Origin of the sequence: Algibacter sp. 2305UL17-15 (assembly GCF_040720935.1) — a bacterium.
Taxonomy (GTDB): Bacteria; Bacteroidota; Bacteroidia; order Flavobacteriales; family Flavobacteriaceae; genus Jejuia.
In genome coordinates this window covers 1-105010 of record NZ_JBFDAE010000015.1, presented here as the reverse complement: position 1 = coordinate 105010, position 105010 = coordinate 1, and the positions used below count along the sequence as shown (strand labels likewise).

The following is a 105010-nucleotide window of genomic DNA, read 5'->3' as shown; positions in this document are numbered from 1 at the left end:
TCCGATTGGCTTACCGCGTAGCTGATCGTGTACGTAAAGGTCTCCCCTACGGACAGTATCCCATCGGCCGTGCCGCTCTCCGTTGCCGCACTCAACGTGCCATTGCTCCCGTCCGGAAGCACGTCGCTCGCCGTCACTCCCGTCAATGCAATGTTGCCATCGTTGGTAACGACTATCTCGTAGCCCAATGGGCCGGGCGAGGTGATCGGGTCCTGTCCCGATACCTGTGTCTTGGATATCGTAAGGCTCGGTGTCTTTGTGATCGGGGTCTCCGCCGTATCGCTCTCCGCAGTCGGCAGCTCGTTCGTTACAACGCTCGCCGTATTGGTAAGGCTAGTGTTGTTGTCGATATCCGATTGGCTTACCGCGTAGCTGATCGTGTACGTAAAGGTCTCCCCTACGGACAGTATCCCATCGGCCGTGCCGCTCTCCGTTGCCGCACTCAACGTGCCATTGCTCCCGTCCGGAAGCACGTCGCTCGCCGTCACTCCCGTCAATGCAATGTTGCCATCGTTGGTAACGACTATCTCGTAGCCCAATGGGCCGGGCGAGGTGATCGGGTCCTGTCCCGATACCTGTGTCTTGGATATCGTAAGGCTCGGGAGACAAGTATCTGCAAGACAATTTGTAGTGTCCGTATCTCCTGTTCTATCTGAAAGTTCATTAGCTGTTCCGTCAAAAGCTCCTCCATTATCTATCCATTGATAGTGTACTACTTCATCATCGGCTAATATTGCATTGGTTAAATCTCCATTTAAAAGATATGTTCCAACTACACCTGCATCGTTTTGAAGATAACCATCATCCTCAGCAATACCATTACCTTTTCCTAAATGGTTATTGTCTAATACAATTGGCGCACATAGCGGATATGTAGATCCAGCTTTTAGATCAAAACATATATCTAAAACATGAACCGCAGTACCTGATAGTGCTAACGGACTAGATGCTGCACCGTCAATAATATTAAACTGTGCAAAAATACCATCAGTAGATGAAAAGCCAAATACCCCACCAAAAACTGAAGCACTTTGGTTAAAACCACTCTCAGTATAACCAGTTGCTAAATTTTGGATAGATACATTTTCTAAAAGATTACTATCATAAAAAAAGCGCATCGTAGATGTGCCTAATATTGGTGATTGACTTCCGTCATCAATTGATACCATCAAAGGGTAACAAAGTTGAACTGTTGTTCCACATGTAATTTGGGGTTCTCCGACGCTCCATTCAAGCACCCTTGCTTGGGAAAACACTTGAAAGGACACTAGGATAGCTGCTATTAATAAAATAGTTCTTTTCATCATTTAAAAATATATTGGTTAATTAATCATTCTTACTATTAAAAATTAACTTTTGAAAAAGGTATTAAATGAATTTTCAATTAATACTTAACAAAATGACTCTTGGAGCGAGTTTGCATTAAAAATATAGATACAATATTCTTGTTGCTATTTTAAACAAATAGTAAGTAAGGTAGAATTGAGAGGGCAAAAGCAATTTTACAATTTAATTTTTCAGGAAACTTATAATTTAGATTTAGTAGAACACAAAACATTCCATATACGCTAGACCCTAAATATCTTCCAAAAATTTCATTAAAATTGGCTCAAACAAAATTTCATGTTCTGTTCTATCCAATTCACAAAACTTTAACAAATTATTCTTTTTGTAAAAATTCACATTTATTTTAACAATAACTCAAAAAAAACATAGGTTTAATTATTTTTTTGAGATAGTGAATATCTTTGAAAATTATCAATAACCCCTCTTTTAATCGACCTAGGTAATTTTTAATCGATTAACGATATTTTTCTTATAATATAGAATTATTTTAGTTCTAGATTTTTTATAAAAGAAATCTATGACTTATAATTAAAATAATCTTTATCTTACATTTTATAATCTATATTATTACTATTGCTGTTCAACGACTTTTTAGTTTGAACAGAAAAAAATCCAAGTATTAAATTTCACTTCTCTTCTGAATTCGAACAAATTACAAATGCACTTTATCGAAAATTATGCCTTATGCTTATTTTTTTAGCTTTTAAAACTAATTTTTAGCCGTTGGCAATCATCTCATTATACATTTAACAACACTACCCATCTAATCTTAGAATGGTATGATCAAACCCAAAATTGATAAGACCATGGAAATTGAATCAAAAGAATTTAGCAATAAAGATATTGCCGTAACTTACGATCCCTGTGCATGCACATTGTCTGGTACCTGCGCCAAAGAATTGTCTCATGTTTTTAGCAATAAGATTATACCTTGGATCAACTTAGATGATGGTAAAAAAGAAGAAATTATTAAACAAATAAAAAAATGTCCTTCAGGTGCTTTAGACTATTACCTAAGGACAAAAAAGAAAGCTATTTAATTGAATGACAGTAGTTCTGTTAAAGCAAAAATCTTTCACATTATTTGAAGGATTTTTTTGTTTTGGAACATTCAGAATGTAAGCCCATTTAGAAAATACAACTATAAAAACTCCGAGAAGTTTCACAAAAACTGGCTGAGTTTTATTTTTTCAAGCAGACATATGCTGAACACCAACCCAATAGAACATACTCAGGTTCTGTAAGCTCGCGAGGGTTGTATGTGATTAAAAACACATTACCAGCAATGGTTTACATTGAATTGGGAAATATTAAAAGCAAAAAAGACCAAAAACGAATTATTAATTATGAGAATAGGGATGCTTTGGCAAATTGGATTTTTGGTGGGTTGGTTGTGGATTTTGATGTGCGTGAAAACAATTAAAATATATTTTATTTTACTTATATTTTTCTGTCATAAGAAAAGGAAATTCATAACGAAGTTGTTGTTTCTCATTTAGAAATTCTTCCATATTAGTATATCTGATTTTTTCGTTATCAAATTTCAATTCAACTTTACTATTTTTTTCTCTTAACGAATCTATTGCAGCTAAATGATAGGATAAAACAGTTATATAATCTTGATATTTAGTATCGGAGTTAAATTCATATTGAAAAATAATATTTTTATTAATCTTGCTTTCAAAATTTTCAATCAATTTATTTTTTGAAATTCCAACACCATTAATCAACAAGTCTTTACCAATTTGCACTATTATAGTGTCGTTTGGTTTATTATTCTCATCTGTTTTGAAAAAACGTGCTTTTCTTAGATAGTAGCCACTTAAAACATCAAATTCTTGATAAGATTTATCTTTCAATTTAATTTTAATTCCATTATTCGAAAATCGGGTAGCGCTTAAATCTTTTTCAAATGTTGCCCAAATTAGATAGTTTATGTCAGCTTTCTTTACTTGGTCTTCAATCAATTTAATAGTTTGCATTTTAGTATCTTTAAATGCAGATACTCTAATAGCCATTTTTTCTTGATATGGCTCGTAAAGGTTACCTTTATATTCAATAAAATCCAAATAAGAATCGTTTAGATAGTTTTCATGATAACGAAATGAAAGTTTCAATCTATCTTCTTCTTTTAGATAGACGTCACTATAATAATCAAAAAAAGAAACATTGTTATACTCAGATTTTGGCAGTTCAATTAAAGGCTTAAACTTCAATTGATTCTTATCTAAATGCTCATAATCAATAAGCTCAAAATTTGATAAGCCATAAGAAAAAGTCATGAATAGTATAAAATGTACTATCATTATTTTAAATCGCTTTCTTCTTAACACTAAACTTAGTGTTTTCCATATTTCAAGATATAGTACTATTATAAGAATTATTATAAAACCGATAAATTCAGGTAGAAAATTAAAATCTGTAAAAGACATTGAAAAAATTCCAATGATGTAGCTTATTTTTAAAAACCAAAATGCAAAAGATGAATTCAAAAATAATTGGTCATTTATTATTCTTCTATTTTTAATTTGCTTTTTCCCAAAACAATGATTTGTTCCTCCTAGAATAATACTTATGGCTATTGAATTTCCAAAAATTAATGACAATGCAGCAAAAAACCAATTATAAATATTTCTCTCATTTTCATTTAAGATATTAGGTAAGTGTCCAAAACCACTAGACATCAATCGAATTGACTCTCTAACCAAATATGCAAATCCATAAATAGCAAATGCGTATGCAAGACCAATTAAAACACCTAAAACAAGACGCTCAGTTGAAATATTACTGAAATTTATTGAAGAATCATAAAAACGCCTTTTTAATTTCATTTCTTGATGTGTATAAACTATAAGTATTATTTCTATTTAAAACGTTACAATTTATACGAAATAGATTCCTGCCTTCGCAGGAATGACAAGATTACTCAATCAACCCCTTAACCTCCTCAAAATCCAAACCACCATAATTACCGGAACTCATCAACAACAACGCTTTATTATCAAAATTCTGAGAAAACAGAAAATCTTTAAAATCGTCTGGATTGGTGTAAATAATTAAATCTTTACGCTCAAAAGCTTCTGCAATTTGTTCGTGGGTTACTTTGTCCAGTTTTTTAATTTCCACGGCATGTGGCGAATAAAATACTACAGCAACATCGGCTGCATCTAGTGCGCCTTTATATTCTTTTAAAAATTCAGCGTTTAAACTACTGTAGGTGTGCAATTCTAAACACGCCACTAAAGTTCTGTTTTGGTATTGTTGTTTTACGGCTTTTGTTGTTGCTTCTACTTTACTTGGAGAATGTGCAAAATCTTTATAGGCAACACTCGTTGTGCTTTCTGCTATTTTTTCTAAGCGTCTGCTTGCGCCTTTAAAGGTTGCAATGGCTTCGTAGAAATCGTCTTCGTCTATGCCCATGTGCTGACAAATCCATTTTGCGCCTGCCAAATTATTAAGGTTATGCTTTCCGAAAACTTCAATTGGCAAATCGCCTTCTGGAGTTTCTAAAAGTGTTTGTCCGTTTTCAACCCTATATTCTGGAGTTTTATAGGCTATTTTTCTAATGGTGTTTTCGCTTGCTTCCACTACCCGCTTTACTTCCGGGTCTTCTTCGTTGTAATTTATATTGCCACCATTAACGATAGAATCTACAAAAATGCTAAACTGCTCCACGTAATTTTCATAGGTTGGAAATACATTGATATGATCCCAAGCAATCCCACTCAACAAGGCAATATTTGGTTTGTACAAATGAAATTTTGGACGCCTATCTATAGGCGAACTTAAATATTCATCGCCTTCTAGAACTATAAAATCGTTTGTTTCTGTGAGTTTTACCATCACATCAAAACCTTCTAATTGTGCGCCAACCATATAATCTACATCTCTGTCGTGGTAGTGCATGACGTGCAAAATCATTGAGGTAATGGTTGTTTTTCCGTGACTTCCACCGATAACTACTCTGGTTTTATGTTTTGATTGTTCGTACAAAAACTCTGGATAGCTGTAAATTTTAAGTCCTAATTCTTGGGCTTTTAATAGCTCTGGATTATCCTCTTTGGCATGCATGCCTAGAACTATAGCATCTAAATCTTTTGTGATTTTTTCTGGATACCAGCCGAAGGTTTCTGGTAATAAACCTTTGGCATCTAATCTAGATTTTGAGGGCTCAAAAATGGTATCGTCACTTCCGGTTACTTTGTATCCTTTATTGTGTAGGGCGAGTGCTAAATTGTGCATTGCGGCACCACCAATTGCTATAAAATGTACGTTCATGACACAAATATCAAACTACGAACATCAAATTCCAAATTATTTGTTAGTTGTTTCACAGAAGTTCACGAGAATTATTTTTGTCGCGCAAAGGCGCTAAGACGCAAAGTTAATAAACCATAATGATTGTAAATTGTTTCACAGAGATATGCAGAGAGTTCGCAAAGATTCACAGAGAATTTCAAACTGTAAACTTCAAATGCGACTGCGACTGCGACTGAGACTGCGACTGAGACTGCGACTGCGACTGCGACTGCGACTGCGACTGCGACTGCGACTGCGACTGCGACTGCGACTGAAAACTAAAAATTATCTCGCAAAGACGCAAAGGCGCAAAGTTAAAAAGACACGAATTTACACAAATAGCCTAATTTACTGTAAACCGCGAATGCGACTGCGACTGCGACTGAGACCGAGACTGAGACTGCGACTAAGACTGCGACTGAAAACTAAAAACTATCTCGCAAAGACGCAAAGGCGCAAAGGAGCAAAGTTAAAAAGACACGAATTTACACAAATAGCCTAATTTACTGTAAACCGCGAATGCGACTGCGACTGAGACCGAGACTGCGACTGAGACTGCGACTGAGACTGCGACTGAAAACTAAAAATTATCTCGCAAAGACGCAAAGGCGCAAAGTTAAAAAGACACGAATTTACACAAATAGCCTAATTTACTGTAAACCGCGAATGCGACTGAGACTGAAAACCACGACTGAAAACTGAGACTGAGGCTGTGACTGTGATCGAAAGCTGAGACTCTAAATTATAAGCAAAAAATATTTGACACGGATTTCACGGATTTTCACGGATTAGTATTTGCTCTAATTTGTTTCAAGGAAACTCACAGAAAAACTCTTAAAATTTCAAGCTTTCAAATGTGACTGAGATTAAATCTTCAAAATCCGCTCTTTCTGTTCCTTAAACGGTTTAATTTTCGGAAGTTCGGCAATGGCTTTGTTGATGTGTTTTAATGCAATTTCTTTATCACTTTTGTGAGTATAAATTTGCGCCAAACGGTAGTGTGCCCAAGCCTTTGGAACACCGTCTTCGGCTGAATAATTATCTAAATAAATTTGAAGGCACTTTTCGCCTTTTTCTAATTCTAAATTATACTCTGCGGCGACTTTACCTATTTGATAATGCAATGCATTTCGCTGATGTTTTTTGTGGGCTTCCTCTATAGTTGCAATTGCCTTTTGCGGTTGTTTTTTGGTTTCGTAGAATTTTGTCAATTTATCGAAACAGGTTAAAGAACCGCCTTCTTTAATCGCCATCTTATAATATTTTTCGGCTAACTCTGGCTCATCGTCATATTCATAAACATAACCTTTTGCGAGATAGCCATCTACTTTTGAAAGGTTTTCCAGTTCATCGGCATATTTCAACGATTTGCTTTTACTCCCGCCAATAATCCCTGGGAGCTGTATGTATAATTCTACCAATGCCCAACGTGCATTGATGTGGCTTTTATCCAATTCGGCAGCTTTTATAAATGCATTTTTTACATCGCCTATAAAGCCAATAGCTTTGAATTTATTCTCTAGGGCTTTCATACCCAAAACACCACCGTATTTGTAATGATAGTTGGCTGTTTCAGGTTTTGCTTCTACTAACTTTTCGTATTCGTCAATGGCGTCGTTCCATTTTTTTTGATGTCCGTAAGCATCCCCTAAAAGCTCAATGGCCTCTAAATTGTCAGGGGCTTTTTCTAAATATTTTTGAATTACAGTTTCAGCTTTTTTAAACTGTTTTTGCTTAAAAAGCGTTTCTACTTCATCCAAATTACTTTGAGAGAAGCTTAGAATAGGTAGTAAAATAAGGAGCACGATATGTTTCATAACATCACAAAAATAACTTTTTATGGACAATTATGTTGAACCAAATAACAATATTAATGCCACGAATCGCACAAATTTTTACTAATTTTTTAAAAATCTAAAGATTTTTATATTCGTGGCAATTCATAAAATTCGTGGCTCAAAATTTAGCATTTCATTAATACTCAAAACGACTATTTTACCCACAAAATGATTAACTTCCCTCACTCAACGCTACCTTTCACGCATTTATCATTTTTTGGAATGGCTTTTGAATGTAGTTTAGAGACAACATAAAACCAATACTGAAATGAATTCAGCACACATAAAGCATTCACTTTTCTTAGTTATGATATTATTATTTTCAACCTTTTCCAATGCGCAAAACTCTAATTATGAGGATTTATGGAGCGAGGTCGAAAAATTGGAGAATAAGGGCTTACCAAAATCTGCTTTGAAAATTGTAGAGCGTATTCAAACCAAAGCTAATACTGCTAAAAACCATCCGCAATTAATTAAAACCATGCTATTTAAGAGCAAATATGCTTTGATTATTGAGGAAGATGCGCAATTGAATATTATTAATGATTTCAAAACTGCGATTGCCGAAAATGAATTCCCAGTAAAAAATGTATTAGAAAGTATTTTGGCGAATTTGTATTGGCAATATTTTCAGCAAAACAGATGGAAATTTTATAACCGTACCAAAACTTCTGAAAAAGTAGATAAAGAGGACTTTAGAACATGGGATTTACAAACGCTTTTTGATGACATCCATAAGCATTACCAAAAGTCGCTAAACAATGGTTTATTACTGCAATTAGAACCTTTGGATAAATATGATGCGCTTTTAAACACACAAAAAGATTCTAAAATTTACAGACCAACCTTGTTTGATTTTTTAAGTCACACAGCATTAGAGTTTTATAAAACGAACGAAACACATATTACCAAACCTGCATATAAATTTGAAATTGATAATCCGGAGTTTTTAGCCGATGCTGAAACATTTTCTGTTTTGAAAATTGAATCTAAAGATGAAACATCACTTCAATTAAATGCTCTAAAAATTTATAAGAGTTTAATTCGGTTTCATTTAAAAGATGAAAAGCCTTTCGCTTTAGCCGCTATAAATATTGAGCGTTTAAAATTTGTAAACCAACATGCTACGTTTGATGACAAAGAAACACTTTTATTAGAATCTCTTAAAAGTGAAAGCAAGCGTTTAAATTCTCGTGAAGTTTCCGGTTTATATGATTTTGAAATTGCTTCTATTTATTATCAACAAAGTCAGCAATACCAAGCAAAAATTGGAGAAGAAAACCGCTGGAAAGCCAAAGAAGCTCTAGAAATTTGTAACAAGGTCATCTCTAAATTCCAAAAAAGTAAAGGTGCTGAAAAATGTGCTGTTCTAAAAACTCAAATTGAGCAACCATCACTCCAAATTGCTTCGGAAGCTTTTTTACCGATTGATAACCCTGCACGTATCTTAGTCAGCTATAAAAACTTAGATTTTATTCAATTTAAAGCTTATAACTTATCTGAAAAACAATTTGAAAAATTTAATAAAACTTACAGACAAAATGAGCAATGGGCTTTTATCCAAGAATTAGATGTTTCCGAATCATGGGCTAATTCACTTAAAAACGAACATGATTTCCAAAGACATTCAACTGAAATAGTGATGTCCAAGTTACATAATGGCAGATATTTAATAGTGGCAACAACGAAAGGTGCGAATGAGAACAATTTTGCGTTCGCCCATGTTCAAGTCACAAATTTGGCTTTAGTTGAAAGCGAAACTTCCCAGCATAAAATATTTCAAGTTATTGATAGAACTAATGGTGCGCCAATTGTGAATGCTGATGTGGTCATGTCCTATTTCCCGAGAGGTTCAAGAATTAAAAAAATAAAAGATTACCGCTCTAATGCTTTAGGAGAAATTAAAGTTGAAAAAAGCCATAGTTGGTATAGAGATGTAAACTTAAAAGTGAAAAACGGTAATGATGTTGCTTATTTTGGCGATTATTATTTGAATCAAAAATATAAAGACCGAAAGCAAAGCATAAGTTATACATCTTTTTTATTTACCGACAGAAGCATCTACAGACCAGCGCAAACGGTTTATTTTAAGGCTATTGCGATGAAAACTGAAGATGGAAAATCTGAGGTTTTAGAAAACGAAAACATAAACACCACACTTTATAACGTTAATGGCGAAAAATTAAAAACACTAAATTTTAAAACGAATGAATTCGGGTCGGTTTCAGGGGAATTTATTTTGCCTAATAATGGTCTAAATGGTCAATATCGCATTGAATTAAATGCTGATATAAATCATTTTTCAAGAAACAACACCTATTTTTCAGTCGAAGACTACAAACGACCAAAGTTTGAAACCAAATTCAAGCCCATTACCGAAACCTTTAAAATCAATGATTCCGTTACCATAAAAGGTAATGCTTTAGCGTATGTTGGAAGCAATATTAGCGATGCCAAAGTGGTATATCGTGTACATAGAAAAGTAGAATATCCACGTTGGTATTTTTGGTATAGACCTTATGCAAATAGTGAGCCTCAAGAAATCACACACGGCGAAAGCATTACAAACGACAAAGGCGAATTTGAAATTACTTTTAAAGCCATTCCAGACCAAAGTGTTGACAAAAGCAGTCTGCCTATTTTCAACTATGAAGTTACTGCCGATGTTACCGATTTAAATGGCGAAACCCGAAGTGCTACAACCCTTGTAAATGTTGGGTATCATGCATTAACAGCTAATTTAAGTATCGATGACCGCTTAGATAAAACTAAAAAAGACCATAGCGTTACCATTGATACCAAAAACTTAAATGGCGAATTTGTACCTGCAAAAGGCACTCTTAAAATGTATAAATTTGAAGCGCCAAATTCGGTATTACGACCTCGTCCGTGGGCTGCTCCAGATTATCAAGAGATTTCTAAAGAAAACTTTAAAAAGTTATTTCCGCATGATGCTTATTCCAATGAAGACAATTCTAATAATTGGAAAAAAGGCGTATTGGTTTTAGAAAAATCGTTTAATACTAAAGATTCAAAAACCATTGCACTTGGTAAGCTTAAAAAATGGGCTTCTGGTAAATACCTGATTACCCTCGAAAGCAAAGATAAGTTTGGGCAATTGGTAAAAGATGAAGTTAAAACAACCTTATTTAATGATGATGATAAAGCTCCGGCAGACAATCAACTCATCACAATGTCAACAGATAAATCGTCTTATAATATAGGAGACGTTGCCCATGTTACTTTTGGTTCGGCTGCCGAAAATATAGCAGTAACTGTTTCAGTAGAAAAGGATAAAAAGATTATTAAAACTGAAATTATCACTTTAAATAATACTAAAAAAACCATTTCGGTTCCGGTTAACGCAAATGATTTGGGTGGTTTTGCCATTCATTACAGTTTTGCTTTTGCAAATAGTTTTCAGTCGGGTTCTGAGTTGATAGCTGTACCCTATCCAAAAACTAATTTAGAGATTGAAACCCTCACGTTTAGAGATAAGTTACAACCTGGAACTGATGAAACGTGGCAATTTAAAATCAAAGGTCCTTATGGCGATAAAGTAAGTGCCGAATTATTGGCTAGTATGTATGACGCCTCTTTAGATCAATTTAAATCGCATGCTTTGAATTTTAATCCAATTAATAATCCAACATATTATACTCATAGAAATTCAAGAGCGAATCAAAGTTTTGGAAATGAGAATTTTAGAATTTATCAAGATAGATTTCGTGGGAATTATACGCATCAAGGGTATGACCAATTGAATTGGTTTGGGTTGTTTTTTGGGAATAATCGCAATTTTAGAATAAGAGGAATTTCGACTTTATCTAGAGCAAACTCAGTTACTCCTGCTGCTCCAGAAATGATTGAAGTCGTAGAAGATGAGATGGAAGTTGATGAAGTAGTATTTATGAGTAATAAATCTATTCAAAAAACATTAAATGATTCAGAAGCAAGTAAATATTATTTGGGAATTATAAATAATGATAAAGCGTTAAATTCTATATCCAAAGAAGAAGCAAAAAAATTACTAGATTCATTAAATGATTCTGAAAATATTGAACCAAACTTCGGCAACATCAAAATCCGTAAAAACCTTCAAGAAACTGCCTTTTTCTTTCCGCAGTTAAAAACAGATCCTGAAGGCAACATAAGTTTCAATTTTACAACTCCCGAAGCTTTAACCCAATGGAAACTGCAATTATTGGCGCACACCAAAACTTTAGAAAGTGCCACTAAAACATTAACTACGGTTACTCAAAAAGAGTTGATGGTTATTCCCAACGCACCACGTTTTTTACGTGAAGGCGATAAAATTACCATAAGTACAAAAATTGCAAACCTTACAGAAAAACAACTTTCAGGACAAGCAAAATTAATTTTAACAGATGCTATTTCAGGAAAAGATATTTCCGCAAACTTGCTCAATCCTCCCCCTTCGGGGGAGATGTCCGAAGGACAGAGGGGGAAGGGGGCATTTACTGTCGCTGCTTCTGGCAACACCCAAGTATCATGGAATTTAAGCATCCCTGATGACATTCAAGCAGTAAAATATAAAATAGTTGCTAAATCGGGCGATTTTAGCGATGGCGAGCAAAATGCATTACCTGTATTATCAAACAGAATGTTGGTTACTGAAACCTTACCGATGTGGATACGAAGTAACCAAACAAAAACATTCACTTTAGATAAACTAAAAACCAATACCTCAACGACACTTAAAAATCACAAACTAACTTTAGAGATGACGTCCAACCCTGCATGGTATGCGGTACAGGCATTACCCTATTTAATGGAATATCCCTACGAGTGCAATGAGCAAACGTTTTCGAGATATTACGCCAATGCATTGGCGAGCCATATTGCAAATTCTAATCCTAGAATTCAGGAAGTTTTCAACCAATGGCGCAATACGGATGCTTTATTGTCTAATTTGGAGAAGAATGAAGACTTAAAGTCCATATTAATTCAAGAAACGCCGTGGTTACGAGATGCACAAAGTGAAACAGAACAGAAAAAACGTATCGCTTTATTATTCGATTTAAATAAAATGAATAATGAATTGCAATCGGCTATTAATAAACTTAAAAGCAATCAAATGGCTTCTGGCGGCTGGTCATGGTTTAAAGGCGGTTATGAAAACAGATACATTACACAACATATTATTTCGGGCTTCGGACACTTAAATAAGCTGAATGTCATTCAGAGCGATAGCGAAGAATCTATGATTAGAAAAGCCATCAACTACCTCGACACCCAATTCATAAAAGAATATAATGACATTAGAAAATACGATGCAAAAGCCGACTTAAGCAAAGACCATTTAAGCCATACACAATTGCATTATTTATACATGCGAAGCTTCTTCCCTGAAATTTCAAAATCAAAAGAAGTGGAAAAAACAATCGATTACTATCAAACTCAAATTCAAAAATATTGGTTAAGTCGTTCCTTATATTCAAAAGGATTGATGGCCTTGGTATCACATCGAAATAATGATGCTAAAACAGCTTTAAAAATTTTAAAATCACTAAAAGAAACAAGCATCACTTCGGAAGAACTGGGCATGTACTGGAAGTCCAACACCAATTCATGGTATTGGTACCAAGCACCTATTGAAACACAGGCTTTATTAATTGAAGCTTTTTCAGAAGCAGGAAATGTCATTCAGAGCGAAGCGAAGAATCTTGAAACCATCGATAACCTAAAAATATGGTTGCTCAAAAACAAGCAAACCAATAGATGGAAAACCACAAAAGCTACAACCGAAGCTGTTTACGCGCTTTTACTACAAGGTAGCGATTGGCTAAGCGTAACAGATATGGTTGATGTGGTTATCGGCGGACAACACATTGCACCTTCAAAACTAGAAGGTGTTAAAGTTGAAGCCGGAACTGGTTATTATAAAACTTCATGGTCTTCATCTGAAATTGAACCAGAAATGGGAGAAGTTCAAATCACTAAAAAAGGAGAAGGAATTGCATGGGGCGCATTGTACTGGCAATATTTTGAAGATTTAGATAAGATCACTTCAGCCGAAACACCTCTTAATTTAAAGAAAAAGCTGTTCCTTAAAACGAATACCGATACAGGTGAAGAAATTTCAGAAATCACTCCTGAAACTAATTTAAAAGTTGGCGATTTGGTGAGAGTTCGTATAGAATTACGAAGCGACAGAAACATGGAATTTTTACACATGAAAGATATGAGAGCCTCAGGATTAGAACCTGTAAACGTCATTTCAAAATACAAGTGGCAAGATGGTTTAGGCTATTATGAAAGCACAAAAGATGCCAGTACAAACTTCTTTTTTGATTATTTACCTAAAGGCATTTATGTGTTTGAATACGATTTAAGGGTGAACAATGCGGGCAGTATGAGTAATGGTATTACAACAATTCAAAGCATGTATGCTCCAGAATTCAGTAGCCATAGTGAAGGCATTAGAATTTCAGTAGAATAATCTTTACAAGACCTGTCAGGTTTTAAAAACCTGACAGGTCTAAAACATTCTGTTAGTTAGTGCGCTTTGTCTAGACAAAGTGCAAGATAGTTTTATTTACAATTAGCTATCTTTCAAATTACTAACTAATACATATAGCATTATGAATTCAAAAATTTTTATGGTTCTAAGAATACTTCTTGGACTGTTCGTTTTAATGTTTGGAGCTAACAAATTAGTTCCTGGAGGGTTTTTACCAATGCCAGAATTATCTGGTGACGCAGGCGCTTATTTTGGAGCGTTATCAAATTCTAAAACCTTATTACTAGTTGCCATTGTTGAAGTTATTGCTGGTTTGGCTTTAATTTTCAACAAGTTTGGTGCTTTAATGGCATTAATTTTAATGAGTGTTTCTGTAAATGCATTTTTATTTCATGCAGTTCTTGATCCAGATGGTATTGGCGGATCTGTAGTTTTGATTATATTGAACGTTGCTGTTCTTTATGGATATAGAGAGAAATACAAAGCTTTACTCAATTAACCTGGCTTAAAGGTCTTTTATTTAAGCTAATTGTCATATTGAGCGCAGTCGAAATACATTAATATTCTATATTTAAAGGTTTTCGACTGTGCTGAAACTGACACTCTTAATTCCTTTTCATACGCTCTCTTTTTTATTTTCTTAACTTTGCATAGTTATAATTCAATGAAACATGTATTACTGTTGCCCCAAAATTGGTAATTACATTAAAATACAATGCCTACTAATACTCGTTTTTAGTATGCTTTCATGTGCTTCAAAAAAAGATGCCGTTCCTAAAGACATTGTTATAAATGAAAATCCCAAACTCCTGTTTTTAAATTACACGATTTCCAAAACTGCTTCTGGCGAAAAAAACATCAGTTTTCACAGTAAAATGATTGCAGATGGCAAACTTAAAAACAGTAACACTAAATATATAAAAACCCCATCGGTTGGGGATTTAAAATGTTCGCAATTAAGTAATAGCTTGTCCGAACTTCATTTTGTATATATTAAAAACCCTTTGAATAAATTTATTGAAGTCCTAAATGATTCACTAAATTTTGAAAAACGGCGGGTTGTTCAAAACAAAGCAAATCTTTCATTAAAATTACAATTGCATCCTGAAGCAAAATTTATAGAAATTAGCGAAATAGTAGATAGTTTAAATACTGCAAAACAACTCATAAAAACCAAACTAGACTAAATATGAAGCATTTTATACTTTATATACTTCTTATTGCCGGTACAGTTTTAAGCGCTCAAACTTTTCCCGTTGAAACCATTAGAAATTCTGGGGATAATGACAAGCGTATAAATCTGGTAATTCTTAGTGAGGGTTATCGTGCTTCGGAATTAAATCAATTTATGACCGATGCCGATAACTTTGTAAACCAAATGTTGTTGCTTTCTCCATTTAAGGAATATCAAGATTATTTTAATATTTACGCTATAAAAATCCCATCAAATGAAAGTGGTGCAGATCATCCTGCAACTGCTACCGATGTTGATGAATCTGGATTAACGCCTGATTTTAGAGACACCTATTTTAACGCTACTTATGATTCTTATGGAAATCATCGAAGATTATTTTATGAAATTGACGGCAATTATGCCAATAATACAGAACTCAAAATTAATGCATTATTAGCCGTAAACCTTCCCGAATATGACCAAGCTATAATCATTGTGAATTCTACTGAATACGGAGGAAGTGGTGGAGAATTCCCTATGGCTTACAACGGCCATTGGGGAGCAGCAGTTACCATACATGAGTTGGGCCACTCTATGTTTGACTTGTTTGATGAATACTATCCCGGGGATGACTTTGCAAACGAAGGCATTAACATGACACAAGAAACAAGTCCTTCTCAAGTGCGATGGAAAAATTGGGTAGCTGAAAATGGGATTGGCATTTATCAACATGCAGATTTTGATGGCAACTTAAAAGATTGGTACAGACCACACGAAAATTGTATTATGCGAACTTTGTTTACAAACGCTCCTTTTTGTGCGGTATGCCAAGAAGGGATTATTGAAAAAATTCATAGTTTAATTTCACCCATAGATGCAATTTTACCTGATGATAACACAGTTGATAATCCTACTTTCCCGTTAGATTTTCAGCTGACTTTACTACATCCAACCACGAATTCCTTAAATCGTGAATGGACATTAAACGGTTCTAATTTTACAAATGATGTAGATGCTATTTCTTTAGTTGAAACCGATTTAATTGAAGGCAATAATACGTTAACCGTTGTAGTTCATGATGATAGTCCGATGCTAAAAGTTGACAACCATAATACAACCCATGTAAATACCGTAACCTGGACTATAAATTATTCCACTTTGGGAATTGATGACATAACCAACACAAGAAATACTTATACTATTTCATTATTCCCCAACCCAACCAACGCCATCGTTAATTTTAAAATTGAAAGCGAAAATGCTTTTAATATCAAAGTTAGCATTGTAAGTCTTGACGGAAAAAATATTAAGACTCTCAATATTTCTGATTACGAAAACAATCAATTAAATATTAGCGATTTAAATCAGGGAATTTACGTTACTAATTTTTATGCCGATAATGTATTGATTGCCAGTAAAAAATTAGTGAAAAATTAAATTCAAATTCTTTAGTATATGACAAAAATAGTTTAATCATTGTTCATTGTTAAACGAAGGTTATATATTGCTAAAAATAAGACCCTTCAGGTTTTAAAAACCTGAAGGGTCAGAAATTAATTCAAGATTGCATACTAATTGACAAACAAAAATTTAAGATATATTTTTCATTTTTTTGTAATGTACTAAATTCAAATCCTTTTTATTTTGAAGGAGGTGTTGTCGGTCTGACTTCAATTTTACTTGGAAGCGTTCTAGGATGCATTTCCAATAAATCTGTCACCAATTTTCCAATATCTTCAATTTGAATTTTCCAAGCGTCTTTTTCATCTGGTTCATTGCCATTAAAATAAGTAGAAACAGACCCAGGCATTATAGTGCTTACCTTTACACCATGCTGTCTTAAATCTAACATTACGGCTTGGGTAAATCCTGTAACTCCAAATTTACTGGCATTATAAGCTGCGCCTCCAGCAAAAAAGTTAGTTCCTGCTAAACTGGAAATTGTGATAAAATAACCTTGGGATTTCTTTAATGATTTTACCCCAGCTTTTATAGTATAAAAAACACCTGTTAAGTTGGTGTCTATAACATCATTCCAGTCGCTTATGGATAAATCCTCAATAGTCCCAAATTTACCTACACCAGCATTGGCAATAACAATATCTAACTGGCCAAACTGTTCCAAAACAGTTGCCACAGCTTTTTCTTGACTTTCAAAATCTTTAACATCCGCTTCTATACCAATGGCTTTTGCGTCGTTTGATGAAAAATTGTTTAATGTATCCGCAGCCTTTTTTGCAGCACTTTCACTTCGGCTGGTGACCGCTACATGTATTCCTTTTTCAATGAATGCTTTTGCAATGCCGAATCCAATTCCTTTAGATCCGCCAGTTATTAGTGCTACTTTATATTTTAATAAACCCATCGTGTTTTGTTTTAAGTAAAACTACAAAATGAAAGCTAAAATAAAGCACTTAGAATGTTAGGACAATTATAAAGTTTATGATTGTGGAGGATACTTCTTGAATATTTTTTCAACAATGGCTGTTAAACGTTTTTCTCGTTTTTCAGGAGTTGAATTAGGATTAAAACTAGATTCGCTAACGGCCTGCCAAAACAGACCTTTGCCATTTTCATCAACAAAATCGATGATTATTTGTCGGTTTATTTCCGCTTGACCAATAGGCAAACCTATCGTAACCCCTCCACCGACATTTCTTCCGCCGCCGCCTACTCCAACACCAACTGTTTGTCTTTGTGCGCCTTGAAACTCTGCGCTTTTTATATCTATAAGAAAATCTGGATTTTCCGAAACCGTAAATCCATTTGATTTCATTTTAGCATCTATGGCGTCCAATAAACGTTTAGTATCTAATTGACTCAACCCTGTTTCCAAATCTCCAAAATACTGGTAGGTTTTATAGTTGGAAAAATCTACGGTTTTATCATAATCATAGTTGACATGAATTGAAGCGCAAGACACGATAAATAACAGTAAAGCAATACATAGAAGTCGTTTCATAGTTTTGATTTTTTTAATAAATTTAATCAAAAATTATTCCATAACTATTTACTGTGGAAAATTCAATTTATATTACTCACTTTTCTTATCCACAGATTTTGTAAGTGCTGAAGAAATAATTCCCGTAGGAATAGCCACAATTCCCAAACCAATCATCAAAATAATAAAAGTAAACACTTTTCCACCAACAGTAATTGGATATACATCTCCATATCCAACAGTTGTTAACGTAATTATAGCCCACCACAAACTATCGAATATGGAAGAAAAATGTTCTGGTTGGGCCTCATTTTCAAAATAATAAATACCGACAGCGGAGAAATAAATCAAAATCAACGTGATAAATATGAATAGGAAAATTTCTTCTTTTGCCGATTTTATAGCTGAAGTAAAATGATTCATGGCCTTGTTATATCTTACCAGTTTCAAAATTCTGAAGAGACGCAAAAAACGTAACGCTCTTAAAGAACGTAAATCCACACCAAAAGATAAGTAAAAAGGCAGGATGGCAAGAAAGTCAATAATTCCAAAAAAGCTAAAAATAAATTTAGGTTTACTATCTGCAACATAGATTCTCAACAAATATTCCAAAGAAAATATGATGACGCTAAACCATTCAATAGACTGAAGTATGACTTTTGTTTGGGGTTTTAAATCTGGAATTGTTTCTATTGAAAATGTAACAACAGATATTAAAATCAACCCTTGTATAAAAAAAGCGAAGTATCTACTCTTTTTATTATCGTTAATTTCTACAATATTTTTAATATACTGTTTCATGTGGAAACTTTAAGATATTGTAAAAAAACGAAAAAATAATTGAATACTTTTAATCATTCAATATTTTCCACAACATATCTTTTAATTCAGTAATACCCTGTTGTGCAACAGATGAAATAAACAAATATGGAATTGGAAGCTCGTTATCAAGCTCAGTTTTGAGTTCGCTCTTCAACTCTTCATCCAGCATATCACTTTTAGAAATGGCGATGATACGCTCCTTATCCAACATTTCGGGATTGTAGCGGCGTAATTCATCTAACAAAATATCGTATTGTTTTTTAATATCATCAGCATCAGCTGGAATTAAGAACAGTAATACAGAATTACGTTCTATGTGGCGTAAAAAATAATGTCCCAATCCTTTACCTTCGGCAGCACCTTCGATAATTCCCGGAATATCTGCCATCACAAAGGTTTTAAAATCGCGATATTCAACAATTCCCAAATTAGGTTTAAGCGTTGTAAACTCGTAATCGGCAATTTTAGGTTTTGCAGAAGTAATTACAGAAAGTAATGTCGATTTCCCCGCATTAGGGAAACCTACCAAACCAACATCGGCAAGCACTTTTAATTCCATGGTAATATACTTCTCTTCCACAGGCATACCAGGTTGCGCATAACGTGGGGTTTGATTTGTAGAAGATTTAAAATGCCAGTTCCCCAAACCACCTTTTCCACCTTCTGCAATTATTTTTTCTTCACCGTGTTCTGTGATTTCAAAAACAATTTCGTTGGTTTCAGTATCTCTAACTACTGTTCCTAAAGGCACATCTATATAAAAATCTTCGCCGTCTGCACCAGTACTTCTACTCTTACTACCATGACTACCATGACCAGCACGGGCGTGTTTTTTAAACTTCAAGTGAAATAAGGTCCAAAGATTATCGTTTCCACGAATAATAACATGACCACCACGACCACCGTCTCCTCCGTCCGGACCGCCTTTGGTAATATATTTTTCGCGGTGTAAATGTGAAGAGCCCTGTCCTCCTTTTCCAGAAGACACGAACATTTTTACGTAATCGACAAAATTTCCTTCAGTCATGACTTAAGTTATGCGTTTTGAGTTTTGAGTTATGAGTTTCTTACTCTTAACTTATTACCCATAAAGCCTTCGTTTTTGAAAAGGCATTATAAAATTAAAAAAAGAAACTAAATTTTTACAATTAAAAACTTAGTTTCTTTATATGGATTCCCTATTTCCAGGGAATTACAAATTATCTATAACAGCACTCAATCGTTCTGTAATATCATCAATACTACCAACGCCGTCAACACCAAAATATTTATCTTGCGCAGAGTAATAATCTTTTAAAATGGCTGTTTCGTTGTAATATACTTTTATTCTGTTTCTAATCACGGCTTCATCGGCATCATCTGCACGTCCACTTGTTTTTCCTCTTTTTAACAAACGTTTTACTAAAACTTCATCATCAACCTCTAAAGCAATCATTGCATTTATTTGAGAATCTTTGCTGTCCATAAGATTGTCTAATGCTTTAGCCTGGGCATCTGTTCTAGGAAAACCATCGAATATAAAACCATTGGCATCAGTATTTTTTTCAACTTCAGCATTCAACATATCAATAGTGACTTGGTCTGGAACTAGCGCACCTTTATCAATATAAGATTTTGCCAACATACCCAAGGCTGTTTTGTTTTTAATGTTGTATCTAAAAACATCACCTGTAGAGATATGCACCAAATTATATTTTTCCTTTAAGAATTCTGCCTGCGTTCCTTTCCCTGCACCTGGAGGGCCAAATAGCACTAAGTTTGTCATGTGTTGCGTTTCTTTTATTTGATATACTTCTGGTAAATCCCGTCCTAAATGATCATAGTCCAATCCGTAACCAACTATAAATTTATTCGGTATTTTTATACCTATATAATGTAATTTAAAATCTTTCTTGTAAGCTTCTGGCTTGTAAAAAAGCGTTGCTATTTTAAGTGATTTCACATTTTCATTTTTAAAAATGCGATGTACTTCCGCCAGTGTTTTTCCTGTATCAATAATATCTTCAAGAATAATGACTGTTCTGCCAGTTAAATCTTGTGTTAAACCAATTAAACGCTGAATATCTTCACTAGATTTCACACCCTCATACGACGCCAATTTTATAAAAGTAACTTCGCAAGGTTTTGGGTATTTCTTCACAAAATCGCTCGTCAACATAAACGATCCATTTAAAATCCCAACAAAAACAGGGATTTCATCACCAATATCATTTGCTATTTCGGCAACTAATTTATCTACTGCCGTTTCAATTTCAGCAGCAGAAATAAATGGTTTAAAATATTTATCGTGAAGTTTTATCACCTAAAGTTGAATTTGAAAGATGCAAAGATAATCAATAGATTAACGTTTACCGATTTTTTAAACGTTGATTTACTGGAAACATTAGCCTTAACCTCATTTATAAAACAAAAAAAGTCATAACAATTAAGCTATGACTTTTTCAACTTTTAAGTTTAACCTTATTTTTTTATGAACTTAACCGAATGTTTAGCATCTATATTTAAGAAATAAACACCATTTTTTAATGACTTAATATCAATTGTTCCACTTTGGTCAACTTTACCGGAGATAAGTTCTTTTCCAATGATATCATGAACTCTGTAAGTGGTATTTATAAAATTCTTAGAAACCTTAACAAAATCCGATGCTGGGTTTGGATACACTTTAAGTGCATCTTTCTCCAAATCATCAGATGAAAGTGTAACACAAACTTCTGCTTGAAAATTTGGACCTAAACCAGCAAATGGCATTCCTGGCATATTAAAATTTAGTGCCAATAATAAACCTATTGTAACATCAGAAGTAAATACTGGTGGCGATGAAATGAGTTGTTGAATCACCAATTGTACCAACGGATCTTTAAAAAGTGCAAATTCGCTAATATCAAAACCTCCTGAGTTTGCTAAATTACCTTTAACCGTATTGATATCTATACTCCCCATATGAGCGTATAATTCAGATAAATTAATCTGGGTTGATATTTCTTCTTCCCCATTAATGTATAACGTAATACGACCTCTATCGCACACTACAGCTAAATGATGACATCCCGATTCCAATGAAGCCTCCGAAACAATACTATAGCCTATTGCGGGAATTTCAAATTTTAATTTGTAATCATCTGTAATAGTGATTGAAGAGAACACTTGTCCTCTTTCGTTAGACCATGAAAACAATGTTGAACCACTAATATTAATTTTAATTTTAGCCATTACCGTAAAATCCGCAGTCAAAGGCAAATTATATGGCAAATTGGTAACAGCAGTAAGCATTTCTGCGTTTGTGGCATCTCCTTTCGGTTCATTTATGTTATTCCCAAAGCATAAACTTGAGGATAGCGCAATAAAGCATACATATTTTAAAAAAGTAGTTTTTATCATAATATTGATTTTTTTTGAAGCCTTGATTTAGGTACTGTACAAACTTAATACTAAATGCAAAAAATACATCTTGATTTTCGTTCACATCATCGAAAATTACATCCCTTTTTTCGCTCAACTTGTCGAAGAAGCTACTATTTAAAGGGGGTTTCATAGTTCGGCACTATTCTAAAACTAACAACCATTTGTAACAATTCATTTCATATTTAAGTGTATTTTTGCAATACTAAGTGATTTTTAATTTCAATTAAAACGGATTAATGAACTACTTTTCTTCAAACTTCAAATTAGGCATTTTAGGTGGCGGGCAATTGGGCAAAATGTTGTTATACAACACCCGAAAATTTGATATTTATACTAGTGTATTAGAATCCAGTAACGAAGCACCATGTAAAATTGCCTGTGATAAATTTCATTTAGGAAATTTAATGGATTATGATGCCGTTTATAACTTCGGAAAACAAGTTGATGTCTTGACTATTGAAATTGAAAATGTTAATGTTGATGCTTTAGAAACGCTTGAAAAAGAAGGCATAAAGGTATATCCTTCCTCCAAAACATTAAGAAGAATTCAAAATAAAGCAAAGCAAAAATTATTTTATCGCGATAACGGTATTCCTACCTCAGATTTTACACGATTTGCTTACCTATCGGAAATTGAAGATGCTATTGCTAATGGTGGATTAGAATTCCCGTTTGTGTGGAAAGCAGCCCAATTTGGATATGATGGTAATGGCGTAAAAGTGGTTAGAAAGTTATCTGATTTAGAGGGCTTGCCAAAGGGCGAATGCATTGCAGAAGATTTAATTCCGTTTAAAAACGAACTGGCAGTAATTGTGGCAAGAAGCGCATCGGGAGAAACAAAAACGTATCCTGTTGTTGAAATGGAATTTCATCCTGAAGCAAATCAAGTGGAGTATGTTATCTGCCCCGCTAGAATTTCAAATGAAGTCGCAAAAAAAGCTGAAGAGGTTGCCTTAAAAGTTTCAAAAGCATTCCATCATGTTGGTTTATTGGCCGTGGAAATGTTTCAGACTGAAAATGACGATATTTTAGTAAATGAAGTCGCTCCAAGACCTCACAATTCTGGACATCAAACTATTGAAGCAAGTTATACCTCACAATTTGAACAGCATATTCGCGCCATTCTAGATTTACCTCTGGGACGAACAGACAGTAAAGTTGGTGGCGTTATGGTAAACTTGGTTGGTGCTGAAGGTTTTACTGGAAATGTAGTTTATAAAAACATAGAAACTATTATGAAAATGGATGGTGTAACGCCTCATATTTATGGTAAAAAACAAACGCGTCCGTTTCGTAAAATGGGACATGTAACTATCGTGAATGAAGATTTAAATGAAGCTCGACGAGTTGCGGAGGAGGTTAAGAAATCGATTAAAGTGATAAGTGAGTAAATCAAATTTTAAATTTGAACTTGTGTAAAAATTGCACAAGCTCATTAACGTTATTTTTTAGAAAAAGAACTTCCAAAAAAAGCAATGTGCAAAAACTACACTTTAGTCATTCTGATAAACTGATAAATCATTATAGTCTTGATGTCATCATTTCTTATTTTTGTTAATAAACTCAATATTATTTTATGAGTGCCATTGTTATCTATAAAAAAGAGAATGAAATTCAAGTTGAAGTAACTTATGAAAATGATTCTTTATGGTTAAGTCTTAACCAAATTTCTGAACTTTTTGATAGAGACAAATCTGTTATTTCCAGACATATTCGAAATATTTACAAAGAAAAAGAATTACCTGAATACGCAACTGTTGCAAAAAACGCAACAGTTCAAAAAGAAGGAAAGAGAGAGGTAATGCGCCAAATAGATTATTATAATCTTGATGTGATATTAGCTGTGGGATATAGAGTTAGTTCCGCTAAAGGAACGCAATTCAGAATTTGGGCAAATAAAATTCTAAAAGAGCATTTAATAAAAGGTTACACTCAAAATGAGTTGCGATTAAATCAATTAAAAAAAACAATCCAGCTCGTACAAAGAACTTCAAAAGCAATAAAAAACCAAGACATTGGTGTAGATGGTTTTATAGATGTTTTAACAGATTACTCACAAGCACTTGACATACTTGATGATTACGACCATCAACGCATCACTAAAAATGTCTCTTCAGAAAAAGTAATATTTCATATTGATTATAATGAAGCTATTTCTGCCATTAAAAGATTAAGAGATAAATTTGGTGCATCTCTCTTATTTGGGAATGAAAAAGATGAATCTTTTAAAAGCTCCATTGCGGTAATTGACCAAACATTTAATGGTAATGATTTGTACCCAAGTATTGAAGAAAAAGCAGCAAATCTCCTCTATCTTGTTGTTAAGAATCATTCGTTTACAGATGGCAACAAACGTATAGCCGCTTGGTTATTTATTTGGTATCTGGATAAAAATCAATTTCTATACAAAAGCGATGCTTCTAAAAAAATAACAAATAGTACCTTAGTCGCATTAACTTTAATGATTGCAGAAAGTAATCCTAAGGAAAAAGATTTGATCATAAATATAATTATTAATTTAATTAATTCTGAAAATGAATAAAGTAGGTGTAATTATGGGAAGCAAAAGCGACCTCCCAGTAATGCAAGATGCCATAGACATCTTAAAAGGTTTTGATATTGAAGTAGAAGTAGATATCGTTTCGGCACACAGAACTCCAGAAAAGCTATTCGATTATGGCAAAAATGCCCACACAAGAGGTTTTGCTGTAATTGTAGCTGGAGCCGGTGGCGCTGCACATTTACCCGGAATGATCGCTGCTTTGTCGCCACTTCCCGTTATTGGTGTGCCTGTAAAAAGCAGTAACTCTATTGATGGTTGGGATTCCATACTATCTATTTTACAAATGCCCGGAGGTGTTCCTGTAGCCACTGTAGCTTTAAACGGCGCAAAAAACGCAGGTATTCTAGCGGCTCAAATTATTGGCTCTAGCGATAAGTGCGTTTTAGACAAAATAGTAGCCTACAAAGAGGGATTAAAGATAAAAGTAAACGCATCTGCGAAGGATTTAAAATAGAGAAACCCCGACCCAAAGGACGAGGTTTCATTAGCTATTAACAATAATCCTTAAGAGTTATAAGTTAACTCCTCTGAAAAATCTGTGCAAAAGTACATGTATTTTACTGTGCATGCATACTAAAAATTCAACTTTAACATTTATTTATTACAAATGACTCATAACATCCTGACGAACGGTTTTGAAACACCATTTAATACTGCCCCATTTTCCAAAATTAAAAACGACCATTTTCTTCCTGCTTTTGAAACAGCAATCGCTGATGCTAAATCTGAAATCGATAATATAGTTGATAATGAAGCAGCACCAACTTTTGAAAACACCATTGAAGCTTTAGATTTTTCAGGAGCACAATTAGATAGAATTACAAGTATTTTCTTCAATTTAAATTCAGCTGAAACCAATGAGACCATTCAAAATATAGCTCAGGAAGTTTCGCCTTTATTATCAGAATTCAGTAATGATATTACGCTGAATGAGGATTTATTCAAACGTGTAAAAGCTGTTTATGATTCTAAAAAAGACCTTGGTTTATCTATTGAACAGGAAACGTTACTGGATAAAAAATACAAAGGATTTTCTAGAAATGGTGCTAATTTATCCGAAGACAAGAAAAAACAGCTTAGGGAAATTGACAAAAAATTAAGCAAATTAAAACTCAAATTTGGAGAGAATGTTTTAGCAGAAACCAATAAGTTTGAACTATTACTCACAGATGAAAAAGATTTGTCTGGTCTTCCTGATGGCGCTATTGAAGCCGCAAAACAACTCGCAGAATCTAAAGACAAAACGGGTTGGTTATTCACTTTAGATTACCCAAGCTACATTCCGTTTGTGACCTATGCCGATAACCGCGAACTGCGAAAAAAAATGACTTTAGCGGCAGGAAGTAAATCTTTTAAGGGAGACGATTTAGACAATCAGGATAACGTACTTGAAATCGTAAAACTAAGACATGAGCGCGCAAACCTTTTAGGATACAAAACCCATGCCCATTTTGTTTTAGAAGAACGCATGGCAGAAACACCCGAGACTGTTTTGAAGTTTTCAAATGATTTGCTTGAAAAGGCAAAACCTGCAGCAGAACGGGAATTCAAGAATCTTGAAAATTTCGCAAAAGATTTAGATAACATCGACAGACTGGAAAAATGGGATGGGGCTTATTATTCCGAAAAGCTAAAACAAAAATTATTCAGTTTAGATGACGAAAAACTAAAACCCTATTTCAAATTAGAACATGTTATTGATGGTGCGTTTATCATAGCCAATAAATTATTCGATTTAAATTTTGAGGAAATTGATACCATTGATAAATACCACGAAGATGTGTTAACCTATAAGGTTACAGATAATAATGGGAACTTAGTGTCTATATTTTATGCCGATTTTTTTCCAAGAGCAGGAAAACGTAATGGTGCCTGGATGACTTCGTACAAACCACAATACATAAAAAATGGCGAAAATAGCAGACCGCACATTTCAATAGTTTGCAATTTCACAAAACCCACAAAAAGTAAACCATCACTTTTAACATTTAATGAAGTGACGACGTTATTTCATGAATTCGGACACGCATTACACGGTATGTTGGCAAACACCACCTACCCTAGCCTATCTGGAACTAGCGTGTTTTGGGATTTTGTAGAACTTCCAAGTCAGGTTATGGAAAACTGGTGCTACGAAAAAGAAGCATTGGAATTATTTGCAACGCATTACGAAACCGGCGAAGTCATCCCGATGGATTTGGTTGAAAAAATAAAAGAATCGGCTACGTTTCATGAAGGGATGCAAACCTTGCGTCAGTTAAGTTTTGGATTATTGGATATGGGTTGGCACGCTGGCGAGTCGCCAGAGACAATAAATGATGTAAAAGCCTTTGAAACTGAAATGTTTAAAAACACCACTTTATACCCTGAAACAAAGGAAACCTGTATGAGTACTGCTTTTTCTCATATTTTTCAAGGTGGCTATTCTTCTGGATATTACAGTTATAAATGGGCAGAGGTTCTGGATGCTGATGCTTTTGAATATTTTAAGGAAGAAGGAATCTTTAATAAAACGGTTGCAGATAAATTTAAAGACAACGTATTAAGCAAAGGCGGTACAGAAAACCCGATGACACTTTATAAACGTTTTAGAGGGCAGGAGCCTAAACCTGAGGCTTTGTTGAGGCGGGCGGGGTTGTTGAAATAATTCTATGTATTTATCCGTTTAATTGTTGATGAAGTTTCTAAAAGCAATTGGGCATTTATTTCTAATTATATTTTTAACGATCCTAACTCAAGTTGGTGGTGTTATTTGGATTTTAACTCTAATGCTTTCTAAGCCATTAAAAAGCAAAAAGCGTTATAGCTTTCCACTACTTTATTTGAGTTTCAACTTATTAATAATTCCACCTGTTGCAAAACAATTTGGAAGAGAAGCTCTCCCTGTTTTTAATCAGGAATTAAAACCTAGAAATTGGGTGTATCCGTTATTATTTAGAAATTATGTGAATTCTAATCTTAAAACTGAATTAGAGAATTCTGCGCATTCACTTTTCAAATCCGGGATTTCAATCACTTACTTAGATGCTAATTTTCCTTTTTTAGATGGATTTCCATTACTTCCCCATTTAAGTCATAATGATGGAAAAAAGATTGATATTTCTTTCATGTATTTAGACGAACATGGCACAACCACAACCAAGAAACCGTCCGTTTCAGGTTATGGTGCTTATGTAGATTCCAATAAAAATCGCACCACAACATCTTGCCTTAACAAGGGCTATTGGCAGTACGATTTCTCAAAATACCTAACCTTCGGAAAAAATAATCACCTCATTTTAGATCGTTCAAAAACAAAGCTATTAATCAAGTGTTTGACCTCAAACCCTTCAACTCAAAAGCTATTTATTGAGCCATACCTTAAAGAGTCCATGGGGTTGTCAAACGAAAGCAAAATACGGTTTCACGGATGTCAAGCTGTGCGCCATGACGACCATGCACATTTACAGATTAAGTAGGGCTTAGTGGTTTTACGCCTGTTGCATCGGCGTAAAAAAGAATTCCTCCCTTACTATTTTCCCATTTTCAACCTTATAAAGGCATACCTCTTCCATACTGGTTCTAGGTGCGCCTTTAAACGTAATATCCATTTTCATGGTACAGGCGAAGAATTTATCGGCTACTACCGGATCGGATACTTCCATACCATGTACCTCTTCTGTCATTTCTTGAAATTGTTGCCCTTTGGCGATTACCGCTTCCAAACCCTCACTAACCTTAACGGGCGCGCCCTCCGGTTCAATGCTTACAATATTTTGTGCATACAATGCTTTTACAGCTTCCTCAAATTGTCCTTGTCGGCAGTAATTTACCAACTTATCGGCTACATCTTTTGTTGTCATCTTTTTATATTTTAGTTTATAAATAATTTTACTTCTTATGTTTCTTAGCTACCTCAAATGCCTTTAAAGCCCATGTTTTCAATATATCCTTATCTTCTAAAACTTCAACAGGAACCTCATAATAGGGCATCCCTTTTTTCTTGGTTTTTGAGCTGTACGGTTTCATTCCCTTAGCTTCAAAATCTGGCTTATTGGTGTCGTCAACACGAAGCCTGAATACAGCCCCTCCCAACATCCCAAACATAATACCTTCCTTAAAAAAGCCAACGCCACCAAACATTTTTTTTGCCTGAAATTCCCCAATTTCAGATAATTGGTCTTTTACATAATTCAAAAAACTTTCATCTACTGCCATATTATTTTTTTTTAAAATGCCGAATTCAAAAATTCATTTAACGGTTTAATGGTTTTAAAGTGTGACCCAATCGTATCCTTCAAGTTTTCGGAATTGTAATACTCCGAGAGGGGTAAATTCGCCATTACGTAAATTTGCTTCTTATAAATCAAATCTGTCCTCTCAGCGGTAATTTCCAATGATTTATCAATGCGCTTGGAGGTTTCGCCTTTCACTTCTTCAAATGCATTCTTAAAATTTTTGTTGTTTACAATGTTTAAGAATTCATCCACATTTTCTGCAATGTGCCGTCTTACCAACTTTAACTCTGGCGGCTTTACATTAAACAATCCTCCACCAACATGGACTGTGTTGGCACTAATGCCCAAATAATACCCCGGTAACATCGATTTTTTTCCATTGGGCGAAAAACCAGCTTTCAATAAGGTATGGTAAGGCGTTTTATCTTTAGAAAAACGAACATCCCTATTTATCCTAAACATGGCCTTCTTTTCATCTTCAAAAATTCTTGAATCCCATTCACGGAGCATTGGAATCAATTCTGAAAGCAAGTTCAAAAAAGGAATCCTTACCTCGTTTTCATAACGCTTTTTATTGGCGTGAAACCATTCCTTATGGTTATTGAGTTCAAGTTCCTGAAAAAATTTTGTATAGGCTTTTGTTATCATTTTAATGCTTAATAAGTTGTAATGCTTTTTCTGTTAATATGCGCCAAGTTTCTTTATGGTGAAAATCCAGCTGATACCAACCAGACATAGGTTTTTTATTCTTAAAGGGACTGAAAACTTCCAACGGGACATCTATCGTTTCTGTATCAAACTCTTTACCCAGTTTGAACACCATTTTAGCTTTTGTTGATAAAAAAGCAAACACTTTTCCCTTGTAATGAATGGCTTCAGAACGCATCATTTTACCCTCTGAAATAGCTTTCTCCTTAGCACAAAAATCAGCTCTTATTCTTTCAAAATGAGACTTGGCGTCCATAAAACTTTCCTTATGACTTCAAATTTACCCAAAAACAAATAGTATGGCACAGGGCAAATATGACACTTTTAAGTGTTGATTACGACAAATTTTAATAGTACCTTTAATGCAACTAAAACATCTAAAATGAAACATATAAGTATTCTTGTCCCAAAAGCCAATGTTGTTTTAAGTAGTGTTGTGGGACCTTATAAAATTTTTAAAAGCGTCAATGATTTTTATTTACAATCGGGCAAAAGCGAACAGCCTTTTTTCGATATCAATTTGGTTGGTATTGATAAAGACACCGTGCTTTATGATGGTGCATTTTCCATTCATTGTACGGCAATACTGGATGATATCGACAAAACAGATTTAATTATAATTCCAGCCGTACTGCCGCATTGTGTGCTTCAGGAAGTAGAAGCCAGTTATGGTTTTATCCCATGGATTCAGCAACAAAGATTGGTGCATAATGCCGAAGTTGCCAGCCTGTGTTTTGGTGCTTTTTTCTTAGCCGAAACAGGATTGGTAGATCATAAACAATGTGCGACACATTGGGCAGGGATTGAATTATTTAAACAACGTTACCCACATATTGACGTGAAGCCCGAAAAAATCGTAACGGACCAAGATGGTATTTATTCAAGTGGAGGTGCCTATTCCTTTTTAAACCTCATCCTGCATTTGATTCAAAAATATTGTGGCAGGGAGGTGGCCATTTATGTCTCCAAAATGTTCGAAATTGAAATTGATAGGGACAATCAAAATCAGTTTGCTATTTTTAATGGACAAAAAGAGCATCCGGACACTCTAATTCAGAAGGCGCAATTGTTTATTGAAAGGAATGTTGCTGAGAAAATTTCGGTGGAAGAACTTTCGGGAACCTTAGCCATTAGCAGTCGGAATTTTATCCGTCGATTTAAAAAAGCAACTACCAATACGCCCTTGGAATACATTCAGCGCGTAAAAATTGAAGCTGCGAAAAATGCGCTGGAATCCTCGCCCAAAACCATCAATGAAGTGATGTTTTCCATTGGGTATTCTGACACCAAAGCTTTTCGAAATTTATTTAAACGCTATACGGGACTAACGCCTGTGGCCTATAAACAGAAATATAATAGGGAATTGGTAAGCTATTAGTATGTTATAATTACCCGATTTTTGAGTTTATGGATATATCATAAACATAAACTTTCAATAATTACTGAAAGTTTAGAAATTATTTATATCTTTGCCGTATGGAATACCAAGAAGCAAAAGAAAAATTTATCAGCACATGGGGAAGTTTAGGCACATTATGGGGCATAAACAAAGCTATGGCGCAAATACAATCGTTGCTTTTTATTTCTACAAAAGCATTGTCTATGGAAGAGATCATGGAAGAGCTTAAAATTTCTCGAGGTAATACAAGTATGAATTTACGCCAATTAATGGATTGGGGCATTGTAACCAAAGAATTAATTCCCGGCGAACGCAAAGAATATTTTACGACTGAAAAAGATGTTCAAGAACTCGCACGAATTGTAGCAAAGGAACGCAGTAGAAGAGAAATAAAACCCGTAATAAAAGTTTTAGAAGATGTCTCTTCAATAAAAGACGATGGAACAGCAAAAACCAAAGAATTGATAAAACAGACTAAGGCTCTAAAAGATTTAACAGACGATTTAGATACTTTAATGAATAAATTAGTAAACCAAAAGCAAAACTGGTTAACAAAGTCTGTTTTTAAACTGATGAAGTAGACAGATATTTTTTTAAATATAACTTTCAATATTTTCTGAAAGTTTAAAAATTATATAAAATGAAAAATGTAATGAATATTATTATTGCCCTTATTTGGTTTATTAATGGGCTACTGTGTAAAGTATTAAATCTTGTTCCAAGACATCAAGAGATAGTTTCAGAAATAACAAACTATGCATATTCTAAAGAAGTAACAATTATGATTGGAATTCTAGAAATACTTATGTGTTTTTGGGTGTTAAGTAAAATTAAACCAAAACTTAATGCCATAATTCAAATAATAATTATTGCTTCAATGAACATTGTAGAATACATTATAACTCCACATTTATTATTATGGGGAAGGTTTAATAGCCTCTTTGCATGCCTACTGATTCTATTTATTTACTTAATTAATTTTCATTCAAATAAAGTCTTAAAAACCAAAAATTATGCTTTCAACTCTTAAAAATCATCCGTTTGCGGTAGAAGCATTTTTTAAAAACTCTACAGTTTTAACTTTTGCAGTACCAAAAGAAGAACTTAAGTCTTTAATTCCTGAATGTTTAGAACTAGACACTTTTAAAGATAAATGGGCTTTTATTGCTATTGCCATGGTTCAAACGAAAAACCTTAGACCTAAAGGATTTTCTTCTTTTTTAGGTAATGATTTTTTCTTAATTGGTTATCGCATTTTTGTTCGGTATAAGACAAGTACTGGAAAACGCTTGAGAGGTTTATATATTTTAAAGTCGGAGACAGATAAAAAAAGAATGGCTTTTGCTGGAAACCTGTTTACGCATTACAACTATACATCAACAGATATAAATAGTAATGGAAAGGAGATAACTTCTATAAAATCAAATTTCAAAATTAAACTGAATCTAGAAAAAGACACCATTACATTACCAAGCCAATCTCCATTTTCTAATTGGAAAGAAGCTAGGAGATTTGCAGGACCATTGCCATTTACATTTACTTATAATGAACAAACAAAAGAAGTTCTAATTATTGAGGGTGTGAGACAAAACTGGAAACCCGATCCTGTTCATGTTGATTATTACGACATCGCATTCATTGATAAATTAAAGTTGAAAAATGTTGTTCTAGCAAACGCATTTAAAATTAATAACATTCCGTATTACTGGAAAAAAGGAAGAATAGACTTATGGAACTAAAAAGAAAACCATTTCAGGGCGTATTAAATATTTTGAGTTTTAACCGTCATTTTTATGTGATAGGATTAAGTATGATTGTATTGCTTTTTTTGAGCAGGCATTTATTTGATTGGAATAGTTTATTCTTTTGGGTAATAATTATTTTGTTTTTATACGGTTTAATTATGCCTTTGATTGTATCAGCTTATGTTTATGATTTTTCTGGATATTATAATTTTAAATGGCTAGAACATTTAAATATTACGAACCCAAATCACCTAATCGTTAATATTAATGCAGGATTTGATGAAACAAGTTTTATTTTAAAAAATAAATTCCCATCTGCTAACTTGCAGGTTTTTGATTTTTATAGCGCTGAAAAGCACACAGAAGCAGCTATTGTAAGAGCAAGAAAAGTTAGCTTAGTTTATCCTGAAACTAAGCAAATTACTACTAATAGTATTCCTTTAGAAGATCAATCTGTTGATATGGTTTTTCTTTTGTCTGCCGCTCATGAAATTAGGTCAAACAAAGAAAAAGTATCATTTTTAAAAGAGTGTAAACGCATCTGTAAACCCAATGCACAAGTAATTATAGTTGAACATTTAAGAGACTTTCCAAACTTCTTAGCTTTTTCAGTTGGTTTTACACACTTTTTCTCAAAACAAACATGGGTAAACGCATTTAAATGTGCGGGGTTTAACTCATTTACTGAAACTAAATTCACGCCTTTCATGTCTATTTTTCAGTTTAATTAAAACAAAAAAAATGAATATTCATTTACAAATAATCGGATATATTTTAATTCTTTTAGCACTAATTCACGTTGGTTTTCCTAAATATTTCAATTGGAAAACAGAACTTAAGACCCTAAACTTAATACACAAACAAATATATGTTGTACACACATTTTTTATAGGTTTTGTTGTGCTTTTAATAGGAGTATTTTGTATAACTTCTAGTGAAGAATTAATTAGTACAAATCTGGGTAAAACTTTATCGTTGGGATTGGGAATTTTCTGGGGAGTACGATTATTATTTCAACTTCTAATTTATTCTCCAAAATTATGGATAGGCAAAACATTTGAAACCATAATGCATTTATTATTCACGTTGCTTTGGATTTACCTTACATACATATTTTTAAATATATACTTAAAATAAACATCATGACCTTTCTTAAAGCAAACTGGAAAAACCTAATCCTTATTAATTACGAAATAAATCCAGAGATTTTAAAACCTTACATTCCAAAAGGCACTGAACTAGACTTATTCAACAATAAATGCTACATAAGTTTGGTGGGCTTCATGTTTTTAAACACCAAAGTTCTTGGTATAAAACTATTAAATCATATTAATTTTGAAGAGATAAATCTAAGGTTTTATGTGAAAAGGAAAGAAAAAAGAGGGGTTGTATTTATTAAAGAAATAGTTCCTAAACCACTTATCACATTTATTGCTAACTCTCTTTACAAAGAGCATTATCAAACTCTTAAAATGAAACACCTCTGGATGCATGACGAAAAATTCAAGCATTTTGAATACCAATGGCTTTTAAATGATAAATGGCAATCTGTTTCTGTAAAAACAGAAAAAAAACCTTCCGCAATAGTTGAGAATTCTGTTGAAGAGTTTATTACTGAACATTATTTTGGATACACAAAGCATCATGATACAACTTTTGAATATGAAGTTGAACACCCTATATGGCAGCATTTAAAAGTAAAAGATTTAAAAATTGATGTCGATTTTGAAGAGACCTACGGAATAGATTTCAAATTTCTAAATCACTCGAAACCAGAATCTGTAATTCTTGCTATTGGTTCAAAGATTAGTGTTAAAAACAAAAAAAAGCTTCAAAATTAAAACCTTAGATAAAATGGAATTTTTAGCTTATTTTTGAATTTGAAAAAATTTGCTACAAAAATGCCCGAACATAAGATAGATCCCAATAAATGGATTGACCTTTATTCTGATTATCTCTTTAACTACACCATTACCCGTGTGAGTGATAGAGAGATAGCTCAAGATTTGGTTCAAGACACCTTTTTTGCGGGTTTAAAGTCTATGAAAAACTTTAAAGGAGAAGCCAGCGAGCGCACTTGGTTGATCTCTATTTTAAAGCGGAAAATTATCGACCATTACCGTAAAATTAATTCTAATAAGGGAAAAGCCGAAGTAAGAATTAATTACAAGGATTCTGAAAGTGAAGGCGATTGGTTGGAGGAACGCGTTGCAGATCCTTTTGATAAAAACGCCGAAGACACACTTCAAAACAACGAACTTGGAGAGGCAATACACAACTGTCTAGAAAAATTACCCCAAAAACAAGCTGATGTTTTTAAGATGAAAACCATTCTTGGCCATGAAACCGAGGTAATTTGTAATGAACTAAATATTACGGCGTCTAACCTTTGGGTAATCATCCACAGAGCACGTACAGCTTTGGCAGATTGCCTTAAAGAAAATTGGTTTTAATTATGAGTAAGATAAAGGTCTTTATACCTTGCGATGAAGCAAACCACGTGTGTGATAAAACACAATACAAAGAGGCAACCTTATGGGAGAAAATAAAGCTTAACATCCATTTAATTTATTGTAGAGCCTGTAGAGAATACACTAAAAACAACACAAAACTTACCAAAACCGTTAAGAGTTCTAAAATTGAATGTTTAGATAAAACCTGCAAAGAAACCATGAAAAAAGATTTTGAAAAGGTTTTAGCTGAACATAAGCACTAATAACAGCCATAAAATAGGCAACCCTTCTACCCAAAAAGAGCTATAATATTTCCCCTGCTCAATTTTGGAGAAAACAACAAAACCAATTGTAATTACTGAAACTACCAGTAAAATTGTAATCTTTGAGACACTTGTTTCATCCTTAAAAAATTCCAAGACCAAAAAAAAAGTTATTAAAAGCACTCCCAAAATTTTAGTCCCCTTCACTCCTACTGTTTGAGGTATCGTTGCTAGTTCTTTAGTATCGAATTTCAAATCGCGTATTTCAAAAGGCAACATCAATACCAACACATACGCAAAACGCTGGATGCCCAATAACACAACATCTGTACTTATTGTATAACTCTCATTTAAAATGGGGATAAAAACAGAAACACCCGTCCAAACCAATGCGATTATATACACTTTTAAACCCCCAATATTTCTTAACGAATTTCTCTTTTTTGGCATAAGGGGAATGGCATACAGAAACGTTAAAACAGCAAACCCTAAAATCCAAATCAGCGTTCTGGTTTCCAAGTGACAGCCATAATAACACATCAATAAAAAACAAAAAAACGATAAAATTTGAATCAGTTTTAACCAGTTAGCTAACTGCCCGTGGTGAAACTTTGCAATCCCAAAATACTTTACAAAATTGTAACCTGTAATTGTTGCATAAAACACAAAATACAATACAGTTTCATTATATTCCAAGTCGAGTTCCAATAGGGTAATCCAAGTCAATGCATATACTGCTAAAGCTACATGAATACTGCTGTTGATATAAAAATTAAAAAGTTGTTTTAGTAGTGTCACATGGTAAAAATAAACAAACTGTTAATAAAGTTTCCTATTGGTTAAAAACTTTCCGTTTTCGGTCATAAAACCTTCCAATTATTGAGTAATTTTGCAAATTATTCAACAAATTTCAAGTATAATGAATACAAATGCTTTTGCGCTACGTCATATAGGCCCTCGTGAGGAAGACCAAAAATCAATGCTGAATGCCCTTGGTTTAAATGCTCTAGATGAATTAATTTTTGAAACCATTCCTGATGGCATTCGCTTAAAAAATGATTTAGATCTAGATGAACCCATGACCGAGCATGACTATTTATTGCATATTCATGAACTATCCAAAAAAAATAAAGCCTACAAAACATATATTGGTTTAGGCTATCATCCAACTATTATGCCTGCCGTTATTCAGCGAAATATTCTTGAAAACCCAGGTTGGTACACAGCCTACACGCCATATCAAGCTGAAATTGCTCAAGGAAGACTGGAAGCACTTCTGAATTTCCAAACCATGGTTACCGATTTAACAGGTATGGAAATTGCCAATGCATCACTTTTAGATGAAAGTACAGCAGCTGCTGAAGCCATGAGTTTACTATTTGCAGTTAGAGAAAGAGATCAGAAAAAAGCAAAAATCAATAAATTTTTTGTTTCTGAAAATATTTTACCGCAAACCCTCTCTTTATTGGAAACTAGGGCAAATCCTATTGGAATTGAATTAGTAGTTGGTAATGAAGAAGAATTTAATTTTTCAGAAGAATTTTTCGGTGCCATTTTGCAATATCCCGGAAAAGACGGACAAATTACCGACATTGAAACCTTCATAACCAAAGCAAACAAAGCAAAAATTAAAGTAGCTGTAGCTGCCGATATTTTGAGTTTGGTAAAGCTAGAAGCTCCGGGGAAATTTGGCGCAGATGTTGTTGTTGGCACCACCCAACGTTTTGGAATCCCTATGGGATATGGTGGACCCCATGCGGCGTATTTTGCAACCAAAGAAGCTTATAAAAGAGATTTACCGGGTCGTATTATTGGTGTTACCAAAGATGTAAACGGGAACCGTGCGCTTCGTATGGCATTACAAACGCGCGAACAACATATTAAAAGAGATAAAGCAACTTCCAATATTTGTACCGCTCAGGTTTTATTGGCTGTTATGGCAAGTATGTACGCCGTTTATCATGGCCCACAAGGGTTAAAATTTATTGCTGATAAAGTTCATAATAAAGCTTCTAAACTGGCAGAAATATTAAATTCTTTTGGGTATGAACAAGTTAATACGTCGTTTTTTGATACACTTCAGATAAAAACAAAAGCAAAAAAAATAAGAAAAGTAGCTACTGATAAAAAAGTAAACTTATGGTATCCTAATAAAAATACCGTTACAATTTCGATTAATGAGACTACTTCCATAAGAGATATTAATTATTTGATTTCAGTTTTCGCCGAAGCCGCAGGAAAAGAACCTGTTACAATTTCGGAAATAACTCCAGCTGATAATATTCATCCAAATATCAAAAGAACTTCAGATTTTTTAACGCTTGATGTATTCAATACATACCATTCGGAAACTGAATTAATGCGCTATATTAAGACTTTAGAACGAAAAGATTTAGCACTCAACCATTCGATGATTTCATTGGGATCTTGTACCATGAAATTGAATGCCGCTTCTGAAATGTTGCCATTAAGTTGGTTTAAATGGGGAAATATCCACCCGTTTGCGCCATTAAATCAAGCCAAAGGATATCGCGCTGTTTTAGAAGAACTGGAAGATCAATTAACTGAAATTACTGGGTTTGCAGCTACGTCATTACAACCAAATTCTGGAGCGCAAGGCGAATTTGCAGGTTTGATGGTCATAAAAGCATATCATGAATCTCGTGGTGATCACCATAGAAATATTTGTTTAATTCCTTCTTCCGCACACGGCACAAATCCTGCAAGTGCTGTTATGGCAGGCATGAAAGTGGTGGTCACAAAATCTACAGAAGAAGGTAATATTGATATTGATGATTTACGTGAAAAAGCAGAATTGCACAAAGATAATCTAGCGGCTTTAATGGTGACCTATCCGTCAACGCACGGGGTTTATGAGTCTGGCATCAAAAAAATCACTAAAATCATCCATGATAACGGCGGACAAGTTTATATGGATGGTGCAAATATGAATGCCCAAGTGGGACTTACAAATCCCGGGAATATCGGTGCAGACGTTTGTCATCTTAACCTCCATAAAACCTTTGCAATTCCACATGGCGGCGGTGGCCCAGGTGTCGGTCCTATTTGTGTGGCAAAACAATTAGTGCCTTTTTTACCGGGAAATCCTTTGGTTAAAACTGGTGGGAAAAAGGCAATTACGGCAATTTCTGCTGCACCATTTGGCTCTGCTTTAGCCTGTTTGATTTCCTATGGTTATATAAAAATGCTGGGAACGGAAGGTCTTACCCAATCTACTAAAATTGCTATTTTAAACGCAAATTATGTAAAACACAGATTAGAAGGCCATTACGAGACTTTATATTCAGGTGAACGTGGTAGGGCAGCACACGAAATGATAATCGATTGTCGCCCATTTAAAGCCAATGGCATTGAAGTTACAGATATTGCAAAACGTTTAATGGACTATGGTTTTCATGCGCCAACAGTTTCATTTCCAGTAGCTGGAACGATGATGATTGAGCCAACCGAAAGCGAAAGTAAAGCAGAAATAGATCGTTTTTGTAATGCTATGATTTCTATAAAACATGAAATTGATGTTGTAACTAAAGATGACCCCGATAATGTGCTTAAAAATGCACCACATACTTTAGAAATGATTACGGCAGACGAATGGTATTTACCATACTCTCGTGAGAAAGCTGCGTTTCCATTGGATTATTTACGTTCCAATAAATTTTGGCCATCTGTAAGACGGGTGGATGATGCCTATGGCGATAGAAATTTAATCTGTACATGCGCTCCAATTGAGGCATATATGGAAGCTTAAACACACTTTGAACATCGTAAAAATTTGAAAAATTAAATTTTAAATTATTATAAACAGATTATCTTGCTTGTAATATTCTAATTAAAAGCAATTTTATATATGAACATTAAGATTACTGGTACAGGAAGCTATATCCCCTCGACTATTGAAAAGAATGAAAACTTCCATAATCATGAATTTTTAAATAGCGATGGTTCTGCCATTAAAGTGCCAAGTGAAGTTATTGTAAAGAAATTTAAAGCAATAACCGGAATTGACGAACGTAGATATGCAAAAAATCATTTAAATACTTCTGATATTGCATCGTTCGCTGCGGAAAAAGCTATTGAAAATGCTAAAATTAATCGTGAAGATTTAGATTATATTATTGTTGCGCATAATTATGGCGACGTTAGACATGATAGCCAGCAAAGTGATACCGTGCCAAGTATTGCTTCAAGAGTAAAACATTTATTGCGCATAAAAAACCCGAAATGTGTGGCATACGATTTATTGTTTGGATGCCCAGGTTGGATAGAAGGTGTTATTCAAGCCAATGCTTTTATAAAATCCGGTATTGCAAAAAAATGTCTTATTATAGGTGCTGAAACCTTGTCGCGTGTTATTGATGCATACGATAGGGATTCCATGATTTATAGTGATGGCGCTGGTGCTGTGGTTATAGAATCTACAGAAGATGAAGGCGGTATTCTAACACATGAAACTGCAACATTTGCTTTAGATGAAGCGCATTTTATATATTTTGGAGAAACCAACAACCCCGAAATAAAAGACAAGCGGAGATACATAAAAATGTATGGCAGAAAGATTTACGAATTCGCACTTACTAACGTCCCGTTAGCAATGAAATCTTGTTTGGATAAAAGTGGCATTGCTATTTCTGAAGTAAAAAAGATCTTGATTCACCAAGCCAATGAAAAAATGGACGAGGCGATTGTAAAACGGTTCTACGAATTGTACAATCTAGAAATGCCCGAAGGTATTATGCCAATGAGCATCGGAAAACTGGGGAATTCTAGTGTAGCAACCGTACCTACTTTATACAATAGAATTTTAAACGGCGAGATGGAAAACCAACACATCAACAAAGGTGATGTGATTATTTTTGCAAGCGTAGGTGCAGGAATGAATATTAATGCGGTTGTTTATAAGCAGTAACATTTTTAATGATTATTAGAGATTTCCGTTTCCACGGAAAAGAAAAAATAGAATAATTTAATGTACGAGAACAGTTTTCCAAACAAACGATTTAAACATACCATTGAATTTTTAGAAAAACACATTTCTAATTCCGAAACTATTTTAGATTTAGGTGTTGTAAATCCGTTTACGGAAATTATGACTAAACATGGTTATTCTGTTGAAAATACTAAGGGTGAAGATTTAGATATTGATACCTCAACTATAGAAAACTCCAAAGCGGAAGTTGTTACAGCTTTTGAAATTTTCGAACATTTATTATCGCCTTTCACAGTTTTGAAATCTATTAAAGCGGATAAACTCGTTGCTAGTATTCCATTAAAACTTTGGTTTTCTTCGGCCTATAGAAGCAAAACGGATATGTTGGACAGACATTATCATGAGTTTGAAGATTGGCAATTCGATTGGTTATTGGAAAAAGCAGGATGGAAAATTATTGATAGCGAGAAATGGACCAATCCAACTAAAAAAATCGGTATTCGCCCTATTTTACGTTGGTTTACACCTAGATACTATATTGTCTATGCTGAAAGAGTTTAGCCCTATTTATTTCAGTTTGAATGCCACTTGTCTATAATTATTTACTGCACCTATAAACTCAAATTGCCACTTATTATTGGTGCATTTTTTGAAGATTTCGAATGCATCAAATTCATGTTCAAAGCTGGAAAATTCATCAAATATCAGTATGTCATTCACTTTAAGTTTAGGCTGAATCTGAAACAACACATAAAGTGTAGATGAAAACAAATCAGCATCCAAATGATACACACATTGTTTTTCAAAATTACAGTTCAACAACTCCTTATAAACTGAATCTTGAAACCAACCTTTCACAAATTTAACTCTACTATCCTTTATATCTGGGAATTTACCGTCTTGATTAAAATGCCCTTGTTGTTTTTCTTCCCAATGTTCAGGAAGTCCTTCAAACGAATCAAAACCTACAAAACGTGATGTTTCTATTTTGTTGATAGAAGACCATTTTTTAATCATATCTCCGCCAGCAACTCCGAATTCATAATAATAAATAGGTTTATTTTTTAATTCCGACAGCAATTTATCATGCAGCTGAATGCGATTTTTATAGGTTGCAGATCTAGTGTAATAGTCATTAATCTCTCCTTTGCCTTTGTTTTCGCTCATAAATTCAATAAATTCCAAATACTTATGTAAAGCACTAAAATGCTTGAATACTTTCCTAAAAGGTTTATACAATTTAGTTTTTGACAAAAAAGGGTGGAGTGGCATATTACTTTTCTAATATTGTTATTAATTTGTCGTTAGGAATTTTTCTTCCTTGTTCAAATTTAAGTACTCTTAAAGCACCTTCTTGTTTTATAATTTCAAAATTAAAATCATTAAAAACCTGGGCTGAAAACTTATTTCTTTCAGTATGATTATAAGTAACAAAAAAATCTCCAAATTTAAGATATCGCTCTAAAACATAAGTAATAAAGGCATGTTCTATTCTTTTACTTTGTATGCGACAACTAAACATAAGATCGATAAGCTCATTTTTAGACTTTTCAATAATGCCGAAACCAATAATGCCATAGTCGCCAAATTTATCGCTACATCTCAGAACATAAGATGAGAGAGTTTCATTTTGATAAATGCTTTGTATATCAGCTTTGGTGTATCGGTTACCCGAAAAATTCATCTGGTTTGTCCTTTGTGTGAGCTCGTAAACCCTTTCAAAATGTTCTTTTTTAAGAGATTCTATTTCCAATTCAATATTACAGGTTCTTAGAAACTCCAGATAATCGCCTTCATAGTTATCCGATACTTTTTTTCTTTTTTCCTCATTGGCATAAAACGACTTTCTGTTGGTACTATCTTGTGTTACAGGAACTTGAAATTCTTCTAAATCGAGTAAGGTTTTATAATGAATGGCATCCATTAATCTTACTTGAGGTAAGATTGATTGAATCTCTTTCCTTTCAAATTCAGAATCATCAACAAATAAAAACGTGTTCACATTCACATTTAGATCTAACGCTATTTCTTTTAAACTTTTACTTTTAGGCAACCAAGAAATTTTAGGGTACACGAAAAAATCATCTATACCAAAATGTTTTAATGCCTCTATTGCTGAGTCGTAATTATTTTTGCTCGCTATAGAATTGACTATGCCTTTTTGCTCCAATTGGCTTAAAATAGATTTAATACCATCTTTGAGTTTCAGGTTTTCTAAACCATCTTCAACCAAAATACCATCCCAAATAGTATGATCTAAATCCCAAACAACACATTTAACTTTTTTTGACTTTTCAACCTTGGGTTTATAATCTTTTAATTGTACAAATTCAGTTATCCCGAAATATAACGGAATATCACTATCTAATTTTTCAGGTATCAGATTAATGCGATAGGGTAGTTCTGTTTTAATTCTTTTTGCTATTTCATCAAAAGGAATCGTTTCCTTATTATAACCAGGCTTAAGTTCGAAACGGTATTGAAAGGGCATTTTGCTATACTTAGCATCATCATTTCTAATGACCAAACCAAGTGGTATAACACTTTGAGATGGGTTATAAATTTCCATTAAAAATACATCAGGAATTTTTGCCTTCTTATTTTGCTCATCAATTATTCTATTCTTTTTTTGGCTATATCTTTTTTGGATTAATTTTTTCCTTATGAACTGTGATGGCGCTAAATGGATTAATTCGGATATTTTGAAATCCTTATGTGTTCTATTTTCTATTTCTTTAAAATCGTACAATTCATTATTACCTTGGGTTGCTAAAACCCCCCATTTTTTAAATCTGATTTTTAAAATTTGATACCCTTTATCTTTTTGATTTTTTTGGACTACTCTTTCAATACCTTCAACAAAGCGTTGGCATTTTCCATCTATTCTGGGAGCATACAAATCGCAGGTTGTAAAGCATGTAGGCATTGCACATTCGGTACAATGTTCTGTCCAATGAAGCATGCTCATCGATTTTACCTCTTGGTAAGTATTCAGAAATTCATTGAAAACTTGTTGTGGCAAATTTTCTTGAACTGTTTTAATATAAACTTCCGTTTCGTACATAAATGTTTTGAAAAGCTGAACTAAAATTAAGGTTTTATCTAGCTGTAAATATAAACGAAGTCTTTAAAACAAAGTGTATCTCTTATTATTAACTTAAACTTTTAACAGAATAAATACATAAAATATCATTGTCTTTTAATCTGGTATTTACCAACTATTCTATTAAAATACTTGTATAAATTTTCTGTCACAACCCTTCTTTCAGTTTGTTTATCTGGGTTTTCAAGAGAAAACCTTTGAATAATCCTGTTGTCTATATCTTTTTTTAAACCTGAATTACCAAAAACCCTAATAGTACTATCGTATTCAAATAATTCATTTAGTAATTTTTTTGAAATTGATCTATCTGAAAACGGGAAAGAAAATAATGAATAATCAATTCCGAAATGATGTTTCAACCAATCTAAAGAATCAATTATTTCTTTTTTTTGGTCTTCATATGATAACTGAATAAGCGGTGGGTGTGTCATGGTATGCCCGCCAAAATAAAATCCGTCATCTATCATTTCTTGAATTTGGGATTTTGTAATATATGGAGTGTAATCTTTTAAATATTGGTTAACATCAATATCTAAAAGGTTAAAAACAGCATCTACTTTATGCCTATCTGTATATTTTATACTTAGTAATTTAGACTTAAACTCACTAACGCTATTATATGTGAAATTAAATATTTCGCTTATTTCTTTTAAAAGGTTGTTTTTAAATCCATCATTCTTCAAATGCGAAATAACAATGCTTAAGTAATGTTTATACAAACCTTCATTATTATCAACAAAACTTGGGTTTATAAAGAATATAGCATTGATGTTTTTTTTCTTTAAAACAGGATAGATTACAGTATATATTTCCTGTAAACCGTCATCAAATGAAAGTAAAAAGCCATTGTTTTTTAAATTATCATCTAATATATCTTTAGGATCTATTGCTTTATAATTACGGGTCAAAACATCAATATCATCCAAAAATTGGGCACAATTCTTAAATTTATATAAATTTTCAATATGAGCCACCTGATCATCTCTAACCAAATGATAATATGGAAAAACATTTTGGTTTTTGAATTTTGACAAAAAATTCTTGTTTGCAACTGTATATAAAACATCTTTTACAATCCCCATTCAATTTTGAATTTAAATATATTCTCTCCATATGGCTTCCCTTTTACTTGATATTCAAAGTTCGGGGATACCGCAAAAATAACTAAATTAGCACATTAAGTTATTTACAATTAAACGTAAACTTAGAATCAATCAAAAGATCTTGAATTTCTACATTATCATTCCCGCACATAACGAAGCAGAATCCATTGGTTTAACACTTTATTCTTTGGTAAATCAAACATTAAAACCGAAGAAAATTGTGGTGGTTAATGATAATTCTTCTGACAACACACAATCTGTAGTTGATGGCTATGCGCAAAAACATGATTGTATTTCTTTGGTTAATTGTAAATCATCTGACCAACATCTCCCTGGTTCAAAAATTATTAATGCGTTCTACAAAGGCTATGAAACTTTAGATGACAATTATGATGTGATTTGTAAGTTTGATGCCGATTTAATTTTCCCTAACAATTATTTGGAACAACTCGCTCTTCATTTTAATAAAAACGATACACTAGGGATGGTTTCTGGATTTTGTTATATCGAAAAAAACGGCGATTGGATATTGGAAAACTTAACAAGAAAAGACCACATTCGCGGTGCTTTAAAAGCCTATAGAAAAGATTGTTTTCTGGAAATAGGAAAACTAAAACCCTCGATGGGCTGGGACACGGTTGATGAATTATTGGCTAAATATTATGGTTGGGAAATTCTAACTGATGCTTCTCTTCATGTAAAACATTTAAAACCGACGGGGATTAGTTACAATAAAGCATCAAAGTATTTGCAGGGCGAAGCCATGTACAAAATGCGCTATGGGTTTTTTATCACTTTAATTTCTGCATTAAAACTGGCTTACAAGAAAGGTAAGTTAAGCTTATTTAAAGATTATATGGCCGGTTTTTTTAGGGCAAAAAAAGAAAAAATAGAATTTTTAGTTTCTGAAGATGAAGGGAAATTTATTAGAAATTTACGTTGGAAAGGAATTATGAATAAATTCCAAAAATAAAAAATCCCAAATTCCATCACTCAACCAACAATTATAGGATGTTGAGGAAATTTAAGTCATTATGAGACCTGTCGGGTTTTAAAAACCTGCCATATAGTCTTTTAATACTCTTCACTTTTCAATAAATTTTATAAAAGTTCCGTACTTTTATAGTCAAACAAATTGAAAGAATATCGTAATTCTTTAAACCTCCTTAATTTGAATACTGAAACCACCTTTTTTGCACACCCAACAGCGGTAATCGATGATTCATCTATTATTGGACAGCATACAAAAATTTGGCATTTTTCTCATATTATGAACGATTCCAAAATTGGAAACAACTGTAATATAGGTCAAAACGTAGTTATTTCTCCTAATGTTATTATCGGAAATGGTGTAAAAATCCAAAATAACGTTTCGGTTTACACAGGTGTTATTTGCGAAGATGATGTATTCCTAGGGCCATCAATGGTTTTTACAAACGTTATCAATCCAAGAAGTTTTATAGTTCGAAAAACGGAGTTTATGGAAACCTACGTTGAGAAAGGCGCATCTATTGGTGCTAATGCCACTATTATTTGCGGTATTAGAATTGGCAGGTATGCCATGATTGGCGCAGGAGCAGTTATTACTAAGCCAGTACCTTCTTATGCGTTGGTAGTTGGAAATCCAGGAAAACAGATAGGTTGGGTTAGCAAAAATGGCCATAGACTTTCTTTTGAAAACAATACTATTGCTACATGTCCTGAAAGCGGACAAAAGTACCAACTAAATAATGACACGATAAGCCCAATACTATCATGAAAAATTTCGCATTAATGGGAGTTGCAGGCTTTGTTGCTCCTAGACATATTCAAGCAATTAAAGACACTAAAAATGAGCTACTTGCTGCTTTCGATCCAAACGATAGTGTTGGAATTATAGATTCTTATTTCCCAAAAACTCATTTTTTTACCGAGTTTGAACGTTTTGATAGGCACTTAGAAAATTTACGATTAGAAAAGAACAACCCCATAGATTATGTTTCAATTTGTACACCTAATTATTTACACGATGCGCACGTTAGGTTTGCTTTAAGAAACAATGCCGATGCCATTTGTGAAAAGCCATTGGTTTTAAACCCTTGGAATGCAGAAAAGTTAATGGCTATTGAGGCGCAAAGTTCAAATAAAATAAACACGATACTTCAATTACGTTTACACCCTTCAATAATAGCACTTAAAGAAAAAATCAAAAACCAATCGGCCAAAGAAAATCATGTTATAGATTTGACTTATATCACTTCTAGAGGAAATTGGTACTATGCATCTTGGAAAGGAGCCTTAGAAAAATCTGGAGGCATTTGTTCTAATATTGGAATTCACTTTTTTGATATGCTTATTTGGATTTTTGGCGATGTTGTAAAAAGCACCGTACATCTTATGGAACATGACAGGGCTTCTGGGGTTTTACAATTACAGAACGCCAATATAAGATGGTTTTTATCTATTAACTCGGATACATTACCAGAATCCGCAATAAAAGAAGGCAAACGCACTTTTAGGGAAATTACAATTGATAATGAAAAATTTGAATTTAGTGAAGGGTTTACCGATTTACATACAGAATCTTATAAGCACATCATATCTGGTAATGGATTTGGTATTTCTGAAACTTTAAAATCTATAGAATTAGCGCATGATTTAAGGCATACAAAACCTGTAGCTTTAACTAACGATTTTCATCCTTTGGCAAAACTCCCAGTTTCAAAACATCCCTTTTTTTAAGTAAATTTCTAGTTTGAAATTAAAACCCCCACTCTTTATAACTGTTAGAAGCCTCCAATTCATTTTCTAAACCATCCTCCAATTCAGGAAAAAAATCGATCCCAGTTAATGCTTCAATATGATCTAAACCCGATATTAAAACTTCTTTTGAGACCCTTCAGGTTTTGAAAACCTGAAGGGTCTTTAGTGCACCCCATTGAGCTTCACTAAAAACCTGAATAAGATTCACTCCAAAAATAGTTTGGCGCTTTCAATGTCCAGCAATTTCTTTTTCTGCTTGTGGGCTTCCTTGAAGTTCCAATAAATCCCCGAACCAATCAATCACTTCTTCTCTTGGAATAGCGGTTTAATATGGGGATGTCATGCAGATTGATCCCTTACAACTACTAGAAGTCTCAACCTTATTTTCTAAACCATCATCTAATCCAGAAAAATTCAATCCATGTCAACACTTCAACATCATCTAAACCCGATATTAAAACTTCTTTTGAGACCCTTCAGGTTTTGAAAACCTGAAGGGTCTTTAGTGCACCCCATTGAGCTTCACTAAAAACCTGAATAAGATTCACTCCAAAAATAGTTTGGCGCTTTCAATGTCCAGCAATTTCTTTTTCTGCTTGTGGGTTTCCTTGAAGTCCCAATAAATCCCCGAACCAATCAATCACTTCTTCTCTTGGAATAGCGGTTTAATATGGGGATGTCATGCAGATTGATCCCTTACAACTACTAGAAGTCTCAACCTTATTTTCTAAACCATCATCCAATCCAGAAAAATTCAATCCATGTCAACACTTCAACATCATCTAAACCCGATATTAAAACTTCTTTTGAGACCCTTCAGGTTTTGAAAACCTGAAGGGTCTTTAACGTGTTACAGGAAAGCACTTACTCCAAAAATAGTTTTGCGTTTTCAATGTTCAGCAATTTCTTTTTCTGCTTATGGGCTTCCTTGAAGTTCAATAAATCCCCGAACCAATCAATCACTTCTTCTCTTGGAATATTGGTTTTTCCTTGGGAAATAATAGATTGGTATGATGAATATTTATAAATGCTAAAATCCTTAGAAATTTCATGCTTTTCGGGATTTAGATGAATGTACAAAACAAGCGTTTTTAAATATTCTTCGTTTGAAATATTTATTCGTTTAAAAGGTTTTTCAAGTAAGCTACCTGTACGATTGTATTTTTTGTTCATCGCTTTGGTATATGCATTGAATAAATTCGAAAATTGTTGAGATGGTAATTTACATTCTTCTTTTACTCTCAATAGTATATGGAAGTGATTGGGTAATAAGCAATAGCTAAAAATCTGGAAATCTGGTACTAGATATTTTATGATTAATTGTAGAAAATAATTATAGTTTAAATCTTCCAAAAAAATATTCTGACCGTTATTTCCACGATTATAAATGTGATAATAGTGTCCTTGTTCAATTTTTTCTATTAACATAACTATTTGTTTTGAGACCCTTCAGGTTTCTTGTGCTGAACTTGTTCCAGTATCTAACCTAAAGGGTCTTTAGTTTCTTTAATTAATACCCCCACTCTTTATAACTGTTAGAAGCCTCCAACTCATTTTCTAAACCATCCTCCAATTCAGGAAAAAAATCGATCCCAGTTAATGCTTCAATATCATCTACTGAAACCACAAATTCATACAACGGTTTTTTAGAATCTTGATGTGGCATTAAAAACCCAATCATTTTCGTCTTTCCAGTATTGTTATCAATCAACACTTTATAAAACTGATTTGGCACCGCTACATGTTCATTACCAATCGTTTTCATAGTGCCTTTAAGAACACCACCAGTTACCACAAAAACACCATCATATTTGTGCGCCCAATAGCGTACTTTTTGTTCTAAAGTATTCCAAATCCCAGCATTGAATTGATGTTCTTGCGGACTGATATTACTGGTTAAAAACGTTTCGTCGTGGGCAGATTTACTATAACGTCTGTCTCCCGCAGGACAAAAATGGCCACGATCATAACCCGAATTCTTGTAGTTTCTCCAACTTGCAGCTCCAGTTTTTACAGCTTTGTCTATTTCAAAATATGGACGTTTGTGATGTATGTTCGAAAGATGGGATTTCTTTAATTCATAAGCTACCCATTCTGCTTGCTCATGTTTTTCGCTATAGGATAATGAATAGCCTTCGTGATGCACAATCTGCCCTGTGGTACTTGTGGGTAAAAAATATTCGTTAGTATCATTTTTAGTTGTTTTACCATCTAAAACGATTTCAGTTTTTTCTTCTTCAACTAAAAAATGTTCATACCCATAAACTCCAAGAACAATTACTAGAGCAACGATTGAATAAAAAATGCGTTTGTTCATTATTCAAGAACAAAATCTAAAGGCTGCCCAATAGCAAAATTTGGAAAACTAATGCCTAAAAGCGCCGAAATTGTAGGTGCAATATCTGTGATTTCGGTTTTCTTAAATGTATGACCGTGTTTAATGCCTTTTCCAAAAATCAATAACGGTACATGTGTGTCATAATTTAGACCACTTCCATGCGTAGAACCTGTTTTCCCATAATTAATATAGGCAGGATCATCTACTAAAATAACATCTCCAGAACGTTTTTGATTGTATCCTTTTTGCAACAATGCTTCGATACCCTCAATAAAGTCAACCGACCCCATAGCTGTTGCTGTGTATGCTTTTGAAATGTGTTTGTATGTCATTTGCTCATTAACTATGGCTTCCTGTACATCGTCTAAATCCAAATCCAGTTCCTTGATTTTTTCTTTGTTTAAGAAAATTTGATTGTTGCTTATGTTCTCAACAATGTCATTAGTTCCGAATGTCTCCATTAAAAACTTTTGAAATACTTTTTTTCGCGCATCGTTATCGACATATCCCGAATTGATCCTAACAGATTGCAAATATGCAGGCACATCAATCGCTCCATGATCTGCGGTTAAAAACGCAACATATTCTCCCTTGCCTACTTTTTTATCTAAAGCGTTAAAAAAACGCTCTAAATCTTTATCCAATCGAATATAAGTATCTTCAATTTCTTTGGAATTTACCCCAAAATTATGGCCTACATAATCGGTACAAGAAAAACTCACAGTTAAAACATCAGTAATATCATCCTGACCTAATGCTTCGCCGTCAATAGCCGCCAAAGCAAAATCTGCAATTAAACTATTTCCGTAAGGTGTTACTTTTAGAATGCTGAATCCCCCATTTTTAGTTTTCAATTTTGCGAGTTCATATGGAAAGGTAGCCGTTTCTTTGCCTTTAAAACCACCTTCAAAATTATTTAAATCCGTGCCACTTTCCGTGTAGGTTTCAATATCATATAATGTATTCCAATCTTTTAAATACGATTCTGCAGTTTTGGAATCATTGAAATTGTTTACCCATTTTGGTAATGTATTCATATAAAAGGTACTGGAAATCCAAACGCCCTCATCTTCTCCATGAAACCAATATGCAGCGTTTGCAGTATGTCCAGCAGGTAAAATTGCACCTCTATCTTTTATGGAGATACCGATAGTTTTTCCTCGCATTTGCGTGAACAATCTATTTTCATCAGAAAACGTGGTTGTTAACATGCGGTGTGGAGACATTTGGCCAGCCGATGCATTTGTTCCGACAGATGTAACCGAATCGTCTCCAGCACAATACACCATTTTTTTTTTTTCTTTATCGTACCAATTATTGCTAATTACACCATGATATTTAGGTGTAGTACCTGTGTAAATAGAAGTATGTCCAGGCCCTGTATAAGTAGGCACATAATTAAAATGATTGTTTTTGCAATTGAAACCTTCGCGCATCATGCGTTTAAAACCGTTTTCGCAGAATTTGTTGTTAAAACGGGTTAAATAATCATAACGCATTTGATCGACAACGATACCAACCACAAGTTTTGGTTTTTCGTTTTGACCCAAAACTGATGCTGTTATTGAAAATATAAAGAATATGAATATAAAACGTTTCATTTTGATATAAATTGAATGTATTCAAAAATACACATATTAAAGTATCATTAATTTAAAATTAAAGTTAAATACCTGTGATGCTAATTTAAGCATATCTTTTTTTACTTTAGCACTTACAAATTCTTATATGACATATCTACACAATATAGGCGTCTATTTTTTAATGATTGTTGAGATGTTTCGGAAGCCCACTAAATGGGTCGTCATGAAACAACTAATGCTTAAGGATATAGACGATTTAATTATTGGTTCTCTTGGTATTGTTGCTTTTATATCATTTTTTGTAGGTGGTGTTGTTACAATTCAAACAGCATTGAATATCGACAATCCATTGATCCCAAAATATTTGGTTGGTTTTGCAACGAGACAATCTATTGTTCTGGAATTTGCTCCGACTTTTATGTCAATTATCATGGCAGGAAAAGTAGGGTCCTTTATCACATCAAGTATAGGCACTATGCGCGTTACAGAACAGATTGATGCATTGGAAGTTATGGGTATTAACTCCCTTAATTATTTGGTGTTTCCTAAATTTATATCCATGCTCCTTTATCCATTTATTATTTCTATTGCCATGTTTTTAGGTATTTTAGGTGGAATGGCAGCATGCGTTTATGGCGGATTTAGTACTCTGGAAGACTACATCGTTGGGATTCAAACCGATTTTGAAACCTTCCATGTGGTATATGCCTTTATTAAAACTGTTGTGTTTGCCTTTATTTTGGCTACGGTCCCATCTTATCACGGTTATTATATGAAAGGTGGTGCTTTAGAAGTTGGTAAGGCCAGCACAACATCTTTTGTATGGACTAGTGTTGTGATTATAATTTTAAACTATTTCCTAACCCAAATGTTATTAAGCTAATGATTGAAGTTAATAATTTACATAAATCATTTGGAGATGTAGAAATTTTGAAAGGCATCAGTACATCTTTTGAAAAAGGAAAAACAAACCTCATCATTGGGCAAAGTGGTTCTGGAAAAACAGTTTTTTTAAAATGTTTATTAGGCTTGTTCGATTATGAAGAAGGCAGTATCTCTTATGATGGAAAAATATTTTCTAAACTTTCAGAAGATGAAAAACGTAATATTAGAGCAGATATTGGCATGGTATTTCAAGGTAGTGCTTTATTTGATTCTATGACCATTGCACAAAACGTCATGTTTCCGCTTCAAATGTTTACCAAGCAAAGCAAAAGCGAAATGGAAGACCGTGTGGACTTTGTTTTAAAACGTGTTAATTTGGATGATGCCCACAATAAAATGCCAAGTGAAGCGTCTGGTGGTATGCAAAAACGTGTGGCTATTGCACGTGCCATTGTAAACAACCCTAAATATTTATTTTGTGATGAACCAAATTCTGGTTTAGACCCAAAAACCGCCATAGTTATCGATAATTTAATTCAGGAAATTACTGATGAGTACCAAATCACTACCGTTATAAATTCCCATGACATGAATTCAGTTATGGAAATCGGCGAAAAAATAGTGTTCCTGAAAAACGGACTAAAAGCTTGGGAAGGCTCCAATCAAACAATTTTTAGGACTGATAATGAAGCTGTTACCGATTTCGTATATTCTTCAAACTTATTTAAAAAAGTACGTAAAATGTACTTGGAAGAAAATGGGTAAGCATTAAAAAATCACTACCCCTTATTTTTTTCAGTTTGAAAACTTATTGAAATGATATGAGCCCTCAATCCATTTGAACGGTACATAAAATTATACCGAAATACCATAGTGTTAAGTATCGATTTTCTTTTTATGTTGTTATGGGGAATTACTTTAAGCCCAAGTCCCGCATTATAAGTTTGAAAATTCGATAAATCAAAATCCGAAGTAAAAAATGCATCGGCACTATCATGCTGCATAAATTCATCAAAATATTTGGACGCTTTTTGAGTGTAAAACCGAAAATTTGGCAGCAATTGTAATTCTGGTTTCAGCTTAATTACCGTTTCATTTTCCATTGAAAAACCCAAAATCCCAAAATTATCGGCATATCCTTGTAAGCCGTTTTTTAATATCAGGTTCCCCAATACAAAACTGTTCAGTTTTAACGCCAATGCGCCTTTCCAACGTTCATTTGGAAGTTGTTCAACGCCTAACATACCATCTGAAAAATAGACGCGATGAAAAGGCGTTTCCAATAACCCTTCTTGGTAGGTCAATTCAGGATAAACACCAAGAATAGTTTTTTTATTGATAATTTTTGAATACCCCAATTTAAGATTAAAGGAGTTGCGTTTGCTTACATCATACCACTCTTTAAATCGAAGTTCCGAAGGATATATTAATTTTTCTGGGCCATTATGGTCGTCATCCAATCTGCCCCATCGCAAATCATCAATAAACATTTGAAATTGGGCGGAGTATGTTGCCAACCTTTCAGTATCTTCTTTTACCAAGCCAATCTTGCTACCAAAAGAAAAATAATCACTTTCAATGGAAAACCCTATACCTCCGTAAATGGACATTTTGGATTTTTCCAAAGTCCGCTCATACGTGGTGAAGCCATAAGTTCTGGTATCTAATCTTGAGGCAGAGGACATAATCGCATCGATATTATCAGTTGATGCGGAAGATATCACATCGGCACCAATATTAAAAGATAATGCATGCTTCTGCCATGTTCTTTTAAGGGTAAAGGAAGGGCCGTAAACGGTAAGTCTCTCTGTGCCAACACCTCCCGTAACCGCCGAGTTATCACCATCCTGAAGATAATGGTTATACACCATTTCTATCTCGGTTTTGCTGACGCGTTCTTTTACCGCATTCTCTTTGGCCTGTGCCCTTGCCATCAACTGAATAAATGCAAGACTCCCGACCATCAATAGTTTCTTGTTCATCTTTCAGTTTTAGTTACAGCCGCATCCCCCGCTTCCTTTTGTACCTCCAACAGGAGTTGCGCCTTCTCGAATAGACTGCACATAATGATTAAAGTTTTTTCCCGTATCATTTTCCATTTGCATCTCGGGGTCGCTTACATATTGCCGCTCGTAAGGCTTGACTGCCTTACACGATGAAATTACGGCAAGAAATAATACACTATACAGTAATTTTTTCATACTTCAGTTTTTCAGAAAAAAACAATTTATTTTCAGCATTAATAATCACACAATACGTTTTTGGCAACTGGTTTACAAACTCCAATCCTTTTGCTACCCCTTTTACATATACCGCAGTTGCCAATGCATCGGAGAGTTCAGCACTTGGCGATACAACCGTAACACTTTTTATGCCGGTTAACGGCATCCCCGTTTGCGGGTTGATGTTATGCGAATAGCGTTTACCTTTCCAAATAAAATGCTGCTCATAATCGCCAGAGGTTGCTACCGAGGCATTTACTAACGGAAGGTGTAATAACGCTTCATCTTTTAAATCGGGGTTGGCAATTCCTATGTTCCAATGAGAGCCATCTACTTTTTTTCCAAAAGCAGTTAAATCTCCGCTGGCATTAATATAACCCGAAGTAACGCCATTATTTTGCCACAATTTTTTTACCATATCTGAAGCATACCCCTTTCCTATGGCATTAAAACTTATTTTGATTCTTGGTGATGTGAACGCAATACTCAAATTTTGTTTATCCAATACAATGTTTTGATAGCCTACATGTTTCAACGCTTCTTGTATTCGTTTATTTGAAGGCATTTCAAAATCGGTGTTCTTAAAATTGAAAAGGGCTTTTAAGGCCCCTACCGTAATATCAAAATCGCCCTTTGTCAGTTTTGATATCGCGATGCTCCGTTCAATTAAAGCCATGGTTTCTGTATCAATCCCAACAGGTTTTACGCCAGCATTTTGGTTGATTTTTGAGGTTATCGAAGTCGGTTGATATTCTGAAAGTAAATTTTCGATCCTTTTAATTTCATCAACCCCCATTTGTAACCATTGGTTGGCCTTTTTTTTATCTTGAGCCAGCACTCCCAAACTAAAAGCTGTCCCCATAAGTTTTTCTTGACGGACAAACGCTTTCATTGAAGTGTTTTTAAATTGGTTAAAATAACCTCTCGCATTGTTTTACAATCGAGAGTTTTTTGATAATAAATGCGTTTATAAAACAAGGTATCGGTTCGGGAAAGGATCAAGGTTGGAAACCGCCCATCAAATTTATAGCGTTCAGTCAAAATTTCGTTGTTTCTTTTGACTTGGATATCCTGTTTTTTTCGTTGAGGAAAGTCAACCCTAGTAAGCCCAATTTTATTCGCACTTAAAAAAGCAGTAAACGACGTGTCAGAAAGTATGTTTTTTTCAAGTCTTCGGCAATTGACACACCAATCGGACCCTTCAAAAACCACTAGTCTATAATCATGGGGTTTGGTTTCTTTTGAATGGCTGCTGATAGTCATCCAAATAAAAACGAGTACGGATATGGTTAGTACTTTTTTAATGGGTTAAAAATGTATTGGTTGGTTTAGATTATAAAATTAAAACTAATTTTTTAAACGCTATTGAACATACTCCTTTTATTCTGGTTTTTCTAAAATGACACCAATAACGTTTGAATCGTAATCTTCATAGTGATGCCAAGGGCCATAGAGCCACAGCAACACCTTATAACCTCCGTTTGCAACAACGATCGGTCTTATATTTCTATGCGCCGAATTTTCAGTAATTGGTTTCCATGTGATCGTTGAAATATCATCATTTGCTCTAATTTTTGCGCTGTAAATCTCATGATTTTCTCCTAAATCTTCCCCTGTTGAAGGATTGACGTCTGTGGAAATATAAACATTAGTAGGATCTTCTGGATCGAAAGCAAAAAGCCCTGTATAACTACTTTCTGCTTTGTATAAATATTTGCCTGCATAAGCAATTTCTCGGTCGTTCCATTTTTCCCCATCCCATGATGTGACTCTATAGCGATGGTCACTATCATCTAAATAAAGCGTGTAACCAATATGCGGATTGTTATTTTCATCCTTTGCCGTAGCACAGGTCCATGCACTATTTGGCACACTTTCGTTTATGATAGGCTTCTCCTTAGTATCGCTACCACTATACAATTTTTCAGCTTCCGAAGAACGCAAAGGGCCTTCGTCTAAAGTTTTAATTTTAGTACCGTCAACATTGTAAAATGCATTATTAGTGTATTCAACATAATATAGATTATTACCAAAAGCACGAGGATGCGCATCCGTATAAGACACGCCAATAGTATTTTCATCAACTTGTAAATATCTGACATATGGACGTTGGAAACCTTCAACATCGTTGGATATAAAATGTGTTCTGTTTCCCCAAGTTTCGCCGTGATCTGAAGACGTCATAAATGTGGGGTTAAAATTTAAGCCATCTCTAAAAAAATTGTATAGTTTCCCTTCGTTTTCAACATAATACAAGTTCATATAGGTTACTCCTTTTTTAGAATCGTATTCATGCTGAAACTTTTTGGGATTATCCCATTTTAGATAATTATTTGAATCAGAAATAGTATAATAATGCACTTTTTCATTGGCATGTTTTGCCCACATTGCAAGCACACTTCCGTCAGGTCTTTTATATAAAGCAGGTACATCATGGTCATCTACCTGAAGGTTTTTATGCAGCACGAGTGTACTATCCTGTTGTTCCGATTTTAAATCGAAAACACCTAACCGTACATCGCCACTTTGACCGCTTAATCCAGCTATAATGAGTTTTTCATTACTAATTATTGCTCTCGGATCTTGGTACCAGCACCATCCACCATCTTCCATAAATGTGATGTGATCCGTCGTTTTATCAATTGGATAAAACCTTTTAATATACTTATAGAGTTCTGAACCGGCTGCTAAAAATGCACCAGTACCATATACTTCCGTATAATCTTTAAAACTTTCTCCCGGCTCAGCACCAATAGGTTGCACATAACCCAACATACCCTCTTCATTGACACATTTTTCGAGTGCACTCCATGCTTTAAGCAAAATAGGTTCATAGGTTTTTTTGTCTAACAAACCGTTATTGATTCCCCATACAATACCGAAGGTAAAAAAGGAAGTACCGCTAGTTTCTACATTTGGATAATCTTTTACATCTCCCAATAATCCAGCAGACCATGTACCATCTTCTCGCTGTGTTCTTTTTAGGGTTTGGGCAATTTGCTTAAAGGTGTTTTCATAAAAAGCCCGTCCTTCCCAGTCCTTCGGTAGATCTGGAATTAACAATGCCAATCCACCAAATACCCATCCATTACCACGAGACCAAAATATCTTTTCTCCGTTGGTTTCTTTTTTATCAAAATAAGAATTATCGCGGTAAAACAGTTGCGCTTCGTTGTCCCATAATTCGTCATAAGTCATATGGTATTGGGTATCCATATACTCTAAATAGGTGCTATCTTTTGTAACCTTGGCTAATTTAGCCCAAACTGGTGGCGCCATAAACAAAGCATCACACCAATCCCATTGGTATTCTTTTCCTTTGTCGCTATTTATAATGGAATCAAAACGTGCTTTTGTAGGTTTGATAGAGGCGATATGTTTTAGTCGATTGTTTTGATGTAAATTCAAATAAAACTGACCCACAGTATGGTCATCGGCGTGGTACATCCGTTTATGAAGTTGCCAATTGTTTCTATCCCCGAGCTCAATGAGCCAATTGACATATTTGGGATAGCGTGACACCTCACTCAATTGAAACATTCCAGCATAAAGTGCGCCATTTGTCCAATCTAATTCATGGTGTTTATTGCGATTGTTCCATTTTTTTCTATTTTCAGGTGAAGGTAATGCCCGGTATCTTCCCTGTTCTTCAAAAGTCTCTATTTGCCAGTTGGCTACTTTTTCGGTAAGCTTAATCACTTCGTCAGAAGTAGGAATGGTGGTTACTTGTTCCTGTTCTTTACAGTTAAAACAAAGGACTGTAATACTAAAATAGAATAAGATGTTTTTCATTTAAATTGAATTTGATTTACCACGGCATAAACCACGATTTGCACCAGCGATTAAAACAGGTTTTTTACGGGTTTAGCATCAGGTTTACTTCAAAATTAAAATATTATTCTGTTTAAGCTCTTTACCCAACCAAGATTTTAATTCTTCTTCTTTCTTAATTTGAATGCTATCTGGAACATCTTTATTCCATTTTAAACGTAGAACAGAAACCGTATCAATATTTATAAAATCTTTTGACTCTAACATTTTAGAATACCCTAAATACTCCAAATCCTTAAACCTTACCTTAGCTTCTCGTGATAAGCTGGAAAAAGGTATAGCATTTTTGTTGCCTTTAGATTCTATTTGCGCATTTAAGCTTGTAATATTAGATTGCAATTCCTCGATTTGGTTTTGAAGTCCGTCAATAATATTATCCTTTTTATCTAAGTCCCTTATTGCCCTATCATATGCATCAGAAATTTTATCGAAACTTCTATTTTTATTTCCTTTTATGTCTAATTTAAAGTCTTTAATTTTTTCATAATTCTTTATTTCATTATTTAAATCTGCAATGGTCGCTTCTGGTATTTCGCCATTAAAATAAAGACTAATTCTTTTTTCCTTCCAATCGGGAGTCCCTTTTTGCAACCATAGCTCCTCATTAGATTCCACTTCAGTTTTCATAAAATTATTATAGTCACTCTCTAATCCGCTTTGCGTAATAAAATTAATAAACGTCCATATTGCAGGTGCCATAACCAAAATTGCGATTACAGATGCCAATTGCGCTATTCTTTTCCTTTTTTTGGAATTGGCATATTTAAGCATTGGAAAACGCAAAATCTTTAACACTAAAAATGTTGCCAAGGCAATAAAAATGGTATTTATGGTAAATAAATACATGGCACCAATAAAATAATCCCAATTATGTGCCAGACCGTATCCAGCTGTACACAAAGGCGGCATTAAAGCTGTAGCAATCGCCACACCAAAGATTACTGAAGCTATTGTTCCTTTTTTTGTACGCGCAATAATTAACGCTGCACCACCAAAAAATGCAATTAGCACATCTCTAACATCTGGTTTTGTACGACCAAAAAGTTCTGTGGTCATAATATCGGCAGTAGGGAAAAATTTAAAAAACAAAAAGGCAGTCATTAAACTTAGAACAATCATAGTTGCTAAGTTTATCAGGGATTTTTTTAGCGTATCAATATCATTGATAGCTATGGATAAACCCACTCCAAGAATAGGTCCCATTAAAGGCGAAATTAACATGGCACCAATAACAACTGCTGTAGAGTTAGCGTTTAAACCAATAGAAGCGACAAATATAGAACACACTAATATCCAAGCTGTAGCGCCTTTAAATGGTATATCCCCTTTTATAGCTAGAATGGTAGCATCTCTATCGGTATCATCTCTAAAATCTAAAAGCTCTTTTAAAAATTTCTTGACACTTGCAAAAAGTCCTTTTGCATCTTTTTTAATATCTTCTTTAGATTGCTCAACGTTTTGCTCCTTTTTTAAAGTTTCGGCCTTAGCCTCTTCTTCCGAGAAATTAAACTTACTTTCTTTACTCATAATTAGCCGTTTTGTTCTCCAAATTTGTCTTTTACCTTTTGGAGTGTTTTCTTTATATCTTGTTCTTTTGACTTAGGAAAGATAAGTAAAACTTCGTCTTTATCCACAATAATATAATCTTGCAAACCATCAATAACTACAATTTTATCATTTTTGGTTCTTATCATATTTCCTGATGAATCCTCTGCCAAAGTTCTGGCATTCACCACAGCATTGTTAGATGCATCCTTGTCTAATTTATCATATAAACTCCCCCAAGTCCCTAAATCGTTCCAATCAAATTCAGCTGATATCACATATACATTTTTAGATTTTTCCATAATCGCATAATCCACCGAAATATTTTCTGCCTTTGGGTAATTATCTCGAATAAAATCATCTTCAAAATCGGTATTGTAAACGCTTATTCCATTTTCAAATAATGCATACAAATCTGGTTGATTATTTTGAAACGCTTTAACCACACTCTTCACGCTCCACATAAAAATCCCCGCATTCCATAAAAAATTGCCTTGTGCAATAAATTCTTTAGCGGTTTCGTAGTCTGGTTTTTCCCGAAACTGTTTTACGGATTTTATCGCTTCCGCGGAAGACTTATTGTATTCAATGTAACCAAAACCAGTATTTGGAAATGTGGGCTGAATACCCAAAGTCATTAATGCATCATTTTTTGAACAGAAATTGAAAGCTTGCTGAACGTTTTTTGAAAATGTTTTTTCATCCTCAATCCAATGGTCACTTGGCGCCACAATCATAACCGCATTCGGATTTTCCTTTTGGATTTTTAATGAAGCGTACAGAATACACGGTGCTGTATTTCGCATTGCAGGTTCTAAAACCACTTGTCGTTGTTCAACCTCTGGTAATTGTTCCAAGACCAAATCATTGTAGCGTTCGTTGGTTAAAATGAAAATGTTTTCTTTTGGAATTAAACGAGATAATCTCTGAAACGTTTTTTGGATGAGGGTATCCCCTGTTCCCAGCATGTCGTGAAACTGCTTTGGAAAATCTTCGGTACTTATTGGCCAAAATCGAGATCCTACACCGCCTGCCATTAATATGGCATAATAGTTTTTATTCATTGGTTTCTTTTATCAATTCTACTTCTGCATTAGGGTTAAACAAATATAATCGTCCTGTTTTTACCTCAACACACTCAAAACGTTTTACCCTTTTTTCTCCCATTTTAAAAACTTTTCCATTGTATAGTTGAAAAACACTTCCGATAGGCAGTTCAAAAATATAGGTTTTATTATTCGGTTTATCAAATTGCTTTAGGGCTAAAGATAAATTAACATCAGTATCACTACTCGCTTTAGGGTTTTTAAAATGTTTTGCCAATAACGGTAATATATCATTTGGAAAAATTTCTGGGTTTAAAAAAGGCAACATTAAATGCTGAAATGTCCTTTTCCATTCTATACCATGGGGTTTTATAAATCTTCCGTAGGTTTTATAAGCTTCAAAATGTGCAATCTCGTGAATTAAAGTAATTAAAAACCGGTATGGATTTAAGTTTGAATTTATAGTGATTTGATGTTTTCCATTAGGCAAACTCCTATAATCGCCATGACGGGTTTTACGTTCATTCTTAATTTTAACTAAAAGGTTTTCATGCTCTAAAAGTTTTAAAACTTGAGCAACTGACTGTTCTGGAATAAAATCTTTTAGTTTATTTACCATATTGATGATTGTTTCTAACAACAATCTAATTTATTCAATAGTTATCGCAATCTGATCAGAGACCAAATCGCCTGATTTAACAACTACTTTAAGTGTTCCTTTATTGTAATTAGATTGTACAATCCCCAACGCTTTCCCATTGTGGGTTTTAATCACATTCCCTTTTGGATGTTGCACGTTGTATTCCCAACCATTATCCACAGCAATGAGTTGTCCTTCCCCTTCAATTTCAAATTGTACATCGGCATCTTCATTTGGAATTAAAACACCTTTTTCATCTAAAAGCTTTACTACAATATGCGCCACATCTGAATGATTAGCGTTCATTTGACCTCTATCACTTTCAATTTTAAGTTTTGCAAGTTTGCCTGCGGTTTTCAAACTGTATTCATCCACTTTTTTTCCGTCGTTGTAACCCACAATTTTTAATTCTCCAGCTTGAAAAGGGACCAACCATTTTATCACATGATCTTTGTTATCATTCACTTTTTGTTTCCCAAACGATGTTCCGTTTAAAAAGAGTTCAGATGCCTCACAATTAGTATAGCCCTGAACTACAATCTCCTCGCCTTCTTTATAATTCCATGAATCCTCAATATCATACCAGGTCCAACGGCGTAACCAATTGGTACGCAGTTCTAAAGTAAACCCCTTGTCTTTATCGTATTTATATTCTGAAATTGAAAGTGGCGCTGTTCCCACATAAACCTTGGGGTCATCCTTCCATAAACATTCATAAAAATGACCACGCGGCATTTTGAAACATGCAAAATCAAAGAAAGATAAGTTTAGCCCTTTTCTAGGAAATGGTCCTGCTTCTCCCATATATGCAATACCTGTCCATGTGAAAATCCCAGCCACAAAATCCCTGTCGTTTATGGCTTTCCACTCTTCATAGGTGCCGTTGTTTTCTGAACCTAAAATTTTCAAATCTGGATATTCTTTATGCGCGCCATCATATTCTGGTGCTCTATAATTAAATCCAAGTACGTCCACAGCATCTGCATAACCACTCACATTAGCTATTACAGGCAGTACACTACCTACGGTTACAGGTCTGGTAGTGTCCATTTCTTTAGTCCATTTTGATAATAAATTGGCTATAACCACCAGGGAATCCACCTCTGGTTTCACACTTTCAAAAGCCGCTTTATTCACTTCATAATCGTAATTAGGTATGTGTTCGTAATATTTTACATTACCATTTACTTTTTTATAGGCCTGCGAATAATATGGAAACGTCCATTCAATTTCGTTACCAATACTCCACATGAAGATGGCTGGATGGTTTTTATCGCGACGGATACAATCCTGTAAATCCTGTTTTGCCCATTCGTTAAAATAGGACGAATAGCCGTCTGTGAAGGATTCTGGCGCATCGTTGGAACCTAGTTCGGTAGTGTGCTTGTCCTTATCTTGGCTCCATTCGTCAAAAAATTCGGCATCTACCAATAGTCCCAATTCATCACATAAATCCAAAAATTCTGGTGCATATGGATTATGGGCAGTTCTTATGGCATTACAACCTATACTTTTCAGTTTCATTAAACGTCTTCTCCAAACATCAACGGGAACCGCAGCTCCTACCGCTCCTGCATCGTGATGAAGATTTACGCCTTTTATTTTTACCTGTTTACCATTTAGAAGAAAGCCCTTGTTTGCATGAAACTCAGCAGTACGAATACCGAATGTTTCAACAACCTCATCTAACACATTATCATTGCTTATAATTTGAATTTTAGCCCTATAAATATGCGGTGTTTCCAAATCCCACAACTGTGGATTTTTTAAACTAATTTCTGAATCTATTTTTGATACACCTTTAATTGTTAATTCTTCGGAAGTTTCGCCAACTAATTCCCCATTAGGAGCCAAAATTTGAGTTTTTACTTTGATGGCATCTTCTTGTTTTGAAGTGGATTTCAAATCGATATCAAATGACACTTTCGCCTCTTCGGAAGTAATTTTAGGTGTCGTTATTGTAACGCCCCAAGTTGGAATATGAATAGCGTTACGTTTTACCAAGCGTACATTCCTATAAATACCAGATCCTGTGTACCACCTAGAATCTACATAATTGGAATGATCCACACGAACTGCAATTACATTTTCTTTATCGAAATGGAGATGAGGTGTGAGGTCGTAATTAAAACTGACATAACCGTTGGGCCTAAAACCTAAAAGATGTCCGTTTACCCAAACTTTGGAACGTGTGTAAACTCCATCAAATTCTATGGCAATGTTTTTATTTTTATCGGCTTCGTTTAACGTGAACGATTTTCTGTACCAGCCCACGCCTCCAGGAACAAAACCTGTACTACTTGCTGTTTTTCGAAATTCGTTAACACGAACAGCCGAAATTCCCGATGGCAAATTATTGTTATTTGCTGAAGTTTCTACATTAGCATCTGCATCCGCCTTTACGGGTAATGGAGGCATAAAACCTTGTTCTATACTCCAATCATGAGGCAAATGTAAGGTTGCCCATGGGTTATCATTAAACTCTAAATTTTGAGCATTTTCAATATCACCAAGTGTAAATTTCCAGTTGCTATTGAAATTTATGTCACGTTCTAAGCTAGTTTGTTTATTTTCTGAACATGAATAACTTACCAGTAAAATTATGGTCATTAAAAAGTTGATTTTGCGCATCTCTATCTATAGTTGTTTTAATTATTAAATATAATAAAAATCAAGAATGAGTGACTGATTTGCTATCAAATCATAGTAATCAATTCCGACATTTTACTAAATGTTTCTGTTGCTTCGTGTTCTAATTCGTTCTTATAATCATGTTCAGTATAACCAAACACATCAAAACCTCCAGCCTTTGCGGCTCTAACTCCCGAGACACTATCTTCTATAACCAAACATTCATGAGGTTTAAATCCCATGGTTTTGGCTGCCCACAAAAATATATCGGGTTCAGGTTTCCATTTTTGAATGGCGTAGCAACTAAAGATATTACCTTCAAAATAAGGCAATAAACCTGTTACTTCAAGGTTCAACCTTATTTTATTTTCTGGCCCGCTGGAGGCGACACAAAATGGGATTTCTAAACTTTCAACCACTTCTTTAATACCTTCAATGGGTTGAATTTTTTTCCGAAACGCCTCGAATGTGTTGCTGCGGTAATCTGGTTCGAAATTCATAGGTAGAGGTTTGCCTATGCGTTCAGAAATTAATGCCATACAGGAATTGAGCGACTTTCCTTTGAGACCAATGAGGGATTCTTTAAAATCCATATCAGCGCCCAACTCGTTTGCCATATCGATTAAAACGCCAATGGCGATGGATTCGCTATCGATTAAGACACCATCACAATCGAAAATTATGCATTTGTAGTTGCTCATTTTTTTAGTATTGTATAATTTCAAATTCGCTTCGCCTGTTTAATTGATGTTCTTCATCAGTACAATTTAATAGTGGGCAAGGGACAATAGGTGCTGTCTCTCCAAAACCTTGAAACTTCATGCGCCTTGCATTAATAAAACCTTCTAAAGCTAAGTAATTTCTTGTTGATTCTGCACGTCTTTCAGATAAAATTTGATTGTAGCGCACAGTACCTCTACTATCTGTATGCGCACTTATTTTTAGATGAATATTTGGATAGCGTTCTAATTTTAATGCTAATTCATCTAATATTTTTTTAGAGTCCGCTCTTATATTCCACATATCGAAATCAAAATAAATAGGTTCGAGTTTGAAAAATAATTTTCCATCCTTCTCTACTACCGGAGGTCCTTCAACATCTGTCAATAAGGCAAATCGTTCTGGATCTTTTTCTTTTAATTTTTTATCTATTTTCTTTTCAGCAATTACAGCTTCTATCGGATCAACAACAACTGGAGGCGGTGGCGGTATTTTTTTCAAATACAACACATGCTTTTGGTCTTGTTCTTCTAGAACTTTTACAAATAATTCTCCAGGATAATAATCTGGGTTTTCGGCTTTTAACTCATAAGTTTCAGCTAATAAATTCATATTAAAAACCGCCAAAGTATCTAAAGTATTTGTGTAAAGTGGTTTGCTTTTCTTATCCAATAAAATCACATTTACATCTTTAATATAGGTTTTTGTTACTGCGTCCCTAACTTCGAATGTATTGATATATTCTCTTATAAAGATTTCTCCCGTTTGTTCAAATTTAAAAATATCATCACTTTTTTTATTTCTATTTGATGAAAAGAAACCTTCATTTCCATTGTGATAATTTAAATTAAAATCGTCGTATCTTGAATTGATGGGAACGCCCAAATTTACTGGGATTGTAAATTCTCCATTTACCAATTCGGATACAAAGTTATCCAACATACCTAAACCTAAATGCCCATTGGATGCGAAAAATAGATTTCCGTTTTCAGATATAAATGGAAAATGTTCACGGTTTTCGGTATTTATGGTATCTCCTAAATTAATGGGAACACTCATTTCATCATCCACGGCTATATTTACGTAATACAAATCGAAACCACCGCAACCACCCTCCATATCTGAAGAAAAGTATAGCTTTTTGCCATTTGGACCCAATGCTGGATGTTGGTATGAAAATCCGTTTTTATTAAATGCTAATTTTTCTAATTTTGACCACTTTCCATCTATTTTGGTTGATTTATATAAATGGATATTATTGCTTCCTTTTTCATTGAATTCCTTTTTTCCGTCATTAAAATTACTTCTGGAAACATATAGAGTATTGCCGTCTTTTGAGAAACAAAAATTACCTTCGTGAAGCTTTGAGTTTATAGTTTTAGGTAACGGTTTTGGAGTACCAATGGTGTCATTCTTCTTATTAACTTTAACGGCGTAGATATCCAAAAAGGGCTGATGTGTCCATTTATAGGTTTTACCCAATATTTTATGATTATCTCTATCTGATGTAAAATAAACACTATCTCCATATTTTACGGCTCCAAAATCTGAAGCATCAGAATTAAACTGGGCTTTTGTTACTTTATAATCTGGGTTTTTCAACTTAAACGCTTCAATCGTTTCAGTTGCCGTCTCTTTATTTACAGATGCTGAAAGATGCTCTTTATATAATTTATAATAGTCCAAACCTGTTTCGTAATCGCCTAAAGCAGAAAGCATTTGATACAGTTTAAAATTATATTGATTATCGTAGGTTTTGTCTTTTTCTCCAAATCTGCCTTTTACAAGCAGCTTTAAATATCTTGAAGCTAGTTTATATTGAAAGGTGTTATAGTAACATATCGCAATATTTTCTAAATCTTTTTTATGGCGTTCCTTCTCAATATCTTCTTCGTAATATTTAGCGGCAGTTATATAATCTCCCTTTTCGAAAAAGCGATCTGCCCTACTCTTTCTTTGTCCAAAAGACACTTGAAAAACAAAAAAGGCTATAAAAATCAAACTTATTTTTTGTGTCATATTAATAGAATCTTGGAGATGAATATTTTTTGCTCAGTCCGAGTACATCAAATTTATAAAGTAGAATAAATTCGTGACTTCCATTATTAAATGTTTTTAATGTACTGGTATTAAAATCATAAGCGTAGCCTATTTTTAAGTTGGGTGTGACATTAAATCCTGCCAATCCAGATACGGCATCTTGATATCTGTAGGACACACCCAATTCAAACTTTTCGAGATATAATACATTCGCAGAAACATCAAAAGATAACGGCGATCCGCCAACGTATTTTACAACCGTAGATGGTTTTACTTTAAATTCATCATTGACCTCAAACACGTAGCCACCAATCAAAAAGAGGTGAGCTTCGTCTGTATAAACCACTTCGTTGTCAATATTCAAATCGCTAGGTATTAAATTTGGCAATGAGATTCCGGCGTAATAATTCTTATGAAATAAAAATACGCCTGCTCCAATATTAAATATGGTTTTATCTGTATTCCCAAATCCAGGGTCTGAACCCACATTACTGCCAATGGCACTAAAATTTATATGATCAATGCCCATCTTTAAACCAAAGGACAAATTTAAATCTTGCCTCAGCCGAATCTTATAAGCAGCATTAATATTGAAAACATTTTCGCTGATATTTACGTTTCCGCCAATGTTATCATTTAAATAATTAGCACTTAATTCTATGTTGTCACTTAACGGGATATTCGCAAAAACATTGGTTGTTTTAGGTGCGCCTTGTATGCCCACCCATTGCGTTCGGTATAAACTTCCAACTTGAACGATACCAGGCTCGTTAATCATATAGCCAGGATTTACCACACTCATATTATACATATACTGTGTATATTGAGGTTCCTGTTGGGCATATACAGACAAACTACATAGTATAAATAGTATTAAAATTTTAAATCTCATGATCTAACTTATTATCTGCTTAGGTAAAAATTTCCTTGAAAAGGTTTCGAAACGCCATCTTTGGGATTAAAAACGTAGAAGTACACACCAGATGGCAACTTGTTCCCGATGGTTAATGGCACATTGGAAACGCCATTGAAAAGTGGTGTATTATTATTTCCTCCATAAACTTTAGTGCCGTATCTATTAAAAATATCAATCTCGAAATTCGGAAAGGTTACCGGTAAATTACATAAGTCGAATGCATCATTTTCACCATCTCCATTTACAGAAATTCCGTCTTTGATACAACTCTCGCAAGTGTTATTATCTATAGCCAAAATTGTTACGGTCATTGCAACCCTTGGAGACTCGCAACCGTTAACATCTAAAGCAGTTACGTAATAATCTTCTCCGTTAACAAGAACAGTTCCCCTAGGTAGCGGCATTGTTGCTATTGCTGTATCATACCAATTATAATCAAAACTTGTACTGACTTGAAGCTCACTAACCGTAGCTCCATCTACTGCACAAAATGTTTGATTGGATACAGTAGGAACGGCTACCTCAACTATGGAAATTGTAATTATTGTAGAAGATAAATTACATGATGAATGCCCTTGGATTTCATATTGAAAATTATAGCGCCCCTGAGTTAATTGCGACACATCCAGAAGACTGCCTGATAAAAATCCTGTTCCGTCTAAATCATTAAATGTACCGCCAGAATCTGCAGATGTACCTAAATAATCCCGTAAATTTATTTGCAAATCAGATTTACAAACGGCATATAGACCTCCCATGCCCGCATTAGGACTTTGGTTTAATGTTATCGTTATTGTTGCGGAGTTTCCCGGACATAAAATATCCCCTGCTACATTAACATTGTCTGGAACGGTATAGGTGTAAATGCCGGCTTCAGATGACGCTGGATCAAACATAGCATTTTGGTCTGTGGTAGTAAATCCATTTGGTCCCGTCCAAATTCCATTGTTATTTGGATGGCCTCCAAGCCTATCAAAAAGATTAAATGCGGCATTGTTATCGCAAGCAACAATCGTATCACTTAAGCCTGATTGATATGCTTCAAAAACCGTAAACGCTAAATTTGCTGTATCTGCACATCCGTTGGCTGTAAGTGTGGCATATCTAAAATCAAAGCGCTGTTGGTTATTTACTGTTGGTATTGTGAATGTTGTTGGATTGCTAATACTATTTCCTGTTGCATTATCCGTCCAAGTTCCCATAGATCCTTTATAAATGGGGTCGTCAATACCATTTGTGGTTAATAAAGTGAATAAATCCAATGGAAATACTAAAATAGGATCTGTTTCGCAAAACTCTAACCCCGTTGTATCTTCTCCCGCATAGAGTTTGGGATAAATTGTAAAAGTTACTTGAGCTGTTTCAGCATTACAAAACCCATTGTCATTTAATAAAGCGTCGCAGGAATTGGGAGCGTATGTAAATCCGCTAAAATCATCACTAGGACAATTAACTCCTGGCGACACCTGATACTCAAACACATAATTACCAGGTGGCGCATTTTGTAAATTAACAGTTCCTGAAGAAGTGTATCCCACATCATCATTAGAAATCAATCCTAAGCGTGAAGGACCGGAAATAAATTCCCAATTCGTGAATTCATTACTGTTGTAATCAAACAATACACCAGCCTCTGTGGTAAATTCCAATTGATCGTATAAATCTATACTTGCCGGATTAGTTGGCGCATCTTCACAAAAAGTCAATACATTGATATCCTGCCTAAAAGGCCTTAAATATTCATATATTTTAAACAACACCATTGATTCAGCGTCTTCACACACGCCAGAACGTTGATCTACTGAATATGTAAATTCGAATTCAGCACAGCCAAACCTTAATCCGTTAGCCGCTATTACTTGTTGGTATAAAGTGTTGATATTTATATGGGCATCATTGGGAGAATTTATCTGGCCATACGCATCTCTTGACCAAACACCTTCAATATCTTCCTGTAATAAAAACTCATCGTCTCTTAAATTGATATCTGCATTATAATTCCCGTTAAGTATCTCTAATTCGCAAATACGAGTGGCTTGTCCGTACCCAGAGAAGACTTGTCTTGTAACAGATATATTGACTGTAGTTTGCAAAGTGACATCACATGGCGGAATACCGCTGATGACATAAGTCAACTCAAAAGTTTCTTGATCTGCCAAAGGAGGTCCTGGACTATAGGGAATGTTTACCGTTAAATCTGAACCTACTAAACTCACAAAATTAGAACTACTTCCATTATAAATCCATGCTCCATTTAAGTGAGGACTAGGTAATGATTCCATGGCTTCAAAAAGGTCAACATCTGGCAACGTGAAACATTGTTCTTGGGGTGTTGAACCTATATCGCAGGCTTCTAAATTTACATCATCAATATTCAGGACTGGTCTAGCATAGCCAGAAAACGGTCCTAAAATTAAATTTACTGTGGCTAGAATTCCATCTGGACACGAAGAACCAGTATCGATAAGTTGGAATTGATAATCTGTGATTAACTCTGAAGCATTATCTAAATCCCAGAGATACAAATCGCCTGTTGTTTCATCTAAAGCAAAATTAAAATTTGGATCGAACCAAGTTCCCGTAGCTAAAGACATTGAGCCTCCGGTAATGGCATTAAATTCAGTATACAAATTTATGATTCCGTCGGGGACACTATCCGAATTGCCATCTATAATGGTCATATCACAAATTGTAACGGTCTCAACTTGGTTACACTGCGCTTGGACTCCTGTAAATAAAGCGGTTATCATTACAAGAATCCCAAAAGTAATTTTTTTCAATATCGAAGTGATTAAATTTCTGGAAAGATAAAAATTTTAGTAAGTTGAGACTGACAATTTTTGTTATTTTTTCACAACGATATTAACAAGAACTAAGTAAAACATCAAAACACCTCAAACAACGTTATTTAAGGCGTAGAATTAGAAACCTGTAACAATTTCCCATTATAATATGCATTCCCATTCAACGAAAAATCAAAGATGTATTCTGCCATTTCCAAAGCCGTTGTTGGCGCTTGATATCCCGGAAACGCTTCTTCCAGCATTTCGGTTTGAACTGCTCCCAATGCCAAAACATTAAACGAAATACCAGACTCCTTAAATTCTTCTGCCAATAATTCCGTTAAGGTAATTACAGCTGCTTTACTGGAACTATAGGCTGCTAATCCAGGGAATTTCATGCTTCCTTGAACGCCGCCCATAGAACTAATAGTTACAACATGACTTTCTTTTTTCATAAAAGGCAAAACCACTCTTGTTAATTCGGCAACGCCAAAAACATTGGTTTTATAAACGGCTTCAAACTCATCCATTGATGTTTCCGTAAAAGGCTTGTTTAAAAGTGCGCCAGCATTATTTATTAAAACATCTACTTTGTCCCATTCTTTAGAAATAAAACCTTCTACTTTTTGATAAGCTTTAGGGTCATTTAAATCGAAAGAAAAACAAGTTACATTATTCAATTTTAAATTTTGAATAGGTTTTTCATTCCGCGAAAGCGCTAAAACTTGATGTCCTGCTTTGGAAAATAATTGGACGAGCTCAAAACCAATACCTCTACTGGTCCCTGTGATAATTATGTTTTTACTCATGGTTCATTTTTATTTCTTTTGTGGGCGTATGTGCCATTTGCTCTACAGCAGGAATAATTTTGTTTATTAAACTGGCTATAAATTCAAAATCCAATTTATCAATTTCATCATCAACATGATGGTAAAAATCAAAATTAGTCATATCACATGAAGAAATGCTTTGACTTGGCACAGAAAATTCTTGAAAAAAAGGATAGTTATCAGAGCGTTTGAACAAATTGTATTTTATGGCAATTTCAGATTTTCCTATTAAGTTTGAAGACGTGTAACTATTCATCTTTTGTGCCATATTGGATAAATCATAACCTGTTATGAACGCTTTATAATCTCTATCTTTAAAAGGCACACCTATCATTTCGAAATTGACCATAGTGTACAAATCCAAACCTTCTGTTTTTAAACGTTTTGCCAAATGCTTAGACCCCAATAACCCTTTTTCTTCCGCAGAAAACAAAGCAAATATCATACTGCGCTTGTTATCCTTTTTGTTTACAAAATATTTCGCCATGGTTAATACGGCACTGGTCCCCGCTGCATTATCATTCGCACCATTGGCAATAGAATCGCCAGCAACCGATTTGCCATAGCCAATATGATCGTAATGCGCTCCTAAAATAATAAATTCATTTTTTAGCTTAGGATCTTTTCCTTCAATATAACCAACAACATTGAAAGCATCTAAACTATCTACCTTAAAGGTATCGCGATAAGTATGGAAATCTGGTTTTATGCCGGCATCCTTAAATTTAGCCTCTATAAAAGTTGCAGATTTTTCAATCCCTGGGCTACCAACATCCCTTCCCCTTTGGTCGTCTGAAGCCAAAAAATTCACAATATTTTTTACTTCCTCAGATGAAATGGTAATAGATTGAGACTTTACCCCGCTTTTACAATTCCATAAAAGCATGATTATCAACACGTAACACAATCTTTTCATATTTTGGTTTTAAAAAAATTAAAGGTAAAAAAAACCTGTTTCAATCTCGATAATTATCGGGAGAAACAGGTTTGAAATAATCGGGGACTTAACTATTAACCTAACTTAGGGCTAAAATGATTAAACTGAACATAGCGCCGTAGAAAAATGCAAAAAACAGTTCTGTCTTATATTTATTAAGTTTTGAAATCATGACTATCCGTTTTCGTTAACATCTAGAATGTTAATTGTTAAGATAGATTTTGTAATATTAACACCATCGCTTACAGCTATATTAATCACAATTTTGGTGGTTTGTTCATAATCAAATGCACTTGCGTTCACTATATAAACTTCGCCACTCGTAGGATTTATACCAACAATATTGGCAGGTGTCTGTGATACTATGGAATAGGTTAATTGATCTTCTTCCGCATCGGTTGCTGTTACCTTAGTCAGCAAATCTGATGTTGGATTTTCATCCATATTTAGTGTTCTGTTTTCTAAAACCGGCGCTTGGTTTTTTGGTGTATCGTCGCTATTACATGCGCTAATTGTAGCTATTAACACTAATAGGATAAAGGTTTTTAAGGTATTCATAATATTTAGGTTTGGGGTTAATTTTTTTTACTCTTTGACTATTCGTTTTATAATTTCATTATTATTTGCCTTTATTTTCACGAAGTATATTCCGCTTGATAAATCTGAAATATCATATTGATTTTGAGGTACAAAACTTTTTATTGCCTGCCCATGCAGGGAATAAACTTCTACTTTGGTTAAATCTATATTCGATTTAATTTCTAAATAATTAGCCGTTGGGTTTGGGAATATTGAAATATTGCTTTCTACTTCAACATCAACTAAAGATAAGGTTGGGTCTAAATATTTGTACAATTCTACACCAGTTCCTGAAACACCGTCATCAGCAGAAAAATAGAGATTATTCCCCATAACCTTAAAATTATCTGGAGAACTACTTCCTGCTCCAACATTAATATCCGCAACCATGTTTGTAGTTGAATTAAATCCAGTAGAACTCCACAACTCCCTTCCGTTTATGCCGTCATCTGCAGTAAAATATAGTTTTCCGTTATATTCTATTAAATCACTTGGATTACCACCATTAGCACCAGGAACAATATTTTTTAATAAGCTTACATTATTTAATGTTGTGCATTTAAAAACTTCTCTGCCCAATGCAGGATTTGTTGCAGCAAAGTACAAAGCGTTATTAAAAACAAATAGATTACTTGGATTACTTCCTGTAGCACCCGCATATAAATCTATTACCATTTGTGTTCCAGCGGTTGTCCCGTCGCTCATCCAGAGTTCCTCTCCATTTGAAGCATCGTTTGCGGTAAAATAGAGTTTGTTATTAAAAATTGTAAAATTACCTGGGTTACTGCTATCCGCATTTGTTGAAGTTACTGTCGGGTTTATATTTTTAAGAAGCACCGTTCCAGACGGAGTCCCATCAGTTATATACAACTCCCTACCAACACCAGCATGGCCATAAGCTGTGAAGAAAATTTTTCCATTTACCTCAAAAAAATCCTTAGCATCGCTCCCTGCTGAATTTCCATATGAAATATCAGCTAATTCTTGAGTACCAGAAGTTGTTCCATCAGATTCCCATATTTCATAATCTGTCGGTACTGCGCCATCAGATTGAAATATAACTTTATTTGCGGTATTGAACGCTGTTATATATCGTGTTTGACCAGATGCAACCGATAACTGCAATTCTGAACTTCCATCATATTTGAATAAAGCTCTTGCTCCAGGAATTGCTCTTGCATAATAAAGTTCCCCGTTGCGAACAATAAAATAAGGGTTAATTGATGTTGCTGTACTTTGAAATGCTGTGGTGCCAACTGAGGTACCATCACTTTGATACAAGTTAGAATTTGTAGCAGAACTATTAGCCTGAAAGTAAAGCAAATTATTATAGACTTTAAAATTTCTAGGGTCGCTAGAACTGGTAGAAAATCTTAGCTCCTTAACAAGGGCAGTCCCAGAAGCTGTTCCATCTGTTCGCCATAACTCGGTATTTCCTCCAGATCCTGTATTGCCTGCTTGAAAATACAGAATACCATTATGTTCGGTAAAATATTTGGGATTAGAATCTCCTGATGGATTAATATCCTTTACCAAACTCACTTGGGCTTGGGTCAACATAACTGTCATAATTGATAAAAAAAGTAGATTTGTTTTCATTATAAATAGGTTTTAAAAGTTCTGGGTAAATGTAGTTGCCAGAACAAAGGACTGTACTACCCAAAAGGGTAGAATTATAAAACCTATAACATTTTCAATCTGAAAAATCTTTAAATGAGATTCTCTTTATTCGCTTTTTGAACCGCTTCTATGTTAGAATTTACTTGAAGCTTAATGTAGATGTTTTTTAAATGAAACTTGATAGTGTTTTTACTGATAAAGAGCTTTTCGGCAATGGAATCATAACTGTTTCCTTCTGACAACAGCGTTAAAACCTCTATTTCACGATTGGACAATTCAATTTTACTTGGTTTTTTTTGAAATGAACCCACTACCATTTTCGCAATTTTGATACTCATGGGCGCTCCGCCAGAAATTACTTCATTTAAAGCATCAACGATATCATGAGGAGATACATTTTTTGTAAGATAACCTGTTGCACCAGCACAAAGCGCATCAAAAACCATTTGTGAATTTTCATAAACAGTAATCATTATAATATGGCTATTTGGAAATGTGCTTTTTATTTGCTTTGTGCCTTCTACACCGTTTATTCCAGGCAATTCTATATCAACTAGGTAAATTTGGGCATTATCATACTTTAGGTTTTTAATTGCATCTTCACAATTATGATAATTACCTACAACTTGAAAATTTTGAGTATTATTTATTACTTCTTCAAAACCTTTAGCCAAAGGAATGTTATCTTCAATAACAACCACTTTATATATATCCAAACTATGCATTTGTATTGGTTTTACCAGAAAAACGAACGGTAGTCCCTTTTTCTTTATCAGAATAAATTAATAGTTCTCCTCCTATTTTTTGTGCTCTGGCTTTCATATTTGAAATACCATTAGTTGATTTTTCGTCTTCAACCAATAAACCAATACCATCATCCGCACATTCTATAATTAGTTGCTTATCCTTGTAATAAAAGCTAAGCATCACTTTGTTACATTTGGCATGTTTCAAAGCATTGGTCATGGCTTCCTTAAAAATATAAATTAGTTGTTTACTCCAATAGTAAGGGAGCTTATCATTAGCTTCAATATGCTTTTCGAGAATAAATTTAATAGTGGTCTTACTAAAATAGCTTTCGCCAAAATCTGAGATATAGGTCGCCAGTTCTTCTACATGGTCACTACCTTCTTTTAGGGAAAAAATAAAATCTCGGGTACCGAAATAGAGTTCGTTAGCGTCTTCAGTTATCTGCTTAACTTTTAATTTAATTTCATCTTTTTTATCGGAAACCTCTCTGTTTACTAAATTTGACAATAAGGAAATTCTCGCCAACCTATTGCCCAAATCGTCATGAAAATCCTGAGCGATATTCTCCCTAACTGCCGCCAGTTCTTTTTTTAATGCAATTTGCTTTTCAAATGCTAACTTTAACGCTTTATTCTTTTGCTTGGTTTGCTTTAACCGCACCATACTCCCAATAAAAAGGATGCAGATAATGATTAACGAGGCAACAATCAATAAAATAACCAACCTCTTTATTTGTACTTGCTTATTCTCAATTTCTAAAGCATTTATTTTTTGTTGCTGACTAAGGTTTTTTATTTCTGAATTTTTTAAATCTGTTTTGTACTTGGTCTCAAGCTCATTAATATCCTTGATTTGATCTTGCTCTTTCAATTTCCTATCAAATTCCATTTTTTCCTCAATGGCCTTAAAAGCTAATCCATAATCTTTAAAGTACTTATAGGTTTCATAAGAAAAATTAGAAATAGCAGAACCATAATAGGGCTCTGTTTTAATTTTTAATTGGTTTAAGGAATCTAAATATGAATATGCCAACGTTTTCTGGTTGTTCACTTTGTGCATTTCCGCTAAAGCTTCAAAAACGTTTATTTTAATGGGTTCGCTAATATAACTATGGTAAGTTAAAATCTGTTTTGCAAACCCGCCTGCTTTCTTAAAATCTTTTTTAACGATGTAATAATCACATAATAAACTTAAACTTTGGGGAATTTTTGCTTCAAAATTATTTTGTTTTGCAATTTCCAAAGATTTTTCAGCGCATATTAAAGCATGTTTATCGTAATTTTTATTTCCAAATTCCTCAAATAAGTTTAAGTAGAGTTGAGAAGCAAACTTGTAAATAACAAATTTTTCATTATTGGAAACTCCCATATTGGTTTCAATAATTTTAATCGCTTTCTTTATATATTCTATTGCTTTTTCTGATTGATTATCATGAGCATATACCAAAGAGACTCCGTAAAATGCTATGGCTTCACTAGAGTAATCTAAAACCATTGCCGAAAGTTTTGCAGCTTTTAATCTGTTTTCTATTGCTAATAGTTTTTCACCTTGGTTTATATAAAGAGCACCAAATTTATTATGTAATTCTGCTTGCATTTTAACATCGTTAATTTCTTTTGCTAACTTTAATGCTTGCTTTAAGATGTCTTCAGCGTTTTGATAGTTTTTAGGATTAACATGTACGTTGGCATACACCACATGCCCATTTGACATATACATCAAAGATTTTATTTCCTTTTCTTTACTACCAATTTTTCGAGATAATTTAAGTGCTTTTTTTCCAAAACTAATCATTGAATCTCCCTGGCCAGTATTATGATAATAATGCTCTCCTAAATCTAAAAGTGAATTAATCAAAATAGTGTCTTTAGCTATTTTAATTTTATTTCTTAATTCAGCTTCTTTAGTTTGAGAAAAACCCAAATTTATATGAAGCATAAAAACAAGAATAAACCACCTCAAAAATAGACACATAATACCACAATGTTTTGAACTTAAATGTACAAAAACATATCAAAGCAAAAACCTACCCGATGGGGTAGGTTTAGAGTTCCGTATTTAATTGCTATTAACCTATATAAGTAAAAGAAATAGTGAACCATAAAAACGCTAGGGCCAGTTCACATTCTTAGTTTCAAAATAATCTATCATTTTTTAATTAACTTTTTGGTTTCAATTCCCTTTTCAGTCTCAATATTTACAAAGTAAACACCATTTTGTAAATCTTCAATTTTGTAATACTCTTGATTTCCTTTAAAGGTTTTAATTAGTTTACCTTGAATTGTATAAATGGATAATGAATCTATAAGTTGATTTGAGTTAATCCTAAAACTATCATTAGCAGGATTAGGAAACAAGCTAACTTTAAAATTATTGATTGTGGTTATTGAAAGCGTAGGGTCTTTATATTTGAACAATTCTCTACCGCTACTCCCATTATCGGCAACAAAATATAATTCACTATTAAAAACAATGAACTGTTCTGGGCTGCTTTGTGATGCAAACCCAGAATTTATGTCTGCTGCCATTAGCGTTCCAGAAGGTGTGCCATCGGTAACCCACAGCTCTTCGCCCGATGTACTGTTTGATGCATTAAAATATAATTTTCCGTTATATTCCGTAAAGCCTTTAGGGGAACTGCTACCACTACCAGACTCTATATCCTTTAGCATAATTGTAGATAAAGGGGTTCCTGCGGTTTCCCATAATTCTCTACCATTTATTCCGTCAGAAGCAGAAAAGTATAATTTTCCATTAAACACCGTTAGTCCGTCTGGCAAACTGCTTGCAGATCCTGGTCTTATATTTGAAGCATTAATAATAGCCCCTGAAGTATTCACATAAAATAATTCTGTACCTAAACTTGAGTGGGTTGCTGAAAAATACAACCGGTTATTGTAAATCGTAAAATCAGTTGGGTTACTATCAACAGATCCGGCGTACAAATCCTGAACCATTTGTGTTCCTGAAGCCATACCATCGCTCATCCATAGTTCTCTACCATTTACACCATTATCTGCCGTAAAATATAAGAGGTTATTAAATACGATATAATCCCTTGGAAAAGCATCGCCAGAACTATTTATGGTTTTAACCAATTGTGTATCAGAATTTGTGCCATCTGTAGCATAAAACTGCACGCCATTAGCACCACTAACGGATGAACTTGCGGAAAAATAAAGTTTCCCGTTGTATTCGGTATAAAATTCAGCATTTGAAGAAAAATTGTTTACCGGGCTAACATTTGATAAAAGTTGGGTGTTTGCCAACGTACCATCACTAACCATTGGCTCTCTCCCAACAGGCAAAGGTTGAAAAGCTGAAAATATTAACTGGTTGTTAAACTGAACAAATGCATTCGGCGTGGAATCACCAGTACCAGTATTTATATCGAAAAATAAATTAAAGCTCGCTCCATCACCTCTCCATAACTCTTTTCCATGAGTACCGCCATCTGCGGATAGGTATAAATTTCCTTGAAAACCGAACAAACCAGTTGGCGATGACCCCAAATTCGATGTGGTATTGATATCGAATAATGTGGTATTTGTGCCGTCGTATTTCCATAATTCCCTACCATTTACACCATCATTGGCGGTAAAAAATAGGGTACTGTTGAATATGGTAAGTCGTAACGGATTTGCATCTCCCGAAGCATTGATGTTTTCAACCAAACTGACTTGACCAAAAAAAGGCGAGGTCATGAATCCAAAGCATAAAAGTAGTAATTGTTTCATAGTATTAAATTTTAAGGTTTGAGAACCACAAAACTATACCTAAGAAACATCTTTTCCGCCACCCCTCGGGGTAGAATTTCTATATCAAGTTTTCTTTATTTGCCTTTTGTACCGCCATGACGTTTGAATTTACTTGAAGTTTAGCATAGATTTTTTTTAAATGAAACTTAATCGTGTTTTTACTGATGAATAGCTTGTTTGCAATTACACTATAACTATTACCTTCAGATAACATAGTAAGCACTTCTTTTTCTCTTTCTGAAAGTAAAATTTCACTTTGTTTCTTTCGAAAAGAGCCTACAACCATTTTTGCAATTTTTATGCTCATGGGCGCGCCACCTTCAATGGTTTCATTTAAAGCATGGATTAATTTTTCCGGCGATAAATTTTTGGTAAGATAACCTGTAGCACCTGCACATAAAGCATCAAAAACCATCGAGGAGTTTTCATGGACAGTAACCATTAAAATATTACAATTAGGTTGACTATTTTTAATGTGTTTGGTACCTTCAACGCCATTAATACCCGGCAAATCAATATCTACTAGATAAATATCGGCATCATCTTTCTGAATGTTTTCTATGGCACTTTCACAAGCTTCATAAATACCTACAACTTCAAAATTATCCGTATTATTTATAGTGGTTGCAAAACCATGGCTCAAGGGCACATTATCTTCAATAATTACAACTTTATACTTCATTTGATCAATATGTTTGTTCAGTCTTTCCTTTGAAAAAAACTGTAGTTCCTTCATTTTTTATACTTATAATTTCTAATGTTCCTCCAATTTTTTCAGCTCTTTTTTTCATGTTTAAAAGTCCGTTTTTCGAATTCAAGTTTGATGGTTCAATACCTATACCGTTATCTTCACAACTAATTCTTAAAATACCCTCAGCATATTCAAACTTCAAAATTAACGTGTCACATTTAGAGTGTTTAAAGGCATTGGTCATAGCTTCTTTAAATACGTATATCAATTGTTTGCTCCAATAGTGGGGCAGTTTTTTATTTAAATCACTATTTTTCTTTAATATGAAATCAATATTAGTTTTGTCAAAATAGTCTTCTGCAAAATCAGATAAATACATAATCACTTCTTCAAGGTAATCACTATTTGGTTTTAATGAAAAAATAAAATCTTTAGTGCCAACATATAGACTTATGGTATCTTCCTTTACTTGGGTAACTTTCTCTTTTACATCCTTATTGGCTTCTGACAATTCGTCTTCAACCAATCTGGATAGAAATGAAATTCGCGCCAATTTATTACCTAAATCGTCATGAAAATCTTGTGCGATGTTATTGCGAACATTCACCAGTTCTTTTTCCAGTTCAATCTGTTGCCTTATAGCTTCTTTTAAAGCGAGGTTCTTTTCACGCGATTTTCGTAATTGCATCCATTTCAATATAAACCCTCCTAGTAAAATGAAAGCAATTGCAATGGCTAAAAATATCCATAAACGCTTTATTTCAGCATCTTTTAATTCGGTTTGGTATTTGGTTTCAAGCTCGTTTATAGCTTTGTTTTGCTCAATTTCTTTCTTTTTAGTTTCAAAATCGAAATAGCTATCTAATGCTTCAAAAGCCAAATCAAAATCATTAAAATGCTTATAAGAGGTATATCTGTATTTTTCAATAATGGAACCATAATACGGACGCTCTTTTAATTCCATGTTTTTAAGAGAATCTAAATACGCATAGCACAATTCCTTGTTGTTTTGAGCTTTATAAATATGAGCTAAAGTCATAAATACATTCAACTTAGTATCTGTTTTCATAGTCGAACTATACGTTATGGCTTCCTCGGCATATAATCTTCCTTGGTCAATATCGCCGTTGTTGATATGATAAGAACTCAACACGATTAAATCCGAAGGAATACGTTGATTTAAATGATGCTTTTTTGAAATTTTAAGTGTTTTTTCCGCAAATATAAATGACGAATCCTTATAGTTTTGAAATTTAGGTCGGCTTGCTAAAACTGCATATTGTTGTGCTGCAGAACCATATATGATACTTTTTGCTAAAGGAGCGATATCACTTTTAGTGTCGCATAAATTTGTAGCTTTTAATAAATACTCTAATTGCTTTTCCGTTTGATTTTGAGTTGAGTATATAACCGAAATTCCATAGCACGCCATGGCAAGGGTCTTAAAATCTGATACATTTTCTGCATGTTTAATGGCTTTTAAAAAGTGATGGGTTGCTGTTGATAGTTTATCTGTATTTTGATAGAGTCCACCCAACCGATTGTGTATTTCTGCAAGCTCTTTTAAATGAGTATTCGATTGTGCTAAACTTAAACCTTGAGTTAAATAATCTTCGGCTTTATCATAAACTCGATTAATCATGTACCCTGAACCGATGAGTCTTAAGCCTCCTATTTCATCATCTATATTGCTATTATGTTTTGAAAATTTATGGATTTTTTGCCCGAAGCTAATCATGGAATCGCCTTTTCCAGTAGTTTCATAATAAAGGTTTGCTAAGTCATAATACGTTTTAATTCGAGTTGAATCTGAAGAATTATTTAATCGATTTCTTAATTCAAATTCTTTATTTTGAGCGTTGTGAGATGTTGATAGAAGTGAAAATATTATAAGAATAAAAGGAAGGGGGCTGAAATATTTTATGTAGAATACCAACATTTGAATAAAAAAACCAAGGTACAAAATCGAAAAATAAAAGCAAGCTACCTCTTGGGGTAGTAATACCTAAAGTTTGAATATAAAAAAAACCTGCTTCAATTCAATGAAACAGGTTTTTTAAATATTTATAGATTCTTCGCTCTGCTCTGAATGACAACTAAACAAGCATCGTCACAGGATTCTCAATATAACCTTTCAAAGTTTGAAGGAATTGAGCTCCAGTAGCACCATCAACCGTTCTATGGTCGCATGCTAAAGATAACTTCATAGTATTACCAACAACAATTTGCCCATTTTTAACTACTGGTTTTTCAACAATATTTCCAACGGAAAGAATGGCTGAATTTGGTTGATTGATAATGGATGTAAATGTATCTATACCAAACATACCAAGGTTAGATACTGTAAAAGTACTACCTTGCATTTCGTCTGGAGTTAATTTTTTATTTCTCGCTTTTCCTGCTAAATCTTTTACAGCAGCACCAATTTGAGGTAAAGTTTGCTCGTTTGCAAATCTTACTACCGGCACAACTAATCCGTCAGGAACTGCAACAGCTACCCCAATATGCACATGGTTATTCAAACGCATTTTATCTGCAAACCATTGTGAGTTTACTTGTGGATGTTGCTTCAAAGCTAAAGCACAGGCCTTAACCACAATATCGTTATAAGAAATTTTAGTGTCTGGAATAGAGTTAAACTGCGCACGGAATGCCATAGCATTTTCCATATCAAATTCAACACTCAAGTAATAATGTGGTGCAGAAAATTTGGAATTCGTTAATGCTTTTGCAATTGCTTTACGCATTTGCGAGTTATCAATATCATCAAAATCTTCTTGACCGCTTGGAACAAATTTACCAACCGATGCTGCTCCTGCTGCTGGTTCGTAATTTTCTATATCGCGTTTTACAATGCGTCCGTTTTCTCCAGAACCTTGGATTTTCGTTAAGTTGATCCCTTTTTCTTCAGCTAACTTTTTAGCAAGTGGAGATACAAATAAACGTCCGTTTTCAGTAACTGGCGTTGGTGCTGGTGCACTTGTTTTTTGTTTTGAAGTTTCAGAAGAAGTTGCTTTAGGTGCCTCTTTCTTTGCTTCAGTCTTTGTTGCTTCTTCTTTTTCAGCTGGTTCAGAAGCTTTAGAATAATTCGAAGCAATTCCAGAAACATCTGTTCCCTCAGGCCCGATAATTGCTAAAAGTGAATCCACTTTTGCCGATTCTCCTTCTTGCAGACCTATTTCCAATAATGTACCAGATTGGAATGATTCAAATTCCATCGTTGCTTTGTCTGTTTCTATTTCAGCTAGAATATCGCCTTCTTCAACTTTATCCCCTACCTTCTTTAACCAAGTGGCTACGGTGCCTTCTTCCATGGTGTCACTTAACCTTGGCATGGTGACAACTATAACGCCTTCAGGCAGTTCTTGAGTAGTAACTTCAGTTTTTGGCTCTTCGACTGCGCTCAGAGTGACATCAGCTTCCTCTTTTGAACTTTCAGATTCTTCTTTAGATTCCCTATCTGCGGACGAGGCAGGCGTGGAAGCGTTACCACCTCCTTTTAAAATATCAGATATATCTTCGCCTTCATCTCCAATGATTGCTAAAAGCTCATCTACTTTTGTAGTTTCTCCTTCTTGAACACCAATATGAAGCAATGTGCCTTCATTAAAAGATTCAAACTCCATCGTTGCCTTATCTGTTTCAATTTCAGCTAAAATATCGCCTTCTTCAATCTTGTCACCTACTTTCTTTAACCAAGCAGCAACTGTTCCTTCTTCCATTGTGTCGCTTAAACGCGGCATGTTTACAACTATTGCCATATCTTATAATTTGTGTTGAATAAATGGATAATCTTCTTGCTCATAAACCATATCGTAAAGCTGTTGTGTCTCTGGATATGGAGATTCGTCTGCAAATTTTTCACACTCCAATACTCGTGCTTTAACACGCTTATCAATGACTTTGATATCTTCTTCAGTAGCATATTTCTTTTTCAAAATAACATCCTTTACTTGCGTAATAGGATCTATTTTTTTGTATTCTGCAACTTCTTCTTTTGTTCTATAATGTTGCGCATCACTCATAGAGTGTCCTCTATAACGATAGGTTTTTAATTCTAAGAATGTTGGCCCGCCACCTTTTCTAGCGCGTTGGATGGCTTCATCAAAGGCTTCGGCAACTTTAATAGGGTTCATCCCATCAACTGGACCACATGGCATATTATAGCCTAAACCTAATTTCCATATTTCGGTATGGTTTGCGGTACGCCCTACGGATGTTCCCATCGCATATCCATTGTTTTCACAAACAAATACAACAGGTAAATTCCATAGCATAGCTAAGTTAAAAGTTTCGTGAAGTGAACCTTGTCTTGCAGCACCATCGCCAAAACAACATAAAGTTACACCATCTACACCGTGATATTTATCCCCAAAAGCAATACCTGCTCCTAATGGAATTTGACCACCAACAATACCATGTCCTCCGTAAAATCTGAATTCTTTAGAAAAAATATGCATAGAACCACCCATACCCTTAGAAGTCCCTGTTACTTTTCCGTACAATTCTGCCATAACACGTTTTGGATCTACACCCATACCTATAGGCTGAACGTGGTTACGGTAAGCAGTTATCATTTTATCTTTAGTCAAATCCATTGCGTGTAAAGCCCCTGCTAACACAGCTTCTTGACCGTTGTATAAGTGAAGAAATCCTCTTACTTTTTGTTGAATGTAAACTGCTGCAAGCTTGTCTTCAAACTTTCTCCAGAATAACATGTCTTCGTACCATTTAAGGTAAACCTCTTTAGTGATTTTTTGCATCGACGAGTTTTATATATGGTTATTACGCGAAATACAAAAGTAATACATTGATTGGTTTTGAAAAAACCTATACAGATGAAAGTAAAAAAAAAATTAAAAATTCAGTATTAGCTCTAAATTTTCAATGATTCCCCGATAATCTTAAGAATTTCATAAAATTTATAAAATAACAACCTCCTATAATTGAGATTTATCAAAAATTAAGGGTAGAAGATTCTTTAAGGAATTAGATTTTAACACATTTCCTGAAGTTCCCATAAAATAAATTTCGATTGGAGTCTCCTGTTTCACCTCATATTCGGCAATAGCTTGCCTGCATGCACCACATGGAGGAATTGGTTGAGGTGTGTCATTTACCAAAGAACCCGCAATAATTGCTATTTTTAAAATCTTTGAATTTGGATAATTAGCAGCAGCATAATAAATGGCAGTACGTTCTGCACATAATCCTGACGGATATGATGCGTTTTCTTGGTTATTACCTAAAACTACTTGATTGTTATCCAATAAAATAGCTGCACCAACGGTGAAATTTGAGTAGGGTGCGTAGGCTTTCGTTCTTGCCTCTTTTGCTTTTTGCATTAAAAGAAAAATATCTTCTGGAAGTTCATCTATAGTTTCAAATATGTAAAACGTTGATTGAATATTAATTTCTTTCATATATCACAAATAAAACTAATTCAATATACTGTTTTAAATCAAATGATTAAAGTTGATATTCTATTCCTAAATTGAATATTGATGATTTTATAGTCTCATTTCTACTTATAAGACTAAAAAAATATCTTCCATTAAGCGTAAAAGTATCTGAAACCTTATATCCTAAACCGATTGATGCTCCAAAATCAAATTTATCAAGGTCGTCAAATGGTGAATTATTATTATTATTATTAAACTCAGCTGGTATTGGTGTTTCCTTTACTTTTTCTGAAGTATCAATGCTATAAGCAAATTGTGGACCACCTTCTATATAAAATAAATCACTAAAAAAGTACTGCCCCATAATCGGAACGCTTATAACAAACTCGTTTATGTTGGTGCGATAATCCCCTCTGGTAATTAAAAATCCTTCAGGGTCACTAAATTGAATATTTTCACTCTTAAAACTACTTCCTTGAAGGGCAAATATTAGTTCTGGTTGAATTTTGACATAATCTGTTAGTTCTATATTAACGAATGCTCCAAAATATGCACCAAATTTCCCAACGTAACCAATATCATCAAATCGCTTCATCAGTTCATTAGGCATGAATTTAGAATAGTTTGCACCACCTTTTAAACCAACGTAAGATTTAGAATAGTATTGGGCATTTATAAAATTAGATATGCATAAACACAATACTAATAAGTACAATGGTTTTTTCATCAATTATGGTCGATTGTCTAATTGGAATCTAATACTCCGTGTACTCTCCAGAACCTATATTAAAGGTTAACGAGAAACGCAATGTATTTTCTAATGGACTTTGCACTTTCGAAGCAGAGAACAAATAAGACAAGTCTATATTGATGACATTGTATTTAAAACCAGCACCTAAAGCTAAAAACTTACGCGCTCCTTTTTCTTCACTTTCATTAAAATAACCTGCTCTGAATGCGAAAGAATCTTGATATAAATATTCTGCTCCAAGCGACCAAGTAAACTCTTTTATTTCTTCACTAAACCCTCCTGGTGCATCTCCAAAAGATTGAAATATTCCCGAAAGGAAACTTACGTCTTGAGATTGACCACTATGTATCACACCTTTTGTTTCTGAAATTAATTCGTCCTCTCCTGGCTGTGGGTTATTAGGGTCTGCGGGCTCATCGTACGCGCCATTATTATTATTATCATTAAAAATCCGTTCTGTTCCTAAAATTGGAGGTGTTGGCACAAGTAGTTTAGCCACTTCTAAAGTTACAGCTACTTTGTTATAATCATCAAAAATAAAATCAAATCCTGCACCTAAACGTAGTGTTGTTGGTTGGAAATTGTCATCCCCTCCGTCGTCATATTTAAACTTAGGCCCTATATTTTGAATAGCGAATCCTCCTCTCCAACGTCCGTTAAAATCGTTATAAGCCTCTTCTTCACTTTGATAATATCCCGAAATATCAACTCCGAAAGTACTAGCAGCAGAAGTATCATTATTTCCAACATTCAACCTTAAATCTGAACGTAGGTAACGCATTGCCACCGACATTCCAAATTGATCTGATAATCTTAACGCATAAGATGCATCAATAGTCAATTCATTTGGTCTTTGGATTAATGCTTCTGAAAATTCATCGGCGCGAAATTCAATATCACCTAATGAAAAATACTTAAAACTTGCTGCAAACGAGCTACGATCGTCAATTCTATTAAAATAGGTAACATTTCCTAAAAAAATGTCGTTTACCAATTTACTTAAATATGGTGTGTAACTTACTGCAACACCAGATTTAGTTTCAGAAAACACATATTTTGATGAGTTCCATTGTTGAGAGAATGCATCAACTGAGGTTGCTACCCCCATATCCCCCATTGCTGCTGCCCTAGCATCAGGTGCTATTAACACAAAAGGAATCCCTGTAGTAATTACCCTAGAATCATTGTCCAAATCAGGTGTTACAGTTCTAGTTTGAGCGGTCAAGTTCAGCGTTACACCAAAAATCAATAACGCCAGTATTCTATTTTTCATAGTTTAGATTTATTTTGCAAATATAATTTTTTATTAGAGTATTACAAGTTTCTCGATTTTCTCTACCTTTTTATTTAATAAGTTCGACTTTACTGTTAGTTTATAGATATAGACACCTTTTCCAATTTTATCTCCAAAATCGTCCCTTCCGTCCCATACAATATCTTTAGATAAAGAACTTGTGGCTTTTACACCTCCAGTCGTTATCCCGTTTAAAGTTCTTACCAACTTGCCAGAAACGGTGAATACCTGTATAGAAACGTCTAAAGGTTCCGAACTATTGTGGTTAAACCAAAATTCTGTGTAATTAACAAAAGGATTTGGATAATTCAAGACGTTGTTAATCACCAATTCTTGGTCTTTATCGAACACAACAAACTGAAGCTCAGATATTGAGGAATTATTATAAACATCCCATGCTTTTAAAGTTAGCGTATGGAGCCCGGGCTCTAAATCCCTAAACGGAAAACTTACTGTTCCCTTTTGATAATCATCCAGTTCTGTTTCGTAATAATCGTTGAGTACGAAAGGATTGGTTTCATCACCATCAATTATTGCTACAATATCATGGCCTATACCACTTGCGGTGTTTATACCATTATCATCTTCTAATTTCGCCAATAATGTGGGGGACTCGTTAGTAATACCGCCCGATACAAAATTTTCATCATTCATATACATGGTAATAACGGGCCCTACATTATCTTCTTCGGCGTTTTCATTAACACCTCCAATTTTAACGTCTGTAATATTAGCACCTGTTTGATCCAACTGTAACTGTTCGTTTTTAGCGTAAAAACTAACTTTCCCAAGTCCTACCGGAATACTAATATCTTTTGGGACCACAAAATCGAATTCAAACTCTCCATTGGCTACTGATGCTTTTCCTCTAAATATGATCTCTCCCAAAGTTTTAAAATCCAATTTTATCAATTCCCCGCCAGTTCTGGTGTTATCATTTGCTAAAGTTTGCCTATCAATAAACTTATCATAAATTGTAGTTGAGACCACCCCATTATAATCGCTTATTACTTCTCCATTTACATTGGTAACCTCTCCTGCTAGTTTAACACGCCCTAAAGCTTTTAATGTATCTGTTGCTTGGGCGATTGGCACATCATTCAAGTGTGTTAATCTAACATTTGGTTTTGGAAACGCTAGCTTCATTGCTGGATCTCCTATAAAAAACACTAACCTTCGCTGGCTAGAAAAAGAAATACGGTTATCTATTTTTGTTAACCTTAATGCCTCTGCCATGGTTGGATATTCATGATCTGGAAACGTATCATTATCACTAAAAGAAAATAAATATTCCCCAAGTGCCGTATTAAAAGTAATACCAAAATTAACGAATATTTGTCGTGTGGTAGTAATTAAACTAATGGCCCCCGCATCCTTTTTCCAATACGTGAATTCTCCGGCAGTTTGCCTGAACGGATTATCAAACTTAGTAAACTCGCAGGTAACCGTAACAAAGCAATTTAGCTTACAAACATTCCTGAATTCTTCGATATTTGGTTTTAATAAAATCCTTTCACTTGCTAAGCCATCCTCTCCGCCGTGCCCAAAATAATTTACTACCAAAGCACCATTATCAATGGCATTTGATAGTTCCTCGGTTACTTTAGGGTAACTATCTCCCCCTGCGGAAGACTCTTGTTGGAACGCATCCAAATGCAACTTCACAACGTTAATAAATGGTTTGTTTTCGGTAACCTCATTACCAATATCATCGGTAGTTTCTTGTAATATCCCTTCCCAATCATCATCTACATCATCAGAAACAACAATATAATTATTTCTCCAACTGCCAAAAGCTTCCTTAATATAATAGGATTCAATTTTGTCCACCAACTCTTTGGCTCTTTGTGGTGTATCTGCAATAATTCTTCCAACGGCTATATCCAATAAGTCACTAGTTCTCATAGTGCCCTCATTGTCATCCATCATTCCAAAAAAATCATCTGAAATATAAGAATTCGTTAAATTAAAACTATTGTAAGCATGCCAGGAAGGCACTATATTGGTATTGTTAGGTATTCTATCCTTGTAATCGTAAGAGCCATCACCAAACAGGCACAAATATTTTATTCTGTTCTCTGGTGTGCTCGCATTATCGTATATATATTTTACCAAATTCCGAATAGCTCCAATATCTGGATTTCCAGTACTAAATTCATTATAAATTTCATCTAACCCAACAACCTTTACATTCAAATTATACTGATTCCTATTTATCTGAGCCAATCTTTCTGCTTGATTAAACATATTATCGGGTGTCACGATTAAATAGTCTATATCTTGAAATTCAGCTTGTGCATTTTGAAAAATAGTGCCTTTAATATTTTGATTTCTTACGGTTCTATTGGCATCGGTTTTAGGTTGAAAATAATCTGAAGGAGACACAGCTACATATATCCTTTCTTCTCCCAAGGTCGCCGTAAAAGTTACATTATCGTTTTCTTGTGTGTTTTCAAAATTTGTGACATTATAAATGTCTGTTATGTCCCAAACCTCCGATAGTTTAGAGGCATTTGCAATAGTATATTCGCCAATTCCAGAGGAATTTACTGTTTCTTTATTTTTAAATTGAAACTGCCTATTGTTAAACCTTAACTGTCTAGTAGCTTCAATAGAAATATAATCTAAATATCCTAAGGCACTTGGGTTTCCACCATTATCATAAGTTAACGTCACTTGGATCTTTGGGCCGGTAACATCAACATTTCCAGAATAAAAGGCACCAGCTCCTAATGCCGTTTTACTAGTTGTTCCTAGCCTTAAATTACTAACCGAGCTACCATTAACCTTTACATCCATAAATGTACTATTTGTGGCTACGGCAGCGGTATATACTTTTACTGCTACAGGTTCTGAGGTGACCAAATCGGGAAACTCAAAATTAAAGGTTTGCTCATTTTCTAAATTGAAACGCTCACCAAACCAACGTCTTCCTATAGTAGCTATGTTATGTATATCCTTTTCATGGAATTGGTAATCTTCAAATGTATTAATTGCTAGATCTACACCTCCAGTGGGTTGGTTAAATGCCTGAATACGTTTGCCCGGACCAGAACTTACATTAACATAGTAATATGTTTTATCATTATAACAATTAATATTTGTATTACTTTCTGCATCATAACCCTTGGAATCTTGCCCGTAAAATAAAATGTAATCTTCATTATTGAATTCACCATCGGCTTCCCCTACAAATTTTATGGCATTTTCAATAACATCATAAGGATAAGGTTCTGAATTTGAATAGGGTATCATCCTACCTCCGTTTCCATAAATTTTTAGTGTTCTTGGGTCTATCGTATTCACGTTTACGCCCAAACCTTGCAAAAACCCTTTTGATAACCTAAAAACCCCAGTAGTATCTATATAAAATTTATACCAATCTCCTGAGCTTAGTGCTGAATTGGAAACAATTCTTGAATTTCCAAACGTTTTTCTACCAAGGTTTTTTGACTGAACTCCCCGTGACATTTTAAAATTGACCTGAAAACCAGTAACTTTCTTATAAACACCATTTGCATCCTTTATAATTGGAGATAAGGACAAATAGGCATAATGCTTGTTTCTTGCTTTTGAATACCTAAAGTTAAAGTTTAGAGACGATTTTATGGACTTGGTTTCCAATTCAAATAAATCACGTTCAGAAATTGTTTGATACGACACATTATTTATTGTTGCTGAAGACGCATCAATGCTACCATCAACATCCCATTGCGCCACAAACTGAAGCCCTTCTTCAAAATCAAAATCGTAATGAGAGCCTTCAAACCATGGCAGCCTTAGAGAATGGCTTCCAAAGTTCAACTCTTTTGAGTCCTTCCAATCAATGGTGAAACTTTTCTTCTGACCAAAAGATAAAACAAAGGTCAAAAGAAATAAAACTAAAATTTTCTTCTTCATGAACTAAAATAACGTCAATAATGCGCTGTTATTATTCTGTTAAAACAACATTTTTTTAATGAAGGCCAAAAATACAATAATAATTTCTGAAAACTAGCGTTAATTGTATGCAAGTGTTACGAAAAAAACGTCAAAATCATCGATGTAATACATCAAAGACAGGATGAAATACATGGTTTTTTCGTCAAAATGCAAAAAATTGCTTGCTGTATAAGGTTTAATTCTTATATTGCACCACCAAAATAAAATTTAGCTTACTTAAACGTAATGGATATGAGAAAAGTAGTGGTATTCAAGGTTTTGTTAGTTTTAACAATATCTGTTACAACTTTTAGTTGTAAAAAATCATCTAGCTCTAAAAACAGTTCTAGGGCAACTGGCTGGCAAATTAACAGTCGCGATGGTGGTTTTCAATACAATACAAATTTTAAGGAACAAGAAACCGCACCAGGTTTGGTGTTTATAGAAGGAGGTACATTCACCAAAGGGCGTGTGCAAGATGATGTGATGCATGATTGGAACAACACACCTACCCAACAACATGTACAATCTTTTTATATGGATGAAACTGAGGTTACCAATTTAATGTATGTTGAATATTTGGACTACATTAAAAAATTGTACCCACCAGAAGATGATTTATATAAGAACATTTATACAGGTACTTTACCTGATACGCTTGTATGGAGAAACCGTCTTGGGTTTAACGAAGTAATGACAGAAAATTATTTAAGGCATCCTGCTTATGCAGAATATCCTGTTGTTGGTGTAAGTTGGATACAGGCTGTAGAATATTCAAACTGGCGTACAGATCGTGTAAACGAACTAGCTTTACAGAAAAATGGTTACCGAGATATTAACTTAGCAGACCAAGATCCAGACAACTATTTTAGCACAGACAGATATAGGGTTGACCCAAGTGCTTATGATAATGGCGATACCGACGGCAGAAGAAATAGAAACATTAAAGTTGATGCAGACGGTAATGAAACCGGTGTTAACGCATCCATGGAAACTGGAGTGATTGGCCCTAAATACAGACTACCAACTGAAACGGAATGGGAATATGCCGCTTTAGGTTTAAGCGAATTAAGAAGTTATAACTTATACAGAGGACGTAAAAAATACCCATGGGACGGACAATACACCCGTTCTGGATCACGTAAATATCGTGGAGACCAATTAGCAAATTTCAAACAAGGAAAAGGTGATTACGGCGGAATTGCAGGTTGGAGTGATGATGGTGCCGATATTACCAATGCCGTAAAATCTTATGATCCAAATGATTTTGGTCTTTATGATATGGCTGGTAATGTTGCCGAATGGGTCGCTGATGTTTACAGACCTATTATAGATGATGAGTTTAACGACTTTAACTATTATAGAGGTAACGTTTACACAAAGAATGCCATTACAGAAGAGGGCACGGTAAAAGTTGTAACATCTGACGATATAGTTTATGATACCTTATCTAACGGAAAAATTATTGCTAGAAATTTACCTGGAGAAATAGTAAAAGTAGAGATTGATGAAAATGAAACCTATTTAAGACCAAACTTTGATAGGGCCAACAACATTAACTTTAGAGATGGAGACAGACGTTCGTCACGTCATTTTGAAAGCTTTAACAACGATGAAAGTGATGAGGATGGTACTTCGAAAAACTCTGAAACCAGAAAAATGTATAATTCTCCAAAACATTCTGTAACTAAAGATTCTTTAGGTAATCTTATCAGAGAATATGATAAATCTAACAATAGATCATCGTTAATTAATGACGAAGTTAGAGTTTATAAAGGAGGGTCTTGGAAAGACCGGGAATATTGGTTAGACCCAGCACAAAGACGTTACTTCCCGCAAGATATGGCAACAGACTATATAGGGTTTAGATGTGCAATGTCTCGTGTAGGTTCTAAGTCTAAAGAGAAAAACAAAAAGAAGAGTTAATTGAACTCACTTTAATAATATTTTGAAAGTCCTGATTTATCATCAGGACTTTTTTTATAAGTATATGACAAAAATTGAAACACAAGTGTTCCAGACCTGTCAGGTTTTAAAAACCTGACAGGTCTCAATTCCAGATAAATCATTAATATTTATTGAAATTTAATTTTTGTCATGTCCTAAACTTTTTTTTACATTTATTTTATGAAAATTGAAGCATTGCACCAACTGTTCCTAGACTCTAAATCCGTTTGTACTGATACCAGAAAAATTAAAAAAGGAGATTTATTTTTTGCCTTAAAGGGCGATAATTTTAATGGAAATAGTTATGCTGAGCAAGCCTTGCAAAAAGGCGCAAAATATGCCATTATAGACGAAAAAGAATGCCACACTTCTAACGCTACAATTTTGGTGGACGATGTTCTTAAAACACTTCAAGAACTCGCCTCATTTCATCGGGATCATTTAAAAACCCCAATAATAGCGCTTACCGGTAGTAATGGAAAAACCACCACCAAAGAACTTATAAATGCCATTTTATCCCAAAAATTTAATACCACGGCTACGGTTGGAAATTTGAACAATCATATTGGGGTGCCTTTAACTTTATTGTCCATGACCGCGGCTACTGAGATAGGAATTGTAGAAATGGGTGCCAATCATCAAAAGGAAATTGAGTTTTTATGCACTATTGCTAAACCAGATTATGGTTTAATCACAAACTTTGGAAAGGCACATTTGGAAGGTTTTGGAGGCGTTAAAGGTGTTGTTAAAGGTAAAAGTGAAATATACACCCATTTAATTCATAATAACAAAACCATTTTTGTCAATGCCGATGACCCAATTCAAGTTGAAAAAACATTAAATGCCAATAAATTTACCTTCGGAAAAAGTAATACAAAACCAAACGTTTCCATAGATTTTTTGGAAGCACAGCCATTTGTGAAATGTTCTTTTAATAGATTGACAATTGAAAGTAAATTGATAGGCGATTATAATTTTAATAATATTGCAGTCGCTATTGCAATTGGTAATTATTTTAAAATAGATGCAACTAAAATTAAGTTTGCTATTGAAAATTATATCCCTTCAAACAACCGTTCTCAAATTATAAATAGAGATTCAAATAAAATAATTCTAGATGCTTATAACGCAAACCCAACAAGTATGCGTGCCGCACTTTTAAATTTTGAAAAACAAGAGGGGCATAAAATTGCAATTTTAGGCGATATGTTTGAATTGGGTGAAGAAGCCGAAGATGAACACCAAACCATTACTGATTTGGCCATTTCTCTTGATATTGATAAAATTATTTTTGTTGGGGAGAATTTTTATAAAACAGAACTAAGTTCTGAAAAAGCGTCTCAATTTAAGACTTTTGAAGATTTTAAAAATGAGTTTGATTTATCCAAAATTGAAAACGCTACGCTTTTGATCAAAGGGTCTAGGGGGATGGCTTTGGAGCGGATAATGAATTAAAACTTAGAAGCTATTTCATATTTAGGCAACTTTTTTTTTTCTCGGATGTGATATGTATTTAAATAACTTAAAATCAAAAACAAATGTAAAGAATACAAACTCTTACCTTATTAAACTAAAATGTCCTTTTAAAGTTTCTCCATTTCTATATAAAATAAGATACCAATAATCACTTGTGACTAAAGGTTTGTTATTATAAGTCCCATCCCACCCTGATTGTAAATCTCCAACTTCCTTAAGGAACTTCCCATAACGATCATAAATGTAAATAGTACTTATATCATTTAAGCGATTTGGGACAATCCAAAAATCGTTAGTACCGTCATTGTTTGGTGTAAAAAAACTTCGTGGTGCATTAGTGATTTTTTCTGTTTTAAAACTTTCCTGAGAACAGCCAACAGCATCACCATCCAAATCGTAAGGAATCACACTTACAAAAATCTCGGTATCATCTGGTAAATCAGATGTAAAACCGTAGTTCGACACATTGCCAACATTTATAGCATTTAAAATATCTGTACCTCCTGAAGTTGTACCTACGGATAATCTATAACCAGTTGCATCTGCTATCATTTCCCATGTCAAGCTGGTTTCTATAGAAACATTTGATGCGCCGTTAAATGGACTGCTTAATATAGTACATGAAGGCTAATCACAGTTGCCACAAACCATAGTTACTTCCTGAATATTTGCAGCAGATATTTTTCCAGAATCTGTTTGCGCAAATTCATAACATTTAATATCATGACAAATACTTGAAAGGTCATCACAAATACCATCAGTAATTTGAAAACCAAACAATCCTGTTCCAGCCGTAGCTCCACTAGTGTTTATGGGTACAAAGTATATAGGACCCGTTGTACCAAATCGCATACCTACAGCGTTAACATTTGCATTAGGCGCACTAAATGAAATAGAATTAGTCATTGTCATACCAGAAGATATTTCCACTTTTTGGCTATCACCAGAACTAACAGTAACACTATTATCTATTTCTACATCATCAGGATTAACCTCAAAAAACCCTGGGGGTAATACCAAATTTTTATTCATTTTCAACGCAACTTCAGCTTCATCCGAAGTTCCAGCATTGGGGGCACCATCTTCCCCACAAGATAATAATATCATAATTAGACTAAAGCACAAATAATTTGTTTTCATAATATTTCAGGTTTTGTTTGTTTCAATTTATGTTTACTATTACATATTTATAGTTTACAATTTTCAGGTTTTAGAATTTCTGCCTCGGTCTTTCCATAAACATTAAATGCACGTCCTTTAAAATACCAAGTACTTGTTATAGTATTTCCTTTATTATCCTTAATACTATAAGTTGCGGAACAGTTTGAGGGATTAATATTAAAAGTTGAATGTTCAGGTTTGTTCCAATCTTCATAAAAACTAGAATAACTCTGAAATGTAATAATATATGTGTTTTCTCCAGTTTTGTTCCATGTAGCCTTCTGCTCCTTGTAAGGGTACAAACTCATTTTAAAGTCTTGATCATTACTGAAATAAAAATCGGTATAATTTAATTTTCCACCAACATTATCTTTACTTACCCAATAACCAACTACCATATCTTTCCTAGTTGAAACACTATCTTGATACTTCGATTTTACTGGTTTTAATTCTCCGCATTTTTTATTACCTAATTTGTTGTAAGAATCTATAATTCTGTTAACAGCATCATCAATTTTTTTGGCATCATACTCTGTTCTTGGATGTTTGCCCTCTTTATCTTCATAATAATCTATCTTAGATAAACATGCGTAATAATAGTACCTCCAACATAAGTTATAAGCCTCATAACTACCATCTTTACTAAACCTTACATCATAAAGTTTATTTTTCATTTCTACAGATTTAGAATCTTCATTGCATTGCCCGTTCGATAAATAAAAGCAACTCATAAATAGGAATATCAATAGTTTTGAATATGTGTTTTTCATGATTAGTTATTTTTATATGTTATGTATGTTAACATTATTCTTGTTCTAATCTCTTATACAACGCACGGAGTATCCATAATTAGAATCTGAGGAATAAGGAACATAAAGCCATGCACCACTATAAATTAGACCCACCGCTATACCTTCTCCATTCACATCATCTGGTGATGATGTCCAAAATCGACCATATTGTTTAATAGATTTGTAATTTCCAATAGGAATTCTTTCTCCAGCTCCTAGTCCTGTAAACCCACTTGAATTAGTAGCCCCATCATTAGGGTTTTGCCAAAAATCTAAACCTGTCGCTTTCATTTTTCCTCCAGCGTCAGGCTGTCCTCCTAAATGACTTATTAAATTATTCCATTCCACATCACTTGCCACATGCCAACCATCAGGGGCCAACCCTCTTGGATCGTTAACTGCATACCAGTTATACAACTTACCATAAACAACCCCATATGGCGTATAATTTTGATAATAACACCAAGCACCTGTGGTTAAAAAAGCCCATGCAGTAGCATCTGTTACTTGAGGAATAGGGTCTCCATTTCGATAGTGAGATACATCCAAATTCTTTTGCATCCAACATTGCTCACCAATTGTTATTGTGGAATAATCATTCCCATCATAATCTGTAACAGTTCCACAGTTAGGAATAATAGTAGAAAAACTCAATTCGTTACCATATGTTATCCCTGCACTATTAGCTGCATAAGCTCTTACGTAGTAAGTTAACCCTGGCTCAAGATTCAGGTTAAGATCTGTCATTGTACTCACAAAACTTCCTGTTCCCGTTCCATCATTAGTTTTTGTAGTCAAATCAATTGTTGGATTCGGATTTAAACTCCAGCATATTCCTTTAGCCGTAATTGCTTTTCCCCCATCTGATGAAATATTCCCGCCACTTATTGCTGATGACTCAGTTATGGAATTTACAACACCTGTGCTTACCGTTGGAGGAAAATGAGCTGTTGTTCTACTTTTTTCAATTCCATATGCAGTTCCCGCCTCATTTATGGCATACGCTCTATAATAAAAAGTAGTACCTAATCCAACCGTAAATACAGCACTAGTAAAATCACCTGTACCTGAACCATCGGAAGTTTTGGTAGCTAATGCAATTGTGGGGTTTGGAGATGTACTCCAGCACACTCCTTTTTCACTTATAGTTCCTCCTCCTGATAATATATTTAGTCCTCCTGATGTTCCCGATTCATTTGAAGTAGGAGTAAAATCAGAAGTTACTATGTAGGGTAAAATTATAGGAGTCGTAAAACTAACTTCATTTCCATAAGCTGTTCCAACTTCATTTGTTGCATAGGCTCTAACAAAATATATGGTACCTAAATCTAAACCATTTATAATTCTAGGAAAACTTCCAGTTCCTTGATTTACATTGTTATTAACGTAAGTAAAGTCATTAAGGGTAGGATTTGGGGATGTACTCCAACATATCCCCTTTGAAGTAACATTCCCTCCTCCTTCTGAAGTAAGAGTTACTCCGCTTGTCGCAGTTGCTTTAAGTAACGATGTGGCAGCTATATCACTAATTGAATGTGTGCTAATAGTTGGTAAATCTTTCGGTGTTGTAAAATGTGAAGAACCAGAACTATAACCTGTCCCAAGTGAGTTTGTAGCATATAATCTTGCGTAATAGACTGTATTAGGTAATAAGTCACTTGTAGTATTGGAAGTAAAAGTTCCAAGCCCAGAAAGTGGACCATCATTAACAGTAGTCAGTAATGTTATTGTTGGATTAGGTGATGTACTCCAACATACTCCACTTTCTAAAATTGGTAACCCACTATCATAAACAACCTCTCCTTCTAAAGAAGCTGAAGTTGGTGTGGGATTAAAAGCTATTAATTTTATATAAGGCACTCTTTCTGGTGCAGTTTGAAAAGTTAATTCAAATGAATAAGATGTGCCGTAACTATTAGTTATGTAAGACCTTACGTAATAGTCAACATCTGGAGAAAGACCCGTAATATTACTATCAAACCAACTATTATCTAAAACATCTCCATTAACAACAATTGAACCTGTTGCCAAAGTTGGGTTAGGACTTGTACTATAAACAAATCCTTTTTCTATTATTGGAGTTCCTCCGTCATTAGCTATAACTGTCCTTATAACGGCACTTGTTCTTGTTTTCATTCCTGTTGTATAATCAAAATCAAAAATATGACCAAGAGTTGCTAAGCCAGGAAGTGTAATAAACCTATTTGTATTTGGAGCATTTACAAACTGATTATTCACAATCAACCTAGCATTAATAAAATATTCGGTGTTCGGTATTAACCCAGTTATTTCGCCAGAAAAGATTCCAGCATTAGAATCATTAAATTCAATATGCTGCCCTCCCGAGTAATAAATCCTTTTGCTCGTTGGTACAGGGTCATTATCATAAGCAGGAACAAATAATCCACTGACAACAGCAGAATTACTAGTTATATTAGTAATTTCTCGCGTATAGACTTCTGGATATCCACTAACATTATTAAACACTAAAACATCTTTGTTATAACTATTAGCTACATCTGTTAAAGTAACTGTTGCAAATTCTGCTGAAGCAAAAGGGAGTTGAGTTAAAGTTAGTTTTGAATTATCAAACTGACTCACTTCTATTCCTGCTTTAGTAGGGTCGTCAATACTCCAAGTATAATTTGGCGCACTAGAAGCCCAGTATGTTATAGCTTTTAAATTCCTTGGCAGGTTATCACCTCCAAAATTCACCCAATCCACCCCGTAAGGCATACCTGGAGTAACATTAGCATACACCCCAGAAAAAACAGATTGAAAACCATCGGTTGGAAAAGTTCCAATAATATTTTTATCGGCACTTATATTGGTATTATTAAGTGCTTCAACGGTTAAACTATGATCTCCTGTTCGTTTAGGCGTCATATAATTTAACCAATAAAAGCTATTGGAGTATTGTAAGATATCCAACCATATTTGGTTAAAATTAGCATCTAATTCCGAAGCTGTCGTTACAGGAAAATAATTTCCAGTAGATGCCATTTGCATTAAAGGGGCAGGGTTTAATTCGTTACCAAGACCAGCAATAAAAACACGCTTCTTTCCTCTTGCATTTATAACCTGTTGTAAGGTACTAGAGCCTTGCGTATCATCACCATCTGTTAATGCTATTAAGTAGCCTTCTTCTATACGGTCTAAACTATATAAATTGGTAAAACTGTCTAACCCCGTAATTAATGATCCATATAAGTTTGTGGAAGGAAAGCCTGTCGTAATACCATTAATAGCTGTTTCTAAATCGGTTATATTGGTAGTAAAATCTTGTAATAATACCGCATTATCTGAAAAAGAATAAATAGCTATTTCTTGATCGGCTACTATTTTCTTTACTAACGAAATGGCAGCAGCTTTAATTTGAGCGAGATTTACAGCAACACTCGAACTATTATCAAGCATAATAACCGTTTTTTGGAAATATGGTACTTGATTTAATTTTTTTATATATCTAAAAGTTTCTGATATTGAAACCGGATTATCATCTTCAAGTACATTAAAATCATCATTATCTAAGTAATCAACCCCTTTATTCTTAGCATCTGTAACCGAAAACATAACATCTACAAAACTTGGGAAATTAGATTCTATAAAATAGGGTTCAAAACGGTAGTAATCAGCTGCAAATTCAAAAGTCACCGCTTTACTTACTGTAGGCGAATCATAAATTACATCTATAAGGTCACCTGAATATCCTGTATATTTTAGAGCGTCCCCATCTACATAAAAAGGTGGCCTTTTCCCATTATTGTTTTTTGTTGTGACAGATGAAGATGCTCTATGTTTAGACAAAGTCACACTTGGTATGTAAGAAAGCATTGTTTTATTTGTTCTGTTTTGAGTCGCTATAACTTTTGTGAAATATTTATTTCCATAATCACTTAAAGAAATTAAATAAACGCCACTTGTACTAGGTGAAAATTTTAATTTATGATTTCCATTTTCTAATTCATCTGAAAACCTTTCAATTTCTTGACCAAGTAAATTATAAAAGCTTATAGTTGTTGCACCAACTCCTTCAGAATAAAACTCAAGATTTACAGCATCATTAAATGGGTTCGGATACACTTTCTGAAACCCCCGTCGTGTTTTTTTAATTTCAAAATCTTGTATTTCTAAAGTATTTGTAACATTAAAAATAAATGAACTTGTTAATTCAATAAATCCCCCTCTTGTTAAATTCTCAACAACCACCTTATCTAAAGGAGCATCAACACCCGTGCTTTCAACAACACCATCAAAGGTCAAAACAATATCTTGGGCGGAGTTTTTGAGCGGAAAAATTATCAGGATTAAAATAAGTAATACTTTTTTCATAATGGTTTGATTTTTTAGTTAATAGCAAATATTTGCACAAAAGCAAAAAGCTCTGTGACCATTAAACAGGAATAGAATAAGTAAACCTGGGTTTGCTATTGCTAAAATAAAGAGAGCATGTTACTATATTTTAAGTGAGATAAATATTAAAAAATTGATTTTCAGTTCAATACAAAAAAGTGCCCAAGCTAAAATGACTAACTCAAACAATCTATACTTAGACACTTGTTTTGATGCTCCCTCCAAGAACTAATTAATAGCATAACAAATTTCAGACAGTTTAACAAAACTTACAATACCCGCTTTTAGGTATATTTAGAAATCCGTGCATTTTTCAACCTAATTTATTTGCAGTTCGTCTGTTTTCCATTTTCTATCTTCTATTCTCTATCCAAACTACCTCTCTAATATCATGCAAAAAAAATGTCTCGCAAACCTGGGCGGCAGGCAAGACCACGGAGGCGTAAAGAAGGAAGGACACAAAGATTGGTGATGTAAAAACAATTAATAGTATTAATTTTTTTTCTAGATTCTAGATTCTATTCTCTAAAAAAACCTTTTAAACCAAAAAACTACTTTTGAGCGAAAATTATCCGTTATTTAATTTTGTTTTAGATATATTTAGTACCAACCAAATTACATATGAGAAATAAAAACGCTTTAAAAGTGACTCAAGTTTGGGAAACTGAAAATAAAATTTTACTGCCAAGTAACAAGAAAGTGTTCATTGACGTGATTGAACAGGTAGCTTCACTTTTTTCAATTGGTTCATTCTATTACTATATCATTGATTTCAATGAACTAAAAATGGATTATGTGTTTGAAGGCGTTACCGATATTCTTGGAATACCTCCAGAAACCTTAACTGTAAACAAACTACTGGACATCATGCACCCAGACGATTTGGCAAGTATGCCAGAAAAAGAAACTTTTGCCACCAGTTTTCTGTTCGGAGATATTACCAAAGACCAATTACCCGACTATAAAGTGGTTTATTTAATGCGCTTAAAGCACATCAATGGAAGCTATAAAACCATTTTACATCAAGCACAATGCCTCATTCCCTCTAAAGACGGTAAGGTTGAAAAAGTTTTAGGCGTACATACAGATGTTACTTATCTTAACGCGCCTTTTGATAATAGAATTTCATTCATAAGCCATAAACATCCATCATTTCATTACAGAGCTACTAAAACGGGTTACAAACTTATTGAAAAAGAAAGCCATAAATTTTCTAAAAGAGAATTAGAAATCATTGATCTATTGGCTAAGGGCAAGCAGGCTAAAGAGATTTCGAAAATATTATATATTTCAATTTTAACGGTAAATACGCATAAACGAAACATATTCAAGAAAGTCCATTGCAAAAACACAAGCGAGCTTATGGCAATTTGTTTAAGAGAGGGAGTTATATAATAGCATTATGAGATCAGCAGATTTAAAAAAAGTATATGACGTTTGGGAAGCAAAAAACAAAATTTTTGAACCCGATTTTAAAGCACCCGTATTGGATTTTGTTGACCAGATAGCATCCTTGTTTTCTCCCGGCGATTTTTACTATTATATTTTAAATTTTGCTACTTATAAAATGGAATTTGTAAGTGAGGGTGTAAAAAACGTGTTGAATATTGACCCAGATGAATTTTCAGTTGACAGATTTTTTTCTTTAATGCATCCAAAGGATATGGAAGACCTTCATAAAAAAGAGCGGGCTTCTGTAAATTTTAAGTTAGAAAAAATACCTGTTGAAGATATGACTAAATACAAAACGGTTTATCTTATGAGGTTGAGACTTGATGATGGTAGCGAAAAAACAATACTACATCAATCTAAAACGATAAGCATTTCAAAAGATGGAAAAATCCAGCAAACAATGGGTATTCATACAGATGTAACCCATTTTAATATCATAAATGACCATAAAGTTTCATTTATTGGATTTAAACGTCCAAATTATTACTATGATGAAAAAAATGACACATTCAATCTTACACCTCATATTGACTCTGTTTATACAAAACGTGAAAAACAAATTTTAAAAGAAATTTCCAAAGGCAAGTGTCTTAACAACATAGCAGAAACCTTAAAGATTTCGGCACATACTATTAATACGCACAGAAAAAATATTTTGAAAAAAAACGAGTGTAAGAATATGGCAGAGTTAATAACCACTTGCATCCGAGAAGGTACTATTTAATTTATTTAAAACAATGAAACAAGATGGGGTTAAAAAGGTTAAAAATGTATGGAACACAAAAAACAAAATAGAGAACCCAAATATTAAAGAAAATCTTTTAGAACTCGTTGAACAAACTGCCCGTTGGTTTTTACCTGGTGAGTTCTATTATTTTGTTTTTAATTTTGATATGTTAGAAATGCAGATGGTTAGCGACGATGTGAAAAGTGTTTTAGGTATTGCACCGGAATTATTTTCATTAGAATACTTATTTAAAGAATTGATGCATCCAGAGGACATAGAAAAAATTCATGAAAAAGAAACTGTTGGGTTCGATTTTTTATTAAATCATATTCCAAAAGAAGACATCCCTTTGTACAAAGTTGTTTATTTATTACGCCTAAAACATGTTAACGGACAATACAAAATGATGTTACACCAATCAAGAACCATTAATGTTTCTAAAGACGGAAAAGTGCAACAAATATTATGTATTCAAAGTGATCTAACACATTTAAATCTTCCAATGGATCACCGCATGTCTTTTCTAAGCAGTAAAAAACCTTCCTATTACTCCGTCAAAACAGCTGGAGTACATAAGTTTATAGAAAACCATTGTATTGATGATTATACAAAACGTGAAAAACAAATTTTAAAAGAAATTGCTAATGGTAAAACCAACAATGAAATTGCTATTATTTTAAATATTTCTCCGCATACCATTAATACCCATAGAAAAAACATATTGAAGAAATCCGAATGTAAAAATATGGCAGAAATAATAACCAAATGCATTAGAGAAGGTATTATTTAAATATTCTTAAAACTATTGTTTGAAGTGTTTTAATAAATTCTTCTGGTTTTTCGATACTTGGATAATGACCACATCCATCAAACTTTATAAGTTCGCAAGATTCACCGCAATTGTCTTTAACCGTTTCTAAATACTCAGGATTCACACTAGGGTCTTGTTTTCCTGCAATAATAAATTTGGGAGGTTTAAGATGGGTAAAAACAGCATATTGGTCTAGAAATTTATCTTCAGCTATATCCGTCATAATTGCTTTTCTTACTTTCGGATTGGCTTGTTTAAAATCTGTTATTAATTTAGGCACACATTCTTTAGCATATGATACTTGATGTATTGCAGGTTCTATTTCAATATCAGTAGGGTATTCGGTAAAAAACGTTTGCAAAGGCTCCACTTGCAAAAAAGCTTGTTCCAGATTAAGCGGCTTTTTAAGTGGTGGTGTCCCAAAAATAATCAGTCCCTTTAGTCGTTCTATATCTTCGGCTATTTCTATAGCCAAATGACCTCCTAATGAATTTCCAACTAATAAAATATCATCGTCTATGGTATTAATTAACTCAATTAGCTTCGCCCTATAGTTTTCGATAGAAAATTTAGCTACCTCATCTTCCGCTTCAGCATTGTTGCCATGCCCAGGTAAATCAACAGCTATTTTTGTTTGAGAAATTAGTTTTGATTTTAAAACTTCATCAAAAACAATGGATGAAGAAGAATTACCATGAACAAAAACAATGGTTCCTTTTGCACTTCCTTTCTCTACTTTGTATCTCATCTAATAATTTTATAAATGCAAAAAACAAAGCCCGCTTACCAACAATTAAGCGATAAGCGGGCGCTCTTATAATTCTCCCTAAGAACTAATTAATAGCAGGGTAAATCTAAACTATTAGTGTCAGTAAAACAATACCCATTACTAGGTATTTTAGCGGATCAAGAACAATTGTTGTGTTTACGCAAATACTGTGGTTAACCTATAAAGGAAAAAATCTACGTTTCTCACACCTCTGAACTGTGCCCTAAAAGCTTTAATTTTTGCGTTGAAAGATTCT

Annotated in this window: 86 protein-coding genes; 32 read left to right on the top strand and 54 right to left on the bottom strand. The window is 34.1% G+C overall.

Annotation, left to right across the window (positions count from 1 at the left end; translation table 11 throughout):
* Positions 1–1307, bottom strand: a 1307-nt coding sequence (locus ABXQ82_RS15250; RefSeq protein WP_367061609.1) for a hypothetical protein, incomplete at its 3' end; no start/stop codon positions are given.
* An 819-nt stretch (positions 1308–2126) separates the two neighbouring features.
* Here ABXQ82_RS15250 and ABXQ82_RS15245 point away from each other — a divergent pair.
* Entirely contained in the window at positions 2127–2387 is a 261-nt protein-coding gene (locus ABXQ82_RS15245; RefSeq protein WP_367061606.1) for a (4Fe-4S)-binding protein, read from the top strand.
* A gap of 245 nt (positions 2388–2632) precedes the next feature.
* Positions 2633–2770: a hypothetical protein gene (locus ABXQ82_RS15240; RefSeq protein ID WP_367061604.1), complete on the top strand. Its 138-nt coding sequence runs from the start codon at positions 2633–2635 to the stop codon at positions 2768–2770.
* 13 nt (positions 2771–2783) lie between these two features.
* Here ABXQ82_RS15240 and ABXQ82_RS15235 read toward each other — a convergent pair whose 3' ends face one another.
* The 3 genes from ABXQ82_RS15235 to ABXQ82_RS15225 form a co-directional block, all read right to left on the bottom strand.
* Entirely contained in the window at positions 2784–4178 is a 1395-nt protein-coding gene (locus tag ABXQ82_RS15235; RefSeq protein ID WP_367061601.1) for a hypothetical protein, read from the bottom strand.
* Positions 4179–4269: 91 nt separating this feature from the next.
* Positions 4270–5625 (bottom strand): Mur ligase family protein, encoded by a 1356-nt coding sequence (locus tag ABXQ82_RS15230; protein WP_367061598.1) that lies wholly within the window; start codon positions 5623–5625, stop codon positions 4270–4272.
* 887 nt (positions 5626–6512) lie between these two features.
* Positions 6513–7463, bottom strand: coding sequence for a tetratricopeptide repeat protein (locus tag ABXQ82_RS15225; RefSeq protein WP_367061596.1), 951 nt, complete (start codon positions 7461–7463; stop codon positions 6513–6515).
* Positions 7464–7752: 289 nt separating this feature from the next.
* Here ABXQ82_RS15225 and ABXQ82_RS15220 point away from each other — a divergent pair, with 289 nt between their 5' ends.
* The 4 genes from ABXQ82_RS15220 to ABXQ82_RS15205 all read left to right on the top strand — a co-directional run bounded on the left by ABXQ82_RS15220 (position 7753) and on the right by ABXQ82_RS15205 (position 16579).
* Positions 7753–13947: an MG2 domain-containing protein gene (locus ABXQ82_RS15220; protein WP_367061593.1), complete on the top strand. Its 6195-nt coding sequence runs from the start codon at positions 7753–7755 to the stop codon at positions 13945–13947.
* A gap of 142 nt (positions 13948–14089) precedes the next feature.
* The gene (locus ABXQ82_RS15215) at positions 14090–14467 is read left to right on the top strand and encodes a DoxX family membrane protein (RefSeq protein WP_367061590.1); all 378 of its coding nucleotides are present in this window, start codon (positions 14090–14092) and stop codon (positions 14465–14467) included.
* A 172-nt stretch (positions 14468–14639) separates the two neighbouring features.
* On the top strand, positions 14640–15155 hold the full coding sequence (locus tag ABXQ82_RS15210) for a hypothetical protein (protein ID WP_367061587.1): 516 nt from the start codon (positions 14640–14642) through the stop codon (positions 15153–15155).
* A 2-nt stretch (positions 15156–15157) separates the two neighbouring features.
* Positions 15158–16579, top strand: a complete 1422-nt coding sequence (locus ABXQ82_RS15205) for a M64 family metallopeptidase (RefSeq protein ID WP_367061584.1) — start codon at positions 15158–15160, stop codon at positions 16577–16579.
* Between the two features lie 202 nt (positions 16580–16781).
* Here ABXQ82_RS15205 and ABXQ82_RS15200 read toward each other — a convergent pair whose 3' ends face one another.
* The 6 genes from ABXQ82_RS15200 to ABXQ82_RS15175 all read right to left on the bottom strand — a co-directional run bounded on the left by ABXQ82_RS15200 (position 16782) and on the right by ABXQ82_RS15175 (position 22286).
* Complete coding sequence (locus tag ABXQ82_RS15200; RefSeq protein WP_367061582.1) at positions 16782–17507, bottom strand: SDR family oxidoreductase; 726 nt, start codon at positions 17505–17507, stop codon at positions 16782–16784.
* 75 nt (positions 17508–17582) lie between these two features.
* On the bottom strand, positions 17583–18104 hold the full coding sequence (locus ABXQ82_RS15195) for a DUF4136 domain-containing protein (RefSeq protein ID WP_367061579.1): 522 nt from the start codon (positions 18102–18104) through the stop codon (positions 17583–17585).
* Positions 18105–18176: 72 nt separating this feature from the next.
* Entirely contained in the window at positions 18177–18884 is a 708-nt protein-coding gene (locus tag ABXQ82_RS15190) for an ion transporter (protein ID WP_367061577.1), read from the bottom strand.
* Between the two features lie 49 nt (positions 18885–18933).
* Positions 18934–19932 (bottom strand): GTPase ObgE, encoded by a 999-nt coding sequence (obgE, locus tag ABXQ82_RS15185; RefSeq protein ID WP_367061575.1) that lies wholly within the window; start codon positions 19930–19932, stop codon positions 18934–18936.
* Positions 19933–20097: 165 nt separating this feature from the next.
* Positions 20098–21207, bottom strand: coding sequence for an adenylate kinase (locus ABXQ82_RS15180; RefSeq protein WP_367061572.1), 1110 nt, complete (start codon positions 21205–21207; stop codon positions 20098–20100).
* A 158-nt stretch (positions 21208–21365) separates the two neighbouring features.
* Complete coding sequence (locus tag ABXQ82_RS15175; protein ID WP_367061570.1) at positions 21366–22286, bottom strand: T9SS type A sorting domain-containing protein; 921 nt, start codon at positions 22284–22286, stop codon at positions 21366–21368.
* A 260-nt stretch (positions 22287–22546) separates the two neighbouring features.
* On the opposite strand from ABXQ82_RS15175, the gene ABXQ82_RS15170 reads away from it, so the two are divergent.
* The 5 genes from ABXQ82_RS15170 (at position 22547) to ABXQ82_RS15150 (ending at position 28331) form a co-directional block, all read left to right on the top strand.
* The gene (locus ABXQ82_RS15170) at positions 22547–23701 is read left to right on the top strand and encodes a 5-(carboxyamino)imidazole ribonucleotide synthase (protein WP_367061567.1); all 1155 of its coding nucleotides are present in this window, start codon (positions 22547–22549) and stop codon (positions 23699–23701) included.
* A gap of 185 nt (positions 23702–23886) precedes the next feature.
* Positions 23887–24852, top strand: a complete 966-nt coding sequence (locus ABXQ82_RS15165) for a virulence protein RhuM/Fic/DOC family protein (protein WP_367061564.1) — start codon at positions 23887–23889, stop codon at positions 24850–24852.
* A complete protein-coding gene (purE, locus tag ABXQ82_RS15160) occupies positions 24845–25327 on the top strand; it encodes a 5-(carboxyamino)imidazole ribonucleotide mutase (RefSeq protein ID WP_367061561.1) in 483 nt (160 codons plus the stop codon). Before ABXQ82_RS15165 ends, purE begins: the two co-directional genes overlap by 8 nt.
* Before the next feature lie 153 nt (positions 25328–25480).
* On the top strand, positions 25481–27520 hold the full coding sequence (locus ABXQ82_RS15155) for a M3 family metallopeptidase (RefSeq protein WP_367061558.1): 2040 nt from the start codon (positions 25481–25483) through the stop codon (positions 27518–27520).
* 28 nt (positions 27521–27548) lie between these two features.
* Complete coding sequence (locus tag ABXQ82_RS15150; RefSeq protein WP_367061555.1) at positions 27549–28331, top strand: hypothetical protein; 783 nt, start codon at positions 27549–27551, stop codon at positions 28329–28331.
* Positions 28332–28343: 12 nt separating this feature from the next.
* Here ABXQ82_RS15150 and ABXQ82_RS15145 read toward each other — a convergent pair whose 3' ends face one another.
* Genes ABXQ82_RS15145 through ABXQ82_RS15130 form a run of 4 tightly spaced genes read right to left on the bottom strand, consistent with a single transcriptional unit; the run spans position 28344 to position 30054 of the window.
* Positions 28344–28715: a nuclear transport factor 2 family protein gene (locus tag ABXQ82_RS15145; protein ID WP_367061552.1), complete on the bottom strand. Its 372-nt coding sequence runs from the start codon at positions 28713–28715 to the stop codon at positions 28344–28346.
* Positions 28716–28743: 28 nt separating this feature from the next.
* Positions 28744–29070, bottom strand: coding sequence for a TfoX/Sxy family protein (locus ABXQ82_RS15140; RefSeq protein WP_367061549.1), 327 nt, complete (start codon positions 29068–29070; stop codon positions 28744–28746).
* 11 nt (positions 29071–29081) lie between these two features.
* Complete coding sequence (locus ABXQ82_RS15135; RefSeq protein WP_367061546.1) at positions 29082–29738, bottom strand: DUF2461 domain-containing protein; 657 nt, start codon at positions 29736–29738, stop codon at positions 29082–29084.
* 1 nt (position 29739) lies between these two features.
* Positions 29740–30054, bottom strand: a complete 315-nt coding sequence (locus ABXQ82_RS15130) for a hypothetical protein (RefSeq protein WP_367061543.1) — start codon at positions 30052–30054, stop codon at positions 29740–29742.
* Between the two features lie 126 nt (positions 30055–30180).
* On the opposite strand from ABXQ82_RS15130, the gene ABXQ82_RS15125 reads away from it, so the two are divergent.
* From ABXQ82_RS15125 to ABXQ82_RS15090, 8 genes are all read left to right on the top strand, one after another.
* A complete protein-coding gene (locus ABXQ82_RS15125) occupies positions 30181–31176 on the top strand; it encodes a helix-turn-helix domain-containing protein (protein WP_367061540.1) in 996 nt (331 codons plus the stop codon).
* Positions 31177–31274: 98 nt separating this feature from the next.
* Positions 31275–31778, top strand: coding sequence for a MarR family transcriptional regulator (locus tag ABXQ82_RS15120; RefSeq protein ID WP_367061537.1), 504 nt, complete (start codon positions 31275–31277; stop codon positions 31776–31778).
* Positions 31779–31837: 59 nt separating this feature from the next.
* On the top strand, positions 31838–32227 hold the full coding sequence (locus tag ABXQ82_RS15115) for a DoxX-like family protein (RefSeq protein WP_367061534.1): 390 nt from the start codon (positions 31838–31840) through the stop codon (positions 32225–32227).
* Positions 32211–32936: a DUF2071 domain-containing protein gene (locus tag ABXQ82_RS15110; RefSeq protein WP_367061531.1), complete on the top strand. Its 726-nt coding sequence runs from the start codon at positions 32211–32213 to the stop codon at positions 32934–32936. Before ABXQ82_RS15115 ends, ABXQ82_RS15110 begins: the two co-directional genes overlap by 17 nt.
* Positions 32927–33673 carry a methyltransferase domain-containing protein gene (locus ABXQ82_RS15105; protein WP_367061529.1) on the top strand — a complete coding sequence of 249 codons (747 nt, stop codon included), beginning with the start codon at positions 32927–32929 and terminating at the stop codon, positions 33671–33673. The genes ABXQ82_RS15110 and ABXQ82_RS15105 overlap by 10 nt, the downstream gene beginning before the upstream one ends.
* A gap of 411 nt (positions 33674–34084) precedes the next feature.
* Positions 34085–34783 (top strand): DUF2071 domain-containing protein, encoded by a 699-nt coding sequence (locus ABXQ82_RS15100; protein ID WP_367061526.1) that lies wholly within the window; start codon positions 34085–34087, stop codon positions 34781–34783.
* A 60-nt stretch (positions 34784–34843) separates the two neighbouring features.
* Positions 34844–35395, top strand: a complete 552-nt coding sequence (locus ABXQ82_RS15095) for a sigma-70 family RNA polymerase sigma factor (protein WP_367061523.1) — start codon at positions 34844–34846, stop codon at positions 35393–35395.
* A 2-nt stretch (positions 35396–35397) separates the two neighbouring features.
* Positions 35398–35658 (top strand): hypothetical protein, encoded by a 261-nt coding sequence (locus ABXQ82_RS15090; RefSeq protein WP_367061520.1) that lies wholly within the window; start codon positions 35398–35400, stop codon positions 35656–35658.
* Here ABXQ82_RS15090 and ABXQ82_RS15085 read toward each other — a convergent pair.
* Positions 35638–36456, bottom strand: coding sequence for a hypothetical protein (locus ABXQ82_RS15085; RefSeq protein WP_367061517.1), 819 nt, complete (start codon positions 36454–36456; stop codon positions 35638–35640). The genes ABXQ82_RS15090 and ABXQ82_RS15085 overlap by 21 nt on opposite strands.
* Positions 36457–36577: 121 nt before the next feature.
* Between ABXQ82_RS15085 and gcvP the strand changes: the two genes are divergently transcribed.
* The 3 genes from gcvP to ABXQ82_RS15070 all read left to right on the top strand — a co-directional run bounded on the left by gcvP (position 36578) and on the right by ABXQ82_RS15070 (position 41167).
* Positions 36578–39427, top strand: a complete 2850-nt coding sequence (gcvP, locus tag ABXQ82_RS15080; protein ID WP_367061515.1) for an aminomethyl-transferring glycine dehydrogenase — start codon at positions 36578–36580, stop codon at positions 39425–39427.
* A 99-nt stretch (positions 39428–39526) separates the two neighbouring features.
* A complete protein-coding gene (locus tag ABXQ82_RS15075) occupies positions 39527–40585 on the top strand; it encodes a ketoacyl-ACP synthase III (RefSeq protein ID WP_367061512.1) in 1059 nt (352 codons plus the stop codon).
* A 60-nt stretch (positions 40586–40645) separates the two neighbouring features.
* On the top strand, positions 40646–41167 hold the full coding sequence (locus ABXQ82_RS15070; RefSeq protein ID WP_367061510.1) for a methyltransferase: 522 nt from the start codon (positions 40646–40648) through the stop codon (positions 41165–41167).
* 6 nt (positions 41168–41173) lie between these two features.
* On the opposite strand, the gene ABXQ82_RS15065 is transcribed toward ABXQ82_RS15070, so the two are convergent.
* The 3 genes from ABXQ82_RS15065 to ABXQ82_RS15055 form a co-directional block, all read right to left on the bottom strand.
* Positions 41174–41773, bottom strand: a complete 600-nt coding sequence (locus tag ABXQ82_RS15065; RefSeq protein WP_367061507.1) for a TylF/MycF/NovP-related O-methyltransferase — start codon at positions 41771–41773, stop codon at positions 41174–41176.
* Positions 41774–41879: 106 nt separating this feature from the next.
* The gene (locus tag ABXQ82_RS15060; protein ID WP_367061504.1) at positions 41880–43670 is read right to left on the bottom strand and encodes an HAD-IIIC family phosphatase; all 1791 of its coding nucleotides are present in this window, start codon (positions 43668–43670) and stop codon (positions 41880–41882) included.
* A 125-nt stretch (positions 43671–43795) separates the two neighbouring features.
* Positions 43796–44791, bottom strand: a complete 996-nt coding sequence (locus ABXQ82_RS15055; RefSeq protein WP_367061501.1) for a polysaccharide deacetylase family protein — start codon at positions 44789–44791, stop codon at positions 43796–43798.
* Between the two features lie 142 nt (positions 44792–44933).
* Here ABXQ82_RS15055 and ABXQ82_RS15050 point away from each other — a divergent pair, with 142 nt between their 5' ends.
* From ABXQ82_RS15050 to ABXQ82_RS15040, 3 genes are all read left to right on the top strand, one after another.
* Positions 44934–45785 (top strand): glycosyltransferase family 2 protein, encoded by an 852-nt coding sequence (locus ABXQ82_RS15050; RefSeq protein ID WP_367061498.1) that lies wholly within the window; start codon positions 44934–44936, stop codon positions 45783–45785.
* 198 nt (positions 45786–45983) lie between these two features.
* Positions 45984–46571, top strand: a complete 588-nt coding sequence (locus ABXQ82_RS15045; protein WP_367061495.1) for an acyltransferase — start codon at positions 45984–45986, stop codon at positions 46569–46571.
* Complete coding sequence (locus ABXQ82_RS15040) at positions 46568–47533, top strand: Gfo/Idh/MocA family oxidoreductase (RefSeq protein ID WP_367061493.1); 966 nt, start codon at positions 46568–46570, stop codon at positions 47531–47533. Before ABXQ82_RS15045 ends, ABXQ82_RS15040 begins: the two co-directional genes overlap by 4 nt.
* A gap of 885 nt (positions 47534–48418) precedes the next feature.
* Here the strand turns inward: ABXQ82_RS15040 and ABXQ82_RS15035 are convergent.
* From ABXQ82_RS15035 to pafA, 3 genes are all read right to left on the bottom strand, one after another.
* The gene (locus ABXQ82_RS15035) at positions 48419–48982 is read right to left on the bottom strand and encodes a transposase (protein ID WP_367061491.1); all 564 of its coding nucleotides are present in this window, start codon (positions 48980–48982) and stop codon (positions 48419–48421) included.
* 82 nt (positions 48983–49064) lie between these two features.
* Positions 49065–49871 (bottom strand): DNA/RNA non-specific endonuclease, encoded by an 807-nt coding sequence (locus ABXQ82_RS15030; RefSeq protein WP_367061489.1) that lies wholly within the window; start codon positions 49869–49871, stop codon positions 49065–49067.
* Positions 49871–51493 carry an alkaline phosphatase PafA gene (pafA, locus tag ABXQ82_RS15025; protein WP_367061487.1) on the bottom strand — a complete coding sequence of 541 codons (1623 nt, stop codon included), beginning with the start codon at positions 51491–51493 and terminating at the stop codon, positions 49871–49873. The genes ABXQ82_RS15030 and pafA overlap by 1 nt, the downstream gene beginning before the upstream one ends.
* 127 nt (positions 51494–51620) lie before the next feature.
* On the opposite strand from pafA, the gene ABXQ82_RS15020 reads away from it, so the two are divergent.
* Positions 51621–52358, top strand: a complete 738-nt coding sequence (locus ABXQ82_RS15020) for an ABC transporter permease (RefSeq protein ID WP_367061485.1) — start codon at positions 51621–51623, stop codon at positions 52356–52358.
* Positions 52358–53125 carry an ATP-binding cassette domain-containing protein gene (locus ABXQ82_RS15015; protein ID WP_367061483.1) on the top strand — a complete coding sequence of 256 codons (768 nt, stop codon included), beginning with the start codon at positions 52358–52360 and terminating at the stop codon, positions 53123–53125. Before ABXQ82_RS15020 ends, ABXQ82_RS15015 begins: the two co-directional genes overlap by 1 nt.
* 14 nt (positions 53126–53139) lie before the next feature.
* Here the strand turns inward: ABXQ82_RS15015 and ABXQ82_RS15010 are convergent, their stop codons facing one another.
* From ABXQ82_RS15010 to porU, 28 genes are all read right to left on the bottom strand, one after another.
* The gene (locus ABXQ82_RS15010; RefSeq protein ID WP_367061481.1) at positions 53140–54342 is read right to left on the bottom strand and encodes a DUF3570 domain-containing protein; all 1203 of its coding nucleotides are present in this window, start codon (positions 54340–54342) and stop codon (positions 53140–53142) included.
* 9 nt (positions 54343–54351) lie between these two features.
* Complete coding sequence (locus ABXQ82_RS15005; RefSeq protein ID WP_367061479.1) at positions 54352–54561, bottom strand: DUF4266 domain-containing protein; 210 nt, start codon at positions 54559–54561, stop codon at positions 54352–54354.
* Positions 54542–55474 (bottom strand): FAD:protein FMN transferase, encoded by a 933-nt coding sequence (locus ABXQ82_RS15000; RefSeq protein ID WP_367061477.1) that lies wholly within the window; start codon positions 55472–55474, stop codon positions 54542–54544. Before ABXQ82_RS15000 ends, ABXQ82_RS15005 begins: the two co-directional genes overlap by 20 nt.
* The gene (locus ABXQ82_RS14995) at positions 55471–55845 is read right to left on the bottom strand and encodes a thioredoxin fold domain-containing protein (protein WP_367061475.1); all 375 of its coding nucleotides are present in this window, start codon (positions 55843–55845) and stop codon (positions 55471–55473) included. The genes ABXQ82_RS15000 and ABXQ82_RS14995 overlap by 4 nt, the downstream gene beginning before the upstream one ends.
* A gap of 117 nt (positions 55846–55962) precedes the next feature.
* Entirely contained in the window at positions 55963–58374 is a 2412-nt protein-coding gene (locus ABXQ82_RS14990; protein ID WP_367061473.1) for a glycoside hydrolase family 88 protein, read from the bottom strand.
* An 84-nt stretch (positions 58375–58458) separates the two neighbouring features.
* Positions 58459–59940: a DUF389 domain-containing protein gene (locus tag ABXQ82_RS14985; protein ID WP_367061471.1), complete on the bottom strand. Its 1482-nt coding sequence runs from the start codon at positions 59938–59940 to the stop codon at positions 58459–58461.
* Positions 59941–59942: 2 nt separating this feature from the next.
* Positions 59943–61022, bottom strand: a complete 1080-nt coding sequence (locus ABXQ82_RS14980; RefSeq protein WP_367061469.1) for a mannose-1-phosphate guanylyltransferase — start codon at positions 61020–61022, stop codon at positions 59943–59945.
* A complete protein-coding gene (locus ABXQ82_RS14975) occupies positions 61015–61623 on the bottom strand; it encodes a SprT-like domain-containing protein (RefSeq protein ID WP_367061467.1) in 609 nt (202 codons plus the stop codon). Before ABXQ82_RS14975 ends, ABXQ82_RS14980 begins: the two co-directional genes overlap by 8 nt.
* Positions 61624–61653: 30 nt before the next feature.
* Positions 61654–64254, bottom strand: coding sequence for a glycoside hydrolase family 2 TIM barrel-domain containing protein (locus ABXQ82_RS14970; protein ID WP_367061465.1), 2601 nt, complete (start codon positions 64252–64254; stop codon positions 61654–61656).
* Between the two features lie 86 nt (positions 64255–64340).
* Entirely contained in the window at positions 64341–64976 is a 636-nt protein-coding gene (locus ABXQ82_RS14965) for an HAD family hydrolase (RefSeq protein WP_367061463.1), read from the bottom strand.
* 4 nt (positions 64977–64980) lie between these two features.
* The gene (locus tag ABXQ82_RS14960; protein ID WP_367061461.1) at positions 64981–67014 is read right to left on the bottom strand and encodes an OmpA family protein; all 2034 of its coding nucleotides are present in this window, start codon (positions 67012–67014) and stop codon (positions 64981–64983) included.
* Between the two features lies 1 nt (position 67015).
* Positions 67016–67927, bottom strand: coding sequence for a type IX secretion system membrane protein PorP/SprF (locus tag ABXQ82_RS14955; RefSeq protein WP_367061459.1), 912 nt, complete (start codon positions 67925–67927; stop codon positions 67016–67018).
* Positions 67928–67938: 11 nt separating this feature from the next.
* On the bottom strand, positions 67939–70731 hold the full coding sequence (locus tag ABXQ82_RS14950) for a gliding motility-associated C-terminal domain-containing protein (RefSeq protein WP_367061456.1): 2793 nt from the start codon (positions 70729–70731) through the stop codon (positions 67939–67941).
* Positions 70732–70859: 128 nt separating this feature from the next.
* Positions 70860–71543, bottom strand: a complete 684-nt coding sequence (locus ABXQ82_RS14945; RefSeq protein WP_367061453.1) for an SDR family oxidoreductase — start codon at positions 71541–71543, stop codon at positions 70860–70862.
* Positions 71536–72480 (bottom strand): M28 family peptidase, encoded by a 945-nt coding sequence (locus ABXQ82_RS14940; RefSeq protein WP_367061450.1) that lies wholly within the window; start codon positions 72478–72480, stop codon positions 71536–71538. Before ABXQ82_RS14940 ends, ABXQ82_RS14945 begins: the two co-directional genes overlap by 8 nt.
* Before the next feature lie 195 nt (positions 72481–72675).
* Positions 72676–73059, bottom strand: a complete 384-nt coding sequence (locus ABXQ82_RS14935) for a cadherin repeat domain-containing protein (protein ID WP_367061447.1) — start codon at positions 73057–73059, stop codon at positions 72676–72678.
* Between the two features lie 27 nt (positions 73060–73086).
* Positions 73087–74679, bottom strand: a complete 1593-nt coding sequence (locus ABXQ82_RS14930; protein ID WP_367061444.1) for an ELWxxDGT repeat protein — start codon at positions 74677–74679, stop codon at positions 73087–73089.
* A gap of 110 nt (positions 74680–74789) precedes the next feature.
* Positions 74790–75425 carry a response regulator transcription factor gene (locus tag ABXQ82_RS14925; protein ID WP_367061441.1) on the bottom strand — a complete coding sequence of 212 codons (636 nt, stop codon included), beginning with the start codon at positions 75423–75425 and terminating at the stop codon, positions 74790–74792.
* Positions 75418–77388: an ATP-binding protein gene (locus ABXQ82_RS14920; RefSeq protein ID WP_367061438.1), complete on the bottom strand. Its 1971-nt coding sequence runs from the start codon at positions 77386–77388 to the stop codon at positions 75418–75420. Before ABXQ82_RS14920 ends, ABXQ82_RS14925 begins: the two co-directional genes overlap by 8 nt.
* A gap of 209 nt (positions 77389–77597) precedes the next feature.
* Positions 77598–79187 carry an ELWxxDGT repeat protein gene (locus ABXQ82_RS14915; protein WP_367061435.1) on the bottom strand — a complete coding sequence of 530 codons (1590 nt, stop codon included), beginning with the start codon at positions 79185–79187 and terminating at the stop codon, positions 77598–77600.
* Positions 79188–79266: 79 nt separating this feature from the next.
* Entirely contained in the window at positions 79267–79890 is a 624-nt protein-coding gene (locus tag ABXQ82_RS14910) for a response regulator transcription factor (protein ID WP_367061432.1), read from the bottom strand.
* 4 nt (positions 79891–79894) lie between these two features.
* Positions 79895–81838, bottom strand: a complete 1944-nt coding sequence (locus ABXQ82_RS14905; protein ID WP_367061429.1) for an ATP-binding protein — start codon at positions 81836–81838, stop codon at positions 79895–79897.
* 157 nt (positions 81839–81995) lie between these two features.
* Positions 81996–83660 carry a pyruvate dehydrogenase complex dihydrolipoamide acetyltransferase gene (locus ABXQ82_RS14900; protein ID WP_367061426.1) on the bottom strand — a complete coding sequence of 555 codons (1665 nt, stop codon included), beginning with the start codon at positions 83658–83660 and terminating at the stop codon, positions 81996–81998.
* A 3-nt stretch (positions 83661–83663) separates the two neighbouring features.
* Positions 83664–84662, bottom strand: coding sequence for a pyruvate dehydrogenase (acetyl-transferring) E1 component subunit alpha (gene pdhA / locus ABXQ82_RS14895; protein ID WP_367061423.1), 999 nt, complete (start codon positions 84660–84662; stop codon positions 83664–83666).
* Between the two features lie 177 nt (positions 84663–84839).
* The gene (gene cdd / locus ABXQ82_RS14890; protein ID WP_367061419.1) at positions 84840–85322 is read right to left on the bottom strand and encodes a cytidine deaminase; all 483 of its coding nucleotides are present in this window, start codon (positions 85320–85322) and stop codon (positions 84840–84842) included.
* A 46-nt stretch (positions 85323–85368) separates the two neighbouring features.
* Positions 85369–86028: a porin family protein gene (locus ABXQ82_RS14885; RefSeq protein WP_367061416.1), complete on the bottom strand. Its 660-nt coding sequence runs from the start codon at positions 86026–86028 to the stop codon at positions 85369–85371.
* A gap of 28 nt (positions 86029–86056) precedes the next feature.
* Positions 86057–87325, bottom strand: a complete 1269-nt coding sequence (gene porV, locus ABXQ82_RS14880; RefSeq protein ID WP_367061413.1) for a type IX secretion system outer membrane channel protein PorV — start codon at positions 87323–87325, stop codon at positions 86057–86059.
* A 33-nt stretch (positions 87326–87358) separates the two neighbouring features.
* Positions 87359–91246, bottom strand: a complete 3888-nt coding sequence (porU, locus tag ABXQ82_RS14875) for a type IX secretion system sortase PorU (protein WP_367061410.1) — start codon at positions 91244–91246, stop codon at positions 87359–87361.
* Positions 91247–91513: 267 nt separating this feature from the next.
* On the opposite strand from porU, the gene gldJ reads away from it, so the two are divergent.
* Positions 91514–93193 (top strand): gliding motility lipoprotein GldJ, encoded by a 1680-nt coding sequence (gldJ, locus tag ABXQ82_RS14870; protein WP_367061407.1) that lies wholly within the window; start codon positions 91514–91516, stop codon positions 93191–93193.
* A gap of 201 nt (positions 93194–93394) precedes the next feature.
* Positions 93395–94669 (top strand): UDP-N-acetylmuramoyl-tripeptide--D-alanyl-D-alanine ligase, encoded by a 1275-nt coding sequence (murF, locus tag ABXQ82_RS14865; RefSeq protein WP_367061404.1) that lies wholly within the window; start codon positions 93395–93397, stop codon positions 94667–94669.
* 102 nt (positions 94670–94771) lie between these two features.
* Here the strand turns inward: murF and ABXQ82_RS14860 are convergent, their stop codons facing one another.
* From ABXQ82_RS14860 to ABXQ82_RS14845, 4 genes are all read right to left on the bottom strand, one after another.
* Positions 94772–95242 (bottom strand): T9SS type B sorting domain-containing protein, encoded by a 471-nt coding sequence (locus ABXQ82_RS14860; protein ID WP_367061401.1) that lies wholly within the window; start codon positions 95240–95242, stop codon positions 94772–94774.
* 75 nt (positions 95243–95317) lie between these two features.
* Positions 95318–95830, bottom strand: a complete 513-nt coding sequence (locus tag ABXQ82_RS14855; RefSeq protein ID WP_367061398.1) for a hypothetical protein — start codon at positions 95828–95830, stop codon at positions 95318–95320.
* Positions 95831–95877: 47 nt separating this feature from the next.
* The gene (locus ABXQ82_RS14850; RefSeq protein ID WP_367061395.1) at positions 95878–96621 is read right to left on the bottom strand and encodes a hypothetical protein; all 744 of its coding nucleotides are present in this window, start codon (positions 96619–96621) and stop codon (positions 95878–95880) included.
* Between the two features lie 45 nt (positions 96622–96666).
* Complete coding sequence (locus tag ABXQ82_RS14845; RefSeq protein WP_367061392.1) at positions 96667–100974, bottom strand: FISUMP domain-containing protein; 4308 nt, start codon at positions 100972–100974, stop codon at positions 96667–96669.
* A 642-nt stretch (positions 100975–101616) separates the two neighbouring features.
* Between ABXQ82_RS14845 and ABXQ82_RS14840 the strand changes: the two genes are divergently transcribed.
* From ABXQ82_RS14840 to ABXQ82_RS14830, 3 genes are read left to right on the top strand one after another with little or no spacing between them, the layout of a single operon-like run.
* Positions 101617–102390 (top strand): LuxR C-terminal-related transcriptional regulator, encoded by a 774-nt coding sequence (locus ABXQ82_RS14840; protein ID WP_367061389.1) that lies wholly within the window; start codon positions 101617–101619, stop codon positions 102388–102390.
* 7 nt (positions 102391–102397) lie between these two features.
* Positions 102398–103171 carry a LuxR C-terminal-related transcriptional regulator gene (locus tag ABXQ82_RS14835; RefSeq protein WP_367061386.1) on the top strand — a complete coding sequence of 258 codons (774 nt, stop codon included), beginning with the start codon at positions 102398–102400 and terminating at the stop codon, positions 103169–103171.
* Positions 103172–103184: 13 nt separating this feature from the next.
* Entirely contained in the window at positions 103185–103964 is a 780-nt protein-coding gene (locus ABXQ82_RS14830) for a LuxR C-terminal-related transcriptional regulator (protein ID WP_367061383.1), read from the top strand.
* Here ABXQ82_RS14830 and ABXQ82_RS14825 read toward each other — a convergent pair.
* Positions 103957–104733: an alpha/beta hydrolase gene (locus tag ABXQ82_RS14825; RefSeq protein WP_367061380.1), complete on the bottom strand. Its 777-nt coding sequence runs from the start codon at positions 104731–104733 to the stop codon at positions 103957–103959. The two genes, ABXQ82_RS14830 and ABXQ82_RS14825, sit on opposite strands and share 8 nt — an antisense overlap.
* Positions 104734–105010 lie beyond the last annotated feature (277 nt).

Bases quoted from the DNA above. Each gene is read 5' to 3' on its own strand.
- ABXQ82_RS14975 (WP_367061467.1), bottom strand. From the start codon at position 61,623: ATGGTAAATAAACTAAAAGATTTTATTCCAGAACAGTCAGTTGCTCAA.
- ABXQ82_RS15225 (WP_367061596.1), bottom strand. From the start codon at position 7,463: ATGAAACATATCGTGCTCCTTATTTTACTACCTATTCTAAGCTTCTCT.
- ABXQ82_RS14965 (WP_367061463.1), bottom strand. From the start codon at position 64,976: ATGAGCAACTACAAATGCATAATTTTCGATTGTGATGGTGTCTTAATC.
- ABXQ82_RS14930 (WP_367061444.1), bottom strand. From the start codon at position 74,679: ATGAAAACAAATCTACTTTTTTTATCAATTATGACAGTTATGTTGACC.
- ABXQ82_RS14905 (WP_367061429.1), bottom strand. From the start codon at position 81,838: ATGTTGGTATTCTACATAAAATATTTCAGCCCCCTTCCTTTTATTCTT.
- ABXQ82_RS14855 (WP_367061398.1), bottom strand. From the start codon at position 95,830: ATGAAAACAAATTATTTGTGCTTTAGTCTAATTATGATATTATTATCT.
- ABXQ82_RS15105 (WP_367061529.1), top strand. From the start codon at position 32,927: ATGGAACTAAAAAGAAAACCATTTCAGGGCGTATTAAATATTTTGAGT.
- ABXQ82_RS15145 (WP_367061552.1), bottom strand. From the start codon at position 28,715: ATGACAACAAAAGATGTAGCCGATAAGTTGGTAAATTACTGCCGACAA.
- ABXQ82_RS15005 (WP_367061479.1), bottom strand. From the start codon at position 54,561: ATGAAAAAATTACTGTATAGTGTATTATTTCTTGCCGTAATTTCATCG.
- ABXQ82_RS14970 (WP_367061465.1), bottom strand. From the start codon at position 64,254: ATGACCATAATTTTACTGGTAAGTTATTCATGTTCAGAAAATAAACAA.
- obgE (WP_367061575.1), bottom strand. From the start codon at position 19,932: ATGACTGAAGGAAATTTTGTCGATTACGTAAAAATGTTCGTGTCTTCT.
- ABXQ82_RS14850 (WP_367061395.1), bottom strand. From the start codon at position 96,621: ATGAAAAACACATATTCAAAACTATTGATATTCCTATTTATGAGTTGC.
- ABXQ82_RS14860 (WP_367061401.1), bottom strand. From the start codon at position 95,242: ATGATAGCAGATGCAACTGGTTATAGATTATCCGTAGGTACAACTTCA.
- ABXQ82_RS14985 (WP_367061471.1), bottom strand. From the start codon at position 59,940: ATGAGTAAAGAAAGTAAGTTTAATTTCTCGGAAGAAGAGGCTAAGGCC.
- ABXQ82_RS15055 (WP_367061501.1), bottom strand. From the start codon at position 44,791: ATGGGGATTGTAAAAGATGTTTTATATACAGTTGCAAACAAGAATTTT.
- ABXQ82_RS15000 (WP_367061477.1), bottom strand. From the start codon at position 55,474: ATGAAAGCGTTTGTCCGTCAAGAAAAACTTATGGGGACAGCTTTTAGT.
- ABXQ82_RS14995 (WP_367061475.1), bottom strand. From the start codon at position 55,845: ATGACTATCAGCAGCCATTCAAAAGAAACCAAACCCCATGATTATAGA.
- ABXQ82_RS15130 (WP_367061543.1), bottom strand. From the start codon at position 30,054: ATGGACGCCAAGTCTCATTTTGAAAGAATAAGAGCTGATTTTTGTGCT.
- ABXQ82_RS15125 (WP_367061540.1), top strand. From the start codon at position 30,181: ATGAAACATATAAGTATTCTTGTCCCAAAAGCCAATGTTGTTTTAAGT.
- ABXQ82_RS15115 (WP_367061534.1), top strand. From the start codon at position 31,838: ATGAAAAATGTAATGAATATTATTATTGCCCTTATTTGGTTTATTAAT.
- ABXQ82_RS14845 (WP_367061392.1), bottom strand. From the start codon at position 100,974: ATGAAAAAAGTATTACTTATTTTAATCCTGATAATTTTTCCGCTCAAA.
- ABXQ82_RS15205 (WP_367061584.1), top strand. From the start codon at position 15,158: ATGAAGCATTTTATACTTTATATACTTCTTATTGCCGGTACAGTTTTA.
- ABXQ82_RS14915 (WP_367061435.1), bottom strand. From the start codon at position 79,187: ATGAAACAATTACTACTTTTATGCTTTGGATTCATGACCTCGCCTTTT.
- ABXQ82_RS14960 (WP_367061461.1), bottom strand. From the start codon at position 67,014: ATGACACAAAAAATAAGTTTGATTTTTATAGCCTTTTTTGTTTTTCAA.
- ABXQ82_RS15175 (WP_367061570.1), bottom strand. From the start codon at position 22,286: ATGATAAAAACTACTTTTTTAAAATATGTATGCTTTATTGCGCTATCC.
- ABXQ82_RS14945 (WP_367061453.1), bottom strand. From the start codon at position 71,543: ATGAGTAAAAACATAATTATCACAGGGACCAGTAGAGGTATTGGTTTT.
- ABXQ82_RS15075 (WP_367061512.1), top strand. From the start codon at position 39,527: ATGAACATTAAGATTACTGGTACAGGAAGCTATATCCCCTCGACTATT.
- ABXQ82_RS15195 (WP_367061579.1), bottom strand. From the start codon at position 18,104: ATGAAACGACTTCTATGTATTGCTTTACTGTTATTTATCGTGTCTTGC.
- ABXQ82_RS14825 (WP_367061380.1), bottom strand. From the start codon at position 104,733: ATGAGATACAAAGTAGAGAAAGGAAGTGCAAAAGGAACCATTGTTTTT.
- ABXQ82_RS15070 (WP_367061510.1), top strand. From the start codon at position 40,646: ATGTACGAGAACAGTTTTCCAAACAAACGATTTAAACATACCATTGAA.
- ABXQ82_RS15120 (WP_367061537.1), top strand. From the start codon at position 31,275: ATGGAATACCAAGAAGCAAAAGAAAAATTTATCAGCACATGGGGAAGT.
- ABXQ82_RS14910 (WP_367061432.1), bottom strand. From the start codon at position 79,890: ATGAAGTATAAAGTTGTAATTATTGAAGATAATGTGCCCTTGAGCCAT.
- ABXQ82_RS15170 (WP_367061567.1), top strand. From the start codon at position 22,547: ATGAACTACTTTTCTTCAAACTTCAAATTAGGCATTTTAGGTGGCGGG.
- purE (WP_367061561.1), top strand. From the start codon at position 24,845: ATGAATAAAGTAGGTGTAATTATGGGAAGCAAAAGCGACCTCCCAGTA.
- ABXQ82_RS14835 (WP_367061386.1), top strand. From the start codon at position 102,398: ATGAGATCAGCAGATTTAAAAAAAGTATATGACGTTTGGGAAGCAAAA.
- ABXQ82_RS14900 (WP_367061426.1), bottom strand. From the start codon at position 83,660: ATGGCAATAGTTGTAAACATGCCGCGTTTAAGCGACACAATGGAAGAA.
- ABXQ82_RS15010 (WP_367061481.1), bottom strand. From the start codon at position 54,342: ATGAACAAGAAACTATTGATGGTCGGGAGTCTTGCATTTATTCAGTTG.
- ABXQ82_RS15245 (WP_367061606.1), top strand. From the start codon at position 2,127: ATGATCAAACCCAAAATTGATAAGACCATGGAAATTGAATCAAAAGAA.
- ABXQ82_RS15210 (WP_367061587.1), top strand. From the start codon at position 14,640: ATGTATTACTGTTGCCCCAAAATTGGTAATTACATTAAAATACAATGC.
- pafA (WP_367061487.1), bottom strand. From the start codon at position 51,493: ATGAAACGTTTTATATTCATATTCTTTATATTTTCAATAACAGCATCA.
- gldJ (WP_367061407.1), top strand. From the start codon at position 91,514: ATGGATATGAGAAAAGTAGTGGTATTCAAGGTTTTGTTAGTTTTAACA.
- cdd (WP_367061419.1), bottom strand. From the start codon at position 85,322: ATGAAAGAAATTAATATTCAATCAACGTTTTACATATTTGAAACTATA.
- ABXQ82_RS15150 (WP_367061555.1), top strand. From the start codon at position 27,549: ATGAAGTTTCTAAAAGCAATTGGGCATTTATTTCTAATTATATTTTTA.
- ABXQ82_RS15040 (WP_367061493.1), top strand. From the start codon at position 46,568: ATGAAAAATTTCGCATTAATGGGAGTTGCAGGCTTTGTTGCTCCTAGA.
- ABXQ82_RS15035 (WP_367061491.1), bottom strand. From the start codon at position 48,982: ATGTTAATAGAAAAAATTGAACAAGGACACTATTATCACATTTATAAT.
- murF (WP_367061404.1), top strand. From the start codon at position 93,395: ATGAAAATTGAAGCATTGCACCAACTGTTCCTAGACTCTAAATCCGTT.
- ABXQ82_RS15060 (WP_367061504.1), bottom strand. From the start codon at position 43,670: ATGTACGAAACGGAAGTTTATATTAAAACAGTTCAAGAAAATTTGCCA.
- ABXQ82_RS15090 (WP_367061520.1), top strand. From the start codon at position 35,398: ATGAGTAAGATAAAGGTCTTTATACCTTGCGATGAAGCAAACCACGTG.
- ABXQ82_RS15220 (WP_367061593.1), top strand. From the start codon at position 7,753: ATGAATTCAGCACACATAAAGCATTCACTTTTCTTAGTTATGATATTA.
- ABXQ82_RS14885 (WP_367061416.1), bottom strand. From the start codon at position 86,028: ATGAAAAAACCATTGTACTTATTAGTATTGTGTTTATGCATATCTAAT.
- porU (WP_367061410.1), bottom strand. From the start codon at position 91,246: ATGAAGAAGAAAATTTTAGTTTTATTTCTTTTGACCTTTGTTTTATCT.
- ABXQ82_RS14840 (WP_367061389.1), top strand. From the start codon at position 101,617: ATGAGAAATAAAAACGCTTTAAAAGTGACTCAAGTTTGGGAAACTGAA.
- ABXQ82_RS15230 (WP_367061598.1), bottom strand. From the start codon at position 5,625: ATGAACGTACATTTTATAGCAATTGGTGGTGCCGCAATGCACAATTTA.
- ABXQ82_RS15235 (WP_367061601.1), bottom strand. From the start codon at position 4,178: ATGAAATTAAAAAGGCGTTTTTATGATTCTTCAATAAATTTCAGTAAT.
- gcvP (WP_367061515.1), top strand. From the start codon at position 36,578: ATGAATACAAATGCTTTTGCGCTACGTCATATAGGCCCTCGTGAGGAA.
- ABXQ82_RS15240 (WP_367061604.1), top strand. From the start codon at position 2,633: ATGGTTTACATTGAATTGGGAAATATTAAAAGCAAAAAAGACCAAAAA.
- ABXQ82_RS15065 (WP_367061507.1), bottom strand. From the start codon at position 41,773: ATGAGCGAAAACAAAGGCAAAGGAGAGATTAATGACTATTACACTAGA.
- ABXQ82_RS14990 (WP_367061473.1), bottom strand. From the start codon at position 58,374: ATGAAAAACATCTTATTCTATTTTAGTATTACAGTCCTTTGTTTTAAC.
- ABXQ82_RS15200 (WP_367061582.1), bottom strand. From the start codon at position 17,507: ATGGGTTTATTAAAATATAAAGTAGCACTAATAACTGGCGGATCTAAA.
- ABXQ82_RS15100 (WP_367061526.1), top strand. From the start codon at position 34,085: ATGACCTTTCTTAAAGCAAACTGGAAAAACCTAATCCTTATTAATTAC.
- ABXQ82_RS15135 (WP_367061546.1), bottom strand. From the start codon at position 29,738: ATGATAACAAAAGCCTATACAAAATTTTTTCAGGAACTTGAACTCAAT.
- ABXQ82_RS14980 (WP_367061469.1), bottom strand. From the start codon at position 61,022: ATGAATAAAAACTATTATGCCATATTAATGGCAGGCGGTGTAGGATCT.
- ABXQ82_RS15110 (WP_367061531.1), top strand. From the start codon at position 32,211: ATGCTTTCAACTCTTAAAAATCATCCGTTTGCGGTAGAAGCATTTTTT.
- ABXQ82_RS14935 (WP_367061447.1), bottom strand. From the start codon at position 73,059: ATGAATACCTTAAAAACCTTTATCCTATTAGTGTTAATAGCTACAATT.
- ABXQ82_RS15015 (WP_367061483.1), top strand. From the start codon at position 52,358: ATGATTGAAGTTAATAATTTACATAAATCATTTGGAGATGTAGAAATT.
- ABXQ82_RS15020 (WP_367061485.1), top strand. From the start codon at position 51,621: ATGACATATCTACACAATATAGGCGTCTATTTTTTAATGATTGTTGAG.
- ABXQ82_RS15095 (WP_367061523.1), top strand. From the start codon at position 34,844: ATGCCCGAACATAAGATAGATCCCAATAAATGGATTGACCTTTATTCT.
- ABXQ82_RS15140 (WP_367061549.1), bottom strand. From the start codon at position 29,070: ATGGCAGTAGATGAAAGTTTTTTGAATTATGTAAAAGACCAATTATCT.
- pdhA (WP_367061423.1), bottom strand. From the start codon at position 84,662: ATGCAAAAAATCACTAAAGAGGTTTACCTTAAATGGTACGAAGACATG.
- ABXQ82_RS15165 (WP_367061564.1), top strand. From the start codon at position 23,887: ATGAGTGCCATTGTTATCTATAAAAAAGAGAATGAAATTCAAGTTGAA.
- ABXQ82_RS15155 (WP_367061558.1), top strand. From the start codon at position 25,481: ATGACTCATAACATCCTGACGAACGGTTTTGAAACACCATTTAATACT.
- ABXQ82_RS15190 (WP_367061577.1), bottom strand. From the start codon at position 18,884: ATGAAACAGTATATTAAAAATATTGTAGAAATTAACGATAATAAAAAG.
- porV (WP_367061413.1), bottom strand. From the start codon at position 87,325: ATGAAAAATAGAATACTGGCGTTATTGATTTTTGGTGTAACGCTGAAC.
- ABXQ82_RS14925 (WP_367061441.1), bottom strand. From the start codon at position 75,425: ATGCATAGTTTGGATATATATAAAGTGGTTGTTATTGAAGATAACATT.
- ABXQ82_RS15030 (WP_367061489.1), bottom strand. From the start codon at position 49,871: ATGAACAAACGCATTTTTTATTCAATCGTTGCTCTAGTAATTGTTCTT.
- ABXQ82_RS15215 (WP_367061590.1), top strand. From the start codon at position 14,090: ATGAATTCAAAAATTTTTATGGTTCTAAGAATACTTCTTGGACTGTTC.
- ABXQ82_RS14955 (WP_367061459.1), bottom strand. From the start codon at position 67,927: ATGAGATTTAAAATTTTAATACTATTTATACTATGTAGTTTGTCTGTA.
- ABXQ82_RS14940 (WP_367061450.1), bottom strand. From the start codon at position 72,480: ATGAAAAGATTGTGTTACGTGTTGATAATCATGCTTTTATGGAATTGT.
- ABXQ82_RS14920 (WP_367061438.1), bottom strand. From the start codon at position 77,388: ATGCTTCATATAAATTTGGGTTTTTCTCAAACTAAAGAAGCTGAATTA.
- ABXQ82_RS14830 (WP_367061383.1), top strand. From the start codon at position 103,185: ATGAAACAAGATGGGGTTAAAAAGGTTAAAAATGTATGGAACACAAAA.